Origin of the sequence: Barnesiella intestinihominis YIT 11860, assembly GCF_000296465.1 — a bacterium.
Lineage (GTDB): Bacteria > Bacteroidota > Bacteroidia > Bacteroidales > Barnesiellaceae > Barnesiella > Barnesiella intestinihominis.
On sequence record NZ_JH815205.1, the window covers coordinates 263,109 to 378,451 of the forward strand.

Annotated in this window: 107 protein-coding genes, 3 tRNA genes, 1 rRNA gene, 1 pseudogene and 1 other annotated feature (2 of these 113 cut by a window edge); of the genes and pseudogenes, 57 read left to right on the plus strand and 55 right to left on the minus strand. The window is 43.7% G+C overall.

Annotation, left to right across the window (positions count from 1 at the left end; genetic code table 11):
- Positions 1-1,195, minus strand: a sequence feature (mutual gap in cmsearch alignment for this rRNA model is longer than 100) (it extends 3,459 nt beyond the left edge of the window).
- Positions 205-483 (plus strand): hypothetical protein, encoded by a 279-nt coding sequence (locus HMPREF9448_RS14865; RefSeq protein WP_232297244.1) that lies wholly within the window; start codon positions 205-207, stop codon positions 481-483. (Overlaps the previous feature by 279 nt.)
- Here HMPREF9448_RS14865 and HMPREF9448_RS14870 read toward each other — a convergent pair.
- The 9 genes from HMPREF9448_RS14870 to HMPREF9448_RS10075 all read right to left on the minus strand — a co-directional run bounded on the left by HMPREF9448_RS14870 (position 912) and on the right by HMPREF9448_RS10075 (position 8,115).
- Positions 912-1,058 carry a hypothetical protein gene (locus HMPREF9448_RS14870; RefSeq protein WP_232297245.1) on the minus strand — a complete coding sequence of 49 codons (147 nt, stop codon included), beginning with the start codon at positions 1,056-1,058 and terminating at the stop codon, positions 912-914. Its footprint lies within the feature at positions 1-1,195.
- Positions 1,196-1,296: 101 nt before the next feature.
- Positions 1,297-1,370: transfer RNA gene (locus HMPREF9448_RS10040), tRNA-Ala, on the minus strand.
- A gap of 23 nt (positions 1,371-1,393) precedes the next feature.
- Positions 1,394-1,470, minus strand: a tRNA-Ile gene (locus HMPREF9448_RS10045).
- Between the two features lie 117 nt (positions 1,471-1,587).
- Positions 1,588-3,119, minus strand: a 16S ribosomal RNA gene (locus HMPREF9448_RS10050).
- 363 nt (positions 3,120-3,482) lie between these two features.
- A complete protein-coding gene (locus HMPREF9448_RS10055; RefSeq protein WP_008862456.1) occupies positions 3,483-4,733 on the minus strand; it encodes an SH3 domain-containing protein in 1,251 nt (416 codons plus the stop codon).
- Between the two features lie 365 nt (positions 4,734-5,098).
- Positions 5,099-6,199, minus strand: a complete 1,101-nt coding sequence (ald, locus tag HMPREF9448_RS10060; protein ID WP_008862457.1) for an alanine dehydrogenase — start codon at positions 6,197-6,199, stop codon at positions 5,099-5,101.
- Positions 6,200-6,352: 153 nt separating this feature from the next.
- On the minus strand, positions 6,353-7,252 hold the full coding sequence (locus HMPREF9448_RS10065; RefSeq protein WP_051008914.1) for a phosphodiester glycosidase family protein: 900 nt from the start codon (positions 7,250-7,252) through the stop codon (positions 6,353-6,355).
- 33 nt (positions 7,253-7,285) lie between these two features.
- Positions 7,286-7,561 (minus strand): putative quinol monooxygenase, encoded by a 276-nt coding sequence (locus tag HMPREF9448_RS10070; protein WP_008862459.1) that lies wholly within the window; start codon positions 7,559-7,561, stop codon positions 7,286-7,288.
- 170 nt (positions 7,562-7,731) lie between these two features.
- Positions 7,732-8,115 carry a DUF3127 domain-containing protein gene (locus HMPREF9448_RS10075; protein ID WP_008862460.1) on the minus strand — a complete coding sequence of 128 codons (384 nt, stop codon included), beginning with the start codon at positions 8,113-8,115 and terminating at the stop codon, positions 7,732-7,734.
- Between the two features lie 301 nt (positions 8,116-8,416).
- Here HMPREF9448_RS10075 and rsfS point away from each other — a divergent pair, with 301 nt between their 5' ends.
- From rsfS to HMPREF9448_RS10110, 7 genes are all read left to right on the plus strand, one after another.
- A complete protein-coding gene (gene rsfS, locus HMPREF9448_RS10080) occupies positions 8,417-8,773 on the plus strand; it encodes a ribosome silencing factor (RefSeq protein ID WP_008862462.1) in 357 nt (118 codons plus the stop codon).
- Between the two features lie 37 nt (positions 8,774-8,810).
- Entirely contained in the window at positions 8,811-10,859 is a 2,049-nt protein-coding gene (gene ftsH / locus HMPREF9448_RS10085; RefSeq protein WP_040296163.1) for an ATP-dependent zinc metalloprotease FtsH, read from the plus strand.
- Positions 10,860-11,009: 150 nt separating this feature from the next.
- A complete protein-coding gene (locus HMPREF9448_RS10090) occupies positions 11,010-11,852 on the plus strand; it encodes a phosphatidate cytidylyltransferase (protein WP_008862464.1) in 843 nt (280 codons plus the stop codon).
- Positions 11,853-11,913: 61 nt separating this feature from the next.
- The gene (locus HMPREF9448_RS10095; protein ID WP_008862465.1) at positions 11,914-13,083 is read left to right on the plus strand and encodes an AIR synthase related protein; all 1,170 of its coding nucleotides are present in this window, start codon (positions 11,914-11,916) and stop codon (positions 13,081-13,083) included.
- A gap of 30 nt (positions 13,084-13,113) precedes the next feature.
- Entirely contained in the window at positions 13,114-13,725 is a 612-nt protein-coding gene (gene udk / locus HMPREF9448_RS10100) for a uridine kinase (RefSeq protein WP_008862466.1), read from the plus strand.
- A 5-nt stretch (positions 13,726-13,730) separates the two neighbouring features.
- Positions 13,731-15,125 (plus strand): MltF family protein, encoded by a 1,395-nt coding sequence (locus HMPREF9448_RS10105; RefSeq protein WP_008862467.1) that lies wholly within the window; start codon positions 13,731-13,733, stop codon positions 15,123-15,125.
- Positions 15,126-15,269: 144 nt separating this feature from the next.
- Entirely contained in the window at positions 15,270-15,818 is a 549-nt protein-coding gene (locus HMPREF9448_RS10110; protein WP_008862468.1) for a DUF3332 domain-containing protein, read from the plus strand.
- 110 nt (positions 15,819-15,928) lie between these two features.
- Here the strand turns inward: HMPREF9448_RS10110 and HMPREF9448_RS10115 are convergent, their stop codons facing one another.
- Entirely contained in the window at positions 15,929-17,386 is a 1,458-nt protein-coding gene (locus tag HMPREF9448_RS10115) for an aminoacyl-histidine dipeptidase (RefSeq protein WP_008862469.1), read from the minus strand.
- 315 nt (positions 17,387-17,701) lie between these two features.
- On the opposite strand from HMPREF9448_RS10115, the gene HMPREF9448_RS10120 reads away from it, so the two are divergent.
- The 3 genes from HMPREF9448_RS10120 (at position 17,702) to HMPREF9448_RS10130 (ending at position 19,428) form a co-directional block, all read left to right on the plus strand.
- Positions 17,702-17,884, plus strand: a complete 183-nt coding sequence (locus HMPREF9448_RS10120; RefSeq protein ID WP_040296225.1) for a hypothetical protein — start codon at positions 17,702-17,704, stop codon at positions 17,882-17,884.
- A 44-nt stretch (positions 17,885-17,928) separates the two neighbouring features.
- The gene (locus HMPREF9448_RS10125; protein ID WP_008862471.1) at positions 17,929-18,528 is read left to right on the plus strand and encodes an OmpH/Skp family outer membrane protein; all 600 of its coding nucleotides are present in this window, start codon (positions 17,929-17,931) and stop codon (positions 18,526-18,528) included.
- Positions 18,529-18,597: 69 nt separating this feature from the next.
- Positions 18,598-19,428 carry an SGNH/GDSL hydrolase family protein gene (locus HMPREF9448_RS10130; protein WP_008862472.1) on the plus strand — a complete coding sequence of 277 codons (831 nt, stop codon included), beginning with the start codon at positions 18,598-18,600 and terminating at the stop codon, positions 19,426-19,428.
- 12 nt (positions 19,429-19,440) lie between these two features.
- Here the strand turns inward: HMPREF9448_RS10130 and radC are convergent, their stop codons facing one another.
- From radC to efp, 3 genes are all read right to left on the minus strand, one after another.
- Positions 19,441-20,142: a RadC family protein gene (radC, locus tag HMPREF9448_RS10135; RefSeq protein WP_008862473.1), complete on the minus strand. Its 702-nt coding sequence runs from the start codon at positions 20,140-20,142 to the stop codon at positions 19,441-19,443.
- A gap of 2 nt (positions 20,143-20,144) precedes the next feature.
- On the minus strand, positions 20,145-21,140 hold the full coding sequence (locus tag HMPREF9448_RS10140; protein ID WP_008862474.1) for a glycosyltransferase: 996 nt from the start codon (positions 21,138-21,140) through the stop codon (positions 20,145-20,147).
- Positions 21,141-22,232: 1,092 nt separating this feature from the next.
- Positions 22,233-22,796, minus strand: a complete 564-nt coding sequence (gene efp, locus HMPREF9448_RS10150; protein WP_008862476.1) for an elongation factor P — start codon at positions 22,794-22,796, stop codon at positions 22,233-22,235.
- 190 nt (positions 22,797-22,986) lie between these two features.
- Between efp and rpmH the strand changes: the two genes are divergently transcribed.
- A complete protein-coding gene (gene rpmH, locus HMPREF9448_RS14465; protein WP_008862477.1) occupies positions 22,987-23,142 on the plus strand; it encodes a 50S ribosomal protein L34 in 156 nt (51 codons plus the stop codon).
- A gap of 83 nt (positions 23,143-23,225) precedes the next feature.
- Here the strand turns inward: rpmH and HMPREF9448_RS10155 are convergent, their stop codons facing one another.
- From HMPREF9448_RS10155 to HMPREF9448_RS10165, 3 genes are all read right to left on the minus strand, one after another.
- Positions 23,226-24,536, minus strand: a complete 1,311-nt coding sequence (locus HMPREF9448_RS10155) for a phosphatase PAP2 family protein (RefSeq protein WP_008862478.1) — start codon at positions 24,534-24,536, stop codon at positions 23,226-23,228.
- A gap of 83 nt (positions 24,537-24,619) precedes the next feature.
- Positions 24,620-27,871, minus strand: a complete 3,252-nt coding sequence (locus HMPREF9448_RS10160) for a UvrD-helicase domain-containing protein (protein ID WP_008862479.1) — start codon at positions 27,869-27,871, stop codon at positions 24,620-24,622.
- Positions 27,872-27,875: 4 nt separating this feature from the next.
- Entirely contained in the window at positions 27,876-28,220 is a 345-nt protein-coding gene (locus HMPREF9448_RS10165) for a translation initiation factor (protein WP_008862480.1), read from the minus strand.
- Positions 28,221-28,503: 283 nt separating this feature from the next.
- Between HMPREF9448_RS10165 and porU (HMPREF9448_RS10170) the strand changes: the two genes are divergently transcribed.
- The 17 genes from porU (HMPREF9448_RS10170) (at position 28,504) to HMPREF9448_RS10250 (ending at position 51,865) form a co-directional block, all read left to right on the plus strand.
- Complete coding sequence (porU, locus tag HMPREF9448_RS10170; RefSeq protein WP_008862481.1) at positions 28,504-31,938, plus strand: type IX secretion system sortase PorU; 3,435 nt, start codon at positions 28,504-28,506, stop codon at positions 31,936-31,938.
- A gap of 115 nt (positions 31,939-32,053) precedes the next feature.
- Entirely contained in the window at positions 32,054-32,701 is a 648-nt protein-coding gene (locus HMPREF9448_RS10175; RefSeq protein ID WP_008862482.1) for a redox-sensing transcriptional repressor Rex, read from the plus strand.
- Positions 32,702-32,706: 5 nt separating this feature from the next.
- On the plus strand, positions 32,707-33,324 hold the full coding sequence (locus HMPREF9448_RS10180) for a fumarylacetoacetate hydrolase family protein (RefSeq protein ID WP_008862483.1): 618 nt from the start codon (positions 32,707-32,709) through the stop codon (positions 33,322-33,324).
- Between the two features lie 16 nt (positions 33,325-33,340).
- Positions 33,341-36,751: a type IX secretion system sortase PorU gene (porU, locus tag HMPREF9448_RS10185; protein ID WP_008862484.1), complete on the plus strand. Its 3,411-nt coding sequence runs from the start codon at positions 33,341-33,343 to the stop codon at positions 36,749-36,751.
- Positions 36,752-36,803: 52 nt separating this feature from the next.
- Entirely contained in the window at positions 36,804-38,009 is a 1,206-nt protein-coding gene (gene porV, locus HMPREF9448_RS10190) for a type IX secretion system outer membrane channel protein PorV (protein ID WP_008862485.1), read from the plus strand.
- Complete coding sequence (gene ispF, locus HMPREF9448_RS10195; RefSeq protein WP_008862486.1) at positions 38,006-38,482, plus strand: 2-C-methyl-D-erythritol 2,4-cyclodiphosphate synthase; 477 nt, start codon at positions 38,006-38,008, stop codon at positions 38,480-38,482. The genes porV and ispF overlap by 4 nt, the downstream gene beginning before the upstream one ends.
- Positions 38,483-39,085: 603 nt before the next feature.
- Positions 39,086-40,195, plus strand: coding sequence for a tRNA 2-thiouridine(34) synthase MnmA (gene mnmA / locus HMPREF9448_RS10205; RefSeq protein ID WP_008862488.1), 1,110 nt, complete (start codon positions 39,086-39,088; stop codon positions 40,193-40,195).
- Positions 40,192-41,790 carry a S8 family peptidase gene (locus HMPREF9448_RS10210; protein ID WP_008862489.1) on the plus strand — a complete coding sequence of 533 codons (1,599 nt, stop codon included), beginning with the start codon at positions 40,192-40,194 and terminating at the stop codon, positions 41,788-41,790. The genes mnmA and HMPREF9448_RS10210 overlap by 4 nt, the downstream gene beginning before the upstream one ends.
- A complete protein-coding gene (gene xseA, locus HMPREF9448_RS10215; protein ID WP_008862490.1) occupies positions 41,787-43,052 on the plus strand; it encodes an exodeoxyribonuclease VII large subunit in 1,266 nt (421 codons plus the stop codon). The genes HMPREF9448_RS10210 and xseA overlap by 4 nt, the downstream gene beginning before the upstream one ends.
- A 7-nt stretch (positions 43,053-43,059) precedes the next feature.
- A complete protein-coding gene (gene xseB, locus HMPREF9448_RS10220; RefSeq protein ID WP_008862491.1) occupies positions 43,060-43,263 on the plus strand; it encodes an exodeoxyribonuclease VII small subunit in 204 nt (67 codons plus the stop codon).
- Positions 43,264-43,370: 107 nt separating this feature from the next.
- Positions 43,371-44,888 (plus strand): glutamate--tRNA ligase, encoded by a 1,518-nt coding sequence (gene gltX / locus HMPREF9448_RS10225; RefSeq protein WP_040296230.1) that lies wholly within the window; start codon positions 43,371-43,373, stop codon positions 44,886-44,888.
- Positions 44,888-45,967 carry a hypothetical protein gene (locus tag HMPREF9448_RS10230; protein ID WP_008862493.1) on the plus strand — a complete coding sequence of 360 codons (1,080 nt, stop codon included), beginning with the start codon at positions 44,888-44,890 and terminating at the stop codon, positions 45,965-45,967. The genes gltX and HMPREF9448_RS10230 overlap by 1 nt, the downstream gene beginning before the upstream one ends.
- Positions 45,968-45,996: 29 nt before the next feature.
- Complete coding sequence (locus tag HMPREF9448_RS10235; protein WP_198283349.1) at positions 45,997-47,226, plus strand: 3-deoxy-D-manno-octulosonic acid transferase; 1,230 nt, start codon at positions 45,997-45,999, stop codon at positions 47,224-47,226.
- Between the two features lie 65 nt (positions 47,227-47,291).
- Positions 47,292-47,780 (plus strand): low molecular weight protein-tyrosine-phosphatase, encoded by a 489-nt coding sequence (locus HMPREF9448_RS10240; protein WP_008862495.1) that lies wholly within the window; start codon positions 47,292-47,294, stop codon positions 47,778-47,780.
- A 547-nt stretch (positions 47,781-48,327) separates the two neighbouring features.
- Positions 48,328-50,517, plus strand: a complete 2,190-nt coding sequence (locus HMPREF9448_RS10245) for an Ig-like domain-containing protein (protein WP_008862496.1) — start codon at positions 48,328-48,330, stop codon at positions 50,515-50,517.
- 39 nt (positions 50,518-50,556) lie between these two features.
- Positions 50,557-50,694 (plus strand): hypothetical protein, encoded by a 138-nt coding sequence (locus HMPREF9448_RS14650; RefSeq protein WP_008862497.1) that lies wholly within the window; start codon positions 50,557-50,559, stop codon positions 50,692-50,694.
- A gap of 523 nt (positions 50,695-51,217) precedes the next feature.
- Positions 51,218-51,865 carry a recombinase family protein gene (locus tag HMPREF9448_RS10250; protein ID WP_008862498.1) on the plus strand — a complete coding sequence of 216 codons (648 nt, stop codon included), beginning with the start codon at positions 51,218-51,220 and terminating at the stop codon, positions 51,863-51,865.
- A gap of 43 nt (positions 51,866-51,908) precedes the next feature.
- Here HMPREF9448_RS10250 and HMPREF9448_RS10255 read toward each other — a convergent pair whose 3' ends face one another.
- The 3 genes from HMPREF9448_RS10255 to HMPREF9448_RS10265 form a co-directional block, all read right to left on the minus strand.
- The gene (locus HMPREF9448_RS10255) at positions 51,909-52,679 is read right to left on the minus strand and encodes a glycerophosphodiester phosphodiesterase (RefSeq protein ID WP_008862499.1); all 771 of its coding nucleotides are present in this window, start codon (positions 52,677-52,679) and stop codon (positions 51,909-51,911) included.
- 29 nt (positions 52,680-52,708) lie between these two features.
- On the minus strand, positions 52,709-53,656 hold the full coding sequence (locus HMPREF9448_RS10260) for an HAD family hydrolase (RefSeq protein WP_008862500.1): 948 nt from the start codon (positions 53,654-53,656) through the stop codon (positions 52,709-52,711).
- A 192-nt stretch (positions 53,657-53,848) separates the two neighbouring features.
- Entirely contained in the window at positions 53,849-54,217 is a 369-nt protein-coding gene (locus HMPREF9448_RS10265) for a winged helix-turn-helix transcriptional regulator (protein WP_008862502.1), read from the minus strand.
- Positions 54,218-54,458: 241 nt separating this feature from the next.
- On the opposite strand from HMPREF9448_RS10265, the gene HMPREF9448_RS10270 reads away from it, so the two are divergent.
- On the plus strand, positions 54,459-55,295 hold the full coding sequence (locus tag HMPREF9448_RS10270) for a hypothetical protein (RefSeq protein WP_008862503.1): 837 nt from the start codon (positions 54,459-54,461) through the stop codon (positions 55,293-55,295).
- Between the two features lie 77 nt (positions 55,296-55,372).
- Here HMPREF9448_RS10270 and HMPREF9448_RS10275 read toward each other — a convergent pair whose 3' ends face one another.
- On the minus strand, positions 55,373-56,278 hold the full coding sequence (locus tag HMPREF9448_RS10275; RefSeq protein ID WP_008862504.1) for a helix-turn-helix domain-containing protein: 906 nt from the start codon (positions 56,276-56,278) through the stop codon (positions 55,373-55,375).
- Between the two features lie 207 nt (positions 56,279-56,485).
- On the opposite strand from HMPREF9448_RS10275, the gene HMPREF9448_RS10280 reads away from it, so the two are divergent.
- The 3 genes from HMPREF9448_RS10280 to HMPREF9448_RS10290 all read left to right on the plus strand — a co-directional run bounded on the left by HMPREF9448_RS10280 (position 56,486) and on the right by HMPREF9448_RS10290 (position 58,624).
- Positions 56,486-57,052, plus strand: a complete 567-nt coding sequence (locus HMPREF9448_RS10280) for a DapH/DapD/GlmU-related protein (RefSeq protein ID WP_040296231.1) — start codon at positions 56,486-56,488, stop codon at positions 57,050-57,052.
- Between the two features lie 5 nt (positions 57,053-57,057).
- Positions 57,058-57,531: a cyclophilin-like fold protein gene (locus HMPREF9448_RS10285; protein WP_008862506.1), complete on the plus strand. Its 474-nt coding sequence runs from the start codon at positions 57,058-57,060 to the stop codon at positions 57,529-57,531.
- A 121-nt stretch (positions 57,532-57,652) separates the two neighbouring features.
- On the plus strand, positions 57,653-58,624 hold the full coding sequence (locus HMPREF9448_RS10290) for an alpha/beta hydrolase (protein ID WP_229042531.1): 972 nt from the start codon (positions 57,653-57,655) through the stop codon (positions 58,622-58,624).
- 130 nt (positions 58,625-58,754) lie between these two features.
- Here the strand turns inward: HMPREF9448_RS10290 and HMPREF9448_RS10295 are convergent, their stop codons facing one another.
- The 4 genes from HMPREF9448_RS10295 to HMPREF9448_RS10310 form a co-directional block, all read right to left on the minus strand.
- Positions 58,755-58,934, minus strand: a complete 180-nt coding sequence (locus HMPREF9448_RS10295; protein WP_040296166.1) for a DUF4250 domain-containing protein — start codon at positions 58,932-58,934, stop codon at positions 58,755-58,757.
- A 107-nt stretch (positions 58,935-59,041) separates the two neighbouring features.
- Positions 59,042-59,114: transfer RNA gene (locus tag HMPREF9448_RS10300), tRNA-Lys, on the minus strand.
- A 96-nt stretch (positions 59,115-59,210) separates the two neighbouring features.
- Positions 59,211-60,344 carry an AI-2E family transporter gene (locus HMPREF9448_RS10305; RefSeq protein ID WP_008862510.1) on the minus strand — a complete coding sequence of 378 codons (1,134 nt, stop codon included), beginning with the start codon at positions 60,342-60,344 and terminating at the stop codon, positions 59,211-59,213.
- A 52-nt stretch (positions 60,345-60,396) separates the two neighbouring features.
- Positions 60,397-60,999 (minus strand): thymidine kinase, encoded by a 603-nt coding sequence (locus HMPREF9448_RS10310; RefSeq protein WP_008862511.1) that lies wholly within the window; start codon positions 60,997-60,999, stop codon positions 60,397-60,399.
- Between the two features lie 255 nt (positions 61,000-61,254).
- On the opposite strand from HMPREF9448_RS10310, the gene dacB reads away from it, so the two are divergent.
- The 6 genes and pseudogenes from dacB (at position 61,255) to HMPREF9448_RS10340 (ending at position 67,303) form a co-directional block, all read left to right on the plus strand.
- Complete coding sequence (dacB, locus tag HMPREF9448_RS10315; RefSeq protein WP_008862512.1) at positions 61,255-62,652, plus strand: D-alanyl-D-alanine carboxypeptidase/D-alanyl-D-alanine endopeptidase; 1,398 nt, start codon at positions 61,255-61,257, stop codon at positions 62,650-62,652.
- An 80-nt stretch (positions 62,653-62,732) separates the two neighbouring features.
- Positions 62,733-63,632 carry a hypothetical protein gene (locus HMPREF9448_RS14255; protein ID WP_008862513.1) on the plus strand — a complete coding sequence of 300 codons (900 nt, stop codon included), beginning with the start codon at positions 62,733-62,735 and terminating at the stop codon, positions 63,630-63,632.
- A gap of 4 nt (positions 63,633-63,636) precedes the next feature.
- A complete protein-coding gene (rsmI, locus tag HMPREF9448_RS10325; protein ID WP_008862514.1) occupies positions 63,637-64,362 on the plus strand; it encodes a 16S rRNA (cytidine(1402)-2'-O)-methyltransferase in 726 nt (241 codons plus the stop codon).
- 17 nt (positions 64,363-64,379) lie between these two features.
- Positions 64,380-65,255 (plus strand): Cbp1 family collagen-binding glycoprotein adhesin, encoded by an 876-nt coding sequence (locus HMPREF9448_RS10330; RefSeq protein ID WP_008862515.1) that lies wholly within the window; start codon positions 64,380-64,382, stop codon positions 65,253-65,255.
- A 90-nt stretch (positions 65,256-65,345) separates the two neighbouring features.
- Positions 65,346-65,984: a hypothetical protein gene (locus HMPREF9448_RS10335; RefSeq protein WP_008862516.1), complete on the plus strand. Its 639-nt coding sequence runs from the start codon at positions 65,346-65,348 to the stop codon at positions 65,982-65,984.
- Between the two features lie 199 nt (positions 65,985-66,183).
- Positions 66,184-67,303: pseudogene (locus HMPREF9448_RS10340) on the plus strand (AAA family ATPase).
- Between the two features lie 118 nt (positions 67,304-67,421).
- On the opposite strand, the gene HMPREF9448_RS10345 reads toward HMPREF9448_RS10340, so the two are convergent.
- The 3 genes from HMPREF9448_RS10345 to HMPREF9448_RS10355 all read right to left on the minus strand — a co-directional run bounded on the left by HMPREF9448_RS10345 (position 67,422) and on the right by HMPREF9448_RS10355 (position 71,089).
- On the minus strand, positions 67,422-68,639 hold the full coding sequence (locus HMPREF9448_RS10345) for a bifunctional 3,4-dihydroxy-2-butanone-4-phosphate synthase/GTP cyclohydrolase II (protein WP_008862520.1): 1,218 nt from the start codon (positions 68,637-68,639) through the stop codon (positions 67,422-67,424).
- Positions 68,640-68,641: 2 nt separating this feature from the next.
- Positions 68,642-70,585, minus strand: coding sequence for an LptF/LptG family permease (locus HMPREF9448_RS10350; RefSeq protein ID WP_008862521.1), 1,944 nt, complete (start codon positions 70,583-70,585; stop codon positions 68,642-68,644).
- A gap of 120 nt (positions 70,586-70,705) precedes the next feature.
- A complete protein-coding gene (locus HMPREF9448_RS10355) occupies positions 70,706-71,089 on the minus strand; it encodes an START-like domain-containing protein (protein ID WP_008862522.1) in 384 nt (127 codons plus the stop codon).
- A 229-nt stretch (positions 71,090-71,318) separates the two neighbouring features.
- Here HMPREF9448_RS10355 and pta point away from each other — a divergent pair, with 229 nt between their 5' ends.
- Together pta and HMPREF9448_RS10365 are read left to right on the plus strand one after the other, a co-directional pair.
- Complete coding sequence (pta, locus tag HMPREF9448_RS10360) at positions 71,319-72,326, plus strand: phosphate acetyltransferase (protein ID WP_008862523.1); 1,008 nt, start codon at positions 71,319-71,321, stop codon at positions 72,324-72,326.
- Between the two features lie 16 nt (positions 72,327-72,342).
- Entirely contained in the window at positions 72,343-73,551 is a 1,209-nt protein-coding gene (locus HMPREF9448_RS10365; RefSeq protein WP_008862524.1) for an acetate kinase, read from the plus strand.
- Positions 73,552-73,860: 309 nt separating this feature from the next.
- Here the strand turns inward: HMPREF9448_RS10365 and HMPREF9448_RS10370 are convergent, their stop codons facing one another.
- Positions 73,861-75,726: an alkyl/aryl-sulfatase gene (locus HMPREF9448_RS10370; protein ID WP_008862525.1), complete on the minus strand. Its 1,866-nt coding sequence runs from the start codon at positions 75,724-75,726 to the stop codon at positions 73,861-73,863.
- A 139-nt stretch (positions 75,727-75,865) separates the two neighbouring features.
- Here HMPREF9448_RS10370 and HMPREF9448_RS10375 point away from each other — a divergent pair, with 139 nt between their 5' ends.
- A complete protein-coding gene (locus HMPREF9448_RS10375; RefSeq protein WP_008862526.1) occupies positions 75,866-76,735 on the plus strand; it encodes an AraC family transcriptional regulator in 870 nt (289 codons plus the stop codon).
- 113 nt (positions 76,736-76,848) lie between these two features.
- Here HMPREF9448_RS10375 and HMPREF9448_RS10380 read toward each other — a convergent pair whose 3' ends face one another.
- The 25 genes from HMPREF9448_RS10380 to HMPREF9448_RS10505 all read right to left on the minus strand — a co-directional run bounded on the left by HMPREF9448_RS10380 (position 76,849) and on the right by HMPREF9448_RS10505 (position 99,996).
- Positions 76,849-78,282, minus strand: a complete 1,434-nt coding sequence (locus tag HMPREF9448_RS10380) for an NADH-quinone oxidoreductase subunit N (protein WP_008862527.1) — start codon at positions 78,280-78,282, stop codon at positions 76,849-76,851.
- Between the two features lie 11 nt (positions 78,283-78,293).
- Complete coding sequence (locus HMPREF9448_RS10385) at positions 78,294-79,784, minus strand: complex I subunit 4 family protein (protein ID WP_008862528.1); 1,491 nt, start codon at positions 79,782-79,784, stop codon at positions 78,294-78,296.
- 35 nt (positions 79,785-79,819) lie between these two features.
- Positions 79,820-81,727: an NADH-quinone oxidoreductase subunit L gene (gene nuoL, locus HMPREF9448_RS10390; protein ID WP_008862529.1), complete on the minus strand. Its 1,908-nt coding sequence runs from the start codon at positions 81,725-81,727 to the stop codon at positions 79,820-79,822.
- 5 nt (positions 81,728-81,732) lie between these two features.
- A complete protein-coding gene (gene nuoK / locus HMPREF9448_RS10395; protein WP_008862530.1) occupies positions 81,733-82,044 on the minus strand; it encodes an NADH-quinone oxidoreductase subunit NuoK in 312 nt (103 codons plus the stop codon).
- 6 nt (positions 82,045-82,050) lie between these two features.
- Positions 82,051-82,569 carry an NADH-quinone oxidoreductase subunit J family protein gene (locus tag HMPREF9448_RS10400; protein WP_008862531.1) on the minus strand — a complete coding sequence of 173 codons (519 nt, stop codon included), beginning with the start codon at positions 82,567-82,569 and terminating at the stop codon, positions 82,051-82,053.
- 8 nt (positions 82,570-82,577) lie between these two features.
- Positions 82,578-83,045 (minus strand): NuoI/complex I 23 kDa subunit family protein, encoded by a 468-nt coding sequence (locus HMPREF9448_RS10405; protein WP_008862532.1) that lies wholly within the window; start codon positions 83,043-83,045, stop codon positions 82,578-82,580.
- A gap of 93 nt (positions 83,046-83,138) precedes the next feature.
- Positions 83,139-84,023, minus strand: coding sequence for an ATP synthase F1 subunit gamma (atpG, locus tag HMPREF9448_RS10410; RefSeq protein ID WP_040296169.1), 885 nt, complete (start codon positions 84,021-84,023; stop codon positions 83,139-83,141).
- Positions 84,024-84,026: 3 nt separating this feature from the next.
- Positions 84,027-85,604: a F0F1 ATP synthase subunit alpha gene (gene atpA / locus HMPREF9448_RS10415; protein ID WP_008862534.1), complete on the minus strand. Its 1,578-nt coding sequence runs from the start codon at positions 85,602-85,604 to the stop codon at positions 84,027-84,029.
- Position 85,605: 1 nt separating this feature from the next.
- On the minus strand, positions 85,606-86,148 hold the full coding sequence (locus HMPREF9448_RS10420) for a F0F1 ATP synthase subunit delta (protein WP_008862535.1): 543 nt from the start codon (positions 86,146-86,148) through the stop codon (positions 85,606-85,608).
- Between the two features lie 6 nt (positions 86,149-86,154).
- Positions 86,155-86,652 (minus strand): F0F1 ATP synthase subunit B, encoded by a 498-nt coding sequence (atpF, locus tag HMPREF9448_RS10425; protein WP_008862536.1) that lies wholly within the window; start codon positions 86,650-86,652, stop codon positions 86,155-86,157.
- Positions 86,653-86,655: 3 nt separating this feature from the next.
- Positions 86,656-86,910: an ATP synthase F0 subunit C gene (gene atpE / locus HMPREF9448_RS10430; RefSeq protein ID WP_008862537.1), complete on the minus strand. Its 255-nt coding sequence runs from the start codon at positions 86,908-86,910 to the stop codon at positions 86,656-86,658.
- A 26-nt stretch (positions 86,911-86,936) separates the two neighbouring features.
- A complete protein-coding gene (gene atpB, locus HMPREF9448_RS10435) occupies positions 86,937-88,016 on the minus strand; it encodes a F0F1 ATP synthase subunit A (protein WP_008862538.1) in 1,080 nt (359 codons plus the stop codon).
- A gap of 16 nt (positions 88,017-88,032) precedes the next feature.
- Positions 88,033-88,266, minus strand: a complete 234-nt coding sequence (gene atpC, locus HMPREF9448_RS10440) for an ATP synthase F1 subunit epsilon (protein WP_008862539.1) — start codon at positions 88,264-88,266, stop codon at positions 88,033-88,035.
- A gap of 14 nt (positions 88,267-88,280) precedes the next feature.
- Positions 88,281-89,792, minus strand: coding sequence for a F0F1 ATP synthase subunit beta (atpD, locus tag HMPREF9448_RS10445; RefSeq protein ID WP_008862540.1), 1,512 nt, complete (start codon positions 89,790-89,792; stop codon positions 88,281-88,283).
- 38 nt (positions 89,793-89,830) lie between these two features.
- Positions 89,831-90,907 carry an NADH-quinone oxidoreductase subunit NuoH gene (gene nuoH, locus HMPREF9448_RS10450; protein ID WP_008862541.1) on the minus strand — a complete coding sequence of 359 codons (1,077 nt, stop codon included), beginning with the start codon at positions 90,905-90,907 and terminating at the stop codon, positions 89,831-89,833.
- 33 nt (positions 90,908-90,940) lie between these two features.
- The gene (locus HMPREF9448_RS10455) at positions 90,941-92,563 is read right to left on the minus strand and encodes an NADH-quinone oxidoreductase subunit D-related protein (RefSeq protein WP_008862542.1); all 1,623 of its coding nucleotides are present in this window, start codon (positions 92,561-92,563) and stop codon (positions 90,941-90,943) included.
- A gap of 14 nt (positions 92,564-92,577) precedes the next feature.
- Positions 92,578-93,162, minus strand: a complete 585-nt coding sequence (locus HMPREF9448_RS10460; protein WP_008862543.1) for an NADH-quinone oxidoreductase subunit B — start codon at positions 93,160-93,162, stop codon at positions 92,578-92,580.
- Positions 93,153-93,503 (minus strand): NADH-quinone oxidoreductase subunit A, encoded by a 351-nt coding sequence (locus HMPREF9448_RS10465; RefSeq protein WP_008862544.1) that lies wholly within the window; start codon positions 93,501-93,503, stop codon positions 93,153-93,155. Before HMPREF9448_RS10465 ends, HMPREF9448_RS10460 begins: the two co-directional genes overlap by 10 nt.
- A gap of 484 nt (positions 93,504-93,987) precedes the next feature.
- On the minus strand, positions 93,988-95,661 hold the full coding sequence (locus HMPREF9448_RS10475) for a tetratricopeptide repeat protein (protein WP_008862545.1): 1,674 nt from the start codon (positions 95,659-95,661) through the stop codon (positions 93,988-93,990).
- A 31-nt stretch (positions 95,662-95,692) separates the two neighbouring features.
- Complete coding sequence (locus tag HMPREF9448_RS10480) at positions 95,693-96,658, minus strand: PstS family phosphate ABC transporter substrate-binding protein (protein ID WP_008862546.1); 966 nt, start codon at positions 96,656-96,658, stop codon at positions 95,693-95,695.
- Positions 96,659-96,666: 8 nt separating this feature from the next.
- Positions 96,667-96,897 carry a hypothetical protein gene (locus HMPREF9448_RS10485; RefSeq protein WP_008862547.1) on the minus strand — a complete coding sequence of 77 codons (231 nt, stop codon included), beginning with the start codon at positions 96,895-96,897 and terminating at the stop codon, positions 96,667-96,669.
- A gap of 93 nt (positions 96,898-96,990) precedes the next feature.
- A complete protein-coding gene (locus tag HMPREF9448_RS10490) occupies positions 96,991-97,809 on the minus strand; it encodes an energy transducer TonB (protein ID WP_008862548.1) in 819 nt (272 codons plus the stop codon).
- Positions 97,810-97,834: 25 nt separating this feature from the next.
- On the minus strand, positions 97,835-98,518 hold the full coding sequence (locus HMPREF9448_RS10495) for a biopolymer transporter ExbD (protein ID WP_008862549.1): 684 nt from the start codon (positions 98,516-98,518) through the stop codon (positions 97,835-97,837).
- Between the two features lie 26 nt (positions 98,519-98,544).
- Positions 98,545-99,159: an ExbD/TolR family protein gene (locus HMPREF9448_RS10500; protein WP_008862550.1), complete on the minus strand. Its 615-nt coding sequence runs from the start codon at positions 99,157-99,159 to the stop codon at positions 98,545-98,547.
- Positions 99,160-99,186: 27 nt separating this feature from the next.
- On the minus strand, positions 99,187-99,996 hold the full coding sequence (locus tag HMPREF9448_RS10505) for a MotA/TolQ/ExbB proton channel family protein (RefSeq protein ID WP_008862551.1): 810 nt from the start codon (positions 99,994-99,996) through the stop codon (positions 99,187-99,189).
- Between the two features lie 579 nt (positions 99,997-100,575).
- Between HMPREF9448_RS10505 and HMPREF9448_RS10515 the strand changes: the two genes are divergently transcribed.
- Genes HMPREF9448_RS10515 through nqrF form a run of 6 tightly spaced genes read left to right on the plus strand, consistent with a single transcriptional unit; the run spans position 100,576 to position 106,447 of the window.
- The gene (locus tag HMPREF9448_RS10515) at positions 100,576-101,925 is read left to right on the plus strand and encodes a Na(+)-translocating NADH-quinone reductase subunit A (protein WP_008862552.1); all 1,350 of its coding nucleotides are present in this window, start codon (positions 100,576-100,578) and stop codon (positions 101,923-101,925) included.
- 29 nt (positions 101,926-101,954) lie between these two features.
- A complete protein-coding gene (locus HMPREF9448_RS10520; RefSeq protein ID WP_008862553.1) occupies positions 101,955-103,172 on the plus strand; it encodes an NADH:ubiquinone reductase (Na(+)-transporting) subunit B in 1,218 nt (405 codons plus the stop codon).
- 8 nt (positions 103,173-103,180) lie between these two features.
- Entirely contained in the window at positions 103,181-103,891 is a 711-nt protein-coding gene (nqrC, locus tag HMPREF9448_RS10525) for an NADH:ubiquinone reductase (Na(+)-transporting) subunit C (protein WP_008862554.1), read from the plus strand.
- A gap of 2 nt (positions 103,892-103,893) precedes the next feature.
- The gene (locus tag HMPREF9448_RS10530) at positions 103,894-104,514 is read left to right on the plus strand and encodes an NADH:ubiquinone reductase (Na(+)-transporting) subunit D (protein WP_008862555.1); all 621 of its coding nucleotides are present in this window, start codon (positions 103,894-103,896) and stop codon (positions 104,512-104,514) included.
- Between the two features lie 24 nt (positions 104,515-104,538).
- On the plus strand, positions 104,539-105,153 hold the full coding sequence (gene nqrE / locus HMPREF9448_RS10535) for an NADH:ubiquinone reductase (Na(+)-transporting) subunit E (RefSeq protein ID WP_008862556.1): 615 nt from the start codon (positions 104,539-104,541) through the stop codon (positions 105,151-105,153).
- Positions 105,154-105,178: 25 nt separating this feature from the next.
- Positions 105,179-106,447: an NADH:ubiquinone reductase (Na(+)-transporting) subunit F gene (gene nqrF, locus HMPREF9448_RS10540; protein ID WP_008862557.1), complete on the plus strand. Its 1,269-nt coding sequence runs from the start codon at positions 105,179-105,181 to the stop codon at positions 106,445-106,447.
- A 177-nt stretch (positions 106,448-106,624) separates the two neighbouring features.
- Here the strand turns inward: nqrF and HMPREF9448_RS10545 are convergent, their stop codons facing one another.
- Complete coding sequence (locus tag HMPREF9448_RS10545) at positions 106,625-107,182, minus strand: phosphatase PAP2 family protein (protein ID WP_008862558.1); 558 nt, start codon at positions 107,180-107,182, stop codon at positions 106,625-106,627.
- A 2-nt stretch (positions 107,183-107,184) separates the two neighbouring features.
- Positions 107,185-107,565 (minus strand): diacylglycerol kinase family protein, encoded by a 381-nt coding sequence (locus HMPREF9448_RS10550; RefSeq protein WP_008862559.1) that lies wholly within the window; start codon positions 107,563-107,565, stop codon positions 107,185-107,187.
- Between the two features lie 643 nt (positions 107,566-108,208).
- On the opposite strand from HMPREF9448_RS10550, the gene HMPREF9448_RS10555 reads away from it, so the two are divergent.
- The 9 genes from HMPREF9448_RS10555 to HMPREF9448_RS10595 all read left to right on the plus strand — a co-directional run.
- Positions 108,209-108,748, plus strand: a complete 540-nt coding sequence (locus tag HMPREF9448_RS10555; RefSeq protein ID WP_008862560.1) for a hypothetical protein — start codon at positions 108,209-108,211, stop codon at positions 108,746-108,748.
- Positions 108,749-109,129: 381 nt separating this feature from the next.
- Positions 109,130-110,263 carry a site-specific integrase gene (locus HMPREF9448_RS10560; protein ID WP_007850088.1) on the plus strand — a complete coding sequence of 378 codons (1,134 nt, stop codon included), beginning with the start codon at positions 109,130-109,132 and terminating at the stop codon, positions 110,261-110,263.
- Between the two features lie 2 nt (positions 110,264-110,265).
- Entirely contained in the window at positions 110,266-111,432 is a 1,167-nt protein-coding gene (locus HMPREF9448_RS10565) for a site-specific integrase (RefSeq protein WP_007850091.1), read from the plus strand.
- 173 nt (positions 111,433-111,605) lie between these two features.
- On the plus strand, positions 111,606-112,937 hold the full coding sequence (locus HMPREF9448_RS10570; protein WP_008862561.1) for an ATP-binding protein: 1,332 nt from the start codon (positions 111,606-111,608) through the stop codon (positions 112,935-112,937).
- A complete protein-coding gene (locus HMPREF9448_RS10575) occupies positions 112,934-113,566 on the plus strand; it encodes a hypothetical protein (protein WP_008862562.1) in 633 nt (210 codons plus the stop codon). The genes HMPREF9448_RS10570 and HMPREF9448_RS10575 overlap by 4 nt, the downstream gene beginning before the upstream one ends.
- Entirely contained in the window at positions 113,563-113,976 is a 414-nt protein-coding gene (locus HMPREF9448_RS10580) for a hypothetical protein (protein ID WP_008862563.1), read from the plus strand. Before HMPREF9448_RS10575 ends, HMPREF9448_RS10580 begins: the two co-directional genes overlap by 4 nt.
- A 234-nt stretch (positions 113,977-114,210) precedes the next feature.
- Positions 114,211-114,453 (plus strand): helix-turn-helix domain-containing protein, encoded by a 243-nt coding sequence (locus HMPREF9448_RS10585; RefSeq protein WP_007850099.1) that lies wholly within the window; start codon positions 114,211-114,213, stop codon positions 114,451-114,453.
- A gap of 28 nt (positions 114,454-114,481) precedes the next feature.
- A complete protein-coding gene (locus tag HMPREF9448_RS10590; RefSeq protein ID WP_008862564.1) occupies positions 114,482-114,955 on the plus strand; it encodes a hypothetical protein in 474 nt (157 codons plus the stop codon).
- Positions 114,956-115,077: 122 nt separating this feature from the next.
- On the plus strand, positions 115,078-115,343 hold the 5' portion of the coding sequence (locus HMPREF9448_RS10595; RefSeq protein ID WP_008862565.1) for a hypothetical protein. It continues 229 nt past the right edge of the window; only the first 266 of its 495 coding nucleotides appear in the window; it begins with the start codon at positions 115,078-115,080; the stop codon falls past the right edge of the window.

A 115,343-nucleotide genomic window follows, 5' to 3' on the forward strand; every position in this document is an offset into this window, starting at 1 on the left:
CGACATCCACAGCTTCGGTAAAGGGCTTATGCCCGATTATTATCCATGCAAAACTCCTCGACTAGTGAGCTGTTACGCACTCTTTAAATGAATGGCTGCTTCCAAGCCAACATCCTAGCTGTCTTTGCAGTTTTACTTCGTTTGTTCAACTTAGCCCTTATTTCGGGACCTTAGCCGGTGGTCTGAGTTGTTCCTCTTTCGGACATGGACCTTAGCACCCATGCCCTCACTCCCGAAGACCAAGTGATAGTATTCGGAGTTTGTCAAGACTTGATAGGCGGTGAAGCCCTCGCATCTTATCAGTCGCTCTACCTCTATCACTCTGCTTCGAGGCTGCACCTAAATGCATTTCGGGGAGTACGAGCTATCTCCAAGTTTGATTGGCCTTTCACTCCTACCCTCAGTTCATCCGTAAGCTTTTCAACGCTTATCGGTGCGGTCCTCCAATTGGTGTTACCCAACCTTCAACCTGACCAAGGGTAGATCACTTGGTTTCGCGTCTACTCCCGCTGACTGTACGCCTTGTTCGGACTTGCTTTCGCTTCGGCTGCGCGACTGAATCGCTTAACCTTGCCAGCGAGAGTAACTCGTAGGTTCATTATGCAAAAGGCACGCCGTCACACTTTAACATGCTCCGACCGCTTGTAGGCGCATGGTTTCAGGGTCTGTTTCACTCCTCTGTTCGAGGTTCTTTTCACCTTTCCTTCACAGTACTGGTTCGCTATCGGTCTCTCGGGAGTATTTAGCCTTACGGGATGGGCCCCGCTGATTCGCCCCGGATTTCTCGTGTCCTGGGTTACTCAGGTGTCCACTAGGCTTCTGTCGGTTTTCGCGTACCGGGCTGTCACCGTCTCTGGCTACGATTTCCATCGTATTCCGCTAACTTATTTCTTGCCGTGTCGTGGATCCTTCTACCCCACTCGTGCCGTAACACGAGTGGTTTGGGCTGTTCCGCGTTCGCTCGCCACTACTGGCGGAATCATTGTTATTTTCTTTTCCTGCGGGTACTTAGATGTTTCAGTTCCCCGCGTTGGCTTACCGCTTGGCGGTATGGCCATTGCTGGCCGGGTTGCCCCATTCGGATATTTACGGGTCTACGGCTATTTGCGCCTTACCGTAACTTTTCGCAGCTTATCACGTCCTTCTTCGCCTCCGAGAGCCTAGGCATCCTCCATGCGCCCTTGTTTACTTTCTTCCGCGTCTTCCGTCTCTGCTTAGAGACGGCGACGTTAGGGGTTGATATGGGTTTGCTTTGCTCGTTTACTCTTCTTTTTCCATCATGTCAAGGATCTTTCGTGGAGAATAACGGATTCGAACCGTTGACCCCCTGCTTGCAAAGCAGGTGCTCTAGCCAGCTGAGCTAATCCCCCCTTTTACCACCTGACCTCCGGCCTGGTAGTCCCAGGCAGATTTGAACTGCCGACCTCTACATTATCAGTGTAGCGCTCTAACCTACTGAGCTATAGGACTATTCTTCAAATCGTGCCTGCGGCGGGTTGTTTTCCTTCTTTTTATATTGAACGAAGCGTGTAGTACCAAGAGAGAGCTTGGTCTTTTCCAGTCTTATTGCAGGTTTTGCTTCTCCAGAAAGGAGGTGTTCCAGCCGCACCTTCCGGTACGGCTACCTTGTTACGACTTAGCCCCAGTTACCGGTATTACCTTCGTACGCTCCTTGCGGTTGCATGCTTCAGGTACTCCCGGCTTCCATGGCTTGACGGGCGGTGTGTACAAGGCCCGGGAACGTATTCACCGCGCCATGGCTGATGCGCGATTACTAGCGAATCCAGCTTCATGGAGTCGGGTTGCAGACTCCAATCCGAACTGAGACAGGTTTTCGGGATTCGCGCGTCATTGCTGACTGGCTGCCTTCTGTACCTGCCATTGTAACACGTGTGTCGCCCCGGACGTAAGGGCCGTGCTGATTTGACGTCATCCCCACCTTCCTCGCGGCTTGCGCCGGCAGTCTCGACAGAGTCCTCGGCTTCACCCGTTAGTAACTGTCGATAGGGGTTGCGCTCGTTATGGCACTTAAGCCGACACCTCACGGCACGAGCTGACGACAACCATGCAGCACCTCGCAGGTGACTATTACTAGCTGCCGGCTTTCACCGACATTCCCCCTGCGTTTGAGCCCGGGTAAGGTTCCTCGCGTATCATCGAATTAAACCACATGTTCCTCCGCTTGTGCGGGCCCCCGTCAATTCCTTTGAGTTTCACCGTTGCCGGCGTACTCCCCAGGTGGAATACTTAACGCTTTCGCTGTACCGCTTACATTGTATCGCAAACAGTTAGTATTCATCGTTTACTGCGTGGACTACCAGGGTATCTAATCCTGTTCGATACCCACGCTTTCGTGCCTCAGCGTCTGTTTCACCCTAGCAGGCTGCCTTCGCAATCGGGGTTCTGCGTGATATCTATGCATTTCACCGCTACACCACGCATTCCGCCTGCCTCTTGTGTACTCTAGCTCGCCAGTTTCAACGGCACACTCCGGGTTGAGCCCGGAAATTTCACCGCTGACTTGGCGTGCCGCCTACGCACCCTTTAAACCCAATAAATCCGGATAACGCTCGCATCCTCCGTATTACCGCGGCTGCTGGCACGGAGTTAGCCGATGCTTTTTCTTCGGATACTTGCAATACGCTACACGTAGCGTACTTTACTCTCCGACAAAAGAGGTTTACAACCCGTAGGGCCGTCTTCCCTCACGCGACTTGGCTGGTTCAGTCTGCCGACCATTGACCAATATTCCTCACTGCTGCCTCCCGTAGGAGTTTGGACCGTGTCTCAGTTCCAATGTGGGGGACCTTCCTCTCAGAACCCCTATCCATCGTCGCTTTGGTGGGCCGTTACCCCGCCAACTGGCTAATGGAGCGCATGCTCGTCTGTAACCAAAATTGCTCTCTTTAATGAACTCTCCATGCGGAGCGCCCATATTATGGGGTATTAGTCCGGATTTCTCCGGGTTATCCCCCTGTTACAGGTGGATTGCATACGTGTTACTCACCCGTGCGCCGGTCGCCGGCAAAGGTATTGCTACCTCCCCGCTGCCCCTCGACTTGCATGTGTTAGGCCTGTCGCTAGCGTTCATCCTGAGCCAGGATCAAACTCTTCGTTGTATTTTCTTTATTCTTTATTATACCTTCGAAGCGTTACCTGACCGAATTGACTTCTTTCTCTCTTATTTCCTGTACTACACTTGCTTCTTCAATTCCTTCAATGAACTTGGCAAAAGTTCCCCGGGGCGTGCCCCGTTTCCTCTTTTGCGGTTGCAAAGTTAATGCATTTTCCTATTCCGCTCCAAATTTTTTTCCCACTTTTTTATGCTGTATAACATGAAAATTATACAATAGACTTATTTTCAACTAAGTATATGTAAAAAAAATTTCTCGAATAGATGCTTTCAAACAAATTATTCCGGACTCTTAAATGGAGCTATGCAGTCCACATAATAAACTCAGAGAATAAAAACAGCTGTAAAATTATCTTTTTACCTTTATTTTCTTACCAGACAAATCTTCTATTTCTGCATTAACACTTAACCGGAAGCGATCGCAACTATCAAATCCATGAACCTTCTTCGGTGTTTCCCCTACAAAGCAGGAACTTTGCAACGATGAATAATGTGCACAATTCCTACATATCAATTTCCCTTTATGAACAAATGTCTGTTCTTTTTTCCCATATCGATCTTTCACTCCAAAAGAAACATAATTGCCCAGCCCCAATCCATGATGGACAATCTCGATAATACCTACCACCAAAAGACAACACAATAGCAGTACAAACAAGCCGATGATATTGGTGAACATATAAATCATTCCTACAATACCTACAAAATAAACCATCGACCACAATAGTCCTGCCCGCAGACTACCCCGCTGGACGAAACTCTTAACCATCAAGAATATTTGGAGACCCTGTAAGACCAACAGCAACCCCAATGAGAGAGCCATACCGGGTTGCCAAAACAATCGCGACGCCATATATCCCAAGAGGCACAAGGGCATAGAATATACACCTATCCGCCGACCACCAGACCCGATGGAATGTACAAGCTGAATGTCGTCAAGAGTAGCGGTGAACGAGGTCCACTGATTGATACATATAAGCGCTACCAGAATATACAATATGAGATATACGAACATTCCCAACGCTCCATATCCGGCATATCCGTAAAACCAAAGCGCCTGATCGCCATGCCCCGCCATATAGACCACTTCTATTATGCTCAATGACAAAAACACCACGATGTTCAGTTTGTACCGCCACCCTTCCAACCAATTACCTCTTACCCGGTGGACCCATAACAAGAAGCACGACAAAATGAAAATCGCCCATACAAAAGTCATCGCGACATTGGCGTTAACAATCCACGTCCACCTCTCTCCATACAACGGCAGAGGCAAAATATTTTTCAAGAAGGATAGATTTTCATCTTTTTCGGCTAAATTCCCCGCCTCAACTTCTTCGAGATAATTGGCATTCACATACGCCACCTTACCATTAAAGTTGATTTTCGCCCAAGCATCTTCAACCGACTCCGCTATGACAGTGTCGCTTTTTGTAATAGTTCCAATTTTTTCACTTTGTACAGACGGCTGCTCACGGACATTCAAATTCGAGACACTAACGGCACGATACGAGACAACCTCTGCCGAACAAACCGCACACATAAAAGAAGAGAGAATGAAGCCAAACAAAACTGTTTGAATACGAGTAATCGTTTTCATGGAGAGTAATTATAAGATTTACAATCCGATTATGATATCACTTGCAAATATAATCTTTTCCTACAAAGGTCCAACGACTCTCTTCACATTATTTTCTTCATTCTCCCCAAACCTCTTCCAGACACTTTCTACAAGAGGAATTACCCGATTGAGATTTATCTCTCTTTCAACTAAGAAGCTGTTTTAAATTTATTGAGAAATAATATTATCATTGCAAACAGGTATGTTCCGGCCATATTGAGCCCCTGTCTCGCATCTTGAATCCCTTGATTTTTGTCAATAGCCCGCTATTGACTGCATATCTCGGACTCCAATCTACTTCAACATAGGTCTCAATCTGTCTCGGAATAAATTTAAAACAGCTTCTAAATCGTTTCACACGGCAACCCAAAGGCTTCGGCAACTGCCGGATAAATGATTTTGCCATCGACAATATTCAGTCCTTTATACAATGCCTCATCTTCGGAACAAGCTTTTTGCCAACCTTTATTGGCTAATTGAACCACATAAGGAAGTGTGGCATTTGTCAAAGCCAATGTCGAAGTCGCAGAAACAGCACCGGGAATATTGGCTACACAATAGTGTATTATACCATCGACTTCGTAAACCGGTTCGGAGTGAGTCGTCGGACGAGAAGTCTCGAAACAGCCACCCTGATCGATAGCCACATCGACCAATACAGAACCCTTTTCCATCGTGGACAGCATATCTCTCGTAATCAAATGAGGGGCTTTCGCACCTGGAATCAATACAGCTCCAACTACCAAATCGGTCGTAGGAAGCTCTGCACGAATATTAAATTCAGAAGAATATAACGTTTTAATATTAGCCGGTTTTATTTCATCAATATGCCTTAAACGCGACAATGAAAGGTCTGTGATTGTCACGTCAGCTCCCATTCCGGCGGCAATGCGAGCTGCCGAATACCCCACAACCCCTGCGCCAATAACCAACACTTTTGCGGGTTTTACTCCCGGAACACCACCCATCAATTTTCCTTTTCCACCTTGCGGGCGTTCTAAAAAACGCGCACCCTCCTGCGTTGCCATTCGTCCTGCCACTTCCGACATAGGAATCAACAAAGGCAGGCTGTGATCTTTCAACTCTACCGTTTCATAGGCCAAACACGTGGCTCCACTCGACATCATGGCCTCCGTTAATCTTCTATCCGAAGCAAAATGGAAATAGGTAAACAACAATTGGCCTTTACGGATAAGCGGATATTCAGGAGCAATAGGCTCTTTTACCTTTACAATCATTTCAGAGATAGCGTACACGTCTTCAATAGTCGCCAATATTTTTGCTCCGACTCGTTCGTATGAACTATCCGGAAAACCACTATTCTCTCCGGCTCCTTTCTGGACATACACCGTATGCCCATGTTTCACCAACTCATTCACTCCTGCCGGAGTCATGCCTACTCGGTTTTCATTGTTCTTGATTTCTTTTGGAATTCCTACAATCATAGCCTATAAGTATTAAGATTAGATTAAATTCGGTTGAAAGATAAGAAAATTATTTTTTACTTTATTACATCAACATTCATTTTTTTCGACAAAAAACGGGGAGGTTCTGATTCATCAGAGCCTCCCCCTCTAAATATCTATACAGTAATGTATTTAATTCTTCTTGACCAACAAAACCGAAGGCACAGCCCGCTCTCCTTCGTGGTCGTATATTCCATTATCGCAAGGATAATTAATAACACCATATCCTTGTATATACAGCGTGGAAGAACCGCCACCATCTAAATTAAGAGCATCGGTCGCCCCCATTTGCCGAGCAAATGTCCGCAAATCATACAGATTCACTCCTTTCGCACCATCTAACCTCCCATCAAAAACTATCAACAGCACCTTATTATCATCGGTAGTAGCCACGCAGGTGCGAGGATGCGTATCGGTAGTGAAAGTATTGCTCCACATAGCGACATCACGACCGTCGTCCAACATCAAAGGCCCCGACACAACAACTTGCTGATAATTTCCACCCTGAGTAGCTTCCTCCGTCGAACTCCACTTTTTTATTTCTACAACATCTCCCGTCGCACAAAAAGCGCCCGTCGCACGTGTGGAAAATTCATTTGTCTGAGTAGCAGCCATCACTGTACCATTACATTTCAAAAAATGACGGCTGATCCCGGTAGAAGTATTGAAATATGTTCCATTTACAGCGGCCAATGCGTTAGCAGCCAATGCCCGATCGCTAGTCGTCTTTTTTAGCGAACCTGCCTCATAAGACACCAAAAAGGAAACATCGGCTTTATTCAAATCGATTTCCAGCATGCTTATCGTTTGAGGATAATCGAATAGTAACGGAACTTGGGCCGTTTTACTAATTATTCCTGTCTGAATTTCCCGTTCCTGCCATTGTATTCCGGCAATAGCAATTGAATCGGCTTGATTTCCGCCCGATGGCCTTTGCGGAACCGACGAACTACCATCATCTTTCCCACACGAAGACATACCCGCAATCATCGACACAACCATTACGGGCAAAAACAACTTACTCCATTTCATCTTCCTTGAACTATTGAAGAAACCGTGTGAATATCAAAAATTAAATTTTTCGAGTTTCATCTCGGAAAGCTCTTTCATCTTTCCTACATACGAAACGAAATGAGCTGTCTGTTCATGAATCGACAATGCATCGGCATCTTTCCATGTCTCGCAAATCATCAATACATCGGGACGTGTACTGCTCTCAAAAATATCATATGCTACACAACCCGGCTCCTTCAATGAGCATTCTGTCAATTTTCTCGCTATATCAAGAACCTTATCTCGACAAGATTTCTCTACCTGAATAAAAACATTCAATCTAATCATAACTTTTCAATTTATTCGATACCAGTTTTGAACTGGTAAAAGTAATATATTCTCCTCATAAAAGAGATTGCGAAAAACAAATATAACTAAACAAATTCCTCAATCTCTAATAAACGAAGAGCCGCCTCTGCAACAGATACGGCTCTTCCATCTACTATATTTTAATTCTATTAGAATGGCAAATCATCGGTAGGAGAAGGCGCCAAATCGGGAGCTGCCGGAGCCGGTGGGAACGGAGCTATATCGTTGGGCATCGGAGGCATATCGGGAACACCCTGAGCAACAGGAGCTGACTTTTCTATCTTCCAAGCTCTCACATCGGTGTACCAACGACCATTAAACTCCCTACTTTCAAGATCAAAGCTAACCACGACATCTTCGCCGATAGCGGCAGGATATTGATCTACTTTATCACCGAAAAGATTGAAACAAACTTTTCGAGGATATTGCTCTTCTGTTTCCAAAACATACTCTTGCTTTTTCCACGGATTGCCTGCTTTCGAAACACCCTCCTGCAAAGGCAACACATGGATTATTCTTCCTTTAATTTCCATATTCAATTTACAAACTGTGTAATTATTCGGCAACAAATATAGCAAAAGGTAAGGGGTAAGGCAAGATGAAAACAAGTTTTTTTCACTCCGTTCTGCCCAAACTTCATTTTATATCGCAAAAGCAGCGAGACTTCCAATAAAAACATTTTCACTTTTTTATTTGTTATCTTACAAAAACCTTTCTCTATAACATTTATTAAAAAGGAGTTTTAACTAAACCCTCAATTTTATAACAAGTCACCTCTCTTGAAATCGGAAAAATCGCATTATCTTTGCAAACTGAGATTATATATTCAAACAAATGAAAGAAAAGCAATTACTTAAAACCATCGTAGAAGGCATTCAAGAAAAAAAAGGAAAGAAAATTACAACCGTAGATCTCTCAAAAATAGAATCGGCAGCCACCTCTCATTTTATTATTTGCGAAGGACAATCGACAACCCAAGTCATGGCGATTGCCGATAGTATAAGAGAATATGTATTACAAAATACAGGGATAAAACCTTTCGGATACGACGGATATCAAAACGGACAATGGATTGTTATCGACTACGGTAGCATATTGGCCCACATTTTTTTACCGGAATACCGAAATTATTATAAGCTCGAACAATTATGGAATGATGCCAAATTGGCAGAAATTCCCGATGTGGAATAATTTTTGATACATCAACAGCACATTATATCATCAAAATATGGGAAACAACAATATGTCTCCATTAGGACCTAAAAAGAAAGGTATTCGATTCAATTTGTATTGGATGTACTCGCTCATCGCTCTCGTTTTAATAGGACTTTACTACATGAATGACAACACGATGAGTAAAGAAGTGAATTGGACCGAATTCGAAAAAATCGCCAAAGAGGGCGGTATAACCAGACTGACCGTTTTCGCCAAAAAAGATTATGCCGAAGCCCAACTGAACGACAGTACAGCCAAAGCTGTCTTTAAAACTGACAAAATAAACGGGAAACCAGTAATATATACCAATATTCCTTCGGGAGACAGTTTTGCAAAAACTCTCGATACGTGGAAAAAGGAAGATGGTTTTAATGCAGAAGTCTATTACGAAAACAGTAGTGACCTAACTAACATATTATGGTCGGTAGGCCCATTCATATTACTCATTGTATTTTGGATTTATTTAGCCCGCCGAATGACCAATCAAGGCGGAGGAGGCAGCGGAGGAGTATTCAATGTAGGGAAAGCCAAAGCTCAACTTTTCGATAAAGACGGCGCTGTAAAAGTGACGTTCAATGACGTTGCCGGATTATCGGAAGCCAAACAAGAAGTCGAAGAAATCGTAGAGTTTCTAAAAAATCCCAATCGTTATACCGACTTAGGGGGCAAGATCCCCAAAGGCGCCTTATTGGTAGGTCCTCCGGGAACCGGAAAAACATTATTGGCAAAGGCCGTTGCCGGAGAAGCCAACGTCCCGTTTTTCTCTTTATCTGGTTCCGATTTCGTAGAAATGTTCGTCGGTGTGGGAGCCTCTCGTGTTCGCGATCTTTTCAGACAAGCCAAAGAGAAAGCTCCGTGTATCGTCTTTATCGATGAAATCGATGCTGTGGGGCGTGCTCGTGGGAAAAATCCGAATATGGGTTCTAACGACGAACGAGAAAATACATTAAATCAGTTGCTAACCGAAATGGACGGATTCGGCTCGAACAGCGGAGTTATCATTTTGGCTGCTACCAACCGAGCCGACATATTGGATAAAGCATTGCTGCGCGCCGGACGATTCGACCGTCAAATCTACGTAGAACTGCCCGAATTGAACGACCGGAAAGAAATATTTAAAGTCCATTTAAGGAATGTAAAAATAGACGATTCTGTCGATGTAGACCTTCTGGCTCGACAAACCCCCGGCTTTTCGGGCGCAGATATAGCCAATGTCTGCAATGAGGCCGCCCTCATCGCCGCCCGAAAAAACAAAAAAAGCGTTCAACGGCAAGACTTCATGGATGCTGTCGATCGTATCGTCGGCGGTCTGGAAAAACGATCTAAGATTACAACCCAAGAGGAGAAACGCTCCATTGCCATACACGAAGCCGGGCATGCTTCTATCAGCTGGTTATTGAGATATGCCAACCCCCTCATCAAAGTAACGATCGTTCCTCGCGGACGTGCATTGGGAGCTGCATGGTATCTCCCCGAAGAACGACAAATCACGACTCGCGAGCAGATGCTCGACGAAATGTGCGCCACATTAGGAGGTCGTGCAGCAGAAGAAGTATTTCTCGGACGAATCTCAACCGGTGCTTCCAACGATTTGGAAAGGGTTACCAAACAGGCTTATGCTATGGTCGTTTATTTCGGTATGAGCGAAAAATTACCGAATCTTTCTTATTATGATTCCACAGGGCAAGAATATGGATTTACCAAACCGTATAGCGAAGACACGGCTAAACTCATCGATGAAGAAGTAAGCAAAATCGTAAGCGAACAATACGAAAGGGCTAAAAAAATTCTAAAAGAGAATGCCGACAAACACGCCCAACTGGCAGAAGTATTGATCTCCCGTGAAGTTATTTTCTCGGAAGATGTCGAACATATCTTTGGAAAACGTCCGTGGGTATCTCGCTCCGAAGAAATCTTGCAGGACGAAGAATCGGCAAAACAAGAAGGAGAAAAAGCCGAGAAAGAAACCCAAGAAAAAGACCTCTCGACAGGAAACGACAATACCCATGAAAGGGAAAACAAAACGGAGGAAAAACCAGAGAAAGATTCGGAGAATACATAGTTTTCACCAACTCCCCCTATATAAGAAAAGAGGTATCGACTTGTCGATATCTCTTTTTTATGTCGCATCACCAAAAAAGAGCCCTAAATAAACGTAAGTTTTTTCAGAGAATAGTTATATTTGTCAGCGATTTATCAAAACAAAAAAATCGTGAAAAATTTATTGACCCGAACTTTAACCGGTATCCTTTTTATCGTTATCATCACAACGGCCGTTCTATCAGGAGCTTATACATTTCTCTTTATATTCGGTATCATCTCGCTCCTCGGATATATCGAATTTATAAACCTGACTCAATTTGGCAGAAAGTTCGATAAGATATTACTCATGCTCGACATGGCAGGAGCCTGTGCCCTATTTCTAGCTGTATTTTCTTTCTCTGGACAATTACCATATAACTTCCAAAAGGCTTCTATCCTCACTTACGTTATTTACCTCATCGCACGTCCAGTCACGCAACTCTATTCGACACCCGAAAAATCGCCCATAACCAGTTGGGCATATAGCATTTTAGGTCAAATTTATGTTGTACTGCCTTTGGCCCTATTAGGAGTTTGGGGATACAAAAGCGACTATCAACTATTCATGAATACCGAATATTTGCTGATGGCTCTTTTTGTATTCGTATGGACAAACGATACCGGTGCGTATATCGTAGGTTGTACGTTAGGTAAACATCGACTGTTCGAGCGCATATCGCCAAAGAAGTCATGGGAAGGATTTTTCGGAGGTTTGGCATTCTGTATCATACTCGCTTCTTTGGCAAACTACATCATACCGGGTATGCTTTCGACAGCCCAATGGATAGGTATGGGAATCTTAACCTCCATATTTTCCACTTGGGGAGATTTATGCGAGTCCTTACTCAAACGTACGGCAGGAGTAAAAGATTCCGGGAAAATATTGCCGGGGCACGGAGGTATTCTCGATCGCTTCGACAGCGAATTGATAGCCTCGCCCGTTATATTCATATATCTGACTTTCGTTTTATAACCCCGATGCTTGCATCGACTTCTTTTTTACATTAAATTTGTAATTATTCAAATATCCGCCTATGAACGACCAACGTTATAATCTGCGAGGCGTATCGGCTTCAAAAGAAGATGTACATAACGCCATAAAAAATATAGATAAAGGAATTTTCCCAAAAGCGTTTTGCAAAATTATACCCGACATACTCGGAGGAGACCCCGAATATTGCAACATCATGCACGCAGATGGAGCAGGGACCAAATCGTCATTAGCTTACATGTATTGGAAGGAAACTGGCGACCTCGGTGTATGGAGAGGCATAGCGCAAGATGCCCTCATCATGAACATAGACGATCTGCTCTGCGTAGGCGCGACCGACAATATACTCGTGTCCTCGACGATCGGACGAAATAAACTATTGGTCCCCGGAGAAGTCATTTCGGCAATCATAAACGGGACAGAAGAACTCCTCGCCGAATTGCGGGACCTCGGAGTAAACGCATATAGCACCGGAGGTGAAACGGCCGATGTCGGAGATTTGGTTCGAACGATCATAGTCGATAGCACTGTCACTTGTCGCATGAAACGGAAAGATGTCATATCGAATGGCAATATCCGGCCGGGCGATGTCATAGTAGGATTATCGTCCTATGGACAAGCCTCGTATGAAAAAAGCTATAACGGAGGCATGGGCAGCAATGGTTTGACATCGGCACGACACGATGTATTCGGGAAATATCTCGCGACCAAATACCCCGAAAGCTATGACAATGCAGTTCCTGACGAATTGGTATACTCAGGGACATTGAAACTTACAGACAAAATAGCCGAATTAGGAATAGATGCCGGTAAACTGGTATTGTCACCTACACGAACATACGCCCCTGTCATAAAAAAATTGCTCGACGAGATGCGGTCGCAGATACACGGTATGGTACACTGTTCGGGTGGAGCTCAAACCAAAATCATGCATTTCGTAGAGAAGATGAGAGTTATCAAGAACAACCTCTTTCCGGTTCCGCCTTTGTTCAATATCATACAGGAACAATCGGGAACCGACTGGCATGAAATGTACAAAGTATTCAACATGGGGCATCGCATGGAAATCTATGTAGACTCATCGAATGCTCAAAAAGTTATCGAGATCAGTCATTCATTCGGTATCGACGCTCAAATTGTAGGATATACCGAAGCGTCCGATCGCAACGAGCTAATCATCGAATCGGACAAAGGACGATTTGAATATAGATAAATTCCGTTTCACACTTTAACTAAAACAACTATGTTAATTATAGGAATAGCCGGCGGAACCGGTTCGGGAAAAACCACCGTTGTACGAAAAATTATCGAAAGCCTACCCGCCGGACAAACTGCCGTTATTCCACAAGATTCCTATTATTGGGATAGCAGTCATATACCCGTAGAAGAAAGACAAAATATCAATTTCGACGAACCGGCTGCCATCGACTTCAATTTACTGGTAAAACATTTGAAAGAACTGAAAGCGGGACACTCCATCGAACAGCCCATATATTCGTTCCTGACATGTACCCGCTCCAACGAGACAATAACCGTCGAGCCCCGCGATATAGTCATCGTCGAAGGTATTCTTATTCTTTGCAATGAAGAACTCCGAAACATGATGGATATGAAAGTATTCGTCGATGCAGATGCCGACGACCGACTTATCAGAGTCATCAATCGGGATATTATCGAACGAGGACGTACGGTCGAAATGGTTATCGAACGCTACGAACGGGTTTTGAAACCGATGCATCTGCAACATATCGAACCTACAAAACGATATGCCGACATCATTATCCCCCAAGGCGGACACAACTCGGTGGCCATAGAAATCATGACCAATTTTATTTCCCACAAACTTAAAGGTTAGAAATCATGCGGAGGGCAATATCCTATTGGATATATATACTCTTCGTGCTGATTTTCGTCTCGGCTTGTGGAGGAAACAAACAGCACTCGTCGGAAAATGTCTTGAACGATTTCGATTCTATCTGCCAGCGTGGAGAATTACGTGTCTTGACATTGTATAGCTCCACGTCCTACTTTATTTATCGTGGAGAAGAAATGGGATACGAATACGAGCGTATCAAACAATTCGCAGATCACCACAACCTAAAAACGAAAGTCATCGTCGCCGACAACATCAAGCGCCTCACCGAAATGTTACAAAAAGGCGAGGGTGATATTATAGCTTATGAAATGCCCATTATCGGCGATGCCAAGAATGAATGGTTATATTGCGGAGCGGAAAACATCACTCACCAAGTGCTGATTCAACTTCGAAAACCTAAAAACGAAATGGTTAACGACGTTGTCGATTTAATCGGGAAAGATATTTATGTCGAAGCAGGATCTAAATACGAAGACCGAATCAAAAACCTCAACGATGAACTCGGCGGCGGGATACATATACATCATATCGACAAAGATACAGTCGTTACCGAGGAACTTATAGAAATGGTCTCTACGGGAGAGATACCTTACACTTTGGCCGATAATAACCTCGCGCAATTGAATCGTACCTACTATAACAACATAGACATTCATCTGAAAGTCAGTTTCCCGCAAAGAGCTTCATGGGCGGTAAACAAACACTCCAAATCCCTCGCTCATGCTATAAACCAATGGGTAAAGGAAAACCACAAATCAGACTCTTACCGAAGTATTTCCCGCCGATATTTCGAACTGAGTAAAACTTTACCGGCATCGGCCGTACTATCCATACCCAAAGGACAAATATCTATCTACGACCCTCTTTTTAAAAAATATGCCAAGCAAATAGATTGGGACTGGCGCATACTTGCCGCCCAAGCCTATAACGAATCCCATTTCGATACTTTGGCGGTATCATGGGCCGGAGCGAGAGGGCTTATGCAACTGATGCCTCGTACGGCTCAGGCATTCGGTGTTTCCATGAACGAAATAACCAATCCCGAAAAAAATATCGGTGCGGCTGTAAAAAGTATCCAATCTCTCAATAAGAGTCTTGCTGATATCGAAGATAAAAATGAACGCATAAAATTTATATTGGCGGCTTACAATGGAGGGCTCGGACATATACTCGACGCTATGGCTCTCGCTAAGAAATATGGGAAAAATCCCCATGTATGGGATAAAAACGTGAGTGAATTCGTTTTACTTAAAAGCAACCCTGAATATTTCAATGACGAAGTTTGTAAATTTGGCTATTTCAAAGGCAGACAAACCGTAGCCTATGTCCATGAAGTTTTACGCTATTACAAAATATACCAAGAAAAAATTCCTTTATAAAAATCACATTCTCCAAAAAATTCGTATATTTGTATAAATAGAATACAAAAGTAAGCTATATCCCGACATAATCAATAGGAACATTTGTTTTCATTCTTGTATTATTTTGTACATAAACATATTACTAACTTAAAAATTGAAGTTATGAAAAAGAACAAATTAAACATGGTTGTTGCCATAGCGTTGTGTGTATCGCTGGGTCTTTCTTCTTGTATCGGATCATTTAAATTGACTAATAAAGTACTCGGCTGGAACGAAGGTGTAGGCAATAAATTCGTAAACGAACTTGTATTCATCGCATTCCACATTATCCCCGTATATGAATTGACAGTAGTTGCCGATATTCTTGTATTGAACTCCATCGAATTTTGGAGCGGTGAAAATCTTGTATCTCAATCGACAAAAGAAGTAAAAGGAGAAAATGGAGATACTTACTTAGTAACGACCGATGAAAACGGTTATACGATTACCAATCAAAAAGACAATACGACTATCGGGTTCGTGTTCGATAGCAATGACAACTCTTGGTCTGTTTCTGCCAATGGCGAAACGACGAAGTTTATGACATTCGTCGATGACAATCATGTAAAAATGCCGGGAGTCGATGGAAACGACATGATCATAGAACTCTCGCAAGCGGGTGTAATGGCTTATCAAGAAGCTGCACAGCACTTTAATTTCGCCATGAAATAATCATTAGACCATAACACAAAAAAGAGGGAAGCCGATTAATCGGCTTCCCTCTTTTTTGTTCGAATAAATGGAGAGATATTTTTCAAAATTCCCGTCTCTCCCTCAACACGTTATTCCAACGCAACTTTTTCCAAAATCAAAACCAAATGGTTCCAAAATTTCTCTACCGCCGGAATATGCATCTTCTCATCGGGCGAATGAACTCCCCGCAATGTAGGACCAAATGAAATCATATCGAGCTGAGGATATTTCGTTAAAAACAATCCACACTCCAATCCGGCATGAATAGCCTTGATAGCAGGTGTCTGTTGGTATAATTCTTGATAAGCCTCGACTGCAATATCTTTAATGCGAGAGTGCATATTGGGTTTCCAGCCCGGATACCCGTCGCCATGAGAAGGTTCAGCTCCGGCCAAACGGAACAGACACTCAACTTGATAAGCGATATCGTATTTCTCCGACTCTACCGAACTGCGCTGACTGGTTGCCACGACAATCTTACCCGGCTCGGTCATTTTAACAGATGCCAAATTGGTCGAAGTCTCCACCAAGCCCTCTATATCATGACTCATGGCTATTACTCCGTGAGGAGCTGCATAAAGAGCGCTTATCAAAGCACGTGCAACTTTATCCTCTATCATAAATTCGGGAGTATCGGCAGTCACCATGTCCACAGTCACATTGGGATCAACTCCGCTCAGTTCAGCAGCGACATCGGCAGCATAATGATTCAACTCGGCTCGAACAGCCTCTTTTTCCTCGGGGTTTACCGCGATAACAGCCATTGCCTCCCGCGGTATGGCATTGCGCAAATTACCACCGTCGATAGCACACAAATGCACTTCGTGACGTTGCATACACAACCATAAAAAACGAGCCAACAATTTATTGGCGTTTCCTCGACCCAAATGAATATCCCCGCCGGAGTGGCCTCCCAAAAGATTCTTTACCTCGACACGTAAATAAAATTTACCGGCGGGTAATGCTTCTTGCTTATATGTAAAAGCCGATGTCGTATCGATACCTCCGGCACAGCCGATAAAAATCTCGGCTTCATCTTCCGAATCGAGATTCAATAAATATTTGCCATCGATCATTCCGGACTCTAATCCGAAAGCTCCTGTCAAGCCCGTCTCCTCATCGACCGTAAACAGAGCTTGTATCCGTCCGTGCTTCAACTCTTTATCGGCAAGAACAGCCATAGCTGCCGCCATACCTATACCGTTATCGGCCCCTAATGTCGTTCCGCGAGCCTTCACCCATTCTCCATCTATATACGTTTCGATAGGATCTCGCTCAAAATCATGCTTCACATCTCCGTTTTTCTCACACACCATATCCATGTGAGCTTGCAATATTACCGTAGGAGCTCCTTCACAACCCGGAGTAGCTTCTTTGGTAATAACTACATTCCCGGTTTTATCAACCTTTACTTCAAGGTTCTGCTCCTTAGCGAAGTTCAATAAAAACTCACGAATACGTTCCTCCTTTTTCGAAGGGCGGGGAACCCCGGTTATCGCATCAAAATAGTGCCAAATTGATGTCGGTTTCAGCTCTTTTATGTCCATACTTTTTATATTTTAGTTGCAATTTGATCACTGCTAAACTTTCTGCATTCGAAGAAATTTATGTTAAAATTCACTCTTTTGCCGATTCTGTCGGCAAAATATTTCCATTCTTCGACCGAAATCACATTTTCCTTTCCTATCTTTGCAAAACAAAGATAATGTAAAAGCACAATCAATGAGTTTGTTTTTGCTATATATTGCTTATCTTTGTTTTACTATACAAATATAGTGAAAGGTAAGAGAAGGACAAAATGGACAAGTCCATTTTTCACTCCGAACCTCGGTCTATATTCGATGAAATCAAATATAGTCAAAATGTGGAATATTTTACTTTTTACCGTAGGGTTTGTTGCAGTGGCTGTCGTTCTTTTGGGAATAAGAGTTTTCTTCGTGAAAGGAGGTCGTTTCCCGAGTTCGCACATCAGCGACAACCGGCATTTACGAAATAAAGGAATCGTTTGTGCTGTATCGACCGATGCCCTAGAACGGAAAAAATGATCTGGTAAACGCAATATAAATTTTTAGACTGATAAATACGAATTATGAAAACATTCACCCTTGCAATCCGGATTACAACTGTGGTTGCCCTTTCTTTATTGATGGTACAATGCGGCAATAAACAGGCTGCTCCAAACCAATCCGTAAGCGATGACACTACTATTTCTTCTTACGGAGGCAAACTGCCTATCGCCTATATTAATGTAGATTCTTTGCTTTCAAAATACAACTATGCCAAAGATCTAAATGAAAAGATGATCAACAAGCAAGAAAACGCAAGAGCATCCATCAACGAAAAAGCGAGACAATTGAAGAAAGAACAAGACGATTTTCAACGTAAATATCAAAATAACGCTTTCCTCTCTCCCGAAAGAGCCCAACAAGAATATCAACGATTGGAAAAAAAGGCTGCCGACTTGCAAGAATATGCTCAAAGATTGGAAAACGAAAATATGCTGGAACAACAAAAAATGTTGATGCAAATGAACGACTCGATCAATCTCTTTATCAAAGAATATAATAAAGAAAAGAAATACGAGGCTATCTTCAATAATGCCAGCACGCTTTATATCAATCCTCAATATGACATAACCAACGAAGTGGTCGAACTATTGAATAAGCGATATACTTCTGCAAAGAAATAAAAATTAGGAATTAATCTTTTTTTACAAAACCTGTTACCGAAATGTAGCAGGTTTTATTCATATTATAAAATGAAAAACATCTTCCATCTCATTATTACAGCCGGATTAGTTTCCATGCTCCTTGTTTGTTGTCAACCCCTATACGGAAAACAAATGGTCGCCATCGGCAACAGCATCACAGCGCCCAAAGATTCATGGGCATGGATCACAGCCCAACATTTCGACATGGAACTAACCAACCTGGCCGTGTCGGGAGCCCAATGGACCGACTATCAAGGGACAACTGTCGATACGAATCCGAAACCCGTATACGACGGTGTACACACAAATAATGTCATATCCAATCAAGTATATCGGTTTTTACAACTGATAATACCCGAAGGTGAAATTATATCGGAAGCCGAAGGAGAAAAATTCCATACTTCCACCCCTGCTCCTTTGACCGGATTAAAAACTAAAAATTCTACATTCGACCCGACTATTGTCATTATATCCTGCGGAACGAACGACAGTTCTAACGGAAAGCCTATCGGAGATCCATCGGAACTGGACAAGCCCTACCAAGAGGCAGACAGAAAAACTTTATATGGAGCTATAAACTGGGCTGTCTCCATCATTCGTAAATACAGTCCCGATACCGAAATCGTATTGCTGACTCCGATCCAGCGTTCTTCTCATTCCCAAAAATTACCGATGTTTGTCGATGCTATCCTGCTTGCCGGAGAAAAACTGAACTGTCCGGCAATCAACATGTATGAAGAATCGGGTATTACAGAAGCCGTTGAAGCCAAAGAGCATAAATATCTTTATGACGGACTGCATCCCAACGCTCTCGGACAACAATTAATGGGAGAAGTCGTTATCAAGCACTTGACAGAGTTATATGAAAATAAACAGTAAATAGGCACTACTTCATAAACGCCCTTCGTCGACATAACTGAAATAACCATCTTCACCGACAATGATGTGGTCAAGAACCGAAATATCGAATAAAGCGGCAGCCGACTTTATTTTTTCGGTTACTTTATCATCGGCTTGACTGGGATTAAGATTATTCGAAGGGTGATTATGACACAAAATAACAGCCGATGCCAATTGCTGTAAAGCCGATCGCATAACTAATTTTACATCGACCACCGTCGCAGAAGTTCCCCCTTGACTAACTTTGATCGTATCTATCACCCGATTGGCCCGATTAAGCAGCAAGACCCAAAACTCTTCATGAGGCAAGTCTATCATCTGTCCCCTCAATAAATTATATACATCGGCACTGCCGCTTATCGAAGGTCGTCTGGGCAATTCTTCGTCGCGACGCCGCCGACCTATTTCAAGAGCAGCCATAATAGTAATAGCCTTAGCTTCTCCTATTCCCTTAAATGGCTTTACAAAATCGTCCATTCCGTATTTACCCAAGTTGTTCAAGCTGTTTCCAGCCGAATTGAGTATACGTTGGGAGAGTTCAACCGCTGTTTCATCGACATTGCCCGAACCTATCAAAATTGCTATAAGTTCGGCGTTACTCAACGCCCTGATACCGTGTAGCATCATCTTTTCACGAGGACGGTCCTCGATTGCCCATTCGGTAATTTTCAGTTTCTCTCTTTTCTTGTCCATTGCTATTTTCCTTTTCGCAAACGCACCTCTTCTGCCTCGTCCCTACCTCTGCCTAACAGAACTTTATAAAAAAACGCTTTCAGAAAACCCATGCCATATCCCCCCAACTGTATTATACTGGCGACTACCGACAAGGCTGCTATTTTCAACCGTTTGTTCACGCACCATGAAACTAAGAAAACAGCAAACAAATACATCGCTAACGGCAAGATAGCCGGCCACCAGAAAAAAGAGGCGACTATCATGGCCAACGTGCCTATGACAAAACATGCCGGAAACCAATGAACCAGTTTCAACGTATCAGGATAGAGTAAATAAAGGGAAATGCGCGACATGCCGAAGATATAAATCTGTCTGAAAAACAAACGCATACTAATTCTTCGTTTATGATAGACAAACGCATCGCGGATAAGAGATATATCGAACCCGGCCTGACGAATGCGGGTACTCATATCGATGTCTTCACTGAACATTTCTCTAAATCCCCCGACTCGATCATAAACCTCTCTCGAAAATCCCATATTGAATGTTCTCGGCGTAAATTTTTCAAGTTGAACTTTTCCGCCTCTGATTCCTCCTGTCGTCAGGAATGACGTCATCGAGTAATTTATTGCCTTCTGAACGTCACTGAACGAATCGTGAGCAGCATCGGGCCCGCCGAAACAATCGGTATAATGCCGATTCAATACTGCATTTAAAGCCTCGAAATAACCTTCCGGAATCACACAATCCGAATCAAAAAAAATGAAATAACTCCCCACGGCTCTTTCCAGCCCATAATTACGGGCTATACTTCGACCCTCGTTTTCTTTATAATAATAGTGTATATCCACTATACTAGCATATCTTTTCACGGCATCGGCACAACATACCGTCGAACCGTCTTCTACTATTATCACTTCAAAATCTTTATAGGTCTGTTTCGACAGACTTTCCAAAAGATCATTGACCTCGTCGGGACGATTATATACCGGAATTATGATCGAAAAATAAGGCATAACGACAATTATTCAGTTTGAGACAAATATAGAGAAAGGTGAGCGCAAAGGCAAACGGAAATCTCATTTCCGATTTGACTCTGCCGAACCGCATCCTATATTCTACAAATATAGTGAAAGTTGAGTGCAGAGACAAGAGGAAATCATATTTCCAGCTTGGCTATGCCGAAACAAATCCTACATTATACAAATATAGGTAAAGTCGAATGCATAAAAACAAACTTGTTTAAGAAGCTGTTTTAAATTTATTGAGAAATAATATTATCATTTCAAGCTGGTATGTTCCGGCCATATTGAGTCTCTGTCTTGCATCTTGAATCCCTTGATTTTTGTCAATAGCCCACTATTGGCTGCATATCTCGGACTCCAATCTGCTTCAACATAGGTCTCAATCTGTATCGGAATAAATTAAAACAGCTTCTAAGATTTTTGTCGAGACGCATACCATATTCCATAAAAAACAGAGAGAACAAAGGTTACATTCGGCACTACCGTTTCTTCCCTATCGTATTGCGAATCCCCGTAAAGCATGGGACACGGCAAGGGAGAAGTGTAAAATATATCCTTACACCCCAAAAGGAGAATAATCCTTTAAGCGCCTCTCCTATACCTGCGGCATTGCGGGGTATTCACACACTCCTCCACTGCCGTGTCCCGTAGCCTTACGGGGTGTTTTGCACAGCAAAATATAGGGGAGGTGGCACGCAGTGACGGAGGGGTTAATACATACAATCAAAATTTTATCCTATCTTTCCAACCCCTCTCCTCAGAAACTACTGTTCCTTTGGTCTCTCCCCTATTGTCCGCAACAGGGGAGAAAGTTGAATAGTTCCCGCTCACTACAAAAACACCAAACCATAAAGAAAAAAGTTCACCCTCTCCTCCGCCGTACCCCATAACATTACGGGACACGGCAGAGGAGAGGGTGAAATGCAATCCCATCGCATTCGCTAAAATTTAGGTCTATCCCCTCGAATTTTTTACTGAACCGAAAAAACCTCTATGTCCATAGAGGAAAGGAGTTCAAGAAAATAAAAAAACGGAGTTCGCTTATGGTGAACTCCGTTTCATACATCTTATTTAGATTCAATCTTATTTCGCACGTTCGATATAAGAACCGTCGCGAGTATCTACAACAATCATCTCTCCCGTTTCTATAAAAAGAGGAACACGCACCGTAGCCCCGGTTTCCACCGTAGCCGGTTTAGTCGTATTGGTCGCTGTATCGCCCTTCAAACCGGGTTCGGTATAGGTAACTTCCAGCTGCACCTTTACGGGAAGCTCGGCAAACAAAACAGTTTCGGTAGAAGCATCGGAAACGACTTCGACAACCATGCCTTCTTTCAAAAAGTCTACCCCCGTAATCAAGTCCTTATTGATGATAAGGTCGTCCCACGTTTCTTGATTCAAAAAATGATAATGTTCTCCTTCATTATAAGAGAATTGATACGGACGACGTTCTACACGAACATCTTCCAGCTTTTCGCCTATATTGAAACGGCGTTCGAGCACTCGACCCGATACCACATCTTTCAATTTGGTACGCATAATCGTATTGCCCTTACCCGGTTTTACATGTAAAAATTCTACACAGAAATAGAGTTTTCCGTCCAAACGAATACAAGTTCCGTTTTTAATGTCTTGCGAGTTAATCATACTTGTCTTTATTACTTTATTTTGGATTTATATTATTCTTTGTTTCTGACGATTCCAAATGCAAAAGTAAATTAAATCGGTAAAATCTCAAAAAGAAAACCCCAAAAATAGATTATCTCTTGGTTTATTAAAAAAAAGTATCTATTTTTGCAGTCCGAAAAAAGAATAATAACGATAAAATATAACGGCAATGAAAAGAACATTTCAACCTTCAAACAGAAAGAGAATAAATAAACACGGATTCCGCCTGAGAATGTCGACTGCCAATGGTCGTCGTGTATTAGCCAGCCGTCGCGCCAAAGGTCGTGCTAAATTGACGGTATCGGACGAAAGACATCCTTTCTAAAATTTTTTATTCGACATATAAAGAAAGCCGTATCGATCGATACGGCTTTCTTTATATCTATACTTATGTAATTCCACACTTCCTTAGAACAGAATATTCGCCGTCGCTCCCCATGTGAGAGCATGGATCGTACGATTTTTCGACGAAATATCCATGATACCCAGTTCGGTAGAGGGAGACAAGCCCAACGAAGTCGAGGTAGACGAGTAGTCGCAAAACAGTCTTGCCCCGAAATTGCGCTTCAACACATAACCAACCGACACGCCTGCACTCCAAGCAAACCCGTTATTTCCCAATTTTATCTCGTCACGACCAATCGAGCGGTCCAGTATATAACTATATCCAGCCAACGCCTTACACCCCAAGTTCCAACGTCTTGTAAAAGGATATGAGAAATAAGCCCCTGCCATAACCCGACTCTCATCTATCGCCTCTAACGTGACATCGGGACGATTATTCAGCGATACGGGGATATTGGACACCGTCGCCAATCCGCCGCAACCTATGTATTTATTGAAAAAATAAGCTCCTTCGACACCCATACGGCTACCTATATTCGTGTTTATTCGAAGTCCGTTACCTATATCTATACTTCCCAACCCGGATATAAAACCCATATAAAGCCCTACAAACGAGGGATTTTCCAACAAAGGATAATACCGGGGAGATTCGAAATTAAGACCTTTATCCTTAAAAATCAAATCGGCCAAATAATAGCCTAATTCCGTTGAAAGAATACCGATACCGGCTCCCGCCAACACATCGGACAACCAATGCCGATTATTCAATATCCGACTAATTCCCGTAGCCGTTGCGACTGTAAAAGCCGAAATGCTATACCACGGACTACGATCGCCATACTCCTTATGCATCATCATGGCCGCCATAAATGCAGTAGCCGTATGCCCCGAGGGAAAGGATTTATAATTACTTTTATCGGGTCGACGCACATGAGCCGTATATTTAATGGTATTGACAACCGAAGCCATTATAGCCACGGAAAAAGCATCGGAAACCAACATACGTCCCCACGAACTGCGGCTTTCCACACCGAATCCTTTCAACCCTAACATAACTACGGCCGGAGCATATTGCAGATAATCGTCATAACCGTAATGAAAATTTGGAACAAAATCTTCTCTAAGTTGACGAAAATGCTCGCTGCCATGTTTCACCGACAAACCGGCAATAACCAACGGAACTCCCACGTAGGTCATCTGGAACCACTTCGCATCGGTAATTTTATCGGCTTTCCTCTGAAACGGTTGTTCGTAAACGAGCGGTCTTAAATCGACAATCGTATCGTTAACCTCTGATTTAGGAGCGACCGCACCTACTTTAAATACCGAAGAAGACAGCAACCCGGTCACCAACAATCCTGTAATGAATCTCATCTTATCGAGCGATTAGAATAATACAATAAAAACGGAACAAATTTCTATTATTTATTCCGTTTATCCAAAATAAATTAAATATTTTAAACCCGTTCTAATTTCCCAAGAGACACATACCAAATAAATCCCGACACTCGGTCATATCCCATCTTTTCAATCAAGGAAGTATAAGTATTTACTTGTCTTTTGTATGAGGCACGTTCCACATTCCCGAATTTATAATCGACAACAATAACCTCATTGTCCGTTTCGACAACCCGGTCGGGACGATAAAACGAACCATCGGGCTGTAAAATTTCCCTTTCCGTCCACACGTTCACCCCCGGCGAGAACCACGAACTCACCCGTTCGTCGGCAAGCCAACGATTTATATCCTCACGAATCGATTTCGACTCCAACTCGGAAAGCTCTCCCGAACGGACAAACGCAGCAATCGTATCGTCGACGCGATCGAGAGTTTCTATCTGACTCAAAATGCGATGCATGAGCGTACCGTATGTACGATCCTTCCCCTCACCGAAAACGCCCTTCCCTTGCAATCGCAAGTGCAACCGATTTCCCGGTTCGATAGAGCGATATATACCGGCAGGAAAAGCCGGTACGGCAGAAACGTTTTTCTTTTTTTTCTCGGCTCGCCAATCGATTCCGGCCTCATAATGAAGGTCGCCGCCATCGTTCCCCTCCGGGAACAACACTTCACCCAACATTGCCGAGATACTGCCGAAACGCCCTTTGTCGCTTTTATTTTTAACAGCCGGAGCAAAAATATGCAATTCTTCTTCCGCCCGGGTAAAAGCGACATAAGCGATATTCAGATTATCGATACAAGCATACATCTTTTCATCGAAATACTCGGTTGCGTAGTAGGTCTGGGCCAAACTGCTACCATATCGTAACGGTAGCACCGGAATACGAGAAAAAGGCTCTTCATGAGTATGACACCAGACAAAATTGGTTTGATTGGACTGATGATCCAAACTCCAATTACAAAAAGGAATGATTACGACTTTAAATTCAAGGCCTTTGGATTTATGTATAGTCATTACCCGCATGGCATCTTGCTCCTGCGGAGTCGTCACCGACAACTTATCCTCATTATCGTCCCACCACGACAAGAACGAACCCAAGTCGGCCGTATGTGTCCGACAATAATCCAAAACATAATCTTGAAAAGCCTGTATATACACCCGTTCACCTTCGTCAGCCCCCTCATCTGAAAAATAAGAAACAATCCGCTCGCACATCTCGAACAAAGGCTCTTTGCGAATACTCTCGACAAAGGAGAAAAAATCATTATCGAGATGCCTCCCGATGTTCTCTCTATCTTCGAAATAAGACAAAATAACCGCATCATCAGACGCCTTGAATTTTCGGCTATTATATTCATAGACAGCCAACAGTCGGTTCAATTCGATCGAAGGATCTTGAATATATCTCAAAATTCCTATCAACAAATTGATTATAGGAGAGTTTCTTATCAACAACGACTCACTCGATATAACGTCGTAACGATAACGCCCATCGGTATTCTCGGAATTCAGACGCAACAACAAATCGACAAGCATGGTCCCTTCTCTGGCAGTTCTCGTCAAAAACGTTATGTCACCGGGGGTGTACCCCCTATCCTGTAAATCCCTCAACAAATCGGGAATACGAGCTAAGGACTCGTTATAAAAATCCTCCTTTTTATCCGATTCCCACATCGTTACAGAAACATGACCGCTGCGCAAAAGATTCGAATCGGCGACTCTCTGCCCGATATCGGCATAAGCCTTTTCTATCTTGACATCGAAGCTCCCTTCGACCAAAGCGGACTCCTCGATCTCTCGCTCTAACTTCTGCTGTAACAAACGAGCAGCCTCGCCAAAGATTCTATTATTAAACTCTACTATGCAGGCACAACTACGATAGTTCATATTCATAGACCTTTCGCTATACTGCGACGGTCTGAACAACGACTGAACGCCTTCATTCAACAAAGACCAATCGGAGTTACGCCACCGATAAATGCTCTGTTTCACATCACCCACGATCAAATCGGTGTGGTCATGGCTCAAACTCTCTCCTATGAGAGGTGCGAAGTTTTGCCATTGCAGTTTGGAGGTGTCTTGAAACTCGTCGATCATAAAATGGTTGACCCTCGTCCCTATTTTTTCATAAATGAACGGGGCATCGTTCTCGTTGATAACCGCATTGAGTATACCGGCCGTATCGGACAGGAGAAGTACATTATGTTCCTTTTCGTACTCCTCGATACGGCGGTCTATATCGACCAATATCCCCAGAGCATAAATATATTTCGAACTTTGTACCGCTGTGTTGTAACGCACGTAGGGTTCTCCGAAACAATCTACTATTTCCTGCAACACCGGATTAAGTTCCTCATAGAGACTATCTATACAAGCCGGTATTTCTTTTTTCAAAAACCAACCGTCCCGATTGCCCACATTTGCCCGAAAAGTCTGTGTCGGAGGCTCCACTTTTCCATCGACAATTTTTTTAAGATACTGAATCCAAGAACGCCCCTTCCCCTTAAAATCATCGGGCGACAATCCATAACGTTCGAGTACAGCCATAGCCGCCTCTCCCAATTTCCGTAAAAGGGACTCGAACTCGACACGGATACGGCGCATCTCTTTCAGATAATCGTCGAGAACCGACTTATCCTTGATTTGCGAAAGTATCTCGTTACGAAACAATTTATAAGTTTCTTTCGATAACTCCCCTGCCAGTTCTCTCAAATCGTCTTTCCGTTCGGATCGATTTCCCAAGCTCCACCAGTTCCCCGACTCTATACGCTCCTCGGCATAATGTATCAGCCAGTTGAGAAGACCTTTTTGGTCGACGTCGGACAATTCGGAATACATGCGGTCTATGGCAGAAGCCGTAACGAAATCGTTATCCATCTCTATCTCAAAACTTCCCTGCAATCCAATTTCACGGGTAAAATTCCGAAGCACTTGTTGAAAGAAACGGTCGATCGTGCTGATATTGAAATAAGAAAAATCGTGTAACAAAACATACAGCGTCTCCGAAGCTATACCCCGAATCTGTTCAACCGTACAACCGAACAGTTGCATCAAGCCATCGACATAAGGCGACTTCTCCGTATCGTGCGCCAATATATCGAGCTGGAAAACGATACGATGCTTCATTTCTTCGGTCGCCTTATTGGTAAATGTAACCGCTAAAATACGTCGATGCTGTGCATCGCTCTTCCGATATAACCGATAACGCCCCTGTTCGTCCCTATATCCCAACAGCAATTTAATATACTCCAATGTCAGGGTATAAGTCTTGCCCGAACCGGCCGATGCTTTGTATATATGTAACATAAAATCAAATAATGCGAGCTCGATACCCTTCCGACAATAAAATTTCCAATACTTTTTGACGGAAATCTCCTTGAATCAATATATCGCCTTCTTTATCAGACCCTCCTACCCCGCACTTGGTTTTCAACTTTTTCGCCAAAGCCTTCAAATCCTCGGCCGTACCGATAAATCCGGTCACGAGCGTAACCGATTTTCCGTTTCTGTTACGTTTATCCAACGATATGCGCAACTGTTGTTTCCCCGGTTCCAAAGTTTCAGGTTCATCTTCCTCGCCATTATCGAATTTGAAATCGGGATTCGTAGAATAAACTACATTCAATCTGTCTTTCCAATCATTATTTTTTTTCATTTCGGTAATTTTATCTCTTCTATCAATTTAGGATATAAAAGGCAATCTCGCATAGTTAAATTCAAAAACCGTTTTCATTTGTCTCTGCTCCCGCCTTTCGCTATATTTGTAGAATATAGGATGCGTTTCGGCATAGCCAACCCCGAAATACAATTTCCGTTTGTCTCTGCTCTCACCTTTCGCTATATTTGTCCTCAAAAATAATAAAGATAGCGATACGAAACAACCCGCATCGCTTTTTATTCAGCAATAAACCGAGCGATTTCCCGTTATATAAAATACGATGAAAGATATTACGAGACATCACGATATATTCTTTGCAAACCGTTTGTCCTTATTGCGTATATGGCTGTGCATAAGCACGCTCTTTTTTACCATAGAGACATCGTTTGCACTCAACCCCAGCCGTTATGCGACCCAATCGCAACTCGCCGACGGATATTGGGTGAAAGTGGCTGTTTACGAATCCGGTATTCACCAAATCACCTATCGGGAACTCCGTAGATGGGGATTTTCCGATCCCTCGGCCGTGACCGTTTTCGGATACGGAGGCGCCATGCTACCCGAAACATTTTCTGAGAACGATATAGACGACCTGAATCAGTTACCCGTCATACGCACCGACAGTAAAATATTGTTCTACGCACAAGGCCCCATTTCATGGTCGTATAACGAAAAAACCAAAGAATACGACCATGAACAAAACACATATTCTACCGCAGGATATTATTTCCTGACTGACAGTAAAAATCAATCGGCGACCATCGTCGAGCGAGAAGGGGGACAAACGACCGGATTACAGGACATAACTTCATTCGACGAACACGCCGTATACGAACAGGAATTATATTCTCCCGGTTCGACAGGACGATTATTTTTAGGCGACGATTTCCGCTATACGACATCTAAGAGTTTTACATTCGAACTTCCCGGCGTAGACAATTCCTCTCCTGTAAAATTAAGAACTTCTTTCGGAGCAAAAATATTAGGTGGAACTGCCACACTTGTCTTTGCCCGCAATGGACAAACTCTTCCATCGAGCAACACCGACAATATAGGAGCAGGATCGAGCAGTTCTTATGACTTCGTAAGAATGACCTCGACGCTCAAAGAAATCGACCTCGACAGCGAGGAACTGGCTTTTACGCTCCTTTTCCGACAAAACGGAGGTTCTCTCTCTATGGCCCGTCTCAATTATTTTCGGTTCAACTATAAAAGAAAATTGCAATTATACAACGGAAGTATCCAATTCCGGCTGGGTCAGCTCCCTGCGAACAGTTGCTATAACCTGCAAGGTTACTCGACGACGACTCATATCTGGGATATATCGGATCCTCTGAATCCCGTTTCTATCAAACCCAACGTCAACAACGGTAATGCACGTTTCGTACCTACGAAAGGAAATGAAGAATACATTGCATTCGACGAACAAGCTACCGTTGCCTCGGTAGAGTTTATTGAAAAAGTGCCTAACCAAAATTTACACGGTTTGACAACCCCCGACATGGTTATTCTCACGCCCAAAGAATATATCTCCTACGCCCAAAGCATCGCTCGATTGCATAATGAGAACGACGGTATGGAGGTAGCTGTCATCGACCATGAAACCGTATTCAACGAATTCTCCTCGGGAACACCCGATGCGACAGCCTATCGACGACTGATGAAAATGTTTTTCGATCGAAAAGGTGGCCTCGACGGAGAGCCTTTATACCTATTGCTTTTTGGAAAAGGATTATACGATAACCGAAAAATAGGAGAAACCGGTAAATATGTGAAATACCCCACACTCCTCACATACCAGCACGGCAGCGGAACAGACGAACGTCAATCCTATACGACAGACGATTACTTCGGATTCCTCGACGACGATTCCGGGAATAGAATAGCGTCGGATAAACTCCGTGTCAATATAGGCCGTTTGCCCATAAAAAGCGAACAAGAAGCCAAAGATGTGGTATCCAAATTATACAATTATATAGAGAATAACGATAAGGGCTCTTGGAAAAATCAGGTTCTTGTCGTCGCCGACGATGAAAATTATGCCATTCACATGGAACAGGCCGAAGAGATTTGCAGCATTATGGAGAATAGCGATGCCCACTGTTTCATCAACAAAGTCTACACGGATGCTTACACGGCAGAAATAGGCTCCACGGGACGAACATACCCTTCGGCCAAGAAAAAATTATTACAAATTTTAGATGACGGCGTTCTCGTAGTAGATTATATAGGTCACGGCAGTACCGTGGCATGGACACATGAAGATTTATTGAATATAGGCGACATTCAATCCATGTATTTAAAAAGGTTGCCACTGTTTATCACAGCGACTTGTGACTTCGGACGTTACGATCACGAAGAAACATCGGGTGGAGAAATCCTTTGCCTGAATCCGAACGGAGGAGGTATAGCCCTCATCACCACGACCCGAGTCGTTTATATCAGCGACAATCACTATCTCAACAGTGGTGTAGCGCAACAAATATTCAAAAAAAATGAAAATCACGAGTATCCACGACTCGGCGACATATTGCGTGAAGCGAAATGCAACATTGCACAAACAGACAGCAACAAATTGAACTACACCCTATTGGGAGATCCGGCTCTAAAATTATTATACCCCGATTACCAAATTAAGGTAACCGAAATAAACGGGCATGACATCACTCAAACCACACCGACCATACAAGCGAGAGACTCCGTTTCTATAAAGGGAGAGATATATACCCCCGGCGGAGAAAAAGCGACCGATTATAACGGTATCATCTGTCCGACGGTCTATGATTCCGAAGTAACCGTAGTAACCCACGGCTATGGAGAGGAAGGCAAAGCCATAGAATTTAAAGAAAGGAGCAACCGCCTTTATGTGGGAAAAGACTCTATCGTCAACGGCATTTTTGAAATTTCATTCAAAGTCCCGAGAGAAATCAACTTTGCCGATGACAAGGGATTGATAAATCTATATTGCTATAACGATGAAGGTCAAGAGGGAAACGGCAATGAATCCAACTTTATCGTAGGAGGATTTAACGACGACTCGAACGAAGATTTTGAAGGTCCGCAGATATATTCTGCCTACCTCAACTCCGAAGAGTTCAAATACGGCGATACGGTCAACGAATCGCCTCTGTTTATGGCCGAGGTGTATGATGAATCGGGAATAAACATATCCGATGCCGGTATCGGGCATCAGATGACTATTACCTTAGACGATAAAACCGTATATACCGACGTATCTTCTTACTTCCAACCTGCATTGGGCGAATTCGGCAGAGGGTTTATCGCATACCCTTTGAGCGGACTGAGCGAAGGGGAACACTCTTTACGATTAAAAGTGTGGGACACCGAAAACAATTCGTCGGAAACCGAAATAGGCTTTACGGTAAAGGCCGGATTAAAACCTGTTATTTATGACTTGTATGCCGATCGTAACCCGGCCAGCACTTCGACAAATTTCTATTTGAGACACAACAGACCGGATGCCGTGATAAACGTAACCATATCGGTATATAATCTGATGGGGGTAGAAGTATGGCGTTATACGGGAAAAGGTCTCTCCGACATGTACAAGTCCTACCCGATTACATGGGATTTGACCGACGGTAGCGGAACTCGGGTTCCCGGTGGTATCTACTTGTACAAAGCGATTATATCGACCGACAACGAACACGAAACCACTCGTTCGAAAAAACTCTGTGTGACCGGCAGAGAATAGCCTGTTTCTTCGACAAGGATATACATCGCCGATCCCTTTTAAGGGATCGAGTAAAAAATATTTGAACCAAAATTCAGTATTTTGTTATATCTTTGTATATCAAACAGTCAAAAAGATGTATAATTCGGATTCGAAATCTACAATTAAATTACCGGAGCCTTCGCTTCGCAGGCTTCCGTGGTATTTGGCTTATATAAAATTGCTACAAACAAAAGGAGAAGAATATGTTTCTTCCACACAAATAGCAAAGGAAATAGGCGTAGATTCGTCGAAAATAGCCAAAGACCTCTCTTTTATCAATATTTCGGGGAAAACCCGTGTCGGTTATGAAATAAATTCGTTAGTCGCTGTACTGGAAGAATTTCTCGGATTCACGTCTATGCACAAAGCATTCATTTTCGGAGTTGGAAGTTTGGGGGCCGCGCTCATGCAAGATTCGGGATTGTCGCAATACGGTCTCGAAGTCGTTGCCGGGTTCGATGTCAAACCCGAGTTGGCAGGAACCTTCATTAATCATATTCCGGTATATCCCCTGTCTCAATTCACTCAAAAGCAAAAAGAGTTGGGTGTCCAAATAGGAATATTGACCGTCCCGATAGACAAAGCTCAAAGTGCGACAGAAGAGATGATAGCCGGAGGTATCAAAGCGATTTGGAACTTTACCCCTTACCGGATTCGAGTTCCCAAACATATAGTTATTCAAAACACATCTATTTATGCTCATTTAGCCGTTATGTTCAATCGGTTAAATAATATCAAGTAAATCTCATGAAAATAATTGCCGTCGGTTGGAATTATAGAGGACACAATGCAGAGATGAACCAAAAAGAAACTCCTCAAAATCCCATCATTTTTTTTAAACCCGAAACGGCTTTACTAAAAGACGGGAAGCCATTTTTTTTACCTCAATTCTCCGACCGTATCGAATACGAAACCGAATTGGTTTTCCACATTTCCCGATTAGGGAAAAACATAGCCGGTAAATTTGCACATCGATACTACGACTCTGTAACGGTAGGCATCGACCTCACGGCCAGGGACAAGCAAGCCGAAGCAAGGGCGAACGGAAATCCGTGGGACATTGCAAAAGGATTCGACAACTCGGCTCCCATCGGAAAATTCATTCCATTACCCGAACAAACACCCAAAGCCGACAATATAAATTTCTCTTTGTTTATAAACGGAGTAAAAGTACAACAAGGCAATAGTCAAGATATGATTTTCCACATCGATGAACTCATCGCTTATATCAGCCAATTCTATACCTTGAAAATAGGAGACCTCATCTTTACCGGAACACCGGCAGGAGTAGGACCCGTAAAAATAGGAGACCATCTCGAAGGGTATTTGGAAGAAACAAAAGTTCTTGATTTTTTTGTTAAATAGCCATTAGTTTATACCAATGCCTCATACGATTAAGCGAACACAAAAACAAAGAATATTATCCATTATAGCTTGTTTTTATATTTTACTCCAACCTACATACGGAAGAGATCGACAAGACTATGCGGAAAACTCCATATTAGCGGAAGGCAATTGGGTAAAGATATCGACAACCGATGCAGGAATTTACCAAATAACAGAAGACTCTTTGAGGGCTTGGGGTTTTACAGACCCTTCAAAAATAAAACTGTTCGGATATGGAGGAACCGTCATCGATGAACTATTTGCAAACAGCGATAACTACATAGACGACCTACCGCAAATTCCACTTTGGCGACATAACAACAAACTATATTTTTATTCGCAAGGCACTACCAAATGGTCTTTCGATTCTGCCAGTCAAGAATTTGTACATCGGCTTCACCCCTATTCTACATATGCCTGCTATTTCCTGACAGATAGAAACATCGAATCTACCGACTTTCCTACCATATCATCTTCCTTACCGACCGAGATCGATACCCCGATTACCGTATTCGACGACTATGCCCTACACGAAAAAGAATTAATATCGGTAGGCAAAACGGGACAAAATTTCTTCGGTGAAGATTTTCTATCGAATTCGAATCAAGACTTCACGTTTCACCTATCGGGAGCACAACCCTCTCCGATAAAAATAAGAGTATCTTTCGGAGCAAAAATCAGTGGAAGCGAAGGGTATATACACATTTCTTACAATGGGACCGAATTACCGACCAATACCTCGAACAAAATCACAAAATATTACGATAGCCATGAATTTCTTCGAGTAGCTTCCCCACTTAAAACAGTGAACCGAGCCGAGGAAGAATCAACGATAAGCCTTCGCTACGCCAGTACTGGAACAACCCTATCGGCATATCTCGATTACATCAGACTCAATTATAAACGTAAGTTACAATTATACAACGGGCAAGTCTGCTTTCGTTTTATCAACCGGCAAACCGACAATTATTACCAAATAGAAAACAGTACAGCCACAACATTGGTTTGGGACGTCACTACGCCCCATAGACCGAAAAACATTACAACCTCATTCGATAACAACACAACCTCATTTACACCAGAAGATGCTCAACTCAGAGAGTTCATTGCGTTCGACCCGGAACAAAATTTTCCTTCTCCGTCCTTCGTACGGCAAATCGAAAACCAAAACTTACACGCATTGAATATCCCCGAACTAACGATCATCACCCCAGCAGCATTACAGACAGAAGCCGAACGCGTAGCTCAGCTGCACAGAGAAGAAGGACTAACCGTCGCAGTTATTGAACAAGAAAAAATTTTCAACGAATTTTCATCGGGAACACCCGATGCCTCGGCCTATCGAAGATTAATGAAAATGTTTTACGACAGAGCCGAAGGTAATGAAAACGTTCGTCCGCGTTATCTGCTTCTTTTCGGAGACGGTTCTTACAACAACCGCAAATCTATGGAAAAGTTACATTCACCCGAATGCAACATGTTACTTACCTACCAATCGAAAACAAGTATCGACGAACGAGAATCATTCGTTATAGAAGATTATTTCGGTTTCTTGGAAGACAATTCGGGCGAAGAAATAAAGGTCGATAAAGTATGTTTAGGAATCGGTCGTTTTCCCATTTCCTCGATTAAAAACGCACGATTGGTAGTAGATAAACTATATCGATATGTACACGACAAAGACTTTTCCTCATGGAAAAACAATATCTGCATAGCTGCCGACGATGGAGACGGAGCGATACACGCCGAACAAGCCGATAAAGGAAGTGACACCCTTTTACTCAAAAATACTTCTCAACCGAGATTGGGATTCAGAGTGAATAAAATATACATCGACTCCTATTATATGGATCCCCAAACAATAAAATACCCCGAAGCCAATCGGGAGTTGATGAAACAATTCAATGAAGGTATGCTCGTCTTCAATTATATAGGACACAATGACCCCGAAGTAGGATTTACCGGAGAAGGATTATTTTCCCGATATGAAATGGACCATCTTACCAATACGCGGTTACCCCTATTTATCACCATCACATGCGACTACTGCCAATTCGACGCAGAAGACGTTTCAGCCGGAGAGAACGTATTCCTCAACCCCTCTGCCGGAGCCATAGCCTTAATAACGACTACCCGTGTGGTTTATACCGATGGCAACGATAAAATCAATCGACGATTAATGAAGCGACTCTTTGATCGGGATTCCAATGGTTCTCCTTTACGAATAGGAGATGTTTTAAAACTGGCTAAACGAGATTTCAACACCGAAATCGACAAGAACAAACTCAACTACGTTCTTATCGGAGACCCGGCTTTAAAACTTGCTTACCCCGAACATTCCATACAAGTTACCCGTATAAACGGAAATAGCGGCGAAAAAAATATCGAAATGATTCCGGGCAAAAATTATACGGTGGAGGGTGAAATACGATCTCACCAAAATGAGCTACTTTCCGATTTCAACGGTTATATATACTATAACCTATATGACAAAGAAAAACAGTTCACCACATTGGCACATCAAGACGAAAAAACATGGACTTATACGCATCGCCCCGATTTATTGACTACCGGTAAAGGCACGATACAAAACGGGACATTCCGAATCACCGTCGCACTCCCGATTGACAATTCACATTCCGGGAAATCCGGGCTGCTAAATTTGTACGCCTATGACGAATCGGGCAGAGAAGCCAACGGATATACCGATAAATTAATCGTCAGCACGGCTGTCGAACCGATAACAGAAGATATACAAGGCCCCGACATCGAGTTCGCCGGAATTAACGACGATTCCTTCACCGAAGGAATATTAGTAAACAATCCGGCCACGTTCGTTTGTAAATTCTCGGACCCTTCCGGTATATGGAGCGGAAACAGCTTAGGCAAACAAATGACCTTATCGCTCGATGGCACATGTATCGAAGAAAACGTCGCTCGCTATTACAAGCCTATCGCAGAAAGCGAGATTCCCGAAGGAGAATTCATATACCCCCTCCCTCGACTGAGTAACGGATTGCATACACTTACATTCAAAGTATTCGACACCTTAGGAAATTCATCGGAAGTAACCATAGCTTTCGAAGTCAAAGAGAACAGCGAAACATATACCATCTCCCTTGAAGAAGAACCGGCGACCGAAAGAGCAACAATCTCGTGTCAAGACCAAAACGGGAACGACGTCACAGAATCGAAACATACCCGAATCTCTGTTACTAACACCTTAGGCGAAGAAATCTGGTCGTATGAAACGACCGAGAATAACCTGTTCCCCTTGACTTGGAATCTCCAAGACAACAACGGAAAGAGAGTATCGGCCGGTCAATACTATTGCAAGGGTTATTTCGAAACATCTGCCGGGACAATCGTTACACCCGCTAAAAAAATCGTGGTTATCACGCAATAATCCCCACGATTCTCTGTTTATTATATACATGTAATTCGTAACGTCAGCAAAGATGAAAAGAGTGTCTTTTTATATTATAACAATTATTCTTGTATCGTTATTCTTGCCGGTATATGCCTTTGCAGCCAACGGAAATTCGACCAAGAATGAATTCAACCCTATCAATACAGGAGTCACTTCGCTAAGCATAACTCCCGATTCTCGTGGAGCATCGATGGGTGACTTAGGTGTCGCCACCGACCCCGATGCAAACTCTCAATTCTGGAACCCTTCCAAATATGCTTTCGCTTACAGCCAAGCAGGTGTATCTCTATCGTACACACCGTGGTTACGCAAACTGGTAAACGACATCTATTTGGCCTATTTAGCGGGGTATTGGAAATTGGGAAGCAGCGATTTACAGGCATTAAGTGCCTCTTTACGCTATTTTTCATTGGGAGAAATCGTACTCACCGATAATCAAGGAAACGCACAAAATAGCATAACCCCTTATGAAATGGCTTTCGATGTAGGATATTCCCGCAAATTGTCCGATAAATTTTCTATGGGTGTCGTATTCCGTTACATTTATTCCGACTTAGGGTTTCATTACGACGAATCGAGTGTTTCCGATGCATCGGGTGCATCGGCCTTCGCTGCCGATATATCGGGATACTACACGACTTATCCCATCATAGGTCGTAACGAATGCCAATGGTCTTTGGGTTTCAATATCTCCAACATCGGAACCAAAGTATCTTATGACGGAGGTAATGAAAACGCATTCCTACCTACTAATTTGAAAATAGGTACATCGTTTCTTTTTCCATTAGCCGAATATAACACACTATCGTTGAACCTCGATCTCAACAAATTATTAGTTCCTTCTACCCCCCAAGTTTCCAATTACGAAACAGAAGAAGAGTATGAAGAAGCCAAAGAGAAATGGCAAAATACCTCACCTATATCCGGTATATTCAAATCGTTTACCGATGCTCCGGGAGGATTCAAAGAGGAGCTTCGAGAAATAAACTTTTCGATAGGAGCCGAATATTCTTACAATCAACAATTCTTCCTGAGAGCCGGATACTTCAACGAAAACAAATACAAAGGAAACCGCAAATATTTTTCTTTCGGAGCCGGATTTTCCTTGAACGTATTGAAAATAGATGCGGCATATATGGTGGCAACAGCACAAACAAGTCCTTTGGATCAAACACTTCGTTTCACCCTCTCGTTCGACATGGACGGGCTTAAAGACCTTCTGGGAAGACGATGAAAACACGTATAGGTTTCGGATTCGATGTCCACAAATTGGTCGAAGGACGGGAATTATGGTTAGGAGGAATACGTATCGAGCACACCCTCGGACTCTTGGGACACTCCGATGCCGATGTTCTTATTCATGCTTTATGCGATGCCCTGCTCGGAGCGGCGAACATGCGTGACATAGGATTTCACTTCCCCGATACGGCCAACGAATATAAAAACATAGACAGCAAGATTTTACTAAAAAAGACCGTGGAGCTCATTCGAGAAAAAGGATTTTCGATAGGAAATGCCGACATAACGGTCTGTGCCGAACGCCCTAAACTCAACCCACATATTCCTCTCATGCAAAAAACACTTTCAGAATGTATGGGCATCGATCTTGAAGATATATCCATTAAAGCCACTACTACCGAAAAATTAGGCTTTACAGGAAGAGAGGAAGGAATTTCTGCTTATGCCGTAGTACTTTTGGAAAAATAACGAAGAGAAAGCCGTAAAATCAACAGCTTTCTCTTCTCTTTTCTGCGATTTCTTTAACCAAACAATTCTCAGAAAAAAAGGGCTATGACCCAATAAGTAGCCCACAAGTTCAATTCATGGTCTTTTCGCAGAAAATAAACAGGAAAATCCCCTCTTTCGTAATCTCGTCTAAACAAAAATAAACCCACAAAACTTTAAAATAAAAAAGCGTGAGCCTGATGGTTTATCCTATTCGAGGTTCAGCAAAACCTTTGGTGGATAAACAACCAGCCCACGCTTGTCCATATAACAAGCGTAGGCGTTTAGTTGTCTATTACCCCACCATAAAAAGAATTTTGCTGATTCCGAATAGAGGTAATATTCTAAACGCTTATATTCCCAATATTTTTTCAAAGATACTCTTTTTCCCATGAGACGTCCAAAAACTCCCCGTTTTTTAACATTCTCAACATATACGTTTTTATGAACAGATTGTATCTGGCTTCGTAAAAGTTCGCTATTTTTGCAATAGATGCGAAACAGGATACAACTCGACATAAAAATGAGCGAATACATTTTATTCGGTTTTCACCTTTCCGTATTTTTGCAGCAACATGAAACGCTATGGATTCTGACAAACGAGTATTGATAGGCATGAGCGGTGGTATCGACAGCTCTGCCGCATGCATGATATTACAAGAACAAGGGTACGAAGTAATCGGTCTCACCATGCGCATGTGGGATTTACCCCGACATTTCCCGAACGAAGGACAATCGATTCCTCAATTCGCCATAGAGGCCAAAGAACTGGCAGAGAAGATAGGAATAGAACACCACATTCTCGATGTGAGAGACGATTTCAAGAGAACGGTCATAAAAAGTTTTACCGACGAATATTTAAAAGGGAATACTCCCAACCCATGTGTTCTTTGCAATAAACAATTCAAATGGCATTACCTCTTGCAGGAAGCAGACCGGTTGAATTGCCAATGGGTCGCCACCGGACATTATGCTCGGATTTCACGGAAAAATAATCACTTCATACTAAACAGGGGCGCCGATCCTAAAAAAGATCAATCTTACTTTTTGTGGAGACTCGGACAGCAGGAACTTGCCAGAACCATTTTCCCGTTAGGCGACATCACCAAAGAGGAAATAAAACAATACGTCGAGAAAAAAGGATTCCACGAAAAAGTCGAAAAAAAAGAGAGTATGGAAGTTTGTTTCATACCGGGAGACTATCGGGACTTTTTACGTGAACAACTTCCCGACTTAGACCGGGAAGTGACAGGAGGATATTTTATCGATGCCGCCGGACGGAAGCTCGGACAGCACAAAGGATTCCCATTCTATACCATAGGGCAGCGCAAAGGATTGGAGATAGCTTTGGGGAAGCCCATGTTCGTCACCCGCATAAATCCGATAAAAAACACGATACGGTTGGGAGAACGGTCGGAACTGCTCACCCGGAATATGGTTATTAGCGATGTTATCGAAACCATACCCGGCATTCTGAATACATCGGAACCAGTCGACGTTCAAATTCGTTACCGCAGTGCGGCTATACCGGCGACCCTTCGCAAAGGAGAAACTCCTAACGAATGGATAGTCTGTTTTCAATCCGACGCTTCGGCGGTAACTCCGGGGCAATCGGCAGTCATTTACCAGAACGACTGTATTATCGGCGGTGGAATCATTGCCGATCAACGGTTATTAAAAAAGTATGCTCTATGATACGCCCGATACTGCTATTATCCTTTTTCATCGCTTTCACAGCCAATAATATAGCACAAGAGCAACAATACCGGATATGGTTCAACGACAAGCCCGAATCGGTTCACTCGGTCGATGAACCCGAGAAATTCTTATCAGAACAGGCTATCGCCCATCGGGAAAAACAGAATATTCCCATAGACTCCACCGATTTACCCATAGACCCCGTCCGATTAAAAAAACTTTCGGAACTCGGAGCCCGTATATTGGCCACATCGAAGTGGCTGAACACCGCCACCATAGCATTGACCGATACAACCGACTTATCGGCAATCGCCTCTCTGTCGTTCGTCAAAAAGCACGAAAGTTTAGGAATAGCCGTACAACCTGTCTCTAACCTCAAAAAAAGGCAGAAACAAATCGAATCGGAATCCGAGAATCCCTACGGAGATGCCACCCTGCAAATAGATGTACACAATGGGGACGAATTACATCGAGCTGGATTCACCGGAAAAGGAATGACAATCGCCGTCATCGATGGTGGATTCTTCAACGCAGACCGCAATCCCAAGTTCGACCCAAATAAAATTATCGGGAACCAGGACTTCATAGACAAGAAAATGGATTTCACGCACGGAGATACACACGGTTCGTCCGTCCTATCGACCATGTTGGTCAAAGACAGTTCCGTCTTTATCGGTACAGCCCCCGATGCCGCATACTGGCTCTTGCGTTCGGAAGATACCGATACGGAATATCCGGCAGAAGAAGATTATTGGGTGGCGGCTCTCGAATATGCCGACAGCATAGGAGCCGATGTGATAACCTCTTCTCTCGGTTACTCCGAATTCGACGATTCCCGATTCAACCACACATGGGATCAACTTGACGGCAAATCGGCATTTATTTCCCAAGCAGCCGCTATGGGAGTACAAAAAGGATTGCTCATCGTGGTAAGTGCAGGGAACGAAGGAGGTAACACCTGGGGAAAGACAACTTTTCCGGGCGATGTCGATGGCGTTCTCACGGTAGGAGCAGTTTCACCCAATCTGAAACCTGCATATTTCTCCGGCAGGGGATTTACGGCCGACGGCCGCATTAAGCCCGATATCATGGGAATCGGGGCTACCGCCGCAACAATAACACCCGAAGGAAACACGGCATGGAAAGACGGGACCTCATTTTCCGCGCCGATAATAGCAGGACTTACAGCCTGTCTGCGACAAGCTCTTCCCGACCTTTCTGCACAGGAAATCGTCGGACTCATCAAAAATAACAGTTCGCAATCTTTAACACCCGATTCCGTCATGGGATACGGCATACCCGATTTCTATGCAGCCTATCGTCAAGGAACCGGAATCGAACCCTCCCTAAAAGAAGATATTCCTCTACAAATCATTGACAGGGAAGGAATCCCCGTCATAAAAATAAAAAGGCTACCGATCGGCGAGACCTCAATTACCCTCCACATATACACTTTGGAAGGCGTTATTATACAAGAGTATAATGTTTCGGAAAATTCTGAAACGCCCTTGTACACATTGAAAAAAGGGATATATATACTGGCAGCCCGCTGTCAATCAAATTATTGGACTCAAAAAATACAACGGTTATGACCTCCGGGAAAAAAGAATTTTCACTACTCGAACTAAATGCTTGCGTGCGCAATACCCTACAAGAGTCTTTGCCGGAACGGTATTGGGTACGCGCCGAAATCAGCGAGGCGAGAATACACCCTTCCGGTCACTGTTATTTGGAACTGATCGAGAAAGAAGAACAATCCGGGAAAACCGTAGCCAAAGCCAGAGCCACCATTTGGGCGACGACATTCCGATTATTGCAACCGTGGTTCGAGCAGTCGACCGGACAACTGTTCACATCGGGTATCAAAATTCTCATACAAGTCAGTATCTCTTTTCACGAGCTATACGGTTATAACCTGACCGTGCACGATATCGATCCCGCTTATACGTTGGGAGATGCGGCTCGTCGTCGAGCCGCCATACTGCAACAACTCCGGGAAGAAGGAGTGGCCGACATGAACAAAGAGCTCACATGGCCGATACTGCCGCAACGTATAGCGGTCATATCTTCTCCGTCGGCCGCCGGCTATGGCGACTTTATGAATCAAATACAAAACAATTCTTACGGGTACAAAATATACACTGTTCTCTTCCCGGCGGCCATGCAAGGCGACCAAACAGAACAATCTATCATTCATGCTCTCGACCGAATCAACCGGCACGAAGAGTTGTTCGATGGTGTCGTCATCATTCGGGGAGGAGGAGCGACGTCCGACTTGAATAGTTTCGACAGTTATCCTCTGGCCGTCAATGTAGCCCAATTCCCACTACCTGTCATTACCGGTATCGGGCACGAACGAGACGACACCGTTATCGACATGGTAGCCAACACACGGGTAAAAACCCCTACGGCGGCAGCCGAATGGATTATCGCTCGTATGCACGAAGCCGACACATATGCCGTCAATCTGTCTCACACGGTAAGCTCAGAAGTCCGTAGTCGAATCGACCGGGAAAAGCAGACGATACAACGCGCGACCTCCTCACTTCCACTGCTCATCGAACGACTGATACTCGGAGAAAAACATAAAACCGGATTGTTAACTCAACAAATCAAACTCGCTTTACGAGCCGTTATCGATTCGGAAAGGAACAAGCTAGACCATACGGAAAAGACTGTCCGGCTATTGTCTCCCCAGTCACTACTCGAACGAGGATATAGCCTGACCCTCCACGGCAACCGGGTCGTTAAAAGTGTCGCAGAGCTATCTCCCGGAGACTCGATAGAGACTATCTTTGCTGATGGCAAAACGACAAGCCGGATAGAAAAAACAGAACCTTCGAAAACAAAATAAAATATATATGGCTAAAAAAACGACTCTCTCCTACTCCGATGCGATAGCCGAGTTGGAAACGATTGTAAACAAATTACAAAACAACGAATACGAAATAGACGAGCTGCAAAAATGCACGACACGTTCGCTCGAATTATTGAAATTCTGCAAATCCAAATTATTCGAGACCGACGAAGCTCTCCAAAAAATATTGGCCGAGTTGAACGATTAAACAGAATATATAAATGGCTCTTAACACCCACAATATAATATATGCCGGTTTATATATCCAAAAACAAAAAAAATGTTTAATTTTGCCGAGTTTTCAACTATATGAATATGTCCGAAAGAAAAGTCCGAGTGCGTTTCGCACCAAGCCCCACGGGAGCATTACATATTGGCGGGGTTCGTACCGCTCTCTATAACTATTTGTTTGCCAAGCAAAATCACGGAGATATGATCTTCCGTATCGAAGACACCGACTCTCAACGCTTCGTACCGGGAGCCGAGGCATACATTATCGAAGCCCTCGAATGGTTGGGAATCAAGTTCGACGAAGGGGTCAGCTACGGCGGAAATTACGGACCTTACCGGCAATCGGAACGAAAAGACATTTATCGTAAATATGTAAATCAACTGCTCGATGCGGGAAAAGCCTACATCGCATTCGATACTCCCGCCGAATTAGAAGCCAAGCGAAACGAAATCGCCAACTTCCAATACGACGCCTCCACTCGCATGCAAATGCGAAACTCGCTGACAATGGACAAAGAGGAAGTAGATTCCCTCATCGCACAAGGACAACAATATGTCGTAAGATTCAAAATAGAGCCGGGCGAAGACATCGTAGTCGACGATCTTATCAGAGGAGAAGTGACCATCAACTCGTCCATTCTCGACGACAAAGTGCTATACAAATCGGCAGACAATCTGCCCACCTATCACTTGGCGAATATCGTCGACGACCATCTAATGCTTGTCTCCCACGTAATCCGTGGAGAAGAGTGGTTACCCTCGGCTCCGTTGCACGTATTGCTCTACCGGGCTTTCGGTTGGGAAGACACCATGCCGCGGTTCGCCCATTTGCCCCTGTTGTTGAAACCCGACGGTAAAGGCAAGTTAAGCAAACGAGACGGCGACCGGTTGGGATTTCCCGTATTCCCGCTCGAATGGCACGACCCCAAAACCGGCGAAGTATCCTCGGGATATCGCGAGTCGGGTTACCTGCCCGAAGCCGTGGTTAATTTCCTCGCCCTGTTAGGCTGGAATCCCGGTAACGATCAGGAAATCATGTCGATGGACGAACTTATCGAACTCTTCTCTCTCGAAAAATGTAGCAAAAGCGGGGCTAAGTTCGACTATGAAAAAGGGAAATGGTTTAACCACAAATACATACAGGAGAAGAGCAACGAAGAGCTCACCGAGTTATTCATGCCTATTCTCGAAGAAAAAGGCATAAAAGCCGATAAATCCACCGTCGCCCGTATCATAGGCCTTGTAAAGGGTCGCGTAAGTTTCGTAAAAGAATTGTGGGATCAAGCAGCTTTCTTTTTTGTCGCACCGACTACCTACGAAGAAAAATCGGTAAAAAAACGCTGGAAAGAAGAGACCCCCGCTCAAATGCGTGAACTCATCGAAATATTGCGCAATATGGACGACTTCTCGTCTGCCCCGGCCGAAAAAGTCGTATTAGGTTGGATCGAACAGAACGGTTACCATTTGGGTAACGTCATGAATGCTTTCCGTTTGGCCGTAGTTGGGGAATGTAAAGGGCCTCACATGTTCGACATTACGGAAATCATGGGCAAAGAAGAGACTATCAAGCGTATCGAGCGGGCTATCGAATATTTAGGTTAATGAAATACAGACTGCCACATACACTGCTTTTGATTATTCTCCTTGCCGCACTGTTTCCTGCAAAGGCTCAGCAAATAGCTTGGAGCGTAGATATGACCGGATTTTTCGACAATCGGGAGTTCGGTTATTCCAAAGCACAGTCCCAAACTTTTTTCGGGACACGCTTGTCTCCCGAAATCGGTATCAGAATAGGACATAGCACGATCATGGCAGGAGCCTCATGGGTACAGCCCATCGACGGATCCACTCGCGAGGCCAAAGTGCACCCCACGGTCTATTACCGTTACGACACCTCCAAATTCCGAATGTCGTTGGGTATGTTTCCCCGTACCCAATTAATCGAAAACGTACCGGCAATCTTGCAATACGATTCTCTCACCTACTTCCGTCCCAACATAGCAGGTGCATTATTCCAGTATATACATGCCAAAGGATTCGCCGAGCTCTATATCGATTGGAGACAAGTACAGACCGAGGTAAAACGAGAGGCTTTCATGGCTGTATTCAACGGCCGGTGGCAACCCCTGCCCTACCTTTTCGCGGGAGGGCATTTGGTGATGAACCACTTGGCTCGTCCTCGCAATTCGGATAGCCGCTATACGGTTACCGACAATCTCATCGCCAGCCCATACATCGGACTGGATTTAACCACATACACACCGTTGGACACCTTGACCCTCAAAGTGGGGTATCACATCAGTCTCGACCGGCTTCGCAACGTCGGGACGTGGCATCACCCGCAAGGCATTCTCATAGACTTATTGGCCGAATGGCGCTTCTTGGGTCTACATAACACATTTTACAAAGGAGGTTCGCAAATGCCCCTTTATCCCCAATTAGGAGCTCAGCTCAATCAAGGAGATCCGTTCTACCAGTCTTCGACCTATAATCGCACGGATATATACGCCTACATTTTCCGCAAAAGTTATCTTAATTGCATAGCTTCCTGCAACCTGCATTATACGCCCGGCAACCTCGATTTTCAACAGCAACTCACCCTACGATTCTATATAGACGACCAAGCATGGAAAAACCGTAAGGGAAAACAGAATCGAGGTTACCTGAAAAATATCTTGTAACCCGACAAGAGAAAATCGCCGCTATGAAATTGATTTATAATTTTGGAATATATTGCTATAAACAATTAGTCGCACTCGCCGGAATACGAAATGTCAAGGCCCGGAAACTGACTCAGGGACAAAAAGGAATCTTCGATTACCTCTCCCGGCATGCCGATCCGCAAGGAGGTTATTTGTGGATACATGCCTCGTCCCTCGGAGAGTTCGAACAAGGACGTCCGCTTATCGAAGCCATAAAAAAAGCGCAACCCGATACCAAAATATTACTCACGTTTTTCTCTCCATCGGGTTACGAAGTCCGCAAAGATTATTCGGGAGCGGATCTTATTTGCTACCTTCCGTTCGACCTGCCGGGCAATGTAAGACGATTCCTCGACTTGACCAAACCCACGAAAGCCATATTTATTAAATATGAATTTTGGGCGAACTACCTCAACGAACTTAAACGCAGGAATATACCCACGTATATTGTCTCGGCTATCTTCCGCCCCAAACAAATATTCTTCCGTTCTTATGGAGGATACTTTCGTCGCATTTTGAAAAACTTTACCCACCTTTATATACAGGACGAACGCTCCCGACAACTACTCGCCAGTATAGGCATCGACAATGTATCGATCGTAGGTGACACTCGTTTCGACCGGGTCGGCGACATTCGTCGCACGGCCAAAGAATTACCTCTTGTCGAAGCGTTCGCACAAGGGAAAAAGATACTTATTGCCGGCAGCTCGTGGCCCAAAGACGAGGAGTTCATTACTCGATATTTCAATCACAACGATAATATCAAACTCATTCTGGCCCCACACGAAATACACGAATCTCATTTGCAATCGATAGAGAGACTACTGAAACGCCCGGCTATACGTTACACACAAGCCACAATCGACACCGTACAGTCGTATGATTGCCTCATCATAGACTGCTTCGGGCTTCTCTCCTCCATTTACAGATACGGAACCGTCGCTTACGTCGGTGGAGGATTCGGAGCCGGCATACACAATATTGCCGAAGCTGCCGTATATGACATACCCGTTATTTTCGGGCCTAACCATCGCCGATTCAAAGAAGCCCACGAACTCATAGCATGCGGAGGCGGCTTTGCAATCCACAACAGTCAAGAATTTGCAACCGTTGCCGACAAACTACTAACCAATCCCAAATACTTAGCCTCTGCCAGAAAAAATGCAGGTGATTACATTTCGACTCATGCCGGAGCAACCAAACTCATTTTGAAAGAGTTGTTCGGGATAGAAGAATAACGGTACACCTGTTCTTTATTGTTTCCGCCTCTACTCAATCTCGGCTGGATTAAATTCGATTTAAAATGGAAAAGGAGATAAAGAAACCCGTTAAAATACTTTTCGTCTGCCTCGGAAATATTTGCCGTTCGCCGGCTGCGGAAGGAGTATTTAAACATATGCTTCGACAACGGGGGATAACCGGTCGCTTCGAGGTAGACTCTGCCGGGACTTACAGCGGTCACGCCGGAGAATTACCCGACCCTCGCATGCGTTCACACGCTGCCCGACGCGGATATTTGCTGGAACATCGCAGTCGCCCTGTAAGACCCGATGATTTCGAGAAATTCGATTTGATTTTGGGTATGGACGATTACAACATCGATACGCTCCGTTCTATGGCCGACTCTCCCGAAGAAGCCGCAAAAGTAAAGCGTGTAACCGATTATTGCCGACATTACCCGGTAGATTGTATCCCCGACCCTTATTACGGTGGAGCCGACGGCTTTGAGAATGTATTGAATATCTTGGAAGATGCCTGTGAAGGAATAATCGAGGATTTTTACATCGCATGAATATAATGCACTTCACACCGCACAAGACATAAAATTACCGACTTTCCATCTTTCCCTTGACAAAGGGAACATTTCTACACCTCTCCCCTGCCGTGTTCCACGTGGCATTGCCAACACCCTTTTTAGAACTGTGAGGGAGTGGCGCAGCATTATTGGTATGGTATTTCCCCCTACCGTGTCCCGTAGCATTGGGTGTCGCAAAGCGATATAGAGATCTTCTGTTAGCCGTATAGGGGAATAAATACGAGGAAAGTATTTCTCCCTCCTCCCTGCTGTGTCCCGTAGTATTACGGGGTGTTTTGCAACGCAAAATATAGGGGAGGTGGCTCGCAGAGCCGGAGGGGTTGAAAAGAGATGGTGAACAACTGGCTTATAGGCTCAGAGACGAAAGATAAATAAACAATAGATATGACATTTTCATTAAAAATATAAAGTTTCCTTCAAAAAAGCTTTTTCTTTCCGATTCGTTTTTATATTTTTGTTAGACTAATTTCAATGGGCTCAAAATAAACCATATAGAATATTCTAACTCTAAAACAATACATCTATGAAAAAAAATTACTTCTTACACACAGCTATTTTATTAGTAGCGTTGGTTTGTGGTTCTGTCCCGGTGTGGAGCCAGACTTACAAAAAAATATCTTCTATCGAAGAACTTACCGATGGAAAATATGTAATAGCTTATGAAAACATGGCTATGGAAAATAAAGCTAATGGTTCTAGAATTGCTGCTACTGCAATCAATGTTACAGATAATGCTATTATTAGTCCCGATGCATCTATTATTTGGGAGATTACAACAACAGCAAACGGTATGAGCATTAACAATAATGGAACATATGTCGTTGGTGTAAATAGCAATAATGCCTCTCTTTCTTCAAACTTTGAAGAAAAAACATGTGAATGGAATTTTTCTGTGGAAAAAGACAATTTTCGAGCCACCAACGTACAATATAGTAATCGATTTTTGCAATATAACAGCAGCAGTAAGTGGTTTGCATGTTACCAGTCAAATAGCAACCAAAAAGATTTGACACTCTACAAATTGGAAGAAACGGGAAAATCAAATCCCGAATTAACATTTAGCGGAATCACTGGCGACATAACCAAAATGTTGGCAGACGGAAGTTACAGCAGCAAAGCCACAACGAAATCGGATGCCACTATCGTTTACAGCAGCAGTAATCAAGAAGTAGCTACCATCGACCAACAAGGTACGGTAACGCTCCTTGCCGGAGGAACAACTGTAATCAAGGCCGAAGTTGCCGAAACAGCGACTTTCAACGCCTCTTTTATCGAATATACGTTGAAAGTAACAGATCCGGCAGCTCTCAAAACATTTGTAAAAGTGACTAATGACGCCGTAACCGAAGGGAAATATATTATCGTCTATCAAGCAAATGATGATGCCAACTCGGTAATGGCTTTGAATACAACCAATGCCGGGAAATTCTTTGGAAACACCGAAATAGATCTTACCGAAAATAAAATCGTCACCGACGACAAAACAGTTATGTGGGACATTACCCTAGAATCGGACGATCATTACTCTATCAGCAACGGAAATATATTTGTAGGATTTAAGGGTAACAATAATGAAGCCTATATATACAATGACTATACAATCGGAGAATGCGGTTGGAATTTTATATACGATGAGAATAATAAAGTTTTCAAAATCCAAAATGCTGGTGTAAATACTCGTTATTTACAATTCAATGCTAACAACAATCAATATCGATTCGCTTGCTATACCGGTTCCCAAAAACACCTTACTCTTTATAAACAAGAAGACAGCAGAACAGCCGTAGAAGTAACGTTCAATGAAATAGACGGAAACCAAACCTTATTCTTCACAAAAGGATTCACCTACAATAGTGCAGCTACTGCTACTCCAACAAGGCCTATCACTTACAGCAGCAGTAACCAAGAAGTAGCGACCATCAGCACAGAAGGTGTAGTAACACTCGTAGGTGCAGGAACAACTGTAATCAAAGCCTCCACTGCTGCCGATAACACCTATCAAGAAGGTGCTGCCCAATACACACTGACCGTTCGTAATACATCGGTAGCACTTCCTTATCAAATTGATTTCAAGACAGAAGGATTAGGCGATTGGCTCACCTATACAACCGAGGGAACAGTAGAATGGGAATCGACCAATTATGGGGTTCAAGCTAATGGTTTCAATAAAGGAGTCGGTGAGGCTTATTTAATCTCTCCCGCCGTAACAGCCTTAGATATAGTTTTAGCGTTCAGCAGTCAAAAGTCATTTAACGGTAACGATTTACAACTGTTCTACTCAACCGATTTCGACCCCAGCATCATGTCGCAACCGAGCGATGCCTCATGGACCGAAATCACCGATATGGCAACATGGGCTACCAGCCAAGAAACGACCGAATCGGGTAACATCGAGCTGCACGATCTCACCGCGCCCATTCGTTTCGCTTTCAAATACACTTGTGAAGCCAATGAAGCTGCCCGTTGGACAATCGTCGAGCTGTCAATCGCAAAAGGTCAACCTAGCGGTATCGAAGATGTAGCCACCAATGAAATGAAAGTCATCAACGGCAAAGGTCAAGTAACCATCGAAACTGCCGAAGCTATGCCTATCGCTATCTATGCACTCACCGGAGCACAAGTTCGACAAATAGAACTTGTCGAGGGAACCAACATTATAGAATTACCGGCCGGTATTTATCTGATCGGAAATAAAAAAGTAGTCGTATTTTAACCGATACTACTTTCAACCATAAAAAAGGAGCGGCATTGCATGCCGCTCCTTTTTTCTATTCCTCACGCGCCAGACATCGGTTCGGTAGAAAATCCGCAGATAAATAGCAATGAAATTCTTGTCGACAACCTCATTCCGATCAACTCGGTGAGAGACAGAGAACTATCGTTTGATTGAAGATTTAACCCCCTCGCCCTACGGGCACTCCCCCTATCTCATCTACGATGAGCAGAGGGAGAGGACTGAAATGTCGCTTCATCAGTTTTAAACTCCTCCATTGCCGGCATTTTCTAACCCCTCCGTCCTTCGGACACCTCCCCTATATTTTGTTGTGCAAAACACCCCGTAATACTACGGGACACAGCAGGGAGGAGGGAGGTAAATACTTTCCTCGTATTTATTTTTCTAACAGAAGACCTCTATATCGCTTTGCGACACCCCGTAATGCTATGGGACACGGCAGGGGAGGAGGTTTTAAAATGCCACTCCAACAATGAGCCATAAATCCCTACCAATTATCGAATGGCCCAAACATCGGCTTATTCCTACGAGCCAGAAGAAATAAATAATCAATAAAATAATCGACTCCAACTCCCAATAAAAACAGAAAGAAAAACCATTCGCCCTTCTTTTTGTATTTTTTTTACTCAAAAGAAATACCTTTAACCCCCTATGTTTGTTTAACTTTAAATGATAAACTATGGTAATTGCGTATTTAAGAGTCAGCACCAGTAAACAACATCTTGTCAACCAACAAGACGAAATCAGGCGTTTCGCCCACACCAAAGAGATAGAAGTCAGCCGATGGGTAACCGAAATTGTAAGCGGAAAAAAGAATCAAAAAGAACGGAAGTTAGGGAGAGTAATCAATCAATTAAAACCGGGAGACACGCTCATCGTTACCGAAATATCGAGATTAAGCCGCACTCTCACAGAGATTATGGCCATTATGGGAAAATGTCTTGAAAAAAATATTACAATCTACTCTACCAAAGACGGATACGCATTCGATAATACCATAAACAGCAAAGTCCTTTGCTTTGCATTCGGTCTTGTCGCAGAAATCGAACGGAACCTTATATCTATGAGAACCAAAGAAGCTCTTGCCTTACGAAAAGCAGAAGGAGTCATTCTCGGTCGGAAAAAGGGAAGTATCACCAAATTGAAAATACTCATCGATAACGAACTTGAAATAATAGATCGCCTGAAAAAAGGAGAATCTATGGCTTCGATTTGCCGTATATACGGAGTCTCTACCGATACGTTCTCCAAATTCAGAAAGGTTTGTCCAAGCGTAGAAGAAGCATTCCAATACAAGATGACGCATTTTTATACTTCGTCAAAATAAAAATCACCCCGGAGAAGAAGCACCGGGGTGAAAATAAAGAAACCTATTTTTTCAGAAGGTCCAGCAGAAGTTCCGGCTCATTCGTCGTGATAAAGTCGGCTGCTTCATCGATAAAATACTGCAAGTCGTCTGCTTTATTTACGGTCCAGACATTAACCGTCAAGCCCAAATCATGAGCTTCCCGAATCCAACTCTTATTGTTTTTCAATACCTTTTGATGATAATCGAGACCCGTATACCCCAACTCTTTAAGCTCGGCGGGTGTTTTATCTCCATTCAAATAAGCGACCTTCGCATTCGGGTCCAACCGGATAATCTCCGTTCCCACCAAGTTGCTGAATGCGATGTATTCTACCTGCCCTTCCATTTTCATCGATTTGACCATATCCACAACCTTTTTAGCCAACTCGATATTTCTTTCGGGAGTAGATTGGGTTTTAAGTTCCAGCACCAATATCATGGGTTTCAACTTCTTTCCGGCTTTTAAATAATCCTTCAAAGAAGGAACAGTCTCCCCGTTTTTCAATTTTGACTTCGTTATGGTCTTGAAATCCGTTTCTTCGATTTTCAATCCGTCCAATGTTTTGGGGTCATGGTTTACCACCAACCCACCGTCCGAAGTCAACCATATATCCAATTCCGACCCCCAGCAACCGACGTCATGAGCTTTTCGCAATGAAGTCAAAGAGTTCTCGGCAGAGCCTTCACATTTCCAATATCCCCGATGAGCCACGGTCTTGGTCGACGACTTTGCCTGAATAGCCGGAGTCATAGCCAATAACATCAATGCAACCATTAAAATTTTAGTTTTCATAATCATTTGTTTTTTATTAAGGTATCTACTTACTTCTTCGGATTCTCCAAATTAGTTCTTATCTTGAAGTCGGCGGTTTTAAAAGAAACGTTCCTATCTCGAACATCGTTACAATGAACGATCAAAGCTCCTTCTTTTTCCCAATACGATTTCACGGTATGCCCGCTCATCGGGCCGTCTTCTTTGCCTCTCACCGTCACATCGTCGGGGTTCACCACAATTTTCAATCCTCTCGATTCATTCAACATATCCATGTCTCCTCGGCTATTCCCGCCCACAATCAAAGGCACGGCTTTAATATAAGTAGGTATAACCTGAGCTTTGCCATCGTCTTGCGGTATGGGCATAATGATTTCATCGGACATGACTCCGTTTTTCACGACACCCTTAACCCCCAGCACATGAGTGACAGGTATTCCCAACTCGGAAGCGACAAACCTTTGGTATAAAAATTCGGGAGAGGCTGTCAATATCCACACCTCGAAACCATATTCTTTCAAGTTGGAAATAAGAGCCTTCATCTCAGGATACATTTTCCCCTTATACGAACGCATATAACAATCGTAACCGAGGGTAGCGATTTCCTCGGGAGTCATGCCAGACAAAAAATGTACCCTATCTTCCACATAAGGTTTCCCTACGTTATTACCGTCTTTTACCATACGGTCGAGAATCGCCATCTTTTGTCTCGATTCTTTATCTTTACGGTTCTTGTAATTTTTATCGGCATAATCATACAACGCCTCGTCGGCCAAATAGTAAGGAGCTTGCCCGAACACCGTACCGTCGCAATCGAACACGGCGACCTTACGGTCGGTAACGGTCAACGTCGTATTCAGAAATTCCTCGATACGAGCATTCGTCTCATCGGGCCAAGTCGCAATAGGACGATATTGTTGGGCACAGATACTCCCTGCCGCAAAAACATTTAACAGAACTACAATCGCATAAAAAAATCTGTTGGAAATAGATCGCATAATATATTTTTTTTAATTTGCACTTTATGCAAATATACAACAATTATCTACATATAATATTATACGAATCGAAAAAATTCGAAAGTAAAACCCCCTTACTTGAAATAAAATCGAAAGGAAACGAAAATTTCATAGAATCGTAATAAAGCGATTGTTCATTACATTCCGTACTCATAAAAGAGTACATCGCAGTTACCCGACTTTGCTCCGCATTCTATCGCTTAATATCGCTGCCATATTCTCCCCAGCCCATGCAATCAGACTATCAATACAAGGCAACAAAGATTTCGCCCGGTCGGTCAAAGAGTATTCTACCCTCGGGGGAACCTCGGCATAAATCACTCTTTTTACCAATCCGTCTTCTTCGAGGGCTCGCAAGGTAACCGTCAACATCTTTTGGGAAATATCGGGGATATTCTTCTGCAAAACATTAAAACGCATAACAGACGAACCACTCAATGTATAAAGAACCAACAGGGACCATTTATCACCGATACGCGAAAGAATATTCCGAATAGGACAATCGGGGAAAAGTGCATCCTTAATTTCTATTTTAGCCATAATCATTATATTTCAATAACAATACAAAAGTAATTAAGAAACTTAGATAATGCAACAGTAAAATTCAGTTATATTAAAAGAAGTTAAAACACACTTTAATAACTCATTCGTATTCAACGAAGGTTTCAAAAAAGTAACTATCTGACTTCGAGGTATCTTCTTGTGAAGAAAAAATTATAGTTTCATATTTGCAGCTAAAAAGAGAGTAACAATAATTTAGTAACTAATAAAAACTAGAATTATGAAAAAGAACATTTTAATTTTATTATCATTAATCACATTTACAGCAATGGCACAAACAAAAGGAAAATTCGAAGTTCTGGACTTGAAGGATTTCAAATTGCACGTGTATTACACGAACGATGCTCTGAACGATGCAAGCTACATCGTAGAAGGTAAAAACGGACTCATTACCTTGGAACAGCCTTTATTTAAAGATAATGTGGCAGAATTCGACGCTTATGTGGCCTCGTTGAACAAACCTGTACAGACAATCATCACCGATTACCATGTGGGTGGGACGGGAAACCACGATATAGTAATGGCCGAAGGTATGCCAGCCTTTACAAAAGGAGCGACCTACGACGGAATGATGCGGAACTTCGCCGAAATTTTCGGCGATGCAATCGTACCGCTACCGACCGGGAAAGCAGAAGAAATTAAATTTGGCAGCAAACAAACGTGGGATAATATAGAGTTTTACTTCGACAAAGGAGCTTCCACCGACTTTCCCGCAGCCAGTATCATTATCGGGAATAAAGTTTACTACACCCACTGGACTCCGGTAAAAGCTCACATAAGCTACTTGCAAATAAGTTCTCCGGCCGCCATAGATGCAGAAATTGCCGAAGCCGAGAAAGCGCTGAAATCGGGATGCGAATACTTTATCGGAGGTCACGACGGAGCTACCGGACGCGAATCGGTTGAATTTAAAATCGACTATCTGAAAAAAATGAAACAAATCCTCCGGGAAAACTCCACCGCCGAGAGGTTCATCTCGGCCATGACTCAGACATTCCCCTCTCTGCCAGGAGAAAACAATCTGACCGACTTGGCGAAAGCCCTCTACAAGCACTAACTTTCCTATCGAACAAAAAAATCCGATAGCTTCAACTGCTATCGGATTTTTCTGCATCCTCTCCGCTTTTATAGCTCTCAACTCATCGCCTGATTACGAAACTCGTTCGGAGTACACCCTTCGAGTTTTTTGAACAAACGACTGAAATGTTGGGGATATTGAAATCCCAAAGAATAAGCGATCTGACTGATTCCGAGCTGTGAGCCCAATATATACTCCTTAGACAATTCAATAATTTTACCTTGTATATATTCCTGCGCTGTCTTCCCGGTCTCTTTTTTCACCAAGTCGCCGAAATAACCCGGAGAAAGAAAAACTTTGTCGGCAAAATACCTGACGGAAGGTAGTCCCCGCACTTGTGATTCCCCGTTGCGGAAATAGTCGTTTAAAAGCTGTTCGAACCTGATAAGGACATCGTTATTAACCTTTTCACGAGTATAGAATTGACGGTCGTAAAACCGCAAACAATAATCGAGCAACAGTTCTATATTGACCGATAACAACTCCCTTGTGTGTTTGTCCACCGGGTGTTCCAACTCCACTTCTATTTTATGGAAACAATCCATAATAATTTCCCGCTCTTGATCCGAAAGATGGAGTGCTTCGTTCTGTTCATACGAAAAGAAAGAGTACTTCCCTATCTTCTTCCCTAATGCCGTTCCATAAATAAGATCGGGGTGAAAAATCAATCCATACACCTCGGGGCTTATCTCGTCCTCATCGGAATCTACGCCAACCAACTGCCCCGGAGCGAAACTGACGATCGTACCCTCCTGATAATCATAATACCGTCGGCCATATTTCAACGTACAATTCGTTCCGTTTTTCAAGAACAAGGCATATACGCCATAATTCATCTTCACGTGATTGACAACTCGGGTCGCTTTCCTCAAATCCACGACCGAGACCAGAGGATGCAAGGTTTTCAAGCCATACATCTTATTATAAACATCGACACTGTTCAACTGAATAATTTCGTTCATATCTTTTTAGAAAACTAATTGCAAAAGCTGTACGGCCAAACCGTACATTCTTATACAGTGCAAAATTACAACAACTTACGAAAAGAGAAAGAGACGCATCACAGAATCCGGAATTCGGGTTATTCTTTCCGTAATTCATCTACTATCGTTATAGAATATAGGCGGTAATTTTACATCGTCAAACCAACCATGCAAAAAGAATATAATATGGATTTAAAACGATTCCAACAAATGATTGCCGCAGGCGAGCCGTTGGCGGGTGAAGAAATGATTGCTTTCATGCGTGAACAAAGCGACGACACTCGCCGGCTACTATTCGATTTGAACGGTTCTTACCACACACCCGAAGAGATCGTCACCCTATTCAGCCAAATTACCAACAGCAAGATAGACAATTCTTTCCGTCTGTTCCCACCTTTTTATACCGACTTCGGAAAAAATATCCACGTAGGGAAGAATGTCTTTATCAACTCTTGTTGCCAATTTCAAGACCAAGGCGGTATCTTTATCGGCGACGGAGCACTGATAGGGCATAGCGTGGTGATGGCGACTTTGAATCACGGCTTCGCTCCCAATGACCGCCAGAATCTCTATCATGCACCTATTCATATAGGAAAAGGTGCATGGATCGGTGCACATGCCACCATCTTACCCAATGTGACTATTGGCGACAATGCCATTATCGGAGCAGGCTCGGTCGTTACCAAAGATGTACCGGACAATGCAATCGTCGCTGGAAATCCGGCTCGATTCATCAGAAACATAAACTCTTAAACCGAATGAAGCCTTTTATTATTGCTTTAACCCTTTACCTTTTCGTAAACATTTCCTCGTGCTCGACCAACGATGCCCCGATTGTGGAACCGCCGAACGGAGAAACAGCAGAAGACAGTAATACGCCCACGATGAACGAACAAATACGTATCATTATCGGCAACGCCTCTTTTACGGCCACTTTGGAGGATAACGCCACAACGAAAGCGTTCAAGGCATCGTTGCCCATAACTGTAAACATGACCGAACAAGCCGGTAATGAAAAGTTTTATTACTTGCCGACAGCCTTGCCCACGAGTACTGTTACGCCCGGAACAATCTTCGCCGGCGACCTGATGCTATGGGGCAACAGTTGTCTCGTCTTGTTCTATGAGACCTTTTCCAGTCCGTACAGCTATACGCGAATCGGGAAAATCGACAAGCCATCGGGATTATCGGCAGCAGTCGGCGACAGGAACATAACCGTGACATTCGAATAACCTCAACCATATAAACATCAATCTTATGAAACAACGAATCAAATTTATCTTTACAACATGGTTCATCGCCATAAGTCTGTTTACAATAAATGCACAAGATGTACAAACCAATAAAAACGATATGGAAAATTTGAATCTGACAAATGAGTGGGATAAAACATTCCCCCAAAGTGACAAAGTGAAACATAGTAAAGTAACATTCAGGAACCGTTACGGAATTACGCTCGCAGCCGATTTATACATGCCGAAAAATGCCGAAGGCAAATTACCGGCTATCGCCGTCTGCGGCCCGTTCGGGGCTGTAAAAGAACAAGCGTCGGGACTCTATGCGCAAATTATGGCAGAACGAGGCTTTCTGACAATCGCCTTCGACCCCTCTTTCACCGGCGAAAGCGGCGGCGCACCTCGCTACGTGGCATCACCCGACATAAATACGGAAGATTTCTGTGCAGCCGTCGATTTTCTCTCCTTGCGTGACGATGTAGATTCGGAGCGAATCGGGATCATCGGCATCTGCGGTTGGGGCGGACTGGCTATAAACGCCGCAGCCATAGACACACGCATTAAAGCGACCGTAGCCTCTACCATGTACGATATGAGCAGATGCACGGCCAACGGTTATTTCGATGAAAACGACAACGCCGATGCCCGTTATGAAATGCGTCGACAACTCAACGCCCAACGTACCATCGATGCAAGAAACGGCTCGTATGAAACGGCCGGTGGCGTAGTCGATCCTCTACCGCAAGATGCACCGCAATTCGTAAAGGATTATCATGCCTACTACAAAACTTCACGGGGTTACCATTCTCGTTCGTTGAACTCTAACAACGGCTGGAACAAAACTTCGGCTCTCTCGTTTCTCAATGCTCCTATCCTCGCTTATAGCGACGAAATTCGTAGTGCCGTGTTGCTGATTCACGGAGAGAAAGCTCATTCGCGTTATTTCAGCGAAGATGCTTTCAAAAAGTTGAAAGGCGACAACAAAGAGCTGATGATTGTCCCAGGAGCCAACCACACGGATTTATACGACCGAACAGACATTATTCCTTTTGATAAATTGGAATCTTTTTTCAAGGGGTATTTGAAATAAAATAGAGCCTGACGAATAAATAAAGCCCGATAAATCTATGTTATCGGGCTTTATTCTTTATTCCAACGAAGCATCATCTCCGGCAGGGCAATCGTACCATCGCCCCGCAACCGGAAAAACCAAATGTTACTTACCAAAATTTATTCTGCTGAGGATTGTATTCAAAACCGACGCTTCCCAACTTAGCGACTAAATCAGCTTTACTGATGTGCATATCATCGCACAATTCATCTAACGACACATAATTATCCCGTAACTTCGTATTAATAAACGAGAATAAAATCATCGGGTCTTCTGGCAAAACAGTCATATACTTTTCTCCTTTTATTTCGGGTAGCAAAGATAGTGTAAATTAAACGATTCTCTCAAAAAAAAATTACAGATACCCAATTGCTAAGTATCTGTAATCTTTCTCGGTGATCCGCTTGGGGCTCGAACCCAAGACCCCAACATTAAAAGTGTTGTGCTCTACCAGCTGAGCTAGCGAATCTAACCTTGTTGCTTTTTGTAAAAGCGTTGCAAAGGTAGAACTATTTTTTCTTTTTGCAAAATTATATATCTATAAAAATATGTTAAATAATATCTTTCATTCTTGTACCTCTTCCGAAACAGAGGTGTCAGTAGGAGAATCTGGTGGCTCGACAGAATCGGCTCCTATCACATAACGCTGATAATAAGACAGACACAACGTCGTTAACGGAAGAGCGATAATCATACCGACAAAACCGAGCAATGTGCCCCAAATAGAAAGCGAGAGCAAGATAATAGCGGGATTCAATCCTGTGACCTTACCCATAACCCGAGGAACGATAAACACATCTTCGATAATCTGGACTATGATAAAGACCAATATGCAAGCACCGAACAGCAACCAGAAATTAGTTCCGGTATCGGATGCCGAAACAAGACATAGCAGGATCGTCGGAATAATACCGATAAGTTGCAAATAGGGAACCATATTCAATACCCCGATGAACAGCCCCAATACGATAGCCAACGGCAACCCCACAATCAAGAAACCTATACTGAATAAGATACCTACCAAACCGGCGACCAACGCCTGTCCCCGGAAATAACGGTTCATACTCTCCTCTATATCGTTTCCTATCGAGACGAGCATAGGCCGGTATTTTTGCGGTATCATACGCTGGAACCCACACAATATCCTGTCATAATCGAGCAATATAAAAACTATATACAACAGCACGACCAGCCAGCTCACGATATTGATGATTTCGCCTACCGAACCGGTGATGAAGCCCCAAGCCCCGGAAAAACTCTCCTCGATAATCGAGAGCCATTGTTCCCGACTCAATAATCCCGACAGCTCGGAAAAATTAATATTATCACGAATAAAATCATGTACGGCTTGCGGGACGAAAGGTATACTCGAAGAATTGTAAACATACTCGCTCAACAGCTCCCTCATATGAGCAATCTCATCGATAATCGACGGCAGAAACAACACACACAACAAAGATATGGTTATCAACACTTCCAGAAAAGCCAGAGTGATGGCTACTACCCTGCCTTTCAATTTAAACACCCGCTTGTTATACACGACCAACGGATTGAGCATATAGGCAACTATCCATGCTACAAGGAAAGGGAGCAAGGCTCCTCGAAGTATGTAAACCAAATAGAACAATCCCACGACGGAGACTACACCGAATAGAATACGGATAACACGGTCGAACGTGTATGGTTGTCGGTCTACCATGACTATAACGATTTTAATTATACCCTACATAACAAATATTCGCGGTTCGAGTTTAATCCGAATGCTCTTTATCCTCTCGGGCTTGCAACTCCTGCAAATAGCATCGGCGACACAAAGGCTGATATTCATTTTTCTCTCCCAAAAGCACCCGTTTATCGTTATCGACTAAACGATAGGAATAATTTGCCAAATGCCCGCATTTCACACAAATGGCATGGACTTTATATACATCGTCGGCTATCGACAATAACGAAGGCATAGGCCCGAAAGGAACTCGACGGAAATCCATATCCAACCCGGCGACAATCACCCTCGTCCCGTTATTGGCCAATTCGGAACAAACCTCGACAATACCTTCATCGAAAAATTGCGCCTCATCGATTCCTACGACATCGACCCCCGATGCCATCAACAATATACTGTGAGAATTATCGACCGGAGTGGAAAGGATAGAAGTACTGTCATGCGAAACGATATTCTCCTCGGAATAACGCACGTCGATGGCCGGCTTGAATATCTCTACTCTCTGACGGGCTATCTTGGCTCTTTTCAAACGGCGTATCAGCTCCTCCGTTTTGCCTGAAAACATAGACCCGCAGATCACTTCTATACTCCCCCTACGGTTTGTCTCATAATTACTTTCGGTCAAAACCATAATTATATTATATCTATTTTAATATTTTCAACAAAAGTAAAAAGATAGTTCGATTTTGGCAACCTTTCCCAAACTATTTCTCCCAAGTGAAAAACAGAATCGCCATACAAACAGAATCACTTTTTCCTTCGGCTTATCTTTTCTTCGATAAATACAAGACAAAATACAGCTCGATAAAAAAGAGAAAAACACCCGTTTTTACATCTCTGCGCTCTCCTTTCACTATCTTTGTAACGAATGCAACAGACAAAAACAATGGCAAAACGAATCTTATTATTTTTTCTCATATTCAGCGCATTACCGGTCATAGCCACCACGCAGCAGATTATCGATAAATTCGTATCCGACCCGGATTTTATTCCGTCGTCGATAGGGATTTGCATTACCGACGTCAAAACGGGAGAAACTATCGCCTCTTACAACGAACGACAAGCCGTCATTCCGGCATCGACGATCAAAGTTATTACGACCGCTACGGCTCTGCGATTGTATCGTCCCTCATTCTGTCTATACACGACAGTGGGACACACCGGAACAATCGACGAAACAGAAACTTTACACGGAGACCTTGTGATACACGGCGGCGGAGACCCGTCCTTAGGCTCGGCATACCGTTGTCGCCACACCGAAGATTTCATCGACCAAATCATACAAAGAATTCTGTCCAATCACATCAAATCGATCAAGGGTCGCATAGTTGTCGATAACTCCTTATTCGACGAGCCAGCCATCTCTCCCAAATGGATGGTAGAAGATATAGCTTGGGATTACGGCACAGGCTGCCATGCTTTTTCATACAAAGACAACCGAATAGAGATAAACCTGCGATACAATGGAAAATCGTATGACGTAACCGGAGTCAATCCGCCTAACCGTTTTGTCGTTGAGACCAGTTTGACAAAAGGCGAAAAAGAAAACATCACAGTCAAGTGTGAAAACAACCGATACACGATTTCGGGAACTATTCCCAAAAGAAAAGATCGATACCGTCTCTATTTGTCGATAGCCCGACCGGATAGCCTATTCATAACAGATTTACAAGAAAAATTTCAAACAGCGGGAATAGAGGTCAAAAACTCCAATCTCGGTCAACTCCCGGAAACGACATGGTTTCACTATCCGTCCGACTATCTCGGAGATATAGTACACAGCCTGAATGTACGCAGCGACAACCTGTATGCCGAAAGCGTACTCCGACTCTTGTCTCTGTCGGATCATGAGAAAGGGAGCGCAGAAAAAGGCATCGACATAATCCGTAAATACTGGCAAAATTACGAAGCCGACTCTCTCGAACTATTCATGTACGACGGTTCGGGATTGGCTCGCAACAATAAAGTTTCAGCCAAATATCTGAATTGCGTCCTCAAAGAAACAGCCCGAGACTCACTGATTGGAGAGTATTTCGTGCAAACGCTTCCTTTGGCGGGAAAAGAAGGCTCTGTCGCCACAATTATAAAGCATGGAGAACTGCCCGGCGAACTACGACTGAAAAGCGGAAGCATGAGCGATGTACACGCCTACGCCGGATATTACACGACTCCCCAAAACCGATATGCGATAGTCGTCATGATCAACAACTATACATGCACGAGGGCTCAACTGAAACAAAAAATATCTACCCTGTTGACTCAGGTTCTTTCTAAAAAAGAGTAATACCGACTAAAAAACTTTCACACGATACACGCATCTATCATTTTATCATTATTTTTGTGAAATAACTAAATGCATATGTTATGCTTCGAGATAGTCGTATCGTACACATCATAGACCTGTTAGGAGAGTTGAGGGAACTCTTGCTTGTCATCGATCAAGCGGGAGATACGGCTCCTGCCATACTGTTGAAACTGGCAAAAGAAAAAGCCGAAGAAATTACACGATTGACCCGTGAACTTCGACAGCCTGAATTTTGGGACGGAATACTTCGCTACGATCCCTTCACATCGGTCAAGACAACGACACACGAAGATGCGATTCCAAGCATGGAAAATCCCCTCGAAAAAGTCGGCGAACCCGTATCTTCTCACATCACCGACGAAAACATAATCCCCACAGAAAAGCAATCCGAAGAATCCGGTGAAGAGCTGGACACGGACAATAATATCGCCGATACGGAAGATTATTCGGAAAGTCCGATTATAGAAAATAACGAACCCACCCACGAAAACGATACCGAAGAAAATGAAGAAGAAAACGACACGCTCTATCCGTGGGAAAAACTGAATGGGGAAGAACTATCGGCTGTACAAGACGAAAACGATGACGAGTACGAAGACTCCAACGAATTTGACGAAGACATAGAAGACGACTATGAGGAGCCCGATTTATATGAGGAGGAAAATACGGAAGAAATCATCGAAGAAGAGGAACCTGCAACTCCCGTAACTCTCGAAGAAGCCCTTCAACGTCAACAAGCCAAAGAGCTCCGTAAGGCATTAAGTTTGAACGACCGGTTCAGATTCCGTCGTGAACTCTTCGGTAACAGCGATATCCGTATGAACGAAACGCTATCTCTGATAGATGCCATGCAGTCATACGAGGAAGCAGAAGATTACATTTTAAATGACTTGAATTGGGACGTAGAGAACCCCGACGTCGCCGAATTCATGAAAATCGTACAAAAACATTTTTTATAGCAGTATGGCAAAACTGTATGTAGTACCCACCCCGGTGGGAAATCTCGAAGACATGACATTTAGGGCTATCTCCGTTCTGCGAGAAGTAGATTGTATCTTGGCGGAAGACACCCGCACAAGCGGCATATTATTGAAACACTTCGACATACACACTCGCATGCAGTCCCACCATAAATTCAACGAGCATCAAACCATCGAAGGAATCGTCTCCCGGATAGAAGGAGGAGAAAACATAGCTCTTATTTCGGATGCCGGTACTCCGGCCATCTCCGACCCCGGGTTCCTTTTGGTAAGAGAGTGCCGACGAAGAGATGTCACCGTCGAATGCCTGCCCGGAGCGACAGCCTTTGTGCCGGCATTGGTAGCATCGGGGTTGCCGAATGAAAAATTTTGTTTCGAAGGATTCCTTCCCCAAAAGAAAGGCCGAGCTACACGACTGACCGAATTGGCGGAAGAACCACGCACAATCGTTTTTTACGAGTCCCCGTTTCGTCTGCTCAAAACGCTCATTCAATTCAAAGAAACTTTCGGGGGAGAAAGAGCGGCATCGGTAAGTCGTGAAATTTCCAAAATACACGAAGAAACCGTACGGGGAACAATCGACGAATTGATAACTCATTTCTCGGAACACGAACCGAAAGGAGAAATCGTCGTTATTATAGCAGGAGCTCCCGACAAACCCAAAGAGAAAAAAAAGGAAAAGTACCCTAAAAGCGATACCTATCTATAAATTTAATTTTAACGATTATGAAAAAGGCTATTACAGCTGCTATCGCAGCATCAGTTTTAATGATTGGCTGTACGAACCAATCGACCGAAGTAAGGAAACTTCAAGCAGAAAATGACTCTCTGCTCAGAGTCAACGCCCAAACGACTGCGGATTTCAACGAAATGATCCAGCTGATGAATGAAGTCGAAGATGGATTTCGGCAAATAAAAGAGGCCGAAAACTATTTGGTAACACAAAAAGATGCCAACGGAGAAGTATCCTTGACTACCCGGGAACAAATCAAAAACGATATGACACTGGTCGCCGAGACTTTGCAAAAAAACAAAGAACGTTTGGATAAACTCCAAAAGCAGCTCAATCAAAACAAAAACCAATCGGCTGCCCTGCAAAAAACAGTGACTCGTCTCCAAAACGAAATCGAGGAAAAAACACAACTCATAACCTCTTTACAAGAATCTTTGGCTAAACGCGACGTACGCATCGCCGAATTGGACGAGGCCGTAACGAATCTGACCGGTCAGGTAGAGCACCTCACTACTGAAAACGAGCAGCAAAAAGAAGTGCTCATGACCCAAGACGAGGCTCTTAATACGGTATATTACGCATTGGGCACGAACAAAGAGTTGAAAGAACAAAAGATTGTCGAAGGCGGAGGGCTGTTCTCCTCGAAAAAAGTAATGGAAGGAGAATTTAATAAAAACTACTTCACGGCAGTCGATATGCGCAAATTACACGACATACCTTTCGACAGTAAAAAAGCAAAACTATTGACCAATCACCCCGAAGGCACATACGAACTTCAAAAAGATAACGAAGGTTATTTGACCTTAGTAATCACCAACCCGGATAGCTTTTGGAGTCTGAGCCGCTATCTGGTTGTCGAGCTCAACTAATCGAATACGAATCCCATTCCCCCGACGAGGCCAGAGGTATCGCCTCCGGCCTCGTCGGTTGTCCTCACCTAAACACGCTATCCTATACCCATGACCCGCTACCTGCCCGCCCTGCTGGCTCTGCTACTGTTCACCTCGTGCGACAGTTTTTTTGAAAAAGAATCGGTTTTACCGCACAACCCCGAGCGTCCCGAGTTGCCCCCGGCTCGCGACCGCCGCTTTGTCGTTGACAGTATCCAATACCACTTCGACTATTGGAGCCGTAAGAGTACCCAACAGGCCGACGAGATATGTCTAACTATCTTTTCAAACTCCCTCGATTCGGAATGGCACTTCACTCCCACTCTGGAAGAGCCGCTTTACAACTACTCTTGCTTTTCCAGCGAAGACCCTGTATTTGCCCAGATTTACACCGACACCCTGCTGGTGAGAACTCCTTGTTATGTCGATGACGACAACCGCATCATACTGGGAGACTCGCTGTACAGTTTTCAGCAGATTACTCAACAGACTCTGGCCGAAATCGACCGGACGGGCGAAGAGACCATCATTCCCCCACATACCGAAACCTACTTCTACGGCCGGTACAGCATCACCTACTACGATATAGCATACACCATCTGGCTCACCGAAATGACGAGTCAGACCCCCATCACCATCGAAGGTATGTGGCAAGGTGGTATCATTAACGACGATCTCACGATACGCATCGAGTCGCACCCGTTGTAAATCGCCGGCCGGCACAGCAACCACTTCGGTATCAGTCTTAAAACAAAGATCCCTGCTCCGGTTCTTTCGATAAACCTCGGCGAAGATATGTAACCCAATAAATGGCAAACATAGACATGGATAAAAAACATTGTCTATAATAAATTTATTAGTAATAATATTATTACTTATCTTTACATCAAAATAATATGTGAAGATGATGGAGAATAAGCCTTTTATATTTGGTGTTGCAACATCGGGCGATAATTTTACCGACCGAGAGAAAGAAACGGAACGTTTATTACTCAATTTCCGGCATGGTGTAAATACAGTGCTGATTTCGCCTCGCCGTTGGGGTAAGACTTCATTGGTACAGAAAGCGTGTGGTTTGGCTCAATCCGATAAATTGAAAGTTGTGTATCTCGATATTTTCTCTTGTCGTAACGACAAGGATTTCTATACCGCATTTGCGGCTGCCATTCTCAAACAAACATCTTCGAAATTAGATGAATGGTTGGAAAATGCCAAGCTATTCCTTTCTCGTATCAGTCCTAAAATCTCAATAGGTACAGATCCGATGACAGATTTTTCCATTTCGCTCGAAATGAATCCCAAGAGCCACGATGTCGATGATATTTTACAACTTCCGGAAAGAATAGCACAGAAGAAAGGTTGTAATATTGTCGTGTGTATCGACGAGTTTCAGCAGATTGCCGAGTTCAAGGATTCTAAAACATTTCAGAAACGGCTGCGCTCTGTATGGCAACTACAAAAGTCGGTATCCTATTGTCTGTTCGGCAGTAAAAAGCATTTGATGAATGAACTGTTCGAGAAAAAGAGCCTGCCGTTTTACAAGTTCGGCGATGCCATTTATTTACAGAAGATAGGTACAACAGATTGGATAGATTACATACGCAGGCGATTTGAAGTTACAGGCAAGCAGATTTCAAAAGAGTTGGCCGAAAAGGGTGGATAACCATTCGTCTTACGTACAGCAGTTAGCATGGTTGGTATGGATTCATACGGATAAAACTGCTACCGAGCAGGATTTTGAGGCGGCATATCAGGATATCATCGACCAGAATACTCCATTGTTCGAAAAACAGACCGAAAGCCTTACTACTTATCAAATGAATTTCCTGCGAGCTGTCATAGACGGGGTTCATAGTGAGTTTACTACACAAGAGGTTCTACAAAAATATCAACTTGGTTCATCGGCAAATGTCAGTATCATAAAACGAGCATTAGTAAAAAAAGAACTTATAGAAATCGAGAAACGTCAAGTTGTTATTCCCGACCCGGTGATGAAAGTGTGGCTAAAAAAGGAATTGGGAATATAATATCACATATTATAGGATTTCATCTAAAATCCTATAAATACATCTAATCTTAAAAATAAAATTGGAAGCCATTTCATCATGACCTCCAATTTTATTCCATTAGAAAAAGCTCTTTTTACTATTCTTCCACATGCAACGTATGCCCCATGCGCTTCTCTTTGGTCAGCAGATAGCGACGGTTGTACTCGTTGGGTGTAACTTCGATAGGCACGTTTTCGACAATTTCCAGTCCGTATGCCTCTAAACCGATTCTCTTTACCGGGTTATTCGTCATCAATCGTAACTTACGGACACCTATATCCCTTAAAATACTCGCCCCGACACCATAATCCCGTTCATCGGCTTTAAATCCAAGATGCAAATTGGCATCCACTGTATCGAGACCGCCCTCTTGCAAACGATAGGCTCGGATTTTATTCATCAACCCTATACCCCGGCCTTCTTGATTCATATAAACAATGACACCTTTTCCTTCGGATTCGACCGCCTGCATGGCTTTATGCAACTGCTCCCCGCAATCGCAACGCATCGACCCGAAAATATCACCCGTCATACACGAGGAATGAACCCGAACCAATATCGGTTCATCGGGTTCCCAAGATCCCTTTATCAAAGCGATATGTTCCAACCCATTGGAAAGCTGACGGAACGGAATCAACCGGAAATGTCCGTACTCCGTAGGCATATCCACCTCGTCTCCACGTTCTACCATCGACTCTTGTTTCAGGCGATAAGCGATCAAATCACGTATGGCGATAATCTTTATACCAAACTTTTCGGCTACCTTAGCCAACTGTGGCAATCGAGCCATTGTACCGTCTTCATTCAAAATTTCGATCAATGCGGCTGCGGGATATAAGCCGGCCAAACGTGCCAAATCGACCGCAGCCTCCGTATGTCCGGCTCTTTTCAAAACTCCTTTATCTTGGGCATAAAGAGGATTTATATGTCCGGGACGCCCGAATGTCTCGGGCGTCGAAGAAGGATCGGCCAAAGCCCGTATCGTAGCCGCCCTGTCGTGGCTCGAAACACCTGTCGTACAGCCCTCCAATTTATCGATGGTTACTGTAAAAGGTGTACCCAGCATAGAGGTATTGTGATTCACCTGACGGTATAAATTCAATTCTTCACAACGCTGCATGGTAATGGGAGCACACAAAACTCCTCGGCCGTTAGCCAACATAAAATTTACCTTCTCTGGGGTAATGGCTTCTGCGGCGATGATAAAATCGCCTTCATTCTCACGATCCTCATCATCGACCACAATCAAAAATTTACCCTGTCTGAAATCTTCGACAGCATCTTCTATCGAACTTAAAATCGTATCTTTACTCATATCTATACAGTTTTATTTTCTTCAATTCTATCGCTCTCCTCTTTCTCCAACTGTACGCACAACTCTTCATTCGTGTGAACGATAGCTTCCACTTCATTCCGCAACAGTCGTTGCTGCCGTGAACCTATCCAATACAACAACAAGCCTATCGGGAAAAGAGCCGCCAATACATAACCCCATTTCACCGATGGAGCCGGACGATAAACCCACAAGTTACGCAAAACAGGATAATCCATCAGCTTACTAATCACCATCTGACTATGGCTGTTCGAGACGTAATCGACCAGTTCGTTAATTTGGTTTCCCAATGCAATTATATCCGATTTGTTATATCCGTACAGACAATATTTCCAATAAGACTGACGCTTCCGTCCCACCTTATCAAGGAACCGCTGACAAGAATCAGACAAACAATGAGCCCTTTCAATGGCTTCCATCGGATTCATATCCTCGATAATCACCTCTTTCAAAACAACCTTACGCAATTCTTGGCGACCGATCAATTTTCTGAAAAAATTGATATACACGTCGGGGTTAAACACGGCCGAATCTTTCACCGCCTTATAGGTCAAAAATATACCCAATGGTAGAAGCACCGCAGAACTGAGCCACATACCTTCCCACACTTCCCAACGTCCGTCCCTTGCCAACTTATAACCGCTGTTATCGATAATATAATAAAAGATAAACATAAATACCGACACCACCACCGGCATTCCCAATCCCCCTTTGCGGATAATAGCTCCTAACGGAGCCCCTATGAAAAAGAAAATGATACAGGCAAACGAAAGCGTAAACTTTTTGTACATCTCGATCTGGTGACGCCTGATGACTTTATTTTCATCGCCCATCGTATAGCTGCGAAATTCATAATCCGATTTATATCGTCCGGCTCTTGCCACGGCACGATCCAAATACAACTGCTTGCGTTGGAGGCTACCGCCGTCGAACAAACTATCGAGATTCAACTCCGCAGCCTCGGCGACAGCCTTCTGCTCGCGTATCGAATCCTCTTTCGAAACATGCATGCCCGGACGGTCGTATAAAGCAAAATAACCCGATACTTTCAAGCTATTGGCATAATTATTTCCGATACTATCTACCCGATAAGTCATCGAGTCGATAGAAGATTGCAATGCCGCCAAGTCTTTTCCTATGTATTGGTTCTGCATGATACCATCGTCCATTCGGTTGAAATTGGCATCGAATGCAATCATAATCTCCTTCAACGAGAAGGTCTCCCGTCGATAGGGAATATTGCTGGTGCTCGTCCTTTGGTCCCTGAGATTTTCAAAAGATTCCCCGCTATATAACGTTAAGAAAAGATGTTCCTTATCATCGGTCATTTTCAATTTCCCGGAATCGGCTAAAATAATCATGGCATTATCGAATCCGGCCGACATATCATAAATCATGACATCATAGAGCATACCCGTTTTATGATCTTTCTTTTTCACATAAAGGTTATACCCGCTAATCTGATCATAAAATACACCCTCGGGAATATCGAGTTCGGGAGATTTTTGCCGCATGGAATAAAGCAATGTCCACATCTTTACCTGAGATTTCGGCAAAACATTATTCTGGAAAAAGAAAGCCCCGATAGCGACAAATATAAGAAAAATAACCAACGGCCGCATGATTTGGAGCAAAGAAATACCCGCCGCCTTTATCGCTAATAATTCCAATCGTTCTCCCAAATTACCGAAAGTCATCAACGACGCTAACAAAATAGCCAACGGCAAAGCCATAGGAACCATTGTCACAGCGGCATAGAAAAACAACTCGGCCAATACGGACATTTCCAATCCCTTCCCCACCATCTCATCGACATACCTCCACAGGAATTGCATCAACACGATGAAAAGGCAGATGAAGAATGTCATCAGAAACAGGGGCAAGAAACTTTTCAGAATAAACCTGTATAGTCGTTTGATATAGAACATTCTTTCGCCGGTTATCAGAATGCAAAAGTAGCGCAAAAAAATGAATTTCCGAACAGCCGATAACGATTATTGCGGAAGAACGCTAAATTAAAACTTCCCCTTCAACTTCTTCAAGAAAAGTCATACACCCAATTTACGACGGAGTGTCTCTATCTGGTGGTCCCATAAACCACGGCTGTCCGCCATCTCGTCGGGATATGCGAAATCGGTAATAACCAGCATAGTCGCCCCGGTTAATTCCGAAGAAGATATGCGAAGTTCAAAAAAACTTTTCTCATCTTCATCGTCCGACCAATGAAACCGAATATAACTCCCGCTACGCACAGCTATCTGATGAGCCTGCTGAGAAGACTTATTCCAAAAAAAAGTAAATAATTTCTCTTCGTTTTGCACATCGTCGGCAAACCAATCGGCCAATCCATTCTTCGTTCCTATATACGACCACAACAAAGTTGGAGAAACACTTTTTAAATCATACTCTACAATAAACTTTTCCTTATTCATAAATCTCTCAATATTATAGTATTTCCCGCTTAATTTCGATTAAAGTTCTTTCTTTTTCGGGGCTAATATATAGATATTATTTTTATCTTACATAGCAAAACAAGAAAAAATAAATATAAAAAGAAAATTCGGGATATTTTTATATAATATTTACCCTAAATTGCAATCTTGATATTACATTTTATTACTACATTTGCAATGTCTAAATAACACATAAACCAATCCGACTATGAATTTAATGGAACGAATGGTAGAACAAGCCCGAGCAAACAAACAGCGTATTGTTTTACCCGAAGGAACGGAAGAACGTACTTTACAAGCAGCCGACCGAATATTGGCCGACAACATCGCCGATATTATACTCATCGGGGAACCGTCTGAAATTATGGAACTTGCCGATCGGTACAAGCTAAAACACATCGACAAGGCGACTCTGGTAAATCCTGCAAACCACGAAAAAAAAGAAACATATACTCAACTTCTATATGAACTAAGAAAAGCCAAAGGCGTAACCCTCGAAAAAGCAGAAAAGATGGTCGAAGACCCTCTTTTCCTCGGTTGCCTCATGATTAAAAACGGAGATGCCGACGGCGAAGTTGCCGGAGCTCGTAACACGACAGGTAATGTGTTACGGTCGGCTTTTCAAATTATCAAAACCGCTCCCGGCGTAAAGGTCGTTTCGGGAGCATTCCTCATGTTTGTCCCCGATCGTTCATACGGAGAAGACGGATTGATGGTTTTCGCCGATTGTGCCGTATTACCCAACCCGACAGCTTCGGAACTCGCCCAAATAGCTGTATCCACTGCAAAAACAGCCCGAGATATCGCTAACATCGATCCACGTATCGCCATGTTGAGTTTCTCGTCAAAAGGCAGTGCCAGCCATGAAATGGTCGATAAAGTAGTGGAGGCTACCCGACTGGCCAAAGAGATGGAACCTTCTCTAAAAATCGATGGAGAGTTGCAAACCGACGCAGCGATTGTTCCTGCCGTAGGAGCAAGCAAAGCTCCGGGTAGCGAGATTGCCGGACATGCGAATGTACTGGTATTTCCTTCGCTCGAAGTAGGCAACATCGCTTATAAACTGGTTCAAAGGTTGGCTCATGCCGAAGCCGTGGGTCCTATTCTTCAAGGAATCGCCGCACCGGTCAACGATCTTTCCAGAGGTTGTTCGGTCGATGATATCTATAAAATGATAGCCATTACTTGTAATCAAGCCATCAGTTTGAAAAAATAACCTTAATGCATGCCTTATGAAAATATTAGTATTAAATTGCGGTAGCTCGTCGGTAAAATACAAATTATTCGACATCGACTCCAAGTCCGTATTGGCACAAGGAGGAGCAGAAAAAATAGGATTGGAAGATTCTTTCTTGAAACTAACTTTGCCCAACGGAGAAAAAGTAATTTTAAAAACCAGTATGCCGGAACACCATTCGGCTATCCAAAACATACTGAATGTACTCACCGGTAAAGAATATGGGTGTATCGAGTCGTTCGATGAAATCGATGCTGTTGGCCATCGGGTCGTGCACGGTGGAGAAAAATTCAACAAAAGCGTGCTCATCACAGACGAAGTTATCGAAAAAATAAAAGAATGTTACGATATAGCGCCGTTGCACAATCCTGTCAACATGGCGGGTATCGAAGCAATATCCAAATTGATGCCTACGGTTCCGCAAGTAGGAGTATTCGATACGGCATTCCACCAAACCATGCCCGCGCATGCCTACATGTATGCCCTTCCCTACGATTTATATAAAAAATACGGGATACGCCGATATGGATTCCACGGAACAAGTCATCGCTACGTATCGAAACGAGCTTGCGAGTTTTTAGGAGTGCCCTACGAGAAACAACGCATAATTACCTGCCACATCGGAAACGGAGGTTCCATTACGGCGATTAAAGACGGGAAGTCTGTCGACACCTCTATGGGTATGACTCCGGTTGAAGGATTAATGATGGGAACTCGGTCGGGCGATGTCGATGCAGGAGTCCTCACCTATTTAATGGACAAAGAACACCTCGATTCTGCCGGAGTAGCAAATTTGGTGAATAAAAAAAGCGGAGTGGCTGGTATATCGGGATTATCTTCCGACATGAGAGACATAGAAGCCGGAGTCGCCGCAAAAAACGAACGGGCTATTTTGGCGTTACAAATGTATGAATACCGAATCACCAAATATATAGGAGCCTATGCCGCGGCGTTAGGCGGAGTAGATATCATCGTCTTTACCGGAGGTGTAGGCGAAAATCAAACCATAACGCGCGAAGCCGTATGTAAACCGTTGGCTTTTATGGGAGTAGAAATCGATCCCGAAATAAATAAACAGATTCATGGAACGGAATGTGTGATAAGCACCCCGGCATCAAAGGTAAAAGTTGTCGTCATTCCCACAGACGAAGAATACATGATTGCTTCGGATACAAAAGCCGTTCTATCCGGCAAAATGCAATAAAACTTTATACATATTGAGAAAGGGCGTACGTACTGTACGCCTTTTTTATTTTTCCTGATTCAAGATTAATCTGGGAGTTTTAATTGAGAAACGGGTTCTCCATCATTACTTTCGCTATCTCAACAATCGTCAGATTACCTAACCGGTCTATACGTACTTATAATTTTATAAACAAACCGGCGGAGGTAAATTTTATACCTCCGCCGGGAACTACTATATCACGTCCAATTTTTAAGGCAGTACGATTTTGAAGTTTGAATCGGCAGCTTCAAAACAACAGCGAAGCATTTCAATAGCCTTCTCATCTCCTTACATCTTAATCTTGCCGGCATTACGTAAGGCTTCGGTATCGGTACGTCCGAAGAACAGCTTTACGAAATCCATTTTGGCGATACTCAACGTAAGGTCTGCCTCCTTCTCCTGTCGATTCAAGCGATGGTTCAAAACACCATTATTCAATATAAGCACAACTTTGTCGTTCGTATCTGTGAAGTCTATATTGATGACGGCCTCTTTGTCTGCGGCTTTTTCTCCATTCAACTGAATCGCACAATAATCGAGTAACATTCCCATATCCATCTGCGCCAACACACCATCGTTGATGAGCTGTGAAGTATAAGGGACATCGCTTTTCAGCAGGTCACGAGCGCCGGTCAGATAGAAGTTGCGCCACGGACCGCTCTCGGCCTGATACCCCAGTTGTGTGTAGGTATCAGCCAACAGACGACGAGCCTCCATATTCTGCGGCTCTGCAAATACAAGGTGGTCAAGCAGAGTTGCAACCCAACGATAATCACCCTTATCATAAGAAGCCCGGGCCACTTCAAGAACCTTTTCCGCACCTCCGATTGCCTCGACATACTTAGTTCCGAGTTCCGTAGGGGGCAGCGGATTCAAGTGTGCAGGGTTTCCGTCGAACCAACCGAAATAAAGATCATACTGAGACTTTACGTTATGACTCAATGTGCCATAATAACCCCGACAATGGAACTGCGAAGCGAGAGAAGCAGGCAATTGCATCTCTTCGGCAATTTCATTCGGAGTCAGACCTCGATTGGCCATGTGCAAGGTTTGGTCATGCAAATACCGGTATAAATCGCGTTGTGCCTCCCAATAATCTACGATGCGTTCATTTCCCCATGTCGGCCAGTGATGTGTGGCAAACGAAACCTCCACTTCATCGCCATAACGTTCGATAGCCGTATCCACTGCTTTGCTCCACAACAAACCGTTACGGACCTTTGCACCGCGCAAAGTTTGCAGATTGTGCATATTATGCGTCATATCCTCGGCTGTACAGAATGCTTTCATTTGAGGAAACCACACCATAATTTCTACCGGAGCTTCCGTATCAAGTACATAGACGAATTCCATCTCTACTCCATCAATCGTATGTTTCTCACCGGTGGTTTCGATCTCGATTGTCGGGCGTGCAATACCTTTATTTCCGGTAGACATAGCCTGTCCTAAGCCACAGCCGAGATTACCCGTAACACTCGGCTCCAATTGCAGGCCGTACATATAAGTAGCCCGACGAGTCATTGCCACACCGGCTAGCACATTTTCGTTTTGAGCCGATGCCATGAACCCTTTGGGCGCAATGATTTCGAAATCTTTCTTCGATGACCCCTCGCGAATAGCTGCAATACCTCCATAATGGTCGCCGTGCGGGTGGGTAAAGATAACCCCTTCAACCGGCAGATCGGCCACGTGTTTCTTAATGAGGTCATAACCAGCTTTTGCAGCTGCATTGGTCGTTGTTACATCAATAATAATCCAACCATGATCAGAACGAATAAAGGTCATATTGGCGATATCGAAACCACGAACCTGATAGAGTTTATCTGGAATGACCTCAAAAAGACCGTTGAAGCGATTGAGCTGCGACTGTCGCCAAAGACTCGGATTCGCAGTTTCGGGAACATCGTTTTTCAAGAAATCCCAACCTTCGAGCGAATAGGACTCCTTCCCATCTTCGGTCATGATGGCCGAAGTGTTAACTGTCGCAATGAATCCCCGACTGGCATCCTCGAAATCCTGACGGTCATTGAAATCCAACTCTGTTTTTACAGCCTCGTTAGCACGTATCGTATGCTCTGTCGCTGCTGTCTGCGCCATAATTGCCGACGGTACAACTACCAAACCAAACGCAATACTCAAAATTTTTCGTTTCATTATTCTCTAAATTTGATTACACGACAAAGTAACGGAGATATGCTGGATCCGGCAATGTATTATTCTGCTTATATTTTGTATTTTTGTACGATTATCCTATATAATTCCTTATATATATTAAGAAATAATGTCTTTTTGTATGCAAGACCAGATTTTTACATTTGAAACTCTATTAAGGCGTATGCAACTCGACGATGGAGAGAGACCCTTCGTAATATGGCGTGAAAAGGATTTGTTTGGCGCACATGCCTATCCGGTCAAAATCGATGTTCCATGTCTCTTTTTATGTTGGAATGGGGAAATGGAAATAGAAATCAATTTACAAACCTATCATTTCGATAAGGAGCATTTACTATGCTTCACTGTTCCATGTGCCTGTCGCATTGTAAAACGGAGTCCCGATTTTCTATGCGTCGGACTGCTATTATCCAAATCCTTTTGGAGGCAATTACTCTTTACAGAACGAACATTAAGCTCAATTGCCGCGCGCGATGCTTTCATCGTCGTTACGGAAGAGGAACGAAATCGGCTTGCTCGTTTTCATGAACTGCTTTGCCTTTGTGCCGATACTACCGAACATGATCCGATAGGGACTTTATATCCCCTCATCGTCGGTCTATTTTTTCAAATACGCAATATCTGCCAAAACCGGGAAGCAACCGCAGCACCTGCCTCGCACAGCAAAAAGATTCTCTATGATTTCTTAGATTCACTGCACACCAATTACCGACAGCATCGGCGTGTTTCATTCTATGCCGATGCTCTGTCTCTGACTCCACGACACCTGACAACTGTTATCCGACAAGCAAGCGGTCGCAGTGCCTCACAATGGATCGAGGAATATACCGTACTCGAAGCTCAAATTCTTCTACGCAACTCCCCTATGTCAATTAAAGAAATCGCCTATGAATTGGGTTTCAACGACCAATCTCTATTCTCAAAATATTTTAGTAGAGTGGCAGGCATATCACCCGAAAGATACCGCAAAATTTCTATGAGCAACACATGATAGTCGCTAATATTCGCTACCTGTACTGACTTCATACAAAAAAAATTAGACAGATAGCTGTCTGCCATCTGTCTAACATGATACAAGGAATTATTTTGCTCTTTATTCTATCATTAAGCTCCTATCAAGCTGAGATCTGTGAAGTAGGTATAGACACAACTTACGATTCCCAACAGTAAAATACCGGCGACACAAACAATCAGGCTGACACGGGAAGCGTTATCGCTACGGAACGGAGCTATGGCACAATCGTTCTCGTTGTTGATGAACATAGCTTTTACCACCAACAAATAGTAATAAAGCGAAATAATGGTATTCAACAAGGCGATAAGTACTAAAATATAGAATCCTGAATGGATAGCCGAAGCAAAAATGAAGAATTTGCTGAAAAATCCGGCAAAGGGAGGAATTCCCGCCAAAGAGAACATCGCCAACATCATAACGACACTCAACTTGGGATTGGTTTTGTACAGACCGTTATAGTCGTCCATTCCTACCTTTCCACTACTACGCTCAACAGACGATATCACACCGAATGCAGCCAAGTTGGAGAATATGTACACCAGCACATAGTAAACCAACGCAGCCATACCCTGTGCCGAACCTGCTATAATACCCAACATAATATATCCTGCCTGAGAGATAGAAGAGAAAGCCAAAAAGCGTTTCAGATTCTTCTGACGAATAGCGAACAAGTTACCCACTGTAATGGTCAACACGATCAAAGCCCACATGATACCTTGCCAGATGACAGGATCGAGGAAGAAGACTTTGTAAAGGATCAACATCAATGCAAAAGCAGCAGCCCCTTTCGATATAACCGACAAATAAGAAGTCACCTGAGTGGGAGCTCCTTGATAAACATCGGCTGTCCACAAATGGAACGGAACCAACGAAAGTTTGAATCCCATACCGGCCAGTACAAAAACGAGCGTGGCAATCAACAGTGGCGTGTGATTAGATGCAATCGCTACGGCTATATCGCCGAAATAGAGAGAGCCCGATACTCCATAGAGGAACGAAAGCCCTAACAGGAAGACAGCCGAAGAGAAAACCGCCGTAAAGAGGTATTTGGCCCCCGCCTCATACGATTCCGTATCTTTCTTATTGATAGCTATCAAAGCGGCCATCGGTAACGATGCGGTTTCGAGTCCGATAAAGAACAGCAAGAAGTGTCCCGACGAAACCATTAAATACATACCGAACAAGGTAACCAATAACAATTCGTAAAACTCTCCTCGGCGCAATTTGACATCGGGGGTATCGGACCACGAAATGGATTGTAACAAAACAATCAATGTGCCTATATTGAGTACGGTTTTAACCATCGAAGCTATGGGAGAAGTCTGATACATACCCCCGAACGCCGTAGCAGAATCGACCGGTATTATATTCCAAACCGTATGCAGGGCGAATAAAACGCATGCCGTAATGGATAATCCTTTGAGGCTCTTTTTCCCTCCAAAGGTGTCAAAAAGAAATATCAGCAAAAACACAAGCAGCAGCGATATTTCTCCGCGCATAATTAAAAACTGTGAATAGTCCATATACTGTTTTATTAAAGAGCTTGAGACAACAAATTAGTTATAGGTTCCACACCTTGACGAATCAAATCGGAAATCCAATTCGGAAAACAACCGATAGCGGCCACGCATACGATCAAGGTAATGGCCGACAGACGTTCCCACCATTCGGCATCGGTCAACTCCCGGTGATGTTCGTTCTGAACAGCGCCGAACAAAAGTTTGCCGACAACCCGCAAAATATAAACCGCTGTAATCACAATCGAAGTACAAGCTACGATGGTAAACACTCGGTGGAACGTATCTGTATGCTCGAACGAACCGACAAATATAGTCATTTCGGCAACGAAGCCGCTCAATCCCGGGAGACCCAACGAAGCCAAACCGGCAATCACGTAACAAACCGAAAGGAACGGCATGATTTGCATCAAACCTCCCATCTCCCGAATATCACGGGTGTGTGTACGTCCATAAATCATACCGATGAGGGCAAAGAAAAGAGCGGTCATCAAACCGTGAGAAAGCATCTGCATCACGGCTCCGGTCATAGCCGTCGTGTTCAACATCAATATGGCGAACAAAACCAAACCGCAGTGACTCACCGAAGAGTAAGCGTTGATGTATTTGAGGTCGGTCTGAACACAAGCGCTGAACGCTCCGTAAACTACACTGATACCGGTAAGTATTAAGAATATCCAAGCCAGTTCGGTCGCAGCCTGAGGCATCAGATAAATGGCTACACGGAAACAACCGTATCCTCCTAATTTCATCAATACGCCGGCATGCAACATAGACACTGCCGTAGGAGCCGAAGCGTGACCATCGGGCGACCATGTGTGGAACGGGAACATAGCCCCCAACACGCCGAATCCCACGAAAGTCATCGGGAACAAGAAGTATTGCCAGTTCATGGGGATATTACCGTGCTCGGCAATTTCGACTACATTCATCGAATGGAGCCCCGATTGATAATAGATACCCAAGATACCGATCATCAACAAAGCAGAACCACCCATCAACATCAAGGTCAGTTTCATTGCCGAATAGTTCTTTCTGCCGCTTCCCCAAACACCTATCAACAAGTACATGGGAATAAGCGCCACTTCGTAGAACATGAACATGGTAAAAAGGTCCACCGAAATAAAGAAACCGAATACACCGGTAGACAACAACATGAACCACAAGAAATATTCTTTGGGAAGAGGATTTATCTTCCAAGAAGCGAACACTCCGGCAAATACAATAATAGAAGAAAGCAATAGCATGGCCACCGACACTCCGTCCACACCCACAGCATAGTGAATATTTAACGGAGCATACCACATTCTGCTATCGGTAAACAGCATTGTAGCCGTATTTCCGGCAGCGCGTTCGGCCAAAAACTCAACGAGAGTATATACAGACAACGCCAACAAAATGGTCGAACCGATAACCGCTACCGTTCGTATCTGTTTCATATCTCTTGCGATCCAAAGACCCAGCATCATCAAGAGAGGGATAAGCACAAATAATGATAGAAAATTCATAGTGTTTCTTTAATATTTTATCGTTCAACCATCAGTTAAAAACACATGGCCAATACGGCGATTAACAATGCACCCATAATGAATACCCATACATACCACTGGATATATCCCGACTGCAACTTGCGTATGCCGTAGGAAACCCCGTTGGTAACGGTCGCCAACATATTCATCGTGCCATCGACGATATGACGATCGAACCATGCGATAGGCCGACAAATTCGCTGGAATATCACTTTATGAGTCACCCACATATAGAGCTCGTCCATATAGAATCGATGATAAGCCGCCGTATGCAAAGCACGGAACTTATCGGCAAGAGCTTTGGGTTTGGTATTTTCCGAGAGGTACATCCATGTAGCCAAAGCGATAGCGGCCACTGCGACTATAATACTTGTAGTCGCTACCGACCAGTCGAGATGTATATGATAGGCTTCGCCGTTTACCGATACGAATTCTCCGAAAGGAATGAATCCGGCAACACACGTAACCAACGCGAGAAATACCAAAGGCAAATACATGGCCGCAGGAGCCTCGTGCGGAGTATGATGTTCGTAAGAAGGTTTGCTCCACCAGAAGATGCGGTAATACAAACGGAACATGTAAAAAGCTGTCAGACCGGCGACAGCCGTCATCCAAACGCCCCAGAACGCACTCTTTTCGAATGCGGCGGTTAAGATTTCGTCTTTACTGAAAAATCCCGAGAACGGAGGAATACCGGCAATAGCCAAACATGCGATAAGGAATGTGATATGAGTCACAGGCATATATTTGCGAAGGTTTCCCATCTCGGACATTTCGTTGGAGTGAACGGCATGGATAATACAACCCGCACCCAAGAAAAGCAGCGCTTTAAACATGGCGTGCGTGAACAAGTGGAACATGGAAGCCATGTAACCGAGTCCGGTGTGCAAATCGACATCGGAGGCAACTCCCAACGCTACCATCATGAAAGCGATCTGAGAAATGGTCGAGAAAGCGAGCACCCGTTTAATATCGGTCTGCACGCACGCAACGACAGCAGCATAAAGAGCGGTAATGGCTCCTACCCATGTAATCAGTTCGAGCACTTCGGGCACGGCACAATACATAGGGAACAACCGGGCTACTAAATAAACACCGGCTACAACCATCGTAGCGGCATGGATAAGCGCCGATACAGGAGTAGGACCTTCCATCGCATCGGGCAACCATATATGCAACGGGAACATAGCCGACTTACCTGCACCTCCCATAAAGATAAGAGCCATAGCCCAAGCGGCTACCGAACAGCCCATAAAGGTCATGCCGGCCGTTTCGCTCACCAATGCCGAAGGATTGGACATCAATGTAGCAAAATCGAAAGTCTCGGTAAAGAACGAGAGGATAAGAATACCGATCAAAAAGCCCAAGTCGGCGAAACGGGTAACGATAAAGGCCTTTTTAGAAGCAGATACAGCCGCCGGCTTAGTATAATAAAATCCGATGAGCAAATAGGAAGAAACACCTACCAACTCCCAGAAAATATACATTTGGAAAATGTTCGTCGCTACCACCAACCCCAACATGGAGAAGCTGAACAACGACAAAAACGCATAATAACGCTGGAACCCTTTTTCTCCATGCATATAGCCCATACTATAAATATGAACCATCAACGACACGGTTGTGATAACAACCAGCATCATCACGGAAATAGGGTCTAATAAAATGCCCAAGTCAATATGTAAATGTTCTGTAAAACGCAACCATTCGAAATTGATCGGCTGCAAGGTGTCGAAAACGCCTTCTGCATTGCGGGGCATGGTAAAATAGTTGAACGCCACTACATAAGCCAAAACGGCAGCTACCGACAATCCGATTGTTCCCAATATCCCGGCAACACGTTCGCTCAACTTATGCCCCACAAGTCCCAAAAACAGGAACATGCAAAGCGGAAGTAAAAGTATTATAACTGAATATTCCATATCGATCAATATTTCATTTTATCAAGGTTACGCACTTCAACATTCCGTATATGACGGAAAATATTGATAATGATCGCAATGGCAAGCGCTGTCTCGGCAGCGGCGATGCCTATTGCAAAGAGGGTGAAAAAGAATCCCTCCAATGCCTCGGGATAAAGGTAACGGTTAAACACCACAAAATTGATATCCACCGCATTCAGCATCAATTCAAGGGAAATGAGCATAGCCAGCATATTTTTACGTGTGACGAACCCGTAAACTCCGGCAAAAAACATGATGGTACTTACCACCAAATAGGCAATCATTGGTATTTCCATAGTCTCTTATCTTTTACGGGCAATCATAATGCCACCGATGATACAAGCCAATAACAACACACTGACAGCTTCGAAAGGCAACAGATACTGAAACTTATCCATACCCATAAGAGCATGCCCTATTTCTTTCATATCTACCTCTCCGGTAATTACGCTGGTAAGCGGTTTCGTGAAAAACGGATAAGTAAATAATGTATATCCGCACACGATTGCACCGAATATCGAAGCAATAAGACCTACTACACGTTTTTTAGGTGTCAACAATTCCGATTTGTCTCCCGGGTGACTCGTCAACAAGATAGAGAAGACGAACAAGACTACGATACCACCGGCATAAACGGCCAATTGCACGGCTCCTAAAAATGTATAGTCAAGCTGGAAATAGATACCCGCCGTCGCAAAAAGCACAAACAGAAGGTAAGTAGCCGCCCGCAATATGCGCCGCGTGGTTACCGTAAGAATCGAACAAACCACGATGACCAATGCAAGCAAGCCGAAGATAACTTGATTTGCTATTTGTTCCATAATGTTAATCAATTATTTTCTGTTGGGTTATCGGTACGATTCAGTTGTTTCACCAACTTCTCACGCGTATAAACGGCATGCTCAAACTCGTTTGTAAATTTGATGGCATGGTGAGGACATGTAGTCACACACAATTGACAAAAGGTACAACTACCCAAATCATACACATATTTATCTAACACTCGTTTCGTCTTACCATCTTCGGTGGTAATTTTCGAAGCCTCGATTTTGATTGTCCCATTCGGGCAATTCATCTGACAAATACCGCACGCAATGCACTTGTGCTGTCCGTTTTCGTCATAAATCAAAGTTAACGTACCTCTGAAACGCTCGGGGATTTTCAATGTAGCCCTATTCTCAGGGTACTGTTCGGTAACTTTCCGGCTGAAAAAATACTTACCGGTAACCCCCATTCCTTTAAGAAGGCTCAGTAATCCTTTCCAGAAAGATGTGATGTAATTTTTAAAACTTCCCATAAATTTCTTTATAGAACTCTTCTATTTTTATTAGTTAACACTATGGTTTATTTCGTTCATAAAAAAGAGCTTGGTTCTTCAAGCCCCTTGATTTCAATCTACTTTTCCTCCGATAATATCCAACAATTCGGACGTAATACTCTGCTGACGCAGTTTATTATATTCCAATTGCAGTTCGTCCAACAATTCTTTCGCATTATCGTTCGCCGACTGCATGGCCATCACCCGAGCCGCCTGTTCTGACACCCGATTGGAACAGATAGCCTCCTGCATACTCGACAGAACATAAAGCGGTAATACCTCATTATAGATCGTATTCACATCGGGCTCGAACAAATAAGGTTTATTACGCTCGACTTTTTCACCCGTCGCCAAATCATCGGCGGCAATCGGCAATAATTGACGAGTCGCTAAAATCTGTTTGCTCGCGCTTTTATAATGAGTATATACAACTTCCACGCAATCGACTTTTCCGGCAATAAACTCCCGCGTCAATTCTCCGGTAAAACGGGCGATATCCTCGACAGAGCTTTTAGCGGTCATCTCATCGGCAGTAACAATCTCGACATTATCTCCCACAAGTTTTTGAGCGAATTTAGAGGCTTTCTTTCCAATCGGATAAACAACAAACATGACTGGATTTTCGGTCTCTGCCATTCGTGCCTGATTGATAATTTCGAGCGTGCGTTTAAAAAGATTCATATTAAATGCGCCACACAATCCCTCGTCCGAGCTGAGCAAAACAATCGCCCTCCGCTTTACGGGACGAATCTCGGTAAGCGGAGAACTATATTCAGCATCAGCCGAAATAAGGTGATCGATGGTGTTTTGAATCTGATCCCTGAAAGGCCGTACACGACGCAAAGCCGACTCGGCCTTATGCATCTTGGCCGATGAAATCATCTTCATCGCACCGGTTATTTTTTCGGAAGAAGCGACCGAACCGATTCTTCCTTTTAAGTCGCGCATTGATGCCATAGTTTATGCCTTAAATCGATTAGCAACCTCTTCGGCAACTTCGGTCATGAGAGCAGCAATCTTGTCGTCAAGATGTCCTGCACGCAATTCGTCCATCACTTCGTGGCTATATTTTGATTTCAATATTTGCAAATACAATTTTTCAAACTCGGCTACCTTGTCCATCGGGACATTGTGCAACAATCCCTGTGTACCGCAATATATAATAGCGATTTCCTCTTCCACGGGAACCGGCGAATACTGAGGCTGTATAAGAATACGTTCGTTCTTACGCCCTTTATCGATTGTCATGGCCGTCACAGGATCGACATCGCCACCGAATTTCGTAAACGATTCGAGCTCACGGAACTGAGCTTGATCTATTTTCAATGTACCGGCAATCTTCTTCATGGCTTTTACCTGAGCGTTACCTCCTACACGGGAAACAGAGATACCCACGTTGATAGCCGGACGTACCCCTTGGTTAAACAATGCCGTTTCCAAGAATATCTGTCCGTCGGTAATCGAAATCACGTTCGTAGGGATATAAGCCGAAACGTCTCCGGCCTGTGTCTCGATAATAGGCAAAGCCGTCAAAGATCCGCCACCTTTCACCATCGGTTTCATCACCTCGGGCAAATCGTTCATCGAAGAAGCAACCTCGTCATTATTGATAATCTTAGCAGCCCTTTCGAGCAAACGGGAGTGCAAATAGAATATATCGCCCGGATAGGCCTCACGACCGGAAGGACGACGAAGAATCAACGAAATTTCACGATAGGAAACCGCCTGCTTCGATAAGTCGTCATAAATTACCAATGCATGACGCCCGCTATCCCGGAAGTACTCCCCGATAGCAGCCCCCGCAAAAGGCGCATAATAACGCATAGCAGCCGAATCGGAAGCGTTCGCTGCCAAAACGACCGTATAATCGAGCGCTCCGTGCTCTTTCAATGTATTCACCAACGCAGCCACAGAAGAAGCCTTCTGACCGATAGCTACGTAAATACAATACAAGGGGTTACCGTTTTTATAATTATCTCGTTGATTGATAATCGTATCGATGGCGATAGCCGTTTTCCCGATTTGACGGTCGCCGATGATCAACTCTCTCTGTCCACGGCCGATAGGAACCATAGAGTCTATCGCCTTGATACCGGTCTGCAAAGGCTCGTTCACCGGCTGACGGAAAATAACACCCGGAGCCTTACGTTCAAGAGGCAATCGAATCAAATCACCCTGAATGGGACCGGCCCCGTCAATGGGTTCACCCAACGTATTGATGACCCGCCCTAGCAATCCTTCGCCAACAGGAAGAGAGGCGATCTCTCCCGTACGACGAGCCGTCATATTTTCGGTAACCTTATCGACATTATCGAGCAAAATGACACCCACATTGCTCTCTTCGAGGTTCATCGCAACTCCGTGCACTCCATTCTCAAACTCGATAAGTTCGCTTGACCGCACATTTTCGAGTCCATAGACATGAGCCACCCCATCACCCACTTCGAGAACAGTACCCACTTCCTCGAAATTGATTTTGGAATCGACTTCATCGAGTTGCTTTTTTAAAATATCCGATATTTCACTGGGTTTAATCATATCATTTGCTGTTTAGCAATTTCAAACGCAATTTCTTTAATTCACTATTTACCGAAGCATCTAATTGCATCGAATCCACCCGTAAAATAAATCCGCCGATGATAGAAGGATCTATTTCATAAACGAATTCCAACGTCTTATCCGTTTGCTTTTTCATGAGATCACCTATACGGTCGAGAACTTCCTTATCCAAAGCAACAGCAGTTGTTATCGTAACACGAGCTATATGATTAGCTCGCCGGTAAATATCCTGATAAGCCAAAGCAATGGCTCTTGCAAACGTTTCGCGACGGTTCCTAATCACTAACTGAACAAAACGGAGAAGATAATCGTCGGGCTTTTCACCGAAAGCCGATGACAATACCCGCACCTTATCCGCAGCAGAGAGAGCCGGGTTACTCAGTGCCTTAGACAACTCGGTATGAGTTGCAAAAGCTGCATCAAGCCGTTTCATCTCTTCGTAAATAGGAGCGGCCACATGATGCTCCTGAGCATATTTATAAAGAGCTTTCGCATATCGGCTCGGTATTAACCCTTCGTTCATATCCTATTAGTTTTGATTCTCAATTTCATTCAACAGTTTGTCGATCATTTCGACCTGCGTTTTGTCATCAGAAAGTTGCTTACGCATCATTTTTTCTGCAATTTGCAGGGCAAACTCGCTTACCTCGCGGCGGAATTGAAGTTCCGACTCTTTTCGAGCTTGCTCGATCGACACGGCCGCAGCGTCCATTACTTTCTTCGCCTCTACCGATGCTGCCTGACGAGCCTCCTCTATGATATGAGTTTTCATCTGGGCAGCTTCGTGCAGAATCTCCATCTGTTGTTTCTGCGCTTCGACCAAAAGAGCTTTGGCATCCGCTTGTGCGTTGTCTAATTGCGCTTTTGCCTCTTGTGCATACTCAACCCCCTTATCGATAAGCTCGGCACGTTCGTCGAGACTGCGGATAATATAGGGCCAAGCAAACTTCGCAAGAATGGCAAAAAGGATGACGAAGACAACGAACATCCAAAATACCAAGCCGAATTCGGGCGTGAACAGTTCCATATCTTAGAGGAATAATGACATCACGCAAACAATCACAGCGAACAATGCAACACCTTCTACAAGAGCGGCAATCACGATCATGTTGCTTCGGATATCACCGCTGGCTTCGGGCTGACGAGCTATGGCATCCATCGCCGATGAACCGATCTTACCAATACCAATACCTGCTGCAATAGCGGCGATACCAGCGCCGATACAGGCGCCCAACTTAGCCAGACTTGCACCGGCTGCTGCTTGTAATAAAATCATTCCTAACATAATGTTTGTTGTTTAGAGATTATACATTATTTTATTTCTTCCACTTTTCCTTCATGATGCCCATCGACTTGTGCCAAAGCTATGAACAGAGTCGAAAGCATGGTAAACACATAGGCTTGAATAAACGATACCAACGTATCTATAAGCAACATAAACAAAGAGAACAACACCGATACGACTGTCGTTGCCCCTATAACAACCGCTCCGAATGCTCCAAAAATGAAAATGAGCGATATAAGCGACAATATAATCATATGCCCGCCCATCATATTGGCAAACAAACGCACCATCAAAGCCGCCGGTTTGGTAAATATTCCGAACACCTCGATCAAGGGCATGATAGGTAACGGAAACTTCAACCACAACGGTACATCGGGCCAAAATATTTCTTTCCAATATTCTTTTGTTCCACGCACATTTACTACGATAAATGTACACAAAGCAAGAACCATAGTAACGGCTATATTACCCGTCAAATTAGCGCCCCCGGGGAAAATTACGATCAGCCCTAACAGGTTCATCAAAAGGATAAAGAAAAATACGGTCAATAAATAAGGGGCAAAACGAGGTGCTTTATCGCCCAATGTGCTTTTTATCACGCCCGTATAAACGAACTCGATAAGAAATTCTATGGCTCCTACACCTTTTTTAGGGGCTTTAAAACGTTTCTTTCTATACCAATGAGCCACCGAAAGCACACACCACCCGCAAATGAAAGCCGCTATAATCAACGCCAACACATTTTTGGTAATCGACAAATCGAGCGGACGATAACGATTTCCCCGATCATCGACACTCTCGACCTTTCCTTTATTCGGGCCGTCCTGAGCGACATAAAAACCTTCATAAGTCTGCCCGTGTTCAAGCCGATGCGACCCGAATATTTTCCAATCGCCCTTATAATCCCGCACGATAACCGGAAGTGGGATTTTATGCTCATGCGAGAAAGGTAATTCCCAACCATAGCCATCGAGCAGGTGCTCAAAAATTGTCTCTTTCGGGTCAAAGGCCTTTTCTCCTTCATCATCGGCCTTCTCCTGTGCCGACAGCGGGAACGAAAATACCGTTAACAAAAAAGCGACTATGTATGCGATTTGTTTTCTCATCTCTTTTTTACTCCAATTACCGTACACAAACTGCTACACGATTATTATCCACATCGACAAACCCGCCACCGACGGATACCGAGTGCCGCTCACCGGCCGTTACATACTCAATGGTACCGGCATCGAGCGTAGAAATCAACGATGCATGATTTTCAAGAACTGTAAACGAACCTTTTGCTCCCGGCAGGGTAACCGATTCGACTTCTCCTTTAAAAAGGATTTGTTCCGAAGATATAATTTCAAGTACCATAATTCTCGTTTTTATTAGTGAGCGGTCTTCGCTTGTTCTAACAACTTCTTACCTTTGGCAATGGCCTCGTCTATTGTACCCACGTTCAAGAATGCTTGTTCGGGATATTCGTCCATCTCGCCGTTAAGAATCATCTTAAACCCGCGGATAGTCTCTTCCAACGGAACCATCACACCTTGAAGACCGGTAAACTGCTCGGCCACGTGGAAAGGTTGCGACAAAAACCGCTGTGCCCGACGAGCACGATTCACCACCAGTTTGTCTTCGTCCGACAACTCATCGACACCCAAAATGGCGATAATATCCTGCAATTCGTTATAATGCTGTAAAAGCTGTTTTACACCCTGAGCGACCTGATAGTGTTCCTCGCCTACAATATTCGGATCGAGGATTCGGGACGTAGACTCCAACGGATCCACGGCCGGATAGATACCTAACTCAGAAATCTTACGGCTCAATACCGTCGTAGCATCCAAAAAGCTAAATGTAGTCGCCGGAGCCGGGTCGGTCAAGTCATCGGCCGGTACATAAATGGCCTGTACCGATGTAATAGATCCCTGCTTCGTAGACGTAATACGTTCTTGCAACTTACCCATCTCGGAAGCCAAAGTAGGTTGATATCCCACGGCAGAAGGCATACGACCCAACAATGCCGAAACTTCGGATCCCGCCTGAGTGAAACGGAATATATTGTCAATAAACAATAGTATCTCTTTACCTCCGCCATCGGAATCACGGAACTGTTCGGCAACAGTCAACCCAGACAAAGCGACACGCAGACGGGCTCCCGGCGGTTCGTTCATCTGACCGAACACCAACGTTGCCTGCGATTCATTCACTTTCTCCATATCGACATCACGCAGATTCCACTCGCCCCGTTCCATGCCTTCTTTGAATTTATCGCCGTACGACATAACTCCCGACTCGATCATCTCACGTAAAAGGTCGTTACCTTCACGGGTACGTTCCCCCACTCCGGTAAACACCGAAAAACCGTTGTGCCCTTTGGCTATATTGTTGATAAGTTCCATAATCAATACGGTCTTACCAACACCTGCCCCTCCGAACAAACCGATCTTTCCACCTTTCGAATACGGTTCGAGTAAATCGATCACCTTGATTCCCGTATAAAGCATCTCGGTACTGATAGAGAGGTCGTCGAAAGCCGGAGCCTCCTGATGAATCGATTTTAATTCGGTATAATCCAATGCAGGAAGGTGGTCGATCGTTTCACCGATGACATTCATCAACCGACCTTTCACTTGCGAACCGGTAGGCATCGATAACGGTCTTTGCAAGTCGATAGCCTTCATACCCCGTTTCAGTCCATCGGTAGAATCCATCGCTACACAACGCACCGTATTTTCACCGATATGTTGTTCTACCTCGACAATCAGCTCTGCCCCGTTCTCTCGTTCGATTTTAAGAGCGGCATATATGGGAGGTACTTCATTGCCTTCGCCTTCAAAAGCGACATCGACAACCGGCCCGATGACCTGCGTGATATATCCAAATTTATCTGCCATAACTTTACCTCTATTATCAGTATTATATTTTTAATTCATTAAAAGTGCAATCCGTAAATCACAATAAGCACCATAATAAAGAGATTAATCAAGTTCAAAGGTAATAAATATTTCCATTCGAGCCGCAATAATTGGTCTATTCTCAAACGGGGGAATGTCCACTTGAACCAAATAATCACAAACGAAACAAGTATCGCTTTTCCAAAGAACCAAATCACAGACGGAATATAATCCATAATATGGTTAAAACCTTCCCAACCCGGTATGTGGAATGGCATCCAACCTCCCAAGAAAAGCAATGTAGCCATACCCGACACAATAAACAGATTCAAATACTCAGCCAAGTAGAAAAATCCGAAATGAATACCCGAATATTCTGTGTGGTATCCGGCTGTCAACTCGCTCTCGGCTTCGGGCAAGTCGAACGGACCACGATTGGTCTCGGCCGTACCGGCAACCAAATAAATCAAAAATGAGACTATCGCCGGGATATGACCTGTAAACAAGAACCAACCGTTAGTCTGAGCTTCTACTATACCGGTTATCGACATTGTTCCAGCAAAGACGACCATCGTCAATACAGACAACCCAATCGAAAGTTCGTAACTCACCATTTGAGCACCGCTTCGAATAGCACCGATAAGTGTAAATTTATTGTTACTGGACCAACCGGCCAACAAAATACCCAACACTCCTATGGACGAAACGGCGATCAGGAAGAACACGCCGATATTAAAATCGATAACTTGTAATCCTCTTCCAAAAGGCAAACAACCAAAGGCCAACATGGAAGCGACGATTACCAAATAAGGAGCTAAATTAAATAAGAACTTATCGATATGATTCAAAGTAATCAACTCCTTAATCAATATCTTGAACATATCGGCAACACTCTGAATAATACCATAAGGACCTACACGATTCGGACCCAAACGGCATTGGAAAAAGGCACATACCTTACGCTCAAAATATATATAGAACAATGCCAAAACTGCATACAACAGCAGCAACGCAACGCCTACCAATACAAATTCAACAAGTAAAGCTCCCCAACCGGGCATTACACTTCTCAACAAATTATCAATCCAGTGGGTAACTATCGAAAAGTCGAACATAACTTATTCTTTAATTTATTTTTTATTACTAAATTATCTGTCCATATCGGGGATTACATAGTCAAGCGACCCTCCGATAGCAATCAAATCGGCGATCTTTCCATTGCGACACATTGGATCGAGACCAGCGACCAGCGGCAAGCATGCCGAATTTATCTTCAAACGATAGGGATTCTTATCTCCATGACTTTCGATAAAAATACCCAACGGACCACGACTGGCCTCTACTTGGCGGAAATAACGGCCTTCGGGCAGCTTGATAATAGGCTTCATCTTAACGGCATAATCACCCTCGGGGATATTGTCGATCAATTGCTCTATGATATGTATAGATTCCAATATTTCATCTAAGCGTACCATGTAACGGGCAAAAACATCTCCCTCCGTACGGATAACCTGATTAAATTCCACCTTGTCATACATTGCATACGGGTGATTCTTACGCACGTCGCAAGCCCAACCCGAAGCACGCCCCGACGGTCCCGCAATTCCATACGAAATAGCATCCTCGCGAGAAAGAACTCCCACTCCTTTCATACGTTGTTGGGCAATGACATTACCGGTAAACAACGTGTGGTACTCTTTCAACTTAGCCGGCATATAGGCACAAAACTCTTTGACCTTACGCTGGAAATCGGGGTGTAAATCGGCCATCAAACCTCCAATCGTATAGTAATTGAAAGTCATACGCGCACCACACGTTTCCTCAAATATATCGAGAATCTTCTCTCTATCGCGGAAACCATAGAAGAATGCTGTCGTTCCTCCCAAGTCCATACAGAATGTAGACCAGAATAACAAGTGCGAAGAAATACGCATCAACTCGTCCATGATCGTACGTATATACTGTGCACGTGCGGGCACTTCTACTTGCAAGGCATCTTCTATACAAAGACAGACTGCATGCCGGTTCTGCTGAGCGGATAAATAATCGAGACGATCGGCGAAGTGAAGAGTCTGAGGATAGGTAAGAGACTCACATAGTTTCTCTATTCCCCTATGTACATAACCGCAATACACATCGATTTTTTTAACCGTCTCGCCATCGAGAGAGGTACGTAAACGCAACACACCATGAGTCGCAGGATGTTGAGGACCGATATTTACCACGAATTCCTGAGGAGAAAATATCGTATTCGTCCGTTCTTCGAGCTTTCCATCTTCCGTTTCGACAACGGAGTGTGTGACATCATCGACAGACTCATGCTCCAATCGGATAGGATTCAATTCAGGGTCTGCATTATAATCTTTTCGGAAAGGATACCCCACCCAGTCGTTTCGCAAAAACAGCCGGCGCATATCGGGGTGGTTGATGAAACGGATTCCAAAAAAATCATAGACTTCACGTTCGTATAAATTCGCGGATTTCCAAATATCCGAAACAGAATGAAGCAGAGGATTCTCTCTATCTGCGGTCTCTATTTTAACCGAAACTTGTGAATTATCGACGGTAGAAGTCAAATAGTAGACACAACCCACGGTCTCACCCCAGTCCATGCCCACAATAGAAACCAAATAATCAAAGTGCAGTTGATTATGCAAATAAAGCGCTAAATCATGCCACTTGGCATCAGGAACCGACACTTCCAAAATAGTCCCTTCCACGAAGGTAGCCTCCGGCAGAAAACTACTTATTTCTTGCTGTATGTTTGCCATATAGGTAACTTATATTATTTTCCGAATACTTTCTCTCGCTTTTCTTGACGATTGACTCCGCCAAAGAATTTCTCGACTTTTACCTTACGTTGTAATTGCATCAAACCGTAAAACATAGCCTCGGGACGAGGAGGACACCCCGGTATATACACATCGACCGGAAGAATCTCATCTACACCTTTCAACACGTGATACGAATTTTTAAACGGTCCGCCCGAAACGGCACATCCACCGACAGCTACCACATATTTCGGTTCGGCCAACTGGTCATACAAACGTTTAAGAACGGGAGCCATACGATGTACAATCGTACCGGCTACCATTACAAAATCGGCCTGACGCGGACTGGCACGGGCTACTTCAAACCCGAAACGGGCCATATCGTACCGCGCTGCGCCGAGCGACATGAACTCGATACCACAGCAACTTGTCGCAAAGGTAAGCGGCCACAAAGAGTTAGACCGCCCCCAGTTAATAAGTTCGTCCAAGCATCCCACCACCACATTGGTATGAGAGGCTTTGAGCTCATCAACAAGATGTTCAATATATTCATTGTCTTTGAAGTCTTCATACTTCATCGATTTAATTTTCACTTCCATTCGAGTGCTCCTTTCTTCCATGCATATACCAGTCCTAAAACAAGTATAACCATGAAAAATAAAATATTAAATAATCCGGCTACACCTAAATCTTTCAATATAACCGCCCACGGGAACAAGAATACCGTTTCTACGTCGAACATCAAATACAGAATGGCAAACAAGTAGTAACCTACTTTGAACTGCATCCAAGATTCGCCGCGCGATGGGATACCACACTCATAAGCCTCACCTTTCTGTGGGTTGAACGAGCGAGGCGAAATAAGCCCTGCAATCAACAAAGCCGCGCCCACCAACGCTAATCCGGTAATCAATACAACTACAAATAGTGCAGAATTCATACGTTAATTTAGTTTGTATTTATTTTTATTCTTTTCTCCAAATGACAAAGCCCTATATTGCTAAAACAACAATACAAGGCCCGATCGTCTATAAATAAAAAATCTTTCTCTTTTTATAAGAAAAAGAAATACGACATCGCTCCATTCCGGTATTAGTCTCGCGATCTGATATTGTCTTATTCCATATAGAACCAAACATACGATTTCTTTTCTTTCTTAGTCAAGGATTTATACAACGGACAATTTATTTTCCGAACGATGAATATCACCCCAAAATCCTTTGTTTCACTGCAAATTATTCTTCGAAAAATTTTGTCGCACAAATATACAAATTTTATTTCCAACAAAAGCCTCACGTTAGACTCTTTTTTATTTTTAATCTGCAATTCCGGACAAATTATTCTGCTTTTGGAACACCTTCTCAAAAAAAATTGCGCGACAAAAATAGTTTGTCGCGCAATGAATACATTCAAAAAAATTCCTATTACAACGAATCGAGAGTTTTAAGAGCTTCGAGAATCTCTGTATTACCCGGATCCAATTCCAGCATCTTGTTCCAATAATCTTTTGTAGCCGCGATAGCCTCGTTTTTCTTGGCCGGATTGGTGGTTTGCAGATAATTATAATATCCCAAATATTTATAAGCCTCGATATAAACACGTTTTGTAGCAGCTTTCTCCTTATTGGAAGGATCTTGATCCAAAACAGTCAAAGTCTCTTCATACAAAGGTTTGGCCAACCCTTCTTTCAATTCAGGGTCACGCACTGCGGCCGCACGGGAGCGCCACAAATATCCCCGATAATCCGTCGAAGAACGCTCTACCACAACTTGGAACATAGTATCTGCTTTCAACAAATACATATTCATCAACTCCACGCTATCTTGTGCAGCTTGGCCTGCACTATAACAAATTTGACCGAGCAAATAATAGTCCATGACACGTTGATTATTCACCGTATCGGCATTCATATACTTCTCATAAGTATCGATTGCCTTTACATAATCTTTATTACGCTCATAGGTGTCGCTCAAAACTTTAAGAATATCCGTACGGGTATTATCCAGTTCATAAGCTTTTTCATATTGAGCAACGGCTTCTCCATACTTCTTTTGTTTAGATAAAATATCGCCATACGTCATGTAATCGCGCGCCGTAAACACATTGTCACCCGGATTCATTCCCAAGAACTCGATTGCAGCCTGTTCTGCGGCCTCAAAATTCCCCAATTCATAATTATCGTACATAACGATACGACGAATAACAAAGTTTTGAGGATCATGAGATAAAATATCTTTTGCAAGTTCCAACGACTCATCAAAACGTTTGCCATAGAACAACAGAGTAGCCAACCGGGGACGGTCTGTTTGGAAATGGTTGGGGTTCTGCATATACTTCTCATAAGCCTCGGCAGCCTTTGTATATTGAGAATTCTTATAATACGCTTCGGCCATCTCACGTTGTGCAATAGCAGAATTAGGAGCGATAGTTTGTAACTCTTCCAACTTTTGAATGGCCAATGTCGGATTTATATCGAAATAAATATGCGAGTATTTCACATACGCTTCGATACAATTAGGGTCGAAATAAATCGCATTTTCATACCGTCCACAAGCATCACCATACTGCTGTTGGTTTACCAAGACATCGCCCTCAAACATAAAATAATCGGGAAACTTCTTGTCTGCTTTATAAGACTTCTTCATATACTCCTCATAACCCGGAGTCCCAGTCTCATAATATGCTTTGGCAATTGCCAAATTAAGACCGGCATCCTTCTTATTTTTTCCTTTAAGCGCTTCTTTGAAATATTTTTCAGCCACTTTTTCAGCTTGTTCCTTATCTGCACTTCCATTCAATGCGAGCTTACCTTGACCGACGAGATTATAAGCGAACAAAGGATCGGCTTCAAGACCTTTCTTATAGTACTCTGCGGCAGCCGTATAGTCCTTGTTGACAAACGCTATCTCTCCCAAATAGTAATAAGATTCTGCTTTATTCGTTCCTGCATCATCAAGGGTGCGTTCAAGCAAAATTTTTGCCCGATCGGGTTGACCCGCTTTAAAATACTCTATTCCATCAGTATAGCTGGCAGCAAAAGCAGTGAAACTGCCGGCAGCAAGAAACAGTGAAAAAAATAATTTAAGACTTGATTTCATTGATATATTTTTAAATTAATAATTTTCTTACTTAAAAAGCATCGGTAATGCTTACATCTCTTTTTAACGCAATATTAGTTTGCCACGGTACAATACCGGTCTTAAAAATTATTAACTGCCCTCTTTGAGAAGACACAAACTTAATAAAGCCGGTAGGCAATCCATTCCGAGGATCCGTTGTAATCATGTAAATAGGCCGAGTCAACGGATAATCTCCCGACGCTATATAATATTGATAGGGTTTATAGGGTTTAAATCCCGGAGCTTTACGCACAGCCATTACTTTTACGACATCGGTAAACGAAGTATTGGTCGAGTCTGCTTTATTCCCAATCCAGCTTGCTCCTATTACCCCTATCGCATTAGGTGTTTGAGCCACATAATCGATCACAGCCTGATTGGATTTTTGGGCAAACAAACCTTTATACAGAGGTTTTCCCTCGCAAAGAGAATCTATGGCATAACGCATAGAACTGGAACCTTGATTGTCGAATACAAAATGAAGGTCTCCCAACGTAGATCCCGGATAAATCTGGCTCCATTTCGTGACCTCTCCTGTTACGATCTTTCGCAAATCATCTACCGAAATTATATCATTCTTGTTAGATTTATTCACAATAAAAGCAATGCCGTCTAAGGCGATTTGCACGGTGCGCACCTTTAACCGGCGGGATTTAAAAGAATCTTCTTCTTTCGGGGATAACGGACGGGTGGCAATAGCCAACCGCACACTATCTTGCAAAAGCATATTCAAGGCTTCCGATTCACTTACATAATAAGGAATAATCGAAGCCTTCGGGTAAGCTGCTTCAAATACCATGATTTCTTGCTCCATAATCGGCTCGAAGCTTTCGTCACAGCTGATATCTATCACACCCGACGTGATGGTCTCCTTAACCTTTTGTCCCTCTTTTTCCTCATTCTGGCAAGATGAACACGAAGACAAAGCAGACGCGGCTACAAAAATTGCGACTGGAAGTAATATTAGCTTATTCATAATTCGTTTTATTTCATTCCAACAAACAATCTATATCCTCTGAATACTCCATATACGGCAAATACACCGCCCATAATATAGCGTACTATATCGTATAAATTGGAAAACAATGAAGTAAATAACAGCAAATAGGCCATACCTAAATAAATAGCTATCATAATCATGCCGAAAACGACATTCATACCCAAGCGGTTCTTCTTTTCCGTATCATCGTTGTAATGGCCATACTTTTCTTCCATAATCGAACTTTTTAAAATACCCGCAACCTAAAATCTATGATAATAGGCTGCGAGTACTATATTTCACGAATCTCTTCTTAAACAAACAAGAGATTACAAAAGTTTAAATACAACAGGCAGTGTAAAATAAACTGGCACATTATTACCGTTTTGTTTACCCGGAATCCATTTAGGCATACTCTTCACTACTCGAATAGCCTCCTTATCACAAGTAGGATCCAAACTACGCAAAACCGTAACATTATCAATCGTTCCTGTCTTCGAAACAACGAAACGCAAAATAACACGACCCTGAATACCGTTTTCCTGAGCTATAACCGGATATTTGAGGTTATCACGAATAAACTTCATCAACTCGGTCTCTCCACCCGGGAAAGTAGGCATCTGTTCTACTGCCTCGTAGGGCTTTTCTTCCTCTACGACAGGCTCGGCGATTACTTCACGGAAATCAGCGATATCCTGTCCGTGTTCTTCGTCATTACCTTTCACATCGGCAATAGAAATATTCACTTTGGATTGTGTCAATTCATCTTGCGATTTCAATTCTTCTTCATCAGACACTTCCTCGTCTTTCTTAATGACAGGTGCAGTAAACTTAATGGAGCTCTTCAACGGAGGGGGTGGAGGAGTTTCAACCAACGGTTGAACTTCTTGTTTCTCTACCTCGGCCTCTGGCAATTGTGTCATCTCCACAACTACTGTTGTCTCTTCTTCAACTTCTCCGAACTTAAATGACTCGACAATATAGGGAAGTACGAAAGCAAATGCAACCACACAGATTACGCCAACGGTAGCCCATGTATATCGCTTCGGCGAGTTAACCCGTAAAAGATACCCTCCAAATGCTTTGTTTTTTCCCTCAAAAACTAAATCGCACCATTCTTTCGAAGTTAAATCTACGTTCTTTGACATTTCTCTTCTTTTTTAATGTGTACTATTAGTTCTTTTTACTGGTGTCTATCTGATCGGAAAGAGCACCCTTCTTCTCATAATTCTCCATCAGGAACAAATCGCCCTCTGTGATGTCAACGATAGCATACTTACCGATACTGCAAATGATCATCTCATCAAGAGCATCGATCAAATTGCGGTAAGTCGCGCCGTTCTTTCCTTCTTCATCGGGCAATTTCGCTTTAATCATGACCACCGGAGCACCTTTGGCTTTTTTGGCATCTACGACCAACGAGTCAAAAACTTCTTCACTGATCTCCTCGCGTTTTTTACGTTCCTTCAAATCTTTCACCTTGGCAACAACTTCTTTGTTACGATCAAGGAGCAAGGCTCTGATACCATCGGCATTATAAGATGTCTCGATCAACGAAGTGTAATCTTCATACTGGGGCTCACCCAAATAATAGAATACCCTGTCATTATCGCCCAAGAGGATTGTGATAGCCTCCGAAGCCTTCACCTTATTCTGCTCTTCTTCTGTTACCTTATCGTTGGTAGGCATACTGATTTCCATCGTCTGCGGTTTACTCAACGTAGTACAAAACATGAAGAAGGTTATCAAAAGCATGTTCATATCAACCATGGGGGTAAAGTCCACATGGATTTTCATTTTCTTCTGTTGACCTTTCTTTCCGCCTTTACCCGAGTCTTTTACTTCTACTTCTGCCATAATTTTTCTTTCCTTTCATGACTTGGTTATTGTTCTTCTTCTGCGGGTAAAGTCTTCAACGATGTAAGCAGATTGTAACGGTTTTCTTTGATATCCTGCAACGAAGACATCACGTTTTTGATTTTGTCATACGGTGTAGCCTGGTCGGCTTTGATGGCAATCTTCAAATCGCGATTTGCTTTTCGTGCAGCACGCACCCATTCTTTAAACTCGTTATTGGCGCTATCGCACGGGATACCATAATTTTTCAAAGTTTGATCCTGAATATCGGATTTCAAATCCAAGAATCCCGGCATTTGTTTGATAGGCACACCAAACGAATTTGCCAATCTGAACTTATTTATTTGCTCTGGAGTAAACGGTACTCCGTACATACTACTCATTGCGTTCAATACATTCACCCTATCCTCTTGTTTGTCGAGGCTGATAAAGATTTTCCCGGACGGTTCAACCAACACCTGCAGAACATTAATTTCTGGGATTTTGATTTCAGATACCGAAGATGGGGTACTCACTTGCACAGGCTCTTTCTGAACGAAGGTCGATGTCAGCATGAAGAAAGTAAGCAGAAGCACGGTAACGTCACTCATCGCTGTCATGTCGATGAGCGTACTCTTCCTTTTTACTTTTACTTTAGCCATATAATGGTCCTTTCGATTTTATGCCGATTACTTGTGAGTAGCAGCGAACGTGTTAACAATACAGAAACCTACCTCATCGATAGCGTAGGTAACATTATCAATTTTGTTAGAGAAATAGTTATATGAAATAACAGCCAAAGCACCGGTTGCAATACCGAAAGCAGTGTTCACAAGTGCCTCCGAAATACCTGTCGACAAAGCCACAGAGTCAGGAGCACCGGCGGTAGCCAAAGCTTGGAACGATTTGATCATACCCAACACAGTACCAAGAAGTCCGACCAAAGTACCCAGCGTCGTCATAGTCGCTACGATAGGCAAATTCTGTTGCATGGAAGGCATTTCAAGAGCAGCGGCTTCTTCCAATTGTTTTTTGATAGCCTCGATTTTTTGTTCTTTCGACAAAGTATCGTCTTTTTCAACTTCGCTATATTTAATCAAAGCCGAAGAAACAACACTTGCAACGGTTCCACGTTGTTTGTCGCAAAGAGCCTGAGCACCGGCGATGTCGCCTTTTTCCAAAGCAGCTTTCACGGCAGCGATAAACTTATTGGTATTTCCTTTTCCTTTTACGCTAAGCATAGCGATGAAACGTTCTACCGAAAGAACAATCACAGTCAATAACAAAGTTTGAAGAATAGGTACGATAAAACCTCCTTTATAAATTGTACCTAACAAGTTCAGAGGATGTCCTCCGGCAGGATCTCCACCTTCAAAGTTTTCAGGAGCACCAAGTACTTGGGTAAATACTACCAAAGCAACGATAAAACAGATAATAATTACAATAAACGCGTTTTTAATACCGCGCACTTTGTTTTTTTTAGCCTTTTTAGCTTCCATAATTAAATAAAATCTAAGTGTTTGTATTAGTTATTTTAAAATTAGTATCCAATCCTTTGTAACTTCCTATATCAGTATCTCCACTCATTGTGTTTCCACCCTCTATAAGAAACGCATCTATTTTCACAATATTATATGCAAAGAAACAAGTATAAAAATTTAGCACTTTACATGCACCTTTCCTTTCTCTTTCTTCGCATTCGTGCGTCAAATGTAGCACATTATTTCCATACAAAAAAAATAATTCGCTTTTTTTTACGAACGCAACACCCCGTCCAAACAGGCCTGACGGCCTACCCCTTCACACGTTATAAAATATAAATTTCACTCATATCCTTTTATTTTATACTATAATAGTAAAAGAGAAAGCCAATAGACTTTGCTCCTCAAACAGAAAAAACACACGAGTTTTTAATTTTAAAATAACATTATTTAATCCATTTACAGGGATTCCAGCAGAACAAAAAAGATAAAATTCAATTAGTACGAGCTCTCAGAAAAAAATGAGGCAAAGATTCTATCAACGAATCGAAAAGAATTGTAATTTTGCGACAAAATTCATTTTCTACAAATATCAATATGGATCATGTAGTCAAAATAAAGAAAGGACTTGATATTCAATTAGAAGGAATTCCAAGCCCTAAAATATCTAATACACCGGATAGTCAGCTATACGCCATTATTCCCGACGATTTTGTAGGTTTGACTCCCAAAGTAATTGTTAAACCCGGAGAAAAAGTCTTAACCGGTTCTCCGGTCATACACGATAAAACGCACCCGAATATCGTCGTAACCTCGCCTGTCAGTGGTGAAATTGTAACAATAGAGCGAGGAGAAAGGCGAAAAGTCATAAAAATAACCATTAAGCCGGATGCCTCTCAACAAGCCTTAGAGTTCGGAAGGTTCGATCTCGAAAACATGGACAGCTCCGAAATCAAAGATTTATTGTTGAAATCGGGTATTTTCGCTTTTATAAAACAACGGCCTTACGATATCGTAGCAAATCCCGATACCACTCCTCGCGACATATTCGTTACGGCATTCGACTCCGCTCCTTTGGCTCCCGATTATGCCTTCATTCTCAAAGAAGAAAAGCAACACTTCGAAACCGGATTAAAAGCGTTAAATAAACTCACAAGCGGAAAAGTTTACGTAGGCATATCACAAAGACAACCCATAGACGTAAAAAATGCTACGTCTGTTATATTCGACGGACCGCATCCTGCTGGAAACGTAGGTATACAAATCAATCATATCGCTCCAATCGATAAAGGAGACACAGTATGGACGATGAGCGCTCTCGACGTACTCTTCATAGGAAGACTATTCGACAAAGGCATCGCCGACTTTTCTCGCATAGTCGCCGTTACAGGCTCAGAAATAGACGACCCGCACTACGTACGCACCCGTATAGGTGCATCCATCGCTTCCATCACACAAGGTATGGTAAAAGCGGTCGAATACGAACAACGCTATATCAGCGGAAATGTATTGACGGGGGTTAAAACCGATGCAGACGGTTACATCGGAGCTACCCATTCTCAAATAACGGTAATCCCCGAAGGAAACAATTACGACGAATTTTTAGGTTGGGCTTCTCTCAATCCCCATAAATATAGCACGAGTCACTCTTATTTTTCTTGGCTATTGGGGAAAAAGAAAAAATACACCATCGATGCCAGAATAAGGGGCGGAGAACGAGCCATTATCATGTCGGACGAATACGACCGGGTTTTCCCGATGGACATCTACCCGGAGTATCTTATCAAAGCCATTTTAGCATTCGATATCGATAAAATGGAAAACTTGGGTATCTACGAAGTCGCCCCGGAAGATTTTGCGCTTTGCGAATTTGTCGATACGTCGAAGCTCGAATTACAAAAAATCGTGCGCGACGGTCTCGACAGACTTATGAAGGAAATGAACTAATTCAGTAACAACATTAATACAAAACAACCTTGAAAGCTTTAAAGAATTATATAGACAAAATCAAGCCTCATTTTGAACCGGGAGGAAAATTGTCTATGTTCCAATCTGTGTTCGAAGGGTTTGAATCATTCCTTTTTGTTCCCAACACCACATCACGATCCGGTGTTCACATTCATGACAGTATAGACTCTAAACGAACGATGATTGTCGTTATCATCGCTTTATTGCCTGCAATGCTATTCGGCATGTATAACGTAGGCTATCAACATTACTTGTCGATAGGAGAATTGGCTAGCACCTCATTCTGGTCAATATTCTTCTTCGGCTTTTTGGCAGTTTTACCCAAAATCGTCGTAGCATACGTAGTTGGATTGGGAATAGAGTTTACCGCCGCCCAAATACGGCATCATGAAATACAAGAAGGATTCCTCGTTTCGGGCATGCTCATTCCCATGATCGTACCAGTAGATACACCCTTGTGGATGATCGCCGTCGCGACTGCCTTTGCCGTAATCTTCGCAAAAGAGGTATTCGGAGGTACGGGAATGAATATTTTCAATATAGCGTTGGTAACAAGGGCATTCCTCTTCTTCGCTTATCCATCAAAAATGTCCGGTGACGAAGTCTTTATCCGCACGAGCGATACATTCGGATTAGGAGCCGGTCAAATAGTAGAAGGTTTTTCGGGGGCTACCCCTCTCGGACAAGCCGCTACCCATTCAGGAGGGCCACTCCAACTAACCGATATATTGGGAAATCCCCTTTCCTTGAATGACATGTTCCTCGGATTTATACCCGGTTCCATAGGAGAGACTTCAACATTAGCCATACTCATCGGTGGAGCCATACTGCTAATTACCGGGATAGCCAGTTGGAGAGTCATGCTCTCTGTTTTTGCAGGAGGCATTTTCATGAGCTACATTTGTAACTGGTTCGCCAACCCCGACATTTATCCGGCAGCACAGCTTTCGCCGGCCTGTCAAATATGTTTGGGAGGATTTGCATTCGCCGCCGTATTCATGGCTACCGACCCCGTAACCGGGTCAAGGACTAATACAGGGAAATATATATTCGGATTTTTAGTCGGCGTATTAGCGATTTTAATCCGGGTATTCAATACCGGATACCCCGAAGGCGCCATGCTGGCAGTCCTGCTCATGAACGCTTTTGCTCCTCTCATAGATTACTTCGTAGTCGAAGCCAACATTCGCCACAGACTCAAACGAGCAAAAAACTTGACAAAATAAAAACAGCTATGAATAAACAAGGTAATACATACACAATTATTTATACCTCGGTCATGGTTATTGCCGTAGCTTTTATTTTGGCCTTTGCAGCGATAGGACTAAAACCTGCACAGGAACGAAACATCGCTATTGACAAGATGAGCCAAATACTCAACTCCGTAAACATCGCATCGACACCCGAGAACGCTCAGGAGTTATACGGAAAATATATCGACGATTCTTTTATAATCAATTCGAAAGGCGAATTGGCAAAAGGGGAATCTTTCTCGATAAACATTGCAGATCAACTGAAACTGCCTGAAAATCGACAAACCTTGCCCGTATTCATCTACACCGACAATAACGAGTCTCCCAAATACATTATCCCTCTTTCCGGTAGCGGGCTATGGGGACCCATTTGGGGATACATATCGGTAGAAAACGATGGCAATACGGTTTATGGTGCTTATTTCGCTCATCAAGGCGAAACCCCGGGTCTCGGAGCCGAAATAGAAAAACCTCAGTTTCAAGAACAGTTTCAAGGGAAACACTTTTTCATAGACGGCAATTTTACCTCCATCGCTGTTGAAAAAGCAGGACAAAAGCCCCAAAACGGAGCCGACTATGTCGATGCTGTTTCAGGAGGGACAATCACAAGTAAAGGAGTACAAACCATGCTTCAAAAATGTGTAAAGCCTTATGCCAAATTTTTAGAATCGCTTAATTCAAAGAATATATAACCATGTTGTCAAAAAAGAACAAAGAGATTCTCTTAGGCCCCCTTTCCAAGAATAACCCGGTTATCGTACAAATATTAGGTATTTGCTCGGCATTAGCCGTCACGGCTAAACTCGAACCGGCTCTTGTTATGGCAGTATCGGTTACCGCCGTGGTCGCATTTGCCAACGTCATCATCTCGTTACTGCGAAACACGATACCCAACAGTATCCGCATCATCGTTCAATTAGTCGTCGTCGCCGCACTGGTAATTATCGTAGACCAAATTCTCAAAGCCTATATGTACCAAGTGAGCAAACAGCTCTCGGTGTTCGTGGGACTTATCATTACCAACTGCATCCTCATGGGTCGTCTCGAAGCCTTCGCTCTGAGTCATAAACCGTGGGAGTCGTTCTTAGACGGTATAGGAAATGGAATAGGATACGGAATCATATTAGTCATAGTCGCCTTTTTCAGAGAACTGCTAGGTTCGGGTACGCTATTCGGATATCCGGTCATACCTCAACAATTATACGATTGGGGCTATCAGAACAACGGTTTAATGATACTTCCGCCTATGGCCCTTATTACCGTAGCTTGTATCATTTGGGTACACCGTTCTCGAAATAAAGATTTGCAACAATAAGAAACAGAGATAAGATAACTATATATGGAAAATTTAAATCTGTTCGTCAAGTCTATTTTTATAGACAATATGATATTTGCCTACTTCCTCGGTATGTGTTCCTATTTGGCCGTATCGAAGAATGTAAAAACAGCCTTTGGACTGGGTATCGCCGTGACCTTTGTACTAGCAATTACTTTGCCGGTCAATTATCTGTTAGAGACCTATGTTTTGAAAGCTGGCGCTTTGAAATGGTTAGGAGCCGAATACGCTCAACTCGATTTGAGCTTCCTGAGCCTAATCATGTTTATCGCTATTATTGCCTCGATGGTACAATTGGTCGAAATGTTCGTAGAAAAATATTCACCCTCCCTATACGCCTCCTTAGGAATATTCCTGCCGCTGATTGCTGTAAACTGCGCCATATTGGGAGGCTCGCTATTCATGCAACAACGCAACTTCCCCTCTGTTACGAGCGCGACCGTTTACGGGATAGGTTCTGGAATAGGCTGGATGCTCGCCATCGTATGCTTAGCGGCCATTCGAGAAAAATTAAGTTATTCAAACATACCGGCTCCATTGCGAGGTATAGGTATCACATTTATCATTACAGGACTAATGGGTATCGCCTTTATGAGCTTTTTAGGAATTAAACTTTAAAACGATGTTATTAGAAATAAGTTCAATGACAAGTACTATCATATCGAGTATCGTTTTATTCTTGGGTGTATCGATACTTTTAGTCGTGATACTGCTCGTTGCAAAAAAATATCTTGTCCCGTCGGGGAAAGCGACAATCACCATCAATAACGACAAGCAAATCGAAGTCGAAACAGGGAGCAGTTTACTAAGCACGCTATCTAATGAAAAAATATTCCTGCCGTCGGCGTGCGGAGGCGGAGGCTCATGTGCCCAATGCCGTTGTCAGGTATTGGAAGGCGGGGGAGAAATTTTACCGACAGAACAAGTACACTTCTCCCGGAAACAACAACTGAACCATTGGCGGCTGGGCTGTCAGGTGAAAGTGAAAAACGACATGAAAATAATCGTTCCCGAATCGGTATTAGGTGTAAAAGAATGGGAATGTGAAGTGATTTCAAATAAAAACGTAGCGACTTTCATCAAGGAATTTATCGTTGCCCTGCCACCCGGAGAACACATGAATTTTATTCCGGGCTCTTATGCTCAAATCAAAATTCCCGCCTACACGATGGACTATGACAAAGATATCGATAAAAGCCTCATCGGAGATGAATACTTGCCTTCATGGGAAAAATTCGGGTTATTCGGATTGAAATGTAAAAACACGGAACCTACGATTCGCGCCTATTCTATGGCAAACTATCCGGCAGAAGGAGATCGAATCATGTTGACGGTGCGTATCGCCACACCACCGTTCAAACCGAAACCGCAGGTGGGCTTCCAAGATGTGATGCCGGGTATCGCCTCGTCATATATCTTTACGCTGAAACCGGGAGACAAAGTTATCATGAGCGGCCCTTACGGCGATTTCCACCCCATATTCGACTCCAAAAACGAAATGATGTGGATAGGCGGAGGTGCAGGTATGGCTCCATTGCGGTCACAAATCATGCACATGACCAAGACGCTTCATACGACCGACCGGAAGATGTCTTATTTCTACGGAGCCCGAGCATTAAACGAAGTATTCTACCTACAAGATTTCTTGGATCTGGAAAAAGAGTTCCCCAACTTCTCTTTCCATTTGGCACTCGACCGCCCCGATCCCGCAGCCGATGCGGCAGGAGTTAAATACACGCCGGGATTCGTTCATCAAGTTATATACAATACCTATCTGAAAGACCATGAGGCCCCGGAAGATATAGAATATTACATGTGTGGCCCCGGCCCGATGTCCAAAGCCGTAGAAAAAATGCTATGGGATTTGGGTGTACCGGAAGAAAATCTGATGTACGACAACTTCGGAGGGTAATAAATCACCCGACAGATATTGAAAAGCAGGCAGGAAAATCGATTGATTTTCCTGCCTGCTTTTTATCGTATAATCACCAGATAGACACATAAACGACCGACTCCCACCTTCTGCACGGCTGGCATGAAAAACGAAGTCGGTAACAAAAAGGGAATTTACCCCCTACACCCCGATCAATCAAAATGTCATGGAAGCATACACCCCGAAAGAATTCCCATCGGTAAGAGGCGATATAACCAACCTATGGTTTTGAGCGAACGGACGAGTATAAATATATGCACAACCGGCTCCTATAACAGCTCCCGCCGCCACATCCCACCAATCGTGCTTCCGTCCATACACACGACTCCAACCCACATACGAAGCTAACACATAGGCGGGAGCACCCCATTTCCAACCATATCTGCGTTGAACAAAAGCAGCATTGGCAAACAGAAGAGAAGTATGGGCCGAAGGAAAAGAATATCGATTGCTATGATCGGGACGATCCTTCTTTACCGTAAATTTCAGCAAATAAGAAACACCGAGTGTCGTCACACCCGTAAAAAGCCCCTGCTTGGCCCCGGTCCAGTCCTTCATAGCCAAAACAGTGGCAACCGTAGCCACGGGCATAGCAGCCAACAATACATCGCCCGACACCTTAACAGCTTTTCGTTCCCGACTCAAACCCTCTGCCCCGGCAGGAAACACAAATAAAAGGAGCGAACATATATACACGACAATTCGACGAAACATACTCAATGAAAGAGAGATAATACCTTAGGAACAAAAATCAACAAACCTACAATCACCGACATGACAGCCAATATCAACACGGCCCCCGCCGCCAAGTCCTTCGTATGCTTGATAGCTTCGTCGTACTCGGGCGACACTTTATCGCATAATGCCTCGATAGCCGAATTGACACCCTCGGCTGCCAGCACGGCTCCGATACATAGAATTACAGCGATCCACTCGAAAGTTGAAAGCCCCAATAGCCCCCCGGCTACAATCACACACACGGTCACCGCACAGTGTATCCATGCATTATGTTCCCTGCTGACAAGCCGAACTACGCCCCGCCCCGCATACTTGAAACTATAAATCCTATCCTTGATACTGAATCTTTTATTTTCCATCGAATCACACCATTACATGTACAGACTATTGTCATACCTGAATACAAAGGTAAAACAAGTCTTTTATGTTTTAAACAGCAATAAATGAAAATGAATTAACTCAATGTGGGAAATTTGCAATAGGTTTAATATCCATTTTACAATCTAAGTCCTCTATTACCTTTACGCTCAACAAAGATAATTATTTATAGAAAAAATAGGAAGCAAGAACAATCAAATACCAAACGGAGACAATCTGAACTGAGTACTTGATGAGGGGATAATAAAAAACTTTTCTGTAAGAAAATGCGGTCATTACAACGAAAACTGACCATAAATAAAAAAGGAGCAAAGGAAGATAATTCTTTGTCAATCGGATAAATATGACTAAATTTGCAATGCGTATCCCAAAAGAGATACTATATCTTTACATATTTTAGCTCAATCGCTATCTGAATCACCACCTCGGAAATGTAACGAGCTATAATAATCAAATTGAGAATTGTGCCATATGGCGCAGACTTTCTCATATTTGATTATGGCTTGTGGTGAGCCAAGATAGCATATGGCGAAAGTCTGCGCTTTTGTCTTATATGCGAGTGTGCAGACCAAGTCAAAACGACATACGGCAATATTGCACAACAACCAATAAAACCACAAGCACATGGAAAAAATCAAATGGTGGAAAAGTACAATATCAAGTGTATTGATAGTAGCACTGATATCATGTTTTCCGTTAGAATCGGTGGCACAATCGGCTGCCAACCGAAGTAAATTATTAGAAAATGGGACACAGTTAGTGCTCCGCATAAATGAGACATTTAAGGCGAACAACACAGCTGATACTGGCACCATATCTTCAATCGTAGAAACAGACGTTTACTCAGCCGATGGGGCGCAAGTGCTAATAAAAGCCGGAACTCCTGCCTTCATAGAGTTTACAGCAGATCCGAACGGTTCATGGGGTAAAGCTGGGAAAATCTGCTTAACCCATGCAACTACTAAAACTATTGATAACAAAAGAGTGTCTCTTCGCCTCAGTAGTTGTAAAAATGGGAGCAGTAAACTTGGTGGCGTAATCATTCTTTCTGTCTTATTTTTTCCTATTGGACTTATTAGCGGATGCATGAAAGGCAGCATGCCTAAAATTCAACAAGGAACAACACTTAATGCATCTACTATGCAAGATGTGATGGTAGAATAAATATGTAGCACATGAGCCGATAAAGGGGCTATGTCGCAGTCATTAATACGACATAGCCCCTTATACATAATGCTAAAAAATACACCCATATCGGGACTCGGCAAAAATTTAGTGGGAATTGTCTTTTAACTCTTGCATTCGCAGGTAAGGAGGGAAAAGAATAAATACATATAATCAAAGAGAAATGAAAGGATAATATTTCTACAAAATACGAATGTATTTAATTGTATATCTGCTTATTATATAAACCAGTTCATTTTCTTATACATTCTTGTAAAAGTCCATTTATACCCTTATTTGAATTATTTTTGTTACTTGTTTTGATACTTATATCAAAGCTATTTTCTATCTTTGCATCAGGATATAAATAACTGAAGCATAATGGGTAGAAGAAAGCAGTCAAAAGTAGATAAAAGTCCGTTCAAGTTGCGTAGAAGAAAACTCTCGGACGGTCGTGAATCCCTTTTTATAGACCGTACTGTTGACGGCAAGCACGAATACGAGTTCCTTAAACTGTATCTTGTGCCGGAAACATCCGTCAAGGCGAAACGTGAGAACGCGAAGACACTCCGTCAGGCGGAGGAGATTATTCTCGCCAAGACCGAAGACATGGTTGATGACAAGGCGCGGGAGGAAGCGGCCAAAGACAAATCCAAAATGCCGCTGTCCGATTTTATAGACTTGCTGATGGAGGAATACAAGCAACGGGGGCAGCCTTCATATCGGCATTTAAGGGCATCACGTACCAAGTTCGAGAAGTTCTATCCCGGTGCAAGGCTTTGTGACATGGACAAGAAATTCTGTACCGATTATGCCGAGTGGCTGAAATCCGAGCCTCTCACTCCGCAGGGAAAGCCGCTTGCCCAAGCCACAGCCTGTTCCTGTTTCTGGATTCTCGGCATCATCCTGTCTGCGGCATGGCAGAGAGGATATATAAAGAACAATCCCTGGAAGTTGTTGAGTTTCCAAGAAAAGATAGCGAGACCGGAGAGCAAACGTGAGTTTCTGACCCTTGATGAAGTCCGCAAGCTGGAGAATACCCCTTATGTAAAGGAGAATATACGCATGGCATTCCTGTTTGCCTGCTATTGCGGGTTGCGTGTAGGTGACGTTACGAATTTGTGCTGGAAAGACATATCGGTCAACGGCGGACGGCACTTTGTATCGGTAGTAATGCAAAAAAACTCCAAACCCATATCGCTTCCGCTTCCTGCCAAAGCATTGTCGTGGCTTCCTGAGCGCAGAGAACCGGAGTCTTCCGTATTCTCGCTTCCGTCACATAGCGTCCTACGGAAGCATTTACAGAAATGGGCGGAACAGGCCGGACTGGGCAAACATCTTCATTTCCACCTGAGCCGCCATACCTATGGCACGATGCTGATAACCGCAGGGGTTGACCTTTATACCGCAAGCAAGATGATGGGACATGCCGATGTACGTCCCACACAAATCTACGCCAAAATCATAGACAAGAAAAAAGAGGAAGCGGTTTCATTGATAGATAAAGCATTTTAGATATGACAGCAAACAAGAAATCAAGCAAACTGAAAGAGCCTGTAAGAGTGCGCACCAAGAAACTTGCTGACGGCTCTGAATCGTACTACCTTGACATCTATGTCAACGGCAAACGGAGTTATGAGTTTCTGAAAATGTACCACTTGCCGGAAGTAAACGCAAGGGTCAGGGAGCAGAACCGCGCCACCCGTGAAGCAGTCGAGGCCATCAAGTCTCAACGTATCATCGAGATTACAAACTCCAAAGCCGGAATCAAGAGCAAATCAGCGTGGCAGAAACTCACGCTGGCGGACTGGCTGGAAAAATTCTATGCCATTCAGGAGCGCAAAGGAATCAAGCGTGTCGAGAAACTGGGAAGCATCATAAAAATCATCAACCAATATGGCAAAAGCACAAGGATGGGTGACATTGACAAGAAATGGGTACTCGGCTTCATTGACTGGATCCAGCACACTTATACAGGCAGGCATGGTAAACCACTTGAACAGGGAACTGTCGTGTCTTACATTTCCCAACTCTCCATAGCCCTGAACGCCGCAGTCAGGGCAGAGTGGCTGGACGAGAATCCGTTCATGTTGTTGTCCGCTTCGGAGCGGGTCAAGAAGCCGGAGTCGAAACGCCAGTTCCTTACCATTGAGGAAGTGAAACTTCTTATCGCTACGGAATGCCGCAACAAGACTGTCAAGCAAGCCTACCTGTTCTCATGCTACTGCGGGCTGCGCCTGAGCGACATGGAAACTCTTTGCTGGAAAGATATTATTTGCAATGACGGCAGGTATATGATTGCCACCGTGCAGCAGAAGACATCTACGCCCATTTATACGCCGCTCTCGCAAAATGCCGTCAAGTGGCTGCCTGAACGAAAGCCTGATAATAATGATGAAACACTTGTGTTTGCAGAACTGCCATCACGACCCACAACCAACAAGATACTCAAACAATGGGTGGAAAAGGCGGGCATTGACAAGAAAATCACCTACCACACAAGCCGTCATACCTTCGGAACGATGATGATGACCGTTGGAGCCGACCTTTATACCACCTGCAAGCTGATGGGTCATGCCGATGTGCGCACAACGCAGATTTACGCCAAAATTGTCGACAGCAAGAAGATTGAAGCGGTGGATATGGTGGACAGGATGTTTGAGCGGGAAGAAGCCACAGATTAGAACAAGAGAATCTTGGATTCATCTAAAAATGAGATTGCTGTATTATTGTGTAATATAAATTTTGAGATTTATGCGTTGCGTCTAAACAAATTGAGATTAGTGTTATTTTTAACTGAATATATTTTGAGATTCGTGCAGCGCATATTATCTTTGCCATCAATAAAAGTCAATCTATGATATTCAAAAGGAAAATTTACGATGAACTTCTGCGATGGAAGCGGACAGATGAGGGCAGAACAGCCGTGCTGATACAGGGTGCAAGGCGTGTCGGGAAGTCCACCGTTGCTGAAGAATTTGCGACAAACGAATACGACACCCATATATTGGTGGATTTTGCCGCATGTTCCTCCGAAATCCGCGACTTGTTCAATGATGTATCTGACCTTAACCGTATTTTCATGCGGCTGCAACTGGAGTACGGTATAGAATTGAAAGAACGCAAGTCCGCCATAATCTTCGATGAAGTCCAACTTGCGCCTAAAGCAAGGCAGGCAATCAAATATCTTGTAAAAGACGGAAGATATGATTACATAGAAACAGGTTCGCTGATTTCAATCCGCAAGAACGTCAAGGATATTCTTATTCCAAGCGAGGAAGTCAAAGTCCATATGTTTCCGATGGACTATGAAGAGTTCAAGTGGGCGTTGGGAGATACCGCAACGATAAAGTTGCTCCAAAGTTGTTTCCACAACAGGACTTCTTTGGGTGATGCCACGAACCGTAAGTTGATGCGTGATTTCCGCTTGTATATGCTTATCGGCGGTATGCCGCAGGCTGTGGCCTCCTATCTTGACACCAACAATCTTGAAAAGGTAGACAGTGTGAAACGTTCCATCATAACATTGTATGAAGACGATTTCAATAAAATTGATCCGACCGGCAATGCTTCCAAGATGTTCCATCAGATTCCGGCACAGCTGACAAGCAACGCCAACAGGTATCTGGCATGGAGCGCAACAGATGGCAAACGTAATTCCGAACTGGCTGAAATCATTTCAGAAATCAAGGAATCAATGGTGGTCAACATGGCTTATCATGCCAATGATCCGGGTGCGGGGATGGCATTACATCAAGCTCCGGACAAATACAAGATGTTCGTTGGCGACACTGGTTTGTTCGTCACTCTTGCATTTTGGGATAAGAAGTTCACCGACAACACGATTTATCATAAGCTTCTCAGTGACAAACTGAGCGCGGATTTAGGGTATGTCTATGAGAATGTCATCGCCCAGATGTTGAAAGCCACCGGACATGAGTTGTACTATTACACATTTCCCACAGAAAGCGGAAAGCATAACTACGAAGTGGATTTTCTGATAGCCGAAGTCGACAAGGTAAGTCCCATCGAGGTGAAATCATCCGGCTATAAGGCACATGCTTCCTTGGATGCCTTTTGCAGAAAATTCTCGGCACGGATAAAAAACAAATATCTGGTTTATACGAAAGATATGCGTAAGGAAGAAGACATACTGTATCTTCCGGCATATATGACAATGTTTCTATGATTATGAGTGGTACGCTATCAAATATTTCACAACGGTTGCACGAAGTGAACATGCTTCTCTCCACTTGCGAGCAAGGTTCACTTTCTTTTGGCCAAGCCCTATTGTTATCCCTGTTTTACCGGGACTTCAGCGAGACGAACACGGTTGTAGAAGAAGCGGAATCATTGGCGGAAAAGGACGCGGATCAGCTTCTGAAATTTTCATCCTCCCTTTTTTCGGAGAGTGGAACATACCTGTCCCTTGACAGGAAGCCATTGCAGGCTGTGGACTTTGAAACCCTTTTTGAAGAATACCTGAAACCGTTTGAACTCCGCTATGAGGAAGCGAAAGCCGCCGCCACTGAACTCTGGCGCAAATATTCGGCACTGAGCAACCGTCTGGATTTCCTGCCGTTGGATTCGGAGGAATACATGAAGCTGTCCGATGAATGCGATGCCAAGAAAGCGGAGTACGACACGGCTCACGCACAAACCGACCATTTATATAACGAGTGGCAGCAGGAGCGCGACAGGTATTTCTGCGTATATTGTTTCAAGCCGATGTTTCTTGACGTGCTGGTGGAACGCCTGCATGGTATCGCCGGAAGCATCCTGTCTGACATCAACCGGATGAAGGAGGGCAAGCCATGAGCCGTGCAAGTCTGTTGCAGGAAACGGCCTTATGGATGGACACCGTTAACCTTGCCCTGTGCCTGTTCATCTACGAAGTATGCAATGACTGCCAATTTGAGTTTGCATCGGGAAGCGACTTCGTTAATTTCATGAACCTGAAGCCGACCTCACGCCCCGTTACCGTCCGTCCGAAAGAAAACCTGCGTGTCTGCTACATGGTGTTCTCCGTGTCACAGGCCATCAGGCCGCGTGAACGCGGCAGACTTTGGGCGGAAGGGTTCCTGAAGCATTGCGGCATATCCAAGTCCTACTATGACAAACACCGCAGCGATGTCTGCGGCAAAGGGGCGACAGAAGAGAACCGGAATTTCCGTAAAGCCATCGACAAGGCCATCGAAAATGCAAGACGGCTGAATAACACCCCATAGCTGCCCGCCGTTTCCCCATTCGACAAAATATATTTTCATTATACCCATGCGCTATACCGCTCACACACAACGGTATGGCGCATTTCCTTTTTGTACACTTTCCCCATTTGTTCCCCATTGGGCCACTTCGGGTCAAACTTAACTTTGCATCGGAAACAGAAGAAAACTATAGGCTGACAAACAGCAGGTTCCGGTTTCCCAATGGTACAAGTAACAATTATAAAACGAATGAATATGGAAAGTGAACGCAATTTAATGACCACCACCGAAGCAGCCCGGTACCTCGGACTGAAACCCAGTTATCTCTACAAGATGATGATGCGCCGTGCAATCCCTTACTATAAGCCGGGAGGAAAACTTTGCTTCTTCGCCAAGGAAGACCTTGACGCTTGGATGAAACGGGTACGGGTGAAGTCGCAGGAGGAAATCGACAGCGAGGCTGCACGCTATCTGGCTGCTCATGAGAAAAACAAATGATTTACCAATCTTTTATAAAACAACCGTTATGGACAATTTTAAAAACATGGAGCCGGGTATCAAGGATACTGCGGCTTTTGATTCCGCGAACAAGGAATCCAAGAAGAAGGAAAGCAGACCCGTTATCAGCGCAAAGGCACAGACCATCTTGGAGTTCTTGCGCAACTGCACCCCTTATGAAGCCGATTCCATCCGTGGAATGGTTGGCTACGGCACGGGAAAAGGTGACATCGGCACGATTGAAGCAACCGATATGCTGGCAGTCAACCGTTTCCTCAATCACGGGCTTACCAAAGAAAATGGTACGAGCAGCGAGGCTGTCATGAAACACCGTCAAGAACGTGCCCAAAAGTTGATGGAGGCGGTCAAGGGATTTGTGGATATAAGCCAGCTTTGCCGCATCAGTGTCGCGCTGATGAAAATCTCTTCCGACTTCAAGGCTGTGGAGGATGCGCGAGGGCACCTGCAATCGCAATCCGTCGCTAATGTAAACCGAAACTGATGTCAAACTGGAACGGGATATCGGATAACACAGGAACGGACAAGTTAAACTTTCACGCATGGGATGTCTGGAAACGGCCATAGGACTTTCCGATATTCCGTTCCCATAACTTTTATCAAACGATGCAAGAAAATACAAAGGACAAGGAAAAATACAATTTCTTGCGCCCGACAGGGATTGAAACATTTGCGTTCATATTCTCCGCAGGTGCATTGCAATGGCTGCACGGAACAACAACCGATGATGACGGCAGGGAAATCGGCAACTTCACTTTGTTTGGCGACCTCTTGGCAAGGATGGCTCTTGCGGACGGCACGTCCAAAGGTTTCCACCGACCGCTTATGCTTTCAGTCGGTCAGGCGCAGTATTCCGAAGAACAGCTTTCAAC

Excerpts from the sequence above, each read along its gene's own strand:
- HMPREF9448_RS14865 (WP_232297244.1), top strand. The coding sequence starts at position 205 with ATGGACCTTAGCACCCATGCCCTCACTCCCGAAGACCAAGTGATAGTA.
- HMPREF9448_RS14870 (WP_232297245.1), bottom strand. The coding sequence starts at position 1,058 with ATGGCCATACCGCCAAGCGGTAAGCCAACGCGGGGAACTGAAACATCT.
- HMPREF9448_RS10055 (WP_008862456.1), bottom strand. The coding sequence starts at position 4,733 with ATGAAAACGATTACTCGTATTCAAACAGTTTTGTTTGGCTTCATTCTC.
- ald (WP_008862457.1), bottom strand. The coding sequence starts at position 6,199 with ATGATTGTAGGAATTCCAAAAGAAATCAAGAACAATGAAAACCGAGTA.
- HMPREF9448_RS10065 (WP_051008914.1), bottom strand. The coding sequence starts at position 7,252 with ATGAAATGGAGTAAGTTGTTTTTGCCCGTAATGGTTGTGTCGATGATT.
- HMPREF9448_RS10070 (WP_008862459.1), bottom strand. The coding sequence starts at position 7,561 with ATGATTAGATTGAATGTTTTTATTCAGGTAGAGAAATCTTGTCGAGAT.
- HMPREF9448_RS10075 (WP_008862460.1), bottom strand. The coding sequence starts at position 8,115 with ATGGAAATTAAAGGAAGAATAATCCATGTGTTGCCTTTGCAGGAGGGT.
- rsfS (WP_008862462.1), top strand. The coding sequence starts at position 8,417 with ATGAAAGAAAAGCAATTACTTAAAACCATCGTAGAAGGCATTCAAGAA.
- ftsH (WP_040296163.1), top strand. The coding sequence starts at position 8,811 with ATGGGAAACAACAATATGTCTCCATTAGGACCTAAAAAGAAAGGTATT.
- HMPREF9448_RS10095 (WP_008862465.1), top strand. The coding sequence starts at position 11,914 with ATGAACGACCAACGTTATAATCTGCGAGGCGTATCGGCTTCAAAAGAA.
- udk (WP_008862466.1), top strand. The coding sequence starts at position 13,114 with ATGTTAATTATAGGAATAGCCGGCGGAACCGGTTCGGGAAAAACCACC.
- HMPREF9448_RS10105 (WP_008862467.1), top strand. The coding sequence starts at position 13,731 with ATGCGGAGGGCAATATCCTATTGGATATATATACTCTTCGTGCTGATT.
- HMPREF9448_RS10110 (WP_008862468.1), top strand. The coding sequence starts at position 15,270 with ATGAAAAAGAACAAATTAAACATGGTTGTTGCCATAGCGTTGTGTGTA.
- HMPREF9448_RS10115 (WP_008862469.1), bottom strand. The coding sequence starts at position 17,386 with ATGGACATAAAAGAGCTGAAACCGACATCAATTTGGCACTATTTTGAT.
- HMPREF9448_RS10120 (WP_040296225.1), top strand. The coding sequence starts at position 17,702 with ATGTGGAATATTTTACTTTTTACCGTAGGGTTTGTTGCAGTGGCTGTC.
- HMPREF9448_RS10125 (WP_008862471.1), top strand. The coding sequence starts at position 17,929 with ATGAAAACATTCACCCTTGCAATCCGGATTACAACTGTGGTTGCCCTT.
- HMPREF9448_RS10130 (WP_008862472.1), top strand. The coding sequence starts at position 18,598 with ATGAAAAACATCTTCCATCTCATTATTACAGCCGGATTAGTTTCCATG.
- radC (WP_008862473.1), bottom strand. The coding sequence starts at position 20,142 with ATGGACAAGAAAAGAGAGAAACTGAAAATTACCGAATGGGCAATCGAG.
- HMPREF9448_RS10140 (WP_008862474.1), bottom strand. The coding sequence starts at position 21,140 with ATGCCTTATTTTTCGATCATAATTCCGGTATATAATCGTCCCGACGAG.
- efp (WP_008862476.1), bottom strand. The coding sequence starts at position 22,796 with ATGATTAACTCGCAAGACATTAAAAACGGAACTTGTATTCGTTTGGAC.
- rpmH (WP_008862477.1), top strand. The coding sequence starts at position 22,987 with ATGAAAAGAACATTTCAACCTTCAAACAGAAAGAGAATAAATAAACAC.
- HMPREF9448_RS10155 (WP_008862478.1), bottom strand. The coding sequence starts at position 24,536 with ATGAGATTCATTACAGGATTGTTGGTGACCGGGTTGCTGTCTTCTTCG.
- HMPREF9448_RS10160 (WP_008862479.1), bottom strand. The coding sequence starts at position 27,871 with ATGTTACATATATACAAAGCATCGGCCGGTTCGGGCAAGACTTATACC.
- HMPREF9448_RS10165 (WP_008862480.1), bottom strand. The coding sequence starts at position 28,220 with ATGAAAAAAAATAATGATTGGAAAGACAGATTGAATGTAGTTTATTCT.
- porU (WP_008862481.1), top strand. The coding sequence starts at position 28,504 with ATGAAAGATATTACGAGACATCACGATATATTCTTTGCAAACCGTTTG.
- HMPREF9448_RS10175 (WP_008862482.1), top strand. The coding sequence starts at position 32,054 with ATGTATAATTCGGATTCGAAATCTACAATTAAATTACCGGAGCCTTCG.
- HMPREF9448_RS10180 (WP_008862483.1), top strand. The coding sequence starts at position 32,707 with ATGAAAATAATTGCCGTCGGTTGGAATTATAGAGGACACAATGCAGAG.
- porU (WP_008862484.1), top strand. The coding sequence starts at position 33,341 with ATGCCTCATACGATTAAGCGAACACAAAAACAAAGAATATTATCCATT.
- porV (WP_008862485.1), top strand. The coding sequence starts at position 36,804 with ATGAAAAGAGTGTCTTTTTATATTATAACAATTATTCTTGTATCGTTA.
- ispF (WP_008862486.1), top strand. The coding sequence starts at position 38,006 with ATGAAAACACGTATAGGTTTCGGATTCGATGTCCACAAATTGGTCGAA.
- mnmA (WP_008862488.1), top strand. The coding sequence starts at position 39,086 with ATGGATTCTGACAAACGAGTATTGATAGGCATGAGCGGTGGTATCGAC.
- HMPREF9448_RS10210 (WP_008862489.1), top strand. The coding sequence starts at position 40,192 with ATGATACGCCCGATACTGCTATTATCCTTTTTCATCGCTTTCACAGCC.
- xseA (WP_008862490.1), top strand. The coding sequence starts at position 41,787 with ATGACCTCCGGGAAAAAAGAATTTTCACTACTCGAACTAAATGCTTGC.
- xseB (WP_008862491.1), top strand. The coding sequence starts at position 43,060 with ATGGCTAAAAAAACGACTCTCTCCTACTCCGATGCGATAGCCGAGTTG.
- gltX (WP_040296230.1), top strand. The coding sequence starts at position 43,371 with ATGTCCGAAAGAAAAGTCCGAGTGCGTTTCGCACCAAGCCCCACGGGA.
- HMPREF9448_RS10230 (WP_008862493.1), top strand. The coding sequence starts at position 44,888 with ATGAAATACAGACTGCCACATACACTGCTTTTGATTATTCTCCTTGCC.
- HMPREF9448_RS10240 (WP_008862495.1), top strand. The coding sequence starts at position 47,292 with ATGGAAAAGGAGATAAAGAAACCCGTTAAAATACTTTTCGTCTGCCTC.
- HMPREF9448_RS10245 (WP_008862496.1), top strand. The coding sequence starts at position 48,328 with ATGAAAAAAAATTACTTCTTACACACAGCTATTTTATTAGTAGCGTTG.
- HMPREF9448_RS14650 (WP_008862497.1), top strand. The coding sequence starts at position 50,557 with ATGCCGCTCCTTTTTTCTATTCCTCACGCGCCAGACATCGGTTCGGTA.
- HMPREF9448_RS10250 (WP_008862498.1), top strand. The coding sequence starts at position 51,218 with ATGGTAATTGCGTATTTAAGAGTCAGCACCAGTAAACAACATCTTGTC.
- HMPREF9448_RS10255 (WP_008862499.1), bottom strand. The coding sequence starts at position 52,679 with ATGAAAACTAAAATTTTAATGGTTGCATTGATGTTATTGGCTATGACT.
- HMPREF9448_RS10260 (WP_008862500.1), bottom strand. The coding sequence starts at position 53,656 with ATGCGATCTATTTCCAACAGATTTTTTTATGCGATTGTAGTTCTGTTA.
- HMPREF9448_RS10265 (WP_008862502.1), bottom strand. The coding sequence starts at position 54,217 with ATGGCTAAAATAGAAATTAAGGATGCACTTTTCCCCGATTGTCCTATT.
- HMPREF9448_RS10270 (WP_008862503.1), top strand. The coding sequence starts at position 54,459 with ATGAAAAAGAACATTTTAATTTTATTATCATTAATCACATTTACAGCA.
- HMPREF9448_RS10275 (WP_008862504.1), bottom strand. The coding sequence starts at position 56,278 with ATGAACGAAATTATTCAGTTGAACAGTGTCGATGTTTATAATAAGATG.
- HMPREF9448_RS10280 (WP_040296231.1), top strand. The coding sequence starts at position 56,486 with ATGGATTTAAAACGATTCCAACAAATGATTGCCGCAGGCGAGCCGTTG.
- HMPREF9448_RS10285 (WP_008862506.1), top strand. The coding sequence starts at position 57,058 with ATGAAGCCTTTTATTATTGCTTTAACCCTTTACCTTTTCGTAAACATT.
- HMPREF9448_RS10290 (WP_229042531.1), top strand. The coding sequence starts at position 57,653 with ATGGAAAATTTGAATCTGACAAATGAGTGGGATAAAACATTCCCCCAA.
- HMPREF9448_RS10295 (WP_040296166.1), bottom strand. The coding sequence starts at position 58,934 with ATGACTGTTTTGCCAGAAGACCCGATGATTTTATTCTCGTTTATTAAT.
- HMPREF9448_RS10305 (WP_008862510.1), bottom strand. The coding sequence starts at position 60,344 with ATGGTAGACCGACAACCATACACGTTCGACCGTGTTATCCGTATTCTA.
- HMPREF9448_RS10310 (WP_008862511.1), bottom strand. The coding sequence starts at position 60,999 with ATGGTTTTGACCGAAAGTAATTATGAGACAAACCGTAGGGGGAGTATA.
- dacB (WP_008862512.1), top strand. The coding sequence starts at position 61,255 with ATGGCAAAACGAATCTTATTATTTTTTCTCATATTCAGCGCATTACCG.
- HMPREF9448_RS14255 (WP_008862513.1), top strand. The coding sequence starts at position 62,733 with ATGCTTCGAGATAGTCGTATCGTACACATCATAGACCTGTTAGGAGAG.
- rsmI (WP_008862514.1), top strand. The coding sequence starts at position 63,637 with ATGGCAAAACTGTATGTAGTACCCACCCCGGTGGGAAATCTCGAAGAC.
- HMPREF9448_RS10330 (WP_008862515.1), top strand. The coding sequence starts at position 64,380 with ATGAAAAAGGCTATTACAGCTGCTATCGCAGCATCAGTTTTAATGATT.
- HMPREF9448_RS10335 (WP_008862516.1), top strand. The coding sequence starts at position 65,346 with ATGACCCGCTACCTGCCCGCCCTGCTGGCTCTGCTACTGTTCACCTCG.
- HMPREF9448_RS10345 (WP_008862520.1), bottom strand. The coding sequence starts at position 68,639 with ATGAGTAAAGATACGATTTTAAGTTCGATAGAAGATGCTGTCGAAGAT.
- HMPREF9448_RS10350 (WP_008862521.1), bottom strand. The coding sequence starts at position 70,585 with ATGTTCTATATCAAACGACTATACAGGTTTATTCTGAAAAGTTTCTTG.
- HMPREF9448_RS10355 (WP_008862522.1), bottom strand. The coding sequence starts at position 71,089 with ATGAATAAGGAAAAGTTTATTGTAGAGTATGATTTAAAAAGTGTTTCT.
- pta (WP_008862523.1), top strand. The coding sequence starts at position 71,319 with ATGAATTTAATGGAACGAATGGTAGAACAAGCCCGAGCAAACAAACAG.
- HMPREF9448_RS10365 (WP_008862524.1), top strand. The coding sequence starts at position 72,343 with ATGAAAATATTAGTATTAAATTGCGGTAGCTCGTCGGTAAAATACAAA.
- HMPREF9448_RS10370 (WP_008862525.1), bottom strand. The coding sequence starts at position 75,726 with ATGAAACGAAAAATTTTGAGTATTGCGTTTGGTTTGGTAGTTGTACCG.
- HMPREF9448_RS10375 (WP_008862526.1), top strand. The coding sequence starts at position 75,866 with ATGCAAGACCAGATTTTTACATTTGAAACTCTATTAAGGCGTATGCAA.
- HMPREF9448_RS10380 (WP_008862527.1), bottom strand. The coding sequence starts at position 78,282 with ATGGACTATTCACAGTTTTTAATTATGCGCGGAGAAATATCGCTGCTG.
- HMPREF9448_RS10385 (WP_008862528.1), bottom strand. The coding sequence starts at position 79,784 with ATGAATTTTCTATCATTATTTGTGCTTATCCCTCTCTTGATGATGCTG.
- nuoL (WP_008862529.1), bottom strand. The coding sequence starts at position 81,727 with ATGGAATATTCAGTTATAATACTTTTACTTCCGCTTTGCATGTTCCTG.
- nuoK (WP_008862530.1), bottom strand. The coding sequence starts at position 82,044 with ATGGAAATACCAATGATTGCCTATTTGGTGGTAAGTACCATCATGTTT.
- HMPREF9448_RS10400 (WP_008862531.1), bottom strand. The coding sequence starts at position 82,569 with ATGGAACAAATAGCAAATCAAGTTATCTTCGGCTTGCTTGCATTGGTC.
- HMPREF9448_RS10405 (WP_008862532.1), bottom strand. The coding sequence starts at position 83,045 with ATGGGAAGTTTTAAAAATTACATCACATCTTTCTGGAAAGGATTACTG.
- atpG (WP_040296169.1), bottom strand. The coding sequence starts at position 84,023 with ATGGCATCAATGCGCGACTTAAAAGGAAGAATCGGTTCGGTCGCTTCT.
- atpA (WP_008862534.1), bottom strand. The coding sequence starts at position 85,604 with ATGATTAAACCCAGTGAAATATCGGATATTTTAAAAAAGCAACTCGAT.
- HMPREF9448_RS10420 (WP_008862535.1), bottom strand. The coding sequence starts at position 86,148 with ATGAACGAAGGGTTAATACCGAGCCGATATGCGAAAGCTCTTTATAAA.
- atpF (WP_008862536.1), bottom strand. The coding sequence starts at position 86,652 with ATGGAACTGTTCACGCCCGAATTCGGCTTGGTATTTTGGATGTTCGTT.
- atpE (WP_008862537.1), bottom strand. The coding sequence starts at position 86,910 with ATGTTAGGAATGATTTTATTACAAGCAGCAGCCGGTGCAAGTCTGGCT.
- atpB (WP_008862538.1), bottom strand. The coding sequence starts at position 88,016 with ATGAGAAAACAAATCGCATACATAGTCGCTTTTTTGTTAACGGTATTT.
- atpC (WP_008862539.1), bottom strand. The coding sequence starts at position 88,266 with ATGGTACTTGAAATTATATCTTCGGAACAAATCCTTTTTAAAGGAGAA.
- atpD (WP_008862540.1), bottom strand. The coding sequence starts at position 89,792 with ATGGCAGATAAATTTGGATATATCACGCAGGTCATCGGGCCGGTTGTC.
- nuoH (WP_008862541.1), bottom strand. The coding sequence starts at position 90,907 with ATGTTCGACTTTTCGATAGTTACCCACTGGATTGATAATTTGTTGAGA.
- HMPREF9448_RS10455 (WP_008862542.1), bottom strand. The coding sequence starts at position 92,563 with ATGGCAAACATACAGCAAGAAATAAGTAGTTTTCTGCCGGAGGCTACC.
- HMPREF9448_RS10460 (WP_008862543.1), bottom strand. The coding sequence starts at position 93,162 with ATGGAAGTGAAAATTAAATCGATGAAGTATGAAGACTTCAAAGACAAT.
- HMPREF9448_RS10465 (WP_008862544.1), bottom strand. The coding sequence starts at position 93,503 with ATGAATTCTGCACTATTTGTAGTTGTATTGATTACCGGATTAGCGTTG.
- HMPREF9448_RS10475 (WP_008862545.1), bottom strand. The coding sequence starts at position 95,661 with ATGAAATCAAGTCTTAAATTATTTTTTTCACTGTTTCTTGCTGCCGGC.
- HMPREF9448_RS10480 (WP_008862546.1), bottom strand. The coding sequence starts at position 96,658 with ATGAATAAGCTAATATTACTTCCAGTCGCAATTTTTGTAGCCGCGTCT.
- HMPREF9448_RS10485 (WP_008862547.1), bottom strand. The coding sequence starts at position 96,897 with ATGGAAGAAAAGTATGGCCATTACAACGATGATACGGAAAAGAAGAAC.
- HMPREF9448_RS10490 (WP_008862548.1), bottom strand. The coding sequence starts at position 97,809 with ATGTCAAAGAACGTAGATTTAACTTCGAAAGAATGGTGCGATTTAGTT.
- HMPREF9448_RS10495 (WP_008862549.1), bottom strand. The coding sequence starts at position 98,518 with ATGGCAGAAGTAGAAGTAAAAGACTCGGGTAAAGGCGGAAAGAAAGGT.
- HMPREF9448_RS10500 (WP_008862550.1), bottom strand. The coding sequence starts at position 99,159 with ATGGCTAAAGTAAAAGTAAAAAGGAAGAGTACGCTCATCGACATGACA.
- HMPREF9448_RS10505 (WP_008862551.1), bottom strand. The coding sequence starts at position 99,996 with ATGGAAGCTAAAAAGGCTAAAAAAAACAAAGTGCGCGGTATTAAAAAC.
- HMPREF9448_RS10515 (WP_008862552.1), top strand. The coding sequence starts at position 100,576 with ATGGATCATGTAGTCAAAATAAAGAAAGGACTTGATATTCAATTAGAA.
- nqrC (WP_008862554.1), top strand. The coding sequence starts at position 103,181 with ATGAATAAACAAGGTAATACATACACAATTATTTATACCTCGGTCATG.
- HMPREF9448_RS10530 (WP_008862555.1), top strand. The coding sequence starts at position 103,894 with ATGTTGTCAAAAAAGAACAAAGAGATTCTCTTAGGCCCCCTTTCCAAG.
- nqrE (WP_008862556.1), top strand. The coding sequence starts at position 104,539 with ATGGAAAATTTAAATCTGTTCGTCAAGTCTATTTTTATAGACAATATG.
- nqrF (WP_008862557.1), top strand. The coding sequence starts at position 105,179 with ATGACAAGTACTATCATATCGAGTATCGTTTTATTCTTGGGTGTATCG.
- HMPREF9448_RS10545 (WP_008862558.1), bottom strand. The coding sequence starts at position 107,182 with ATGTTTCGTCGAATTGTCGTGTATATATGTTCGCTCCTTTTATTTGTG.
- HMPREF9448_RS10550 (WP_008862559.1), bottom strand. The coding sequence starts at position 107,565 with ATGGAAAATAAAAGATTCAGTATCAAGGATAGGATTTATAGTTTCAAG.
- HMPREF9448_RS10555 (WP_008862560.1), top strand. The coding sequence starts at position 108,209 with ATGGAAAAAATCAAATGGTGGAAAAGTACAATATCAAGTGTATTGATA.
- HMPREF9448_RS10560 (WP_007850088.1), top strand. The coding sequence starts at position 109,130 with ATGGGTAGAAGAAAGCAGTCAAAAGTAGATAAAAGTCCGTTCAAGTTG.
- HMPREF9448_RS10565 (WP_007850091.1), top strand. The coding sequence starts at position 110,266 with ATGACAGCAAACAAGAAATCAAGCAAACTGAAAGAGCCTGTAAGAGTG.
- HMPREF9448_RS10570 (WP_008862561.1), top strand. The coding sequence starts at position 111,606 with ATGATATTCAAAAGGAAAATTTACGATGAACTTCTGCGATGGAAGCGG.
- HMPREF9448_RS10575 (WP_008862562.1), top strand. The coding sequence starts at position 112,934 with ATGATTATGAGTGGTACGCTATCAAATATTTCACAACGGTTGCACGAA.
- HMPREF9448_RS10580 (WP_008862563.1), top strand. The coding sequence starts at position 113,563 with ATGAGCCGTGCAAGTCTGTTGCAGGAAACGGCCTTATGGATGGACACC.
- HMPREF9448_RS10585 (WP_007850099.1), top strand. The coding sequence starts at position 114,211 with ATGGAAAGTGAACGCAATTTAATGACCACCACCGAAGCAGCCCGGTAC.
- HMPREF9448_RS10590 (WP_008862564.1), top strand. The coding sequence starts at position 114,482 with ATGGACAATTTTAAAAACATGGAGCCGGGTATCAAGGATACTGCGGCT.